This is a genomic window from Rhodopseudomonas palustris (genome assembly GCF_034479375.1).
GTDB lineage: Bacteria > Pseudomonadota > Alphaproteobacteria > Rhizobiales > Xanthobacteraceae > Rhodopseudomonas > Rhodopseudomonas palustris_M.
The window spans coordinates 4007845-4120329 of record NZ_CP140155.1 but is presented as its reverse complement, the minus strand read 5'-3'; the positions used below and the strand labels follow the sequence as shown (position 1 = coordinate 4120329).

Here is a 112485-nt window from a genome sequence, read left to right as displayed (position 1 = left end):
CGGTCGGCGGATCGAAAAGAAAACTTTCCGAGATTTCGCCGGCATCTAGACGCGACGCCGTGCCGAAGTCAAGAATTGCGGCATTTGGCGCTTTCGACGGGACTGCCGGGCGGACGGAAAACGGCTATATATCGGTGACTTAACAAAGGTCGAAGGTCATGAAGCACGTCAGCCTGGCGGATGCGCGCGCCAACATCGCGGAGCTGCTCGACGAGGTCGAGCGCGGCGAGACGGTGACGATCAGCCGAGATGGGGCAAGGTCGTTCGAACTCGCGCCGCCGTTCGACGAGAGCCGTCGGGAGGATGCTCGGCGGGCCATCGAAGAACTGAAAGAACTGCGCAAGAAGTCCGGGCCGGCAACTGCCGAAGAGATCATTGCCTGGCGTGACGAAGGTCGTCGGTTCTAAGTGCGCTTCGTGATCGATGCTTCCGTCGCGGCGGCCTATTGTTTCGACGATGAGGATGAACCTGTCGCGGATGCCGCTTTCGCACGCCTTGAAGGCGGCGCTACCGCCGTTGCACCCGCGCTGTTCTGGTTCGAACTCCGGAACGCCGTCTTGGTCGGATCAAGGCGAGGCCGCATCGACAATCAGCAGATCAAGCGCGTGCTGAATCGCATCAATCGCGCGGCCATAACGATCGACCGCCTTCCATCTTCGGATGCCCTCTTTGATCTGGCTCAGCGCCATCGCCTGACCTTCTACGACGCCGCCTATCTCGAACTGGCGCAGCGCGAGCGGATCGAGCTGGCGACGCTCGACGCCGCGCTGGCCCGGGCGGCGACCGCCGAAGGCGTCGCGCTGATCGCATGAGCCGATGAACCCGATCTCACGCAGGGGGTTGTTGGCGATGGTGGCCGGCCTTGCGGCGACCGCCGGTCTGTCCTCGCTCTGGGTTTCCCGCATGACCTCCTACAAAGGCCCGATCACCGATCATTTCGACGGTGAGCGCTTCTTCGATCGCGACAGCGCGCCGCCGAAGGGGTGGCTCGACGTGCTGCGCTGGCGCTTCACCACCAAGCCCGCGCCATGGCCGGATTGGGCGCCGAGCCCGTTCGCCGACACCCCGCCGCCGCGCGTCGGCGGCGACAAGGCGCGGCTGAGTTACGTCGGTCATGCGAGCTGGCTGATCCAGACCGGCGGGCTCAATATCCTGATCGACCCGGTGTGGTCGCAGCGGGTGTCGCCGGTCAGCTTCGCCGGCCCCAAGCGCCACAACGATCCGGGCATCGCGTTCGAGAAACTGCCGAAGATCGACATCGTGCTGGTGTCGCACGGCCATTACGACCACCTCGACCTGGCGACGCTGTCGCGGCTCGCCGGCCGTGATGCGCCGCGGGTGATCACGCCGCTCGGCAACGATCTGACGATGGCTTCGCACGACAGCGCGATCCGCGCCGAGGCCTATGACTGGCGCGACCGCGTCGAGCTCGGCGAGGGTGTGGCGGTGACGCTGGTGCCGACCCGGCACTGGACCGCGCGCGGCCCGTTCGACCGCAATCGCGCGCTGTGGGCGTCGTTCGTGCTGGAGACGCCGGCCGGCAGGATCTACGTCGTCTGCGATTCAGGCTATGGCGACGGCAGGCACTTCCGCAATGTCCGCGACGCGCACGCGCCGCTGCGGCTGGCGATCCTGCCGATCGGCGCCTACGCGCCGCGCTGGTTCATGAAGGACCAGCACATGAATCCGGCGGACGCCGTGATGGCGCTGGCGGATTGCGGCGCCGAGCAGGCACTGGCCAACCATCACGGCACCTTCCAGCTCACCGACGAGGCGATCGACGCGCCGGAGAACGATCTCTACGCGGCGCTCGACGCCGCCGCCGTGCCGCGCGAACGTTTTCCGGTTCTGAAGCCGGGGCAGGTGTTCGAGGTCTGAGGGGCATCAGCCTCTCCCCTCGTGGGAGAAGGCAGTAGGCGACTACGGCGCCTTGATGGCCCAGCTCACCGTCACGTTGACGCCCAGCGTTTCCTCGCCGGGCGCGACCGGCGCGGCGTCGGATCGCGTCGCCATCATCTTGCGCATCGGCGCAACGCCCTGCTGGGTGTCCTCCGTGATCAGCAGCGGCGCGCCCAGCGTCACGCCGGCGGCGCGCGCATAGACCTCGGCCTTACGGCGGGCGTCGGCGATCGCCTCGGCGCGGACGTCGTCGAGCAGCTTCGACGGATCGGCGACGCGGAAGCCGATGCCGCGGATCTCGTTGGCGCCGGCGGTCACCAGCGTATCGACCAGCCCGGCCACCCGCGCGACGTCGCGCACCCGCACGGTGACGAGGTTGGAGGCGAGATAGCCGTTGATCTCGCTCGGCCCCGAGCGGTTCGACGCATATTGCGGCTGGATCGACAGCCGCGAGGTCTGGGCGTCCTTGCCGTCGACGCCGGCGTTCTTCAGTTCGAGCAGCACCTTGCCCATCGCGACGTTGTTGGCCTCGGCGGCGGCGCGGGCGGTCTTCGCCATGTTGGAGACGCCGGCCTCGATCTGCGCGATGTCCGGCGCGACCGATTTCTGCGCTTCGCCGGTCACGGTGATCGCAGGCGGCGGCGAGGGCGGCGCGGATTGGGCCAGCGCTGGCGCGGCGCCGAGCACGGCGAGGGTCACGGCGACGGCGGAGAATGTGTTGAACTGCATCGTCATTTCATCGGCACATAGACGTTGATCACGAGCTTGTCTTCCGCGGTGGTCAGCGGATCGGTGGTGTATTCCTCGACGAAGGTGTCCTTGGCCTCGAGCTTCTTCTCGTCGAGGTGGTTGGTGATCGCCTCGTAGGTGTTGTCCATGTTGTCGTAGGAGCCGCGGTGGACGAATTTCAGCGCCTTGCCGTCGGGCGTGGTGCCCATGCTCATCGACTTGCCGAGAGTCTTCGGCGCCTCGGGCACCGGGATCTCGGCCTGGAAGGTGAAGCCGGTGTCGTCGGTCGAGGTGTAGACGATCATCGGATTGCCGTTCGGCTTGATGCCCTCTTTCGCCAGCAGCGCCGTGACTGACTTGAACGCCTCGATCAGGCTCTCGAACGCATTGTCCCAATTGGCCTTGCCCTTCAGGATCACCGCGGTCTTCGGCTCCAGCGTGATCTCCTCGCCGAACGGATCGGCGCTCTGCACTTTCGACACCGGCGGCACGGCGGGCGTCTCGGCCGCAGGGGGCGGCGTCGCCGGAGTTTCGGTCGCGGTCGGCGCAGGCGCAGGCGTCGCGGGGGCCGGCGCGGCTTCGGGCGCGGGCGCCGTTGCGGCCGGCGGCGGCACCGGATCGGCGGGTTTGATCTCGGTCTGCGCCGACGCGCCGGCCAGGCCCAGCATCAGCGCCGCGGCCGACACCAGCCCGAGCCCGGCGGAGTGAAACAAGCGGGGGCGGTTCATTCCAATGTCTCCCTGGCCGCGAGCGGATGGACGTGTCCCTGCGATCCTCGACGCCCGGCGGATCGCGATCCCGGCATCCTTCATAACATCCGGCGGCCGCCTTCGTCCCTTGCGATCGGCGTGTGGCCTGACTGTGGCGGTCCGCCGACGCGCGCCGCCGGACTGGCCAAAACCGCCGTGCTTCGCCATATAGGCCCCGACAGGGAACGGATCATGAGCGCGCTGGACAACCGCCTTTTCGCCAAGATGAACGGTATCGGCAACGAGATCGTCGTGGTCGATCTGCGCGACCAGCCCGCGCCGGTGACGCCGGACGACGCCCGCGCGGTGGCGGCGCATGTGCCGTATGATCAGTTGATGCTGCTGCAGCCGGCGCGGCTGCCCGGCACCGAAGCGTTCGTCCGGATCTACAACAATGACGGCTCCGAATCCGGCGCCTGCGGCAACGGGATGCGCTGCGTCGCGCGGCAGATGTTCGCCGGCTCCGACCAGCAGGGCCTGACCTTCGAGACCCGCGCCGGCCTGCTCAATTGCTGGCGTGGCCCGGCCGAAGGGCTGTTCACCGTCGACATGGGCGCGCCGAAATTCGGCTGGCGGGAGATTCCGCTGGCCGAGGAATTCCGCGACACCCGCGGCATCGAACTGCAGATCGGCCCGATCGACGCGCCGATCCTGCATACGCCCTCGGTGGTCAGCATGGGCAATCCGCATGCGATCTTCTGGGTCGACGATATCCACGCTTACGATCTCGGCCAATTCGGGCCGCTGCTGGAAAATCATCCGATCTTTCCGGAGCGCGCCAATATCACGCTCGCCCATATCGTCGATCGCCAGCACATCACGATGCGGACCTGGGAGCGCGGCGCCGGGCTGACCCGCGCCTGCGGCTCGGCCGCCTGCGCCACCGCGGTGGCGGCCGCGCGGCTCAAGCGGGCCGACCGCAAGGTCGAACTGACGCTGCCGGGCGGCCAGCTCACGATCGAATGGCGCGAGAGCGACGATCACGTGCTGATGACCGGCGGCGCCGAGCTCGAATTCGAGGGCCGGTTCGATCCGGCGCTGTTTGCTGGCGAAACGACCGCCGCCTGATGCCGGTCGAGATCGTCACCTTCGGCTGCCGCCTCAACGCCTTCGAATCCGAAGTGATCCGCCGCGAGGCCGAGGGCGCAGGGCTCGCCGACGCCATCGTCGTCAATAGTTGCGCGGTGACCAATGAGGCGGTGGCGCAGGCGCGGCAGCAGATCCGCAAATTGAAGCGCGCACGGCCGGGCGCGCGCATCGTCGTCACCGGCTGCGCGGCGCAGACCGAGCCGGCCACCTTCGCGGCGATGGACGAAGTCGATCGCGTCATCGGCAATGACGACAAGCTGCGCAGCGAGGCCTGGCGCGCCGCGCGCGCGGCGTTCGACGCCGATGCGTTCGGGCTCGGCAGTGAAGAGAAGATCGCCGTCGCCGACATCATGGCGGTAAGCGAGATGGCGCCGCATCTCGTCGACGGTTACCAGAGCGGCCTGCCGCGGGTGTTCGTGCAGGTGCAGAACGGCTGCGACCATCGCTGCACCTTCTGCATCATCCCGTTCGGCCGTGGTAACTCCCGCTCGGTGCCGGTCGGCGCGGTGGTGGACCAGGTCCGCGCGCTGGCCGAACGCGGCCACGTCGAGATCGTGCTGACCGGCGTCGACCTCACCAGCTACGGCGCCGACCTGCCGGGCGCGCCGAAGCTCGGCACTTTGGTTAAGAAAGTGTTGCGCCACGTCCCGGAGCTGCAGCGCTTGCGGATTTCCTCGATCGACTCCATCGAGGCGGATCGGGATCTGCTCGACGCGCTGGCGAACGAGCAGCGATTGATGCCGCATCTGCATCTGTCGCTGCAGGCCGGCGACGATATCATCCTGAAGCGGATGAAGCGGCGGCACGCGCGCGCCGACGCGGTCGCGTTCTGCGACGAGGTGCGGCGGCTACGCCCCGACATCGCGCTCGGCGCCGATCTGATCGCGGGCTTTCCAACCGAGACCGACGCGATGTTCCAGCGTTCGCTCGATCTGGTCGCGGACTGCGGCCTGACCTTCCTGCACGTGTTTCCGTATTCGAAGCGCCCCGGCACCCCGGCCGCCCGGATGCCGCAGCTCGACGGCCGCATCATCCGCGACCGCGCCGCGCAACTCCGCGCCGCAGGCGAAGCGGCACTGCAGAAGCGGCTGGCGATGGAGATCGGGCAAGTACGCGCCGTGCTGATCGAAAGCCCGGCACAGGGCCGGACCGAGCATTTCCTGCCGGTGGCGATTGAAGGCGCCGCGCCGGGGACGGTTCAGGCGATGACGGTGCGCGGGCACGACGGGGCCAGGCTCACCGTATGAGCACGGCGCCGCCCCACCCACTCCCGTCATCGTCCGGCTCGACCGGACGACCCAGTATTCCAGAGCGCACGTGATCAACTAACAGCAGCGAGTCAGTTGCCTGCAGCTCAGCGGACGAATAGCAGCGCTCTGGAATACTGGGTCCCCCCCGCATGCGCGGGGGATGACGGTTGTGTTTGTGGCGGCTGTCTCGAACTACACGCCCGTCCAGCCGCAGGCCGCCAGCCGCGGATGCATGTGCGCCGGCGCCGGCGCGGTCACCACCACCGGCGGCTTGTTGCGCGACAGCGGGATGGTGATCTCGCGCGCATGCAAATGCAGCTTCGGTTCGCCGAAGCGCGGGCCGCTGCCATAAATGTTGTCGCCGAAGATCGGCCACCCCATCGCCGCGCAATGCACCCGGAGCTGATGCGTCCGCCCGGTGATCGGTTCCAGCGCCAGCCAGGTGAGCTGTGTCGGCGGCGGCGCGTCGAGGATCGCGCCCGGCTTTCGAGACAGATCGGCGGCCTCGCCCCCAGCACTGCGAGCTCCCTCTCCCGCTTGCGGGAGAGGGTTGGGGTGAGGGTGCCCCGAAGCGAGGCTCCCGTTGTCGACCCCCACCCCCGACCCCGGATCAAGTCCGGGGCAGGCTCCCTCCCCGCAAGGGGGAGGGGAGAAGCGCCCCAGCACCGTCCATTTCGTCAGCGACGGCAGGCCCGCCGGGTCGATCTTCTGCCACCAGCCGCGCTCGGCGTTGAGGCGGCCGATCGGCAGGTCGATGGTGCCCTGGTCTTCGGCCGGGCCGCCCTCGACGATCGCCCAATAGGTCTTGGAAATCTTGCTGTGCTTGAAAAGCAGCCCGAGCGTGGCGGTGGCCTTGCGGTGGCGGCCGAGCACCAGGCAGCCGGAGGTGTCGCGGTCGAGCCGATGCGCCAGCACCGGCGGGCGCGGCAGGCCGAACCGCAGGAACTCGAACGAGGTTTCCAGATTGGGCCCGCCCTTGGGGCCGCGATGCACCGGCAGGCCGGGCGGCTTGTCGATCACCAGCATCAGCCCGTCGCGATGCAGCACCCGCGACTGAATGTCCTCCGCCGACAGTTCCGGCACGTCGAATTGATCTGCGTGGCTTTCGTTCATGGCCCGAAACGGCTAACACAGCGCCCTGATGAGTGACACTCCGGAAAATTCGAAAACGAGCTGGTGGCGGCGGCTGTCCAGCGGGCTGAAGCGCACGTCGAGTTCGATCGGCACGGCGCTCACCGAATTCATTTCCAAGCGCAAGCTCGACCGGGCGATGCTCGACGAGATCGAGGACGTGCTGCTGCGCGCCGATCTCGGCACCGAAGTGGCGACGCGGATTTCGGATGCGGTCGGCGAGGGCCGCTACGACAAGATGATCTCGGCCGGCGACGTCAAGGAGATCGTCGCCGCCGAAGTCGAGAAGGTGCTGGCGCCGGTGGCGAAGCCGCTGGTGATCGATGCGGCCAGGAAGCCGTTCGTCGTGCTGGTGGTCGGCGTCAACGGCTCCGGCAAGACCACCACGATCGGCAAGCTGTCGGCGCGCTATGCGGCCGAGGGCCACAAGGTGATGATGGCGGCCGGCGACACCTTCCGGGCCGCGGCGATCGAGCAGCTCAAGGTCTGGGGCGAGCGCACCGGCACGCCGGTGGTCGCCGGCGCGCAGGGCTCGGATTCGGCGAGCCTCGCCTTCAACGCGCTGACCACGGCGAAGGAACAAGCCCGCGACGTGCTGCTGATCGACACCGCCGGCCGGCTGCAGAACCGCACCGAGCTGATGAGCGAGCTCGAAAAAGTGGTGCGGGTGATCAAGAAAGTCGACGACACCGCGCCGCATGCGGTGCTGCTGGTGCTCGATGCGACCGTGGGCCAGAATGCGCTGTCGCAGGTCGAGGCCTTCACCAAGACCGCCGGCGTGACGGGATTGGTCATGACCAAGCTCGACGGCACCGCGCGCGGCGGCATTCTCGTGGCGATCGCCGCGAAACACAAACTGCCGGTGCATTTCATCGGCGTCGGCGAGGGCGTCGAGGATCTGGCGCCGTTCACCGCGCGCGATTTCGCCCAGGCGATCGCCGGCACGGAGGCCACATGACGAAGCCCTCGACGTCCGACGAGATCCTGCCCAAGAACCAGCCGCATCCGCTGTTCAAGCTCGCCACCGAGCTCGGCCCGCTGCTGGTGTTCTTCTTCGTCAACTCGAAATGGAATCTGTTCGCCGCCACCGGCGCCTTCATGGTGGCGGTGATGGCGGCGATCATCGCGTCCTATGTGGTGACCAAACACGTGCCGATCATGGCGATCGTCACCGCCGTCGTCGTGCTGGTGTTCGGCACGCTGACGCTGGTGCTGCACGACGAGACCTTCATCAAGATGAAGCCGACCATCGTCTACGCGCTGTTCGGCGCGGTGCTGGGCGGCGGGCTGTTGTTCGGCCGCTCCTTCATCGCCATCATGTTCGATCAGGTATTCAATCTGACGCCGGAAGGCTGGCGCAGACTGACGCTGCGCTGGGCGCTGTTCTTCGTCGCGATGGCGCTGCTCAACGAAGCGGTGTGGCGCACGCAGTCGACCGACTTCTGGGTCAACTTCAAGGTGTTCGGCATGATCCCGCTGACCATGCTGTTCGCGATCCTGCAGATGCCGCTGACCAAGCGCTACGCCGCCGAGCCGGCGACGCTGGAGCAGAGCGCCGCCGACGAGGGCGACGTCTCGGGGCGGTGAGCCTGCTACTTCAAAGACGTCATTGCCGGGCTCGACCCGGCATCGCCAACTCCACCGCCGTCATGCCCGGGCTCGACCCGGGCATCCATCCTTCTGAAGAAGATGGATTGCCGGGTCGAGCCCTACGACATTCACACATCTGCTTTGGCTGTTGCGGGCGGCAGCTTTCTCTGACTCGATAGTGGTCGAGATCTGAGGAGGAGCAGATGGACGTTGGTTTGGGACGGTTCGGTGACCGGCGCCTGGAAAAAGGGGGGCCTGCTTGCTGGCTCGGCTGGTCGACGTCGGTCGCGCGGGGATCAGCGTGCGCCGGGTCGGCGGAGATCGTGCGGGCGAGATCCGCTTCACCCGGTTTCTGCGTAATCCCCGAGTGACGCCACAGGAGATGGTGGCGCATGCCAGGGCGCGCACCGCCGGGCTGGTCGAGGGCCGCCACATTCTGGCGATCCAGGACACCACGACGCTGCGCGATGACGGCAAGCTGTGCAGCTTGAACCTGCACCCGACGATCGCCGTCGATGCCGCCGATGGCGCATTGCTCGGGCTTGTCGATGCGGTGTTTCTCAGCCGCGTCGGCGGCACCAAACGGCTGTGTGCCAAACGGCCGTTCGCCGACAAGGAAAGCCGACGCTGGCTCGATGCGACCAGGGCGGCGGCCGGTCTGGTCGCCGCGGGCGCAGCTTGCGTGACCGTCATCGCCGACCGCGAAGGCGACATCTACGATGAGTTCGCCTGCCGGCCGGCAGAAACCGAACTGTTGATCCGCGCCCATCATGATCGCGCTCTGGAAGGCGGCGGCAGGCTGTACGACTGCATGGCTCAGGTGGCCGAGCTTGGCCGCGAGACCATCGATCTGCCGGCTAATCCGGGCCGGTCGGCGCGTCGGGTGACGCTGGCGCTTCGTGCCCGCGAGATCACCTTGAAGCGACCCAAGCGCAACCATCCGGCCGAAGCGGCGCATCTGCCCAAGAGCGTGACGCTGACCTTGGTGGAAGCGCGCGAGATCGATCCGCCGCCCTCGGTGGCGCCGGTGCATTGGCGTCTGCTGACGACGCACGAGGTGACGACGCTGGCGCAAGCTCTGCTGATCACCAGGTTCTATCGCCAGCGCTGGACCATCGAGCAAGTCTTCCGCCTGATGAAGACCAAGGGCTTCGACATCGAAGCGGTGCGTATCGCCGAGGGCGGACCGTTCGAGAACCTGACCACCGCGACTCTGATCGCCGCGATCCAGGTGCTGCAGATGGTGCGTGAACGCGATGGTGCAGCCGGCCGGCCGATGCAGGACACGTTCGACCCCGACGATGAGCCGGCGCTCCAAACCATCTGCCGAACACTGGAGGGCAGCACCGCGAAACAGAAAAACCCGCATCCGCCAGGATCACTCGCCTACGCCAGTTGGATCTGCGCCCGCCTTGGCGGATGGACCGGCTACTACGGCAAGCCAGGCCCCATCGTGATCCTCCACGGCCTCCAATCCCTCAGAGCCATGCTCGCAGGCTGGAAGCTAAGGCCAGATGTGTGAATCTCGTAGGGTCGAGCCCGGCAATGACGCGTTGTGCAAGCACGAGGCTTGTCGTCGACCAGTGGGCCGTGAGTAGTCCGCTCAGCCCTTGTGCTTGGCGATGATCCTGTCCTTGATGCCCTCATAGGTCTTCTCGGGCAGGATCTTCTTGTGCACGAGGTCGTCCTTGCCCTTGTAGGGGCGGCCCTTGATGATCGCGGCCGAATAGGCCTTGCCGACGCCGGGCAGCCCGTCGAGCTGGTCGGCTGTGGCGGTGTTGATGTCGAGCAGTTCGGTCTTTTCCGCCTTGGCGGGGGCCATCTTGCTGTCCTTGGCCGGGGCCATCTTGGTATCGGCCTTCGGCGCCGGCGCCATGGTGCCGGACGGCGCGGTCTGGGTGCCTTGTGCGGTCCCTTGGGCCATCGCCGGGCCGCCGGCGAGCAGGCCGAAGGCCAGCGTGGCGGCGAGCGGGGCGAGGGCGAGGTGGCGCAGCTTCAAAGTAAGCATCGGGGTGTCCTCCACGGACGTTGTTATCAACGCCATCGAGCTAGCCGCCGATTCATGGCGCGGCCGTGGCCGGCAAATGAACGCCCGATAAACGCCGATGATTATTTATCCGACGTGCCGTGTCCGCGCGGCATGGCGCAACCTCTCCCGCAAGCGGGAGAGGTCGGATCGCGCAGCGATCCGGGTGAGGGCACTCCTCTCCGCAATCAGCAGACTCACTGCTCGGGGCGCCCTCACCCCAGCCCTCTCCCGCAAGCGGGAGAGGGAGCGCGCTATGCTTGGGGCACTGCTGCACATGAACAGGCTCAGGACTTCCCCAGCGCCTTCTCGATCTCGGGCTTCAGCACCTTGTCGAGATTGTCCGGCGTGATCGGGCCGACCAGCTTGTAGGCGATGCGGCCGTCGCGGCCGACCACGAAGGTCTCCGGCACGCCATAGACGCCCCATTCGATCGCGGCGCGGCCATTGGCGTCGACGCCGACCGCGGCGAACGGGTTGCCGTAGCGGCCGAGGAAACGCCGGGCGTTGTCGGGCTTGTCCTTGTAGTTGATGCCGACGATCTGGATGCGCTTGTCGTCGCCGAGCGCGGTCAGGATCGGCGCCTCGTCGTGACACGGCACGCACCACGACGCCCAGACATTGACGACGCTGACCTTGCCGCTGAACAGCGCCGGATCGAGGCCCGGCACCGCCGCGCCGTCGCGGGCGAGGTCGTCGAGCGGCGGCAGCACGGTCGGCGGCACCTCGCGGCCGATCAGCGCCGAGGGAATGCGGGAAATGTCGCGATCACCGAGCCGGATCCAGAACAGCGCCGCGAGTCCCGCGAACACCAGCAGCGGCAGCGCCACCATCAGGGAGCGCCGCGTCGGCGAGGGCGTGTCGGTGACGGGCGTGCTCATGTCAGATCCGTTGCGCTGCGGCCGGAGCGCCGCGTGGCGCCGCGCGCCTCGAGCTCGCGCAGCCGCGCCTTCTGGCGGCGATAGTCGATCATCACCCACAAGATCAGCAGCGCGACCACGATCGCGACTGCGGCGTAGGACGAAACGATGAACTCTGCGTAGCGACCGAACATCACGCCGCCTCGGCGCGGCTGGCCTGCAGCATCTGCAGCGTGCGCACCCGGCGGCGCAGGATCTCGTTGCGCATCGCGGCGACGTGCAGCGTCAGAAACAGCAGCGAGAAGCCGAGCGCCATCACCAGCAGCGGAATCAGGAACGATTGGTCGAGCGCCGGCCCACCCATCCGCATCACCGAGGCCGGCTGGTGCAGCGTATTCCACCAGTCGACCGAGAACTTGATGATCGGCAGGTTGATGGCGCCGACCAGCGTCAGCACCGCGGCGGCGCGCGCGGCACGCGAGGGGTCCTCGACCGCGCGCCACAGCGCGATCAGGCCGAGATACATCAGGAACAGGATCAGCATCGAGGTCAGCCGGGCGTCCCATTCCCAATAGGTGCCCCACATCGGCCGGCCCCACAGCGAGCCGGTGAACAGCGCCAGGAAGGTGAAGGCGGCGCCGATCGGCGCTGCGGTCTTGGCGGCGACGTCGGCGAGCGGATGCCGCCACACCAGCGTGCCGAGCGAGGCCACGCTCATCACCCCCCAGACAAACATCGCCAGCCAGGCGTTCGGCACGTGCACGAACATGATCTTGACGGTGGCGCCCTGCTGGTAGTCGTCCGGCGCCAGCATCGCCTGCACCAGCCCGACGGCGAGCAGCAGCGCGGTCGCGCCCGCGAGCCACGGCAGCAGGCGGCCGGCAAGCGTCAGGAACCGGGTCGGGTTGGCGAGTTCGGTCAGCGTCATGGCATCCCTGATAATGGGATGGGCGTGCGCAGGCAATGCGGCCTTCTCCGGAGGCCACCGCCTCAGCGGGAGTTGATCGGGCGGCGAGCGCCGGCCTGCGAGTCGCCGTCTGCCGCGCTGCAGCAACCTCGCGACCTTCGGTCGGACCGGGCGCGCGAATCAGCGATCCCACACGAACCCGCGCATCCGGGGATCGGCATCGAAGGCGTGGCGGCCGAACGCCAGCGGGCCGCGTGGTGCAATTATGTGTAATATTCCTCAGGCATGATGGAGGCTGACCATGATCGCTGCGCCCAATCGGTCCCCGTCGGCCTTGAGGGCCAGGGCTGTCCTTACCAAGGACACCATCGAGGCGGCCGAACGGCTCGGCCTGTCGCAGAAGGTGTTGAGCAAAATCATCGGCCAGCCCGACTCGGTGGTCTCGCGGATGAAGAGCGGCGACGATATGCTCGACGGCGGCAAGGCCTTCGAACTCGCGGCACTATTCGTTCGCCTGTACCGCTCGCTGGATGCGATCGTCGCCGGCGACGAGACCGCCGCGCGCGAATGGATCAAGGCGGAGAATCTCGCCCTGGGAGGCGCGCCGGTCGATCTGATTCAGAAAGTCCAGGGCCTGTTCCACGTCGTCCAGTACCTGGATGCGCGACGCGCTCCGGTCTGAGACGCCCCGCGGTTCGGTTCCGGCCGAGTCGCCCGGCGCGTCCTGCACACGACGGTGTGGCCCCCAGGAGCCGCTTACAGCGCCTCGCCCTTCAGAAGGCGCGGGGTTTCGCCGGCGAGGCCGGCGGCCTGGCGGATGAAGACGTCCTTCAGCGGCGGCAGCCGGTCGACGATGCCGAGGCCGATGTCGCGGACGCTGCGCAGCAGCGGCGATTTGTTGGAGAACAATAGGTTCAGCCCGTTGGTGGCGACGCCCATCGCCATGGTGTCGAACCGCCGCCAGCGCTGGTAATTTTCCAGCACGTCGGCCTGGCCGGGATCGATCCCGAGCCGCGCCGCATCGACCACGACTTCCGCCAGCGCCGCGACGTCGCGCAGCCCCATATTGAGGCCCTGCCCGGCGATCGGGTGAATCACATGGGCGGCGTCGCCGATCAGCGCCAGCCGCGGCCCGATGAAGGATTGCGCCACGAAATAGCCGAGCGGAAACGCCTTCGGCGCATCCAGCGGCTTGACCTCGCCGAGCCGCAGCCCGAACCGCGTCTCCAGCTCGGCCTGAAACTCCTTGGCGGACAGCGCCACGATCTTGGCCGCATCGGCGCGGCTCTCGGTCCACACCAGCGACGAGCGCTTGCCGGTCAGCGGCAGGATCGCGAACGGCCCCGCGGGCAGGAAGTGCTCCTCGGCGCAGCCATTGTGGTCGCGCTCGTGCTCCACCGTGACGACGATGCCGGACTGGTCGTAGTCCCAGCCATAGGTGGCAATGCCGGCGCGCTCGCGCAGCTTCGACTTGGCGCCGTCGGCGGCGACCAGCAGGCTCGCCTCTATCACGCTGCCGTCGCCGAGCGTCACGCGGGTCGCGTCGTCGCCCGCTTGGTACGATGTCACCGGCGTGGCGCGCAGCTCGACGCCGGCGGCTTCGGCGCGGCTGGCCAGCGCTTCATTGAGATATTTGTTCTCGACCATATGGGCGAACGGCTCGCCGGGCTGCACCTCGCCGGCAAACGTCAGGAACACCGGCCGGGTCGCGTCCTCCAGCGCCGAATCCGTCACCACCATGTCGATGATCGGCTGCGCGGTCGGCGCCACCTCGTCCCAGACGCCGAGCGCCTCGAACAGCCGGCGGCAGGCGGCGACGATCGCGGTGGCGCGCGGATCGCGCGACGGCCGCATCGCCAGCGCCGGGTCGGCGACAACGATCGGGACCTCGGGGCCGAGCCCCTGGCGCAGCGCCAGCGCCAGCGCCAGACCGGCGAACGCGCCGCCACCGATGACAATGCTTCGCTGTACCGTCATTTTTCTCACTCGTGTGCCAGAGTCGCCTGTCTGTGTTCTTGCGCCCATCAAGGAGCTGGGCGAAACAGGCTGAAACAGCCGAGGCTTCGACCGGCCCGGTCTACCAGACATCGACGGCGGTGGGAAATCACGCCGCCGCCACCCAGGGGAGCGCTTGCCGGTGTCCAACAGCCTGATCGACCTGATCTCGATCCTCGATCTCGAGCCGCTCGAGGTGAACCTGTTCCGCGGCACCAGCCCACAGACGAGCTGGCAGCGGGTGTTCGGCGGCCAGGTGATCGGCCAGGCGATGGTCGCCGGCTGCCGCACCGTCGAGGGCCGGCTGCCGCATTCGATGCATTGCTACTTCATCCTGCCGGGCGACCCGGCGGTGCCGATCATCTACGAGGTCGAGCGGCTGCGCGACGGCAAGAGCTACACCACCCGCCGCGTCACCGCGATCCAGCACGGCAACGCGATCTTCTCGCTGATGATGTCGTTCCACGACGACGAGGAGACCGCGTTCGACCATCAGGACAGGATGCCGGACGTGCCGCCGCCGGAGGCGCTGACCGCGGAGGAGATCTCCAAGCAGCCGTTCTTCAAGGAGATGCCGGACTTCATCAAGCGCTACTACGAGAGCGACCGGCCGATCGAGCTGCGCCCGGTCGAGCTGAAGCGCTATTTCGGCGAGAAGATCGAGGACGGCCGCATCCATGTCTGGATCCGCACCGCCGCCAAGCTGCCCGACGACCCGGCGCTGCATATGTGCGCGCTGGCCTATGCGTCGGACTTCTCGCTGCTCGACGCGGTGATGGCGCGCTACGGCCGCACCCTGTTCGACAAGCGGATGATGCCGGCCAGCCTCGATCACGCGATGTGGTTTCACCGCCCGTTCCGCGCCGACGAATGGCTGCTCTACGCCCAAGATTCCCCGTCCGCCCAGGGCGGCCGCGGCCTGACCCGCGGCATGATCTACAAGGCCGACGGCACCCTGGTCGCCTCGGTCGCCCAGGAAGGCTCGGTCCGGCAGCGGCGCGAGACGCCGAAGGGGTGAGCACCCGCGGGCCGGGTCCTCGGGAGGCTGCGCACATCCAAGGCGCCGCCGCATCTTCAGCCGTCATCCCCCGCGAAAGCGGGGGACCCAATATCCGAGAGCGCGGTTGAACTGAAACGCCCTGGGATACTGGGTCGCCCGCCTGCGCGGGCGATGACGGAGGTGGTTGGGACGGGTTCGGCGGATGCCGCTGCCTCGGCCAGTCAATCCGCTTATTTTCTGCGCGCGCTGCCGATAATCCCGGCATATAAAGAACAAAAGCACCGCGCTGCGCGGAGCCGGACGCTTGCGTGAAGAATTGGGGCCCTGCATGAAACTCGTCGTCGCCATCATCAAACCCTTCAAGCTCGACGAGGTCCGCCAGGCGCTGACCGAGATCGGCGTGCACGGCATGACCGTGACCGAGGTCAAGGGCTACGGCCGGCAGCGCGGCCACACCGAGATCTATCGCGGCGCCGAATACATCGTGAACTTCCTGCCCAAGCTGCGGATCGAGATCGCGGTCGATTCGGCGCTCGCCGACAAGGCCGTCGAGGTCATCACCCGCGGCGCCCGCACCGGCCAGATCGGCGACGGCAAGATCTTCGTCACGCCGATCGAGCACGCGCTGCGGATCCGCACCGGCGAGACCGATTCCGACGCGCTCTGAGCCGGCCGCCGGCGCCCGCGGCGCGACGCGGCGGGCGACGCCGAATGGCGCGTCTCGGCAGTTCGGAGCATGGCGCGGCGCTTGAATAGCCACCTGCCATAATATTCTACCGCACGGACTGCCCGTCGGCTGGGCACGATTGTGTCGGGACGCTGTCATGCCTAAATTTTGCTCATGGCTGCCCAAGCAATGAGCGCGACGGAATGGCACAGCCGGTGTTGCGGTGCGATCGGCCGTCAGAGTTTCGATTTCATGAACGATTCCAGCGTGTCGGCCGACTGGCACGGCATTTGATTCTAGGGGGCGTGGCTGTGCCCGCGTAGTGATGCTCTCCGCGTGGGGATTTTCAGTCGAGTTCATGTCCCGGCCATTTTGGCCGGGCCCTAGCGGGGATAGGACCTATGAAAATTGTTATGGCGATCATCAAGCCATTCAAACTGGAAGAAGTCCGTGATGCCCTGACCGCCATTGGCGTTCACGGTTTGACGGTGACGGAAGTCAAGGGATATGGCCGCCAGAAGGGCCACACGGAAATCTATCGCGGCGCCGAATACGCGGTGAGCTTCCTGCCCAAGATCAAGATCGAGGTCGCGATCGCCACCGATCAGGTCGAGAAGACCATCGAGGCGATCACCAGCGCCGCCAAGACCGGCCAAATCGGCGACGGCAAGATCTTCGTCATCGGCCTCGACCACGCTGTGCGCATCCGCACCGGCGAAGCCGACGCAGCAGCTCTCTAAGATTTCCCGCTCACCCAACTTTCTTCCACTCAGGAGACGACAAATGACGTTCAAACGTCCCTACGGCGCGGGACTGGCCGCCCTGGCAGCCGGCCTGTTCGCCGCGACTGCCGCCTACGCCGAGCCCACGGTCAACAAGGGCGACAACGCCTGGATGATGACCGCCACGGTTTTGGTCGTACTGATGACCATCCCCGGCCTGGCGCTGTTCTACGGCGGCCTGGTCCGCTCCAAGAACATGCTCTCGGTGCTGGCGCAGGTGTTCTACACCTTCTCGATCGTGATCGTGATCTGGGCGGTCTACGGCTACAGCCTGGCTTTCACCGGCGGCTCCGACTTCATCGGCGGCTTCTCCAAGGCGTTCCTCGCCGGCGTCACCCCCGACTCCAAGGTCGCGTCGTTCAGCGTCGATGCCAACGTGTCTGAGCTGATCTACATCTGCTTCCAGATGACCTTCGCGGCGATCACGCCGGCGCTGATCGTCGGCGCCTTCGCCGAACGCACGCGCTTCGCCGCGGTCGCACTGTTCGTGCCGCTGTGGGTGACGCTGATCTACTTCCCGATGGCCCACATGGTCTGGTACTGGCCGGGCCCGGATATGATCACCGACGCCGCCAAGGCGCTCGCCGCAGCCACTGACGATGCCGCCAAGGCGGCCGCGCAGGCCAAGCTCGACGAGATCAATGCGGATGCGGGCTTCATCTTCAAGAAGGGCGCGCTCGACTTCGCGGGCGGCACCGTGGTGCACATCAACGCCGGCATCGCCGGCCTGGTCGGCGCCCTGCTGATCGGCAAGCGCACCGGCTACGGCAAGGAGCTGATGGCTCCGCACTCGCTGACCATGACCATGATCGGCGCAGCATTGCTCTGGGTCGGCTGGTTCGGTTTCAACGTCGGCTCGAACCTCGAAGCCAGCGGCGTCGCCGGCCTCGCCATGGTCAACACCTTCGTCGCGACGGCGGCGGCGGCGATGAGCTGGATGTTCGCGGAATGGATCTTCAAGGGTCACCCCTCGCTGCTCGGCGCATTGTCCGGTGCAGTCGCGGGTCTGGTCGCGGTCACCCCCGCGGCGGGCTTCGTCGGCCCGATGGGCGCGATCGTGCTCGGCATCGTCGCCGGCGTGGTCTGCCTGTTCTTCTGCACCGTGGTGAAGAACGCGCTCGGCTATGACGACTCGCTCGACGTGTTCGGCATCCACGGCGTCGGCGGCATCATCGGCGCGCTCGGCACCGGCATCCTGGTGAACCCGGCGCTCGGCGGCACCGGCGTGTACGACTACGTCGCTGGCGCGGTTGCCGAATACGACCTCGGAACCCAGATGATCGCGCAGTGCTGGGGCGTCGGCACCACCATCCTGCTGTCCGGCATCGGCTCGGCGATCCTGTTCAAGGTCGTCGACGTCATCGTCGGCCTGCGTGCGCCGGTCGAAGTCGAGCGCGAAGGCCTCGACGTCGTCGAGCACACCGAGCGCGCTTACAACATGTAAGTTCTCCCGAGGGCGCGGCGTCTTTCCTCCAGAGATGCCGCGCCCAGAACTACGGTTCGGGCAGATACCCGGCACTGTCCGAGCCGTCGAGGGGTCCTGGCGCAAGCCGGGACCCCTTTCTTTTTGAGATTATGTTCGTCCGCATTGCTGCGAGGGGACACCGAACCTCAGCCGAGGTCAGGCGTGATCAGCCTGACGGAGGGGAAGTAGATCTGATACTTCCGCGGGTCCCTGGTCAGAAGTGTCAGGCTTTCGACTTCAGCGTGCGCGCCGATGAAGAAATCGGGCAGAACGCCGGTGCGAGTTCCGCCGGCCCGCCGGTACTGAACGAAGGCTTTGCCGGCCAGAAACAGCGCTGCGCGGGGAAGCGGAGCGACCGTCACGCCGATCGTCGCCAGAGCGGCCTCGAAGTCATCCAGTTTGAGGAACCCGGCGGAGACTTCGGCGTAGATCACGTCGTTGATCAGCAGAGACCCCCGATCCACGGCCTCACGAAGCCGCTGGATCGACCACTCGGACCACAAAGGATCATCTGCGAGAAAGTCGATCAGCACATTGGAATCGACGAGCGTCACGGCTTCAGTCGTCGCCGCGCAGCAGTTGCATCAATTCGCCACTCGATAGTCCCGCATCGGCGCTGCCCCTGACCTTCTCCCAGTCCCGAGGCGCGCTACGCGGCTCTGCCTTTTGGAGAACCACCGCCCCATCCGGCGCGAGCTTGAAGTCGATCTCTTCGCCCGGAGCAACCCCGAGGGTATCGAGGATGTCCCGCGGGATCGTCACGCGGCCGTCGCTCGTCACTTTGCTCGCCATCTCGACCTCCCGCCTGTTCCCGCGGCGCTCCCATAATCTAGAGCATGATCCCGAAAAGTGGATGCCGGTTTTCGGAAAAGATCATGCTCTAACAAGAATCTGGAGCAGGATGACGATTCGAAGAGAAGCCATCCTGCTGCAGCATGCCGCCCCCACCCGTCGATGGTTAATCGCGTCTTAACCTCGCCGTATCTATGGTGGCTGATCTGTTTTCGCCCGGGCCGGAAAGCGGCCGGGCGCCTTGCAAAACTGGCGTTTTCGAATGGCTCTGCGCGCCTCTTCAGTTTCGGCGAGCGCTGCCGGCAGTCCTGCTGCCGCCGGCAACAGCGAACGCTCGCCATTCGCGCGGCTGAGCGAATTGCTGGCGCCGTATCAGCCGGGCGAGCGGCTGATCAATCTGTCGGTCGGCGAGCCGCAGCATCCGGTGCCGGATTTCGTCGGCCCGGTGCTGGCGCGGCACACCGCCGAGTTCGGCCGCTATCCGATGGCCAAAGGCATCGCGCCATTCCGCGAAGCCGCAGCGAGCTGGCTGGCGAAACGCTTCGCGCTGGAGCGCGCGCCCGATCCCGAGACCGAACTGCTGGTGCTGAACGGCAGCCGCGAGGGCTTGTTCCTCGCCGCCGTCGCGGCCGCGCGCTACGTGTCGCCGCGCGACGGCACGCCGGCGATCCTGATGCCGAATCCGTTCTATCCGGCTTACGCGGCCGGCGCCCGCGCGGCGGGCTGCGAGGCGGTGTTCCTGCCGACCACGCCAGCCAACGGCTTCCTGCCCGATCTGGATTCGCTCGACGCGGCGACGCTGAAGCGCACGGTGGCGATCTACATCGCCTCGCCCGCAAACCCGCAGGGCTCGGTGGCGTCGCTCGATTACTTCGCGAAGCTGAAGGCGCTGGCGGATCGCCACGGCTTCCTGATTCTCGCCGACGAGTGCTACTCGGAAATCTACACCCGCGATGCACCCGGCAGCGCGCTGCAGGCCGCAGGCCCCGACTTCCACAATGTCGCGGTGTTCCAGTCGCTGTCGAAGCGCTCCAATCTTCCCGGCATGCGCGTCGGCTTCGTCGCCGGCGACGCGGATTTCCTCAAGGCCTATCACGAGCTGCGCAACGTCGCCGCCCCGCAGGTGCCGGTGCCGCTGCAGCACGTCGCGGTCGCGGCCTATGGCGACGAGGCGCATGTCGAGGAAAACCGCCGGCTGTACCGGCTGAAATTCGATCTCGCCGATCAGATCATCGGCGCGCGCTACGGCTATCGGCGCCCCGCCGGCGGCTTCTGCCTGTGGCTCGACGTCGCCGCGCAGGGCGGCGACGAGGTCGCCACGGTGAAGCTGTTCAAGCAAGGCGGCGTCCGCGTCATTCCCGGCAGCTATCTGGCGCGTCCGCAGGCCGACGGCAGCAATCCCGGCGCCGGCTATATCCGCGTCGCGATGGTGCAGGACAGCGAGACCACCGCCGAAGCGCTGCACCGTCTGGTGCGGATTCTCGAGTGAGTCGCGGGGCTGAAAATTGAGCATGCCGGCGATCGAGCGCGTCATTCCCCTGGTCGGGCACCTGCCGACATCGCTTCGCGATGCGCTGGCGCGGCGGCTGCGTGAACTCGCGGGCTTCGGCCTGATCGCGCTCGCCGCCGTGGCGGCCGCCGCGCTGGCGACCTGGTCGGTGCAGGACCCCAGCCTGAGCCACGCCACCTCGCGCAAGATTCACAATCTGATCGGCTATCCCGGCGCGATCGGCGCCGATCTGTCGATGCAGATTCTCGGCCTCGGCGCCGTCGGCCTGCTGCTGCCGGTCGCGACCTGGGGCTGGCGGATGATCAACCACCGGCCGTTCGATCGTCGCGCGCTGCGGTTCGGGGCCTGGATCCTGTGCACGATCTTCGCCGCCGGCTTCGCCTCGTCGTTTCCGCATGACAGCGCCTGGCCGCTGCCGACCGGCCTCGGCGGCGTGGTCGGCGATGCGCTGGTGCGGGCGCCATCGCTGATCTTCGGCCCCGGCCTGATCTTCCGCGTCATTCTCAGCATCTTGCTGGGCGGCGCGATGGCGGCGTGCTTCGTGATGGCGAGCGGCTACGGCTCGCGCGAGCCCGACCCGGACGAAGTGATCGCCGACGACGTACCGCTCGACGAAGACGAGGATCGCGACGAAGGCTCGGTCTCGCTCGGCTGGATGGCGCATGCCATGCTCAGCGCCAAGGCGCGGCTGTGGCGGCTGATCAAGCTCGGCTATCGCGGCCTCGTCAGCAGCGCGCCGGCCGGCCGCTCCGCCGCCTCGTTCGAGCGTCAGGAGCCGAAGCTCGGCAGCGGCCGGACGTCACCGCCGATCGTGCCGCGCGACGAGCGCGACGACGACGAACCGCTCGAGCTCGATTCCGCCGACGAGGTGGACGAGGACGAGGAGGACGAAGCGCCGGTCGCCCGCGCGCCGCGAAAGAAGGCCGCGCCGAAGCCGGCCGCGAAGAAATCCGGCAAGTTCGAGCTGCCCTCGGTCAACGTGCTGACCGCGCCGAAGGCCTCCGATCGCCAGCCGCTCAACAAGGCCGAACTCGAGGCCAATTCGCGCGCGCTCGAAGGCGTGCTGCAGGATTTCGGCGTGCGCGGCGAAATCGTCAAGGCGAACCCCGGCCCGGTGGTGACGCTGTACGAACTCGAGCCCGCGCCCGGCATCAAATCGTCGCGCGTGATCGGCCTGTCCGACGACATCGCCCGTTCGATGAGCGCGCTGTCGGCGCGCGTCGCCGTGGTGCCCGGCCGCAACGCGATCGGCATCGAGCTGCCCAACGCGCATCGCGAGAAGGTTTATCTGCGCGAACTGCTCAGCGTGAAGGACAACAACGAGACCGTGCACAAGCTGCCGCTGTGTCTCGGCAAGAACATCGGCGGCGATTCGATCATCATCGATCTCGCCCGCACGCCGCATATGCTGATCGCCGGCACTACCGGCTCGGGCAAATCGGTCGCGATCAACACCATGATCCTCAGCCTGGTGTACCGGCTGCGGCCGGATCAGTGCCGGCTGATCATGGTCGATCCGAAGATGCTCGAACTGTCGGTCTATGACGGCATCCCGCATCTGCTGACGCCGGTCGTCACCGATCCGAAGAAGGCCGTGGTCGCCTTGAAATGGGCGGTGCGCGAGATGGAAGAGCGCTACAAGCGCATGGCCAAGCTCGGCGTCCGCAACATCGACGGCTACAACACGCGGCTCTCCGAAGCCAAGGCGCGCGGCGAGGAACTGACCCGCACGGTGCACACCGGCTTCGACAAGGAGACCGGCAAGGCGATCTACGAGGACGAGAAACTCGACCTCGAGCCGTTGCCCTACATCGTCATCATCGTCGACGAAATGGCCGACCTGATGATGGTCGCCGGCAAGGACATCGAAGGCGCGGTGCAGCGGCTGGCGCAGATGGCGCGCGCCGCCGGCCTGCACGTGATCCTCGCGACGCAGCGGCCGTCGGTCGACGTCATCACCGGCACCATCAAGGCGAATTTCCCGACCCGCATTTCCTTCCAGGTGACATCGAAGATCGACAGCCGCACCATCCTGGGCGAAATGGGCGCCGAGCAGCTGCTCGGCCAGGGCGACATGCTGTACATGGCGGGCGGCGGCCGCATCAGCCGCGTGCACGGCCCATTCGTGTCGGACGAGGAAGTCGAGAAGGTCGTCAGGCATCTGAAGACCCAGGGGCAGCCGGAATATCTCGAGGCGGTCACCGCGGAGGAGCCGGCCGAGGGCGAGGACGGCGCGGTGTTCGATGCCACCGGCATGGGCGGCGACGGCGGCGGCGACCTGTTCCAGCAGGCGGTCGCGATCGTCAAACGCGACCGCAAGGCCTCGACCAGCTATATTCAGCGCCGCCTGCAGATCGGCTACAACCGCGCCGCCTCGCTGATGGAGCGGATGGAACTCGAAGGCATCGTCGGCCAGCCCAATCACGCCGGCAAGCGCGAGATCCTGGTGGCCGAAGAAGATTCCGACTTTTGAGCGGCGGGATGATCAGCGTGATGGAATTGCCCGGCCCGGAGTCGCGAAATCGCCACAGCGCCGAGGTAGCCGCTGGGGAGCTTGGCGCCGGCTCCGCGGCGCCACCGCAGGACAATGCATTGACGAATGATTTCAATGGTTTGGCGCCGAGACCGGCGATCGGCCCCGGGCTGCGCCGCGCCATTGCGGCCGGCGTCGGGCTGGTGCTGGCCGTCACCGCGCCGTTCGCTGCCGCCGAGACCGTGCCGGTGCCGAAGCCGTCGCCGAGAGGCGGCGAGCGGACGATCAGCGCCGCCGAGCCCAACCGGCCGCAGCGTCCGCCGCAACAGCCGGCGCCGCCGCCGGTCGCCAAGCTGACCACGCCGCCCGAGCCGGTGATCCCCGATCCGCGCCGCAACGTGCCGGCCTCGATCTTCACCACCTTCGACGCCAAGCAGAAGGCGGATGCCGCGAGGGTCAGCGCCTATCTGTCGTCGCTGTCGACGCTGGTCGGCAATTTCGTCCAGGTCGGCCCCGACGGCAGCCGGCTGAAGGGCGATTTCTACATCATGAAGCCCGGCAAGGTGCGGTTCGAATATGACGAGCCGAGCCCGGTCTCGATGATCTCCGACGGCCAGTCGCTGGCGGTGCGCGACCGCAAGCTCGCGACCCAGGACGTCTACCCGCTGTCGCAGACGCCGCTGCGCTATCTGCTCAGCGACCGCATCGATCTCTTGCGCGACACCAATGTGGTCGCCATCAGTTCGGACGAGCTCTACATCAGCATCATCATCGAGGAGCGCAACGCGGTGATCGGCACCAGCCGGCTGATGCTGATGCTCGGCGTCAAGGACGGCCAGCTCAAGCAATGGACCGTCACCGATCCGCAGGGCTACGACACCACGGTGGCGATCTACAATCTCGACACCACCAGGCGGCCCGACCCGTCGATGTTCAAGATCGACTTCACCGACTACGGCACGCCGCCGGGCTAGCCGTTCTCCTCGCTCATCACTCTGGTCCGCTTCGCGGACGATGGATGCGCGGGTCGAGCCCGCGCATGACGCTGTGCTTGATCGCCCCGTCGTTCGCGCTGGCCGCCGATTCAACACCGTCATTGCCGGGCTTGACCCGGCAATCCATCCCCTTCGCAAGACGCCACGGCACGCGCGGGCTGGTTGTGCACATCAGCGGCTTGCGTCCGATCGTGCGCCGCGCAAGAAGAAGCGCGCACCTCGGGATGACGGTGCCCTGCTTCGCAACAACCTCCGGCCCCCCATGCGCTTCACGCTGACGACCTGGAACATCAACTCGGTGCGGCTGCGCATCGACCTCGTCGCGAAACTGCTGAAGGCGCAGCGGCCCGACGTGCTGTGCCTGCAGGAGACCAAGTGCCCCGACGACGCGTTTCCGGCGAAGCGCTTCAAGCGGCTCGGCTACGAGCACATCGCACTCAACGGGCAGAAGGGCTATCACGGCGTCGCGGTGATCTCGAAGATCCCGTTTCTCGCCACCGACATCCGCACCTTCTGCGACAATGTCGACTCGCGCCACATCTCGGTGTCGCTGCAGACCGGCGAGGCCGATCCGCCGCTGCTGCTGCATAATTTCTACGTCCCCGCCGGCGGCGACATTCCCGATCCCGAGGTCAATCCGAAATTCAGGCACAAGCTGTCGTTCCTCGACGAGATGCAGGCCTGCGCGCCGCTGCATCCCACCGGCGACGCGCGGCACATCCTGGTCGGCGACCTCAACGTCGCGCCGCACGAGCACGACGTCTGGTCGCACAAGCAATTACTTAAAGTCGTGTCGCACACCCCGGTAGAATGCGACAAGCTGCTCGCGGTGCTACGCGCCGGCAATTGGGTCGACGTCGCGCGCGAGCGGATTCCGCTGTCGGAGAAGATATACACCTGGTGGAGCTACCGCGCCGCCGACTGGACGATCGGCGACCGCGGCCGCCGGCTCGATCACATCTGGGTCTCCGAGGCGCTGAAGGATCGCGTCACCGACTTCAGGATCCTGCGCGACGCAAGAAGCTGGGAACGCCCGAGCGACCACGTCCCCGTGACGGTGACGATGGAGCTGTGAGGGCCAACGTCATTGCGAGCCGAAGGCGAAGCAATCCGGACGCCTCACGCACATCACTGGATTGCTTCGTCGGCTTCGCCTCCTCGCAATGACGGGACGAGCCTCATCGACTAGTTCGAGCCGCATCACCGCTGCACGGCGAAATCCCTCTCCCGCTTGCTGAGTAGGGTTTGGGTGGGAGCAATTGCGGGATACTCGCAAATAAGACAATTGCCGAAAACAAGGACGATAGGTACCATTCGTCTGGGTAGCACTGGTGATAGCTCGTTACCACATTGGATTTTCTTGTCGATTGGATTTGAGATGTCTTTGATTACTGACATCGCGCAGGAGGCATTCCCCGTTCTCTTTCAATGGTCGACCCTGTCGCCTGGAAGCAAGGTTGGCGAGATTATAAAGCTGGTTCTGGCGCTTGGCGGTCTCTGGGAAGTCATCAAGTTCATCGACAGGCGCCTCTTCAGACGAAGATCACGCCAGGAACAGAAGCTGGAACTGCTCGAAGAGGAGACACAAGAACAGAAGCAAGAGATCAAGAGTCTCTGTGATAAGCTTGTTATAGCTGAAGCCCGACTACCAGAGACCGCCATCGCGCGCTCCGCAAAAGAGCTTCGCCAGGGCAACGAAGAGAAGGCGATCCGGGAACTCGAAGCGTGGACCCAAAGCAATTTCGACCACATCGGAGAAATCGCGGTCAGCATCGCGAAGTTTCACATCGCACACGCCGTTCCTGATCCGACCGGGAATCTGGCGCGAGCCAGCCAAATGCTCCGGCTTGCGAACATCGCTTGTCCGAACGATCCGGAGGCTCGGGAGCTGCGCCAGGAATTCGACATTGTGAATGCCGGGCTCCAGCAGCAGCTTCTCATCTCCGGCGACACGCAGGTCAGTTGGAATAGCGAGATAGCGGCTCGCCTGCACGAGAAGGGTGAAGCGCTCGTTCCGTTGATCAGGACGATTCTGGATGTCGCAACGTTTTGTTTCAACGGCGGGCACTGGAGGTTGGCTTATTTGTTCGCTGATCGCGCCGCCAAACTGGCGGATCGAGGCGACAAGTCGATCCGGATGATCTGGCTCACCGCAGAGACGAAGGCGAGCTTCTACCAAAGACATGTTGGGGAATCAGCCCTCGCACTAAGGCGGATCGATGTGGTTCTGCTGGAAGCACAGAAGATCCTTCCAATGCACGACAAGACTATCCTTGATGCACGATATTATCGCGTGGGGTTACTCGTTGATGCCGGCCGCTACAGCGATGCTCTCGTGGAGATCAACGCATTCATGCCGACCCAGGTCAAGGTCCTCGGCGCTCACCATCTCGACGTCGTGAGAACCCAATACGTGCGAGCCAGCGTCTTCACAACGATCGGACGTTATGTGGAAGCTCTAGCAGAGATCAACGACTTCGCACCGATCGAAGCCGAAGCTCTTGGCGAGCACCACCCGGACGTGATGGCGACCCGACGGCTGCGGGCGGAACTGCTCAAAGGGCTTGGGCGCTATGACGACGCGCTGGCAGAAATCAGCGACTTCGCACCGATTGAGGCTAAGGCCCTCGGCAAACGCCATCCCAATGTCATGGCGACCAGGCACCATCGGGCAGACGTGCTCGATAGCCTCGGACGCTACGACGATGCTCTGAGAGAGATTGACCACTTCGCGCCGGTGCAAGCCGAGATCCTTGGCCCGCGCCATCCCGACGTGATGGCAACCCGGTATTTGCGCGCCCGTGTACTCGAAGGCCTCGGCCACTACAGCGACGCACTTGCAGAGATCGACCACTTCGCGCCGATCCAGAACGAAATCGTCGGCGAACGTCATCCCAATACACTAACAACCCGGTACTTGCGAGCCGACGTGCTCGACAACCTTGGACGCAGTGACGACGCATTGGCGGAGATCGACCGCTTCGCCCTTTTCCAAGTTGAAATTCTTGGCGAACACCACCTTCACGTGATGTCGACGCAGCGTTTGAGAGCCAAAGTGCTCCAAAGCCTCGGCCGCTACGAGGACGCACTTAGGGAAGTTAACACTGTCGCGCGGATCCAGTCCGAATTTCTCGGCCAACGCCACCCGGACGTGATCAAGTCACGTTATCGTCGGGCGAGCATATTCCGATCTCTTGGACGTCAAGACGACGCACTGGCGGAGATTGATGCCTTCGCGCCAATAGAGGCTGAGGTGATCGGTCTGAATCATCCGGACGCGCTGAAGACTCAACAACTCAAGGCTGACATTTTGGCGTCCCGCAAGCATCTGACAGAAGAGTGGAATAGAGTCGACGGCTGAGCCGGCCGGAAGCGGGTGCACAGCTCCCGCCCCGCCTACTACGTCAGCTTGCTGCCGGCGCGCATGATGTCCTTGGCGATCGTGGTGGTGCGGGCGGCGAATTCGTCGCGCAGGCGCATCGCCGCGACCGGGTCGCTTTCGAGCACGCGCTGGAACAGGCTGCGCGCGATCCGGATCACCGAGGAATATTCCAGCGCCACCGCGCTCGAGGGTCGCGGCATCGGCAGCACCAGCGCCAGTTCGCCGATCAGATCGCCCGGCCGCGCGATCAGCTCGTGCGGGCCGCCGTCGGTCGACGTCACCTGGAACGCGCCGCTCTGCACCACATAGCCGGCGTCGGAGGCGTCGCCGGCGTTGAACAGCACGTCACCGCGGGCGAACTCGCGCTGATCCGATCCGATCGCCAGCATCCGCAACGAGGTGTCGCCCAACAACCGCAGCGTCGGGACGCGCTCGAGCAGGGCTACATCATCTTCGATCGACATCAGGGACCGGTCAGAGAACGGGACGCGCCAGAGCTGTGGCGACGATTCGGCCCCTATTGGTATCACGGCACGAGTTTGTAGCCACCGGCCTCGGTCACCAGAATCTCCGGATTCGCCGCATCCTTCTCGATCTTTTGGCGAAGTCGGTAAATGTGGGTCTCGAGCGTGTGGGTGGTCACGCCGGAATTATAGCCCCAGACTTCCTGCAGCAGCGTCTCGCGCGACACCGGCGCCTGGCCGGCGCGGTACAGGAAGCGCAGGATCGCGGTTTCCTTCTCGGTCAGCCGCACCTTCTTGGCATTGGCGCCGGTCAGCATCTTGGAGCCGGGGCGGAAGCTGTAGGGGCCGACGGTGAACACCGCGTCCTCGCTGGCCTCGTGCTGCCGGAGCTGGGCGCGGATCCGCGCCAGCAGCACCGCGAAGCGGAACGGCTTGGCGACGTAGTCGTTGGCGCCGCTCTCCAGCCCCAGAATGGTATCGGAATCGGTATCGTGCCCGGTCAGCATGATGATCGGCGCCTTGAAGCCGCCCTTGCGCAACGACCGCACCACTTCGCGGCCGTCGGTGTCGGGCAGGCCGACATCCATCAGCACCAGATCCGGCGAATTCGCCTTGGCGGACTGCACGCCCTTGGCGCCGGTGTCGACCGCCGAGGCCTCGAACTCCTCGTGCAGCGACAATTGTTCGACCAGCGCCTCTCGCAGATCGGTGTCGTCGTCCACGATCAGGATCTTGCGGGCGTTCGGCATAGGCGATGTCCTTCGGTGTTGCGCCGGCTCCGGCCGGAGCGGCCGGGGCGCCTTCCAAATCACGCGCGATTGTATCGCAGAACAGCAAATAGGCATCGTTCCTGCAAAATTGAACAGTGGCATGCTAAAATTGCGTGATCGTTTGCATCCGACGAGCCCCCGGCGACGTGAAAACTGCCATAAAATCAGATTCTTGCGCCACATCCGCGGCGGCCGGCCCGATCCCGATGCTGCGCGTCCGCCGCGCCGCCGGCGCGCCCAGCCGCGGCTGGCTGACCGCCGCGGGGCTGACGATTCCGGTGGCGCTCGGCCGCGGCGGCATCCGCGCCGACAAGCGCGAGGGTGACGGCGGCACCCCGCGCGGGACGTTTCATCCGCTGCGGCTGTGGTGGCGCGCCGACCGCGGACCGCGGCCGCGCACGCATCTGCCGGTCCGGGCCATCACTGCAGCCGACGCCTGGTGCGAGGATCCGTCGAGCCGGCACTACAACCGCCCGATGCGCCGCGACCCCGGCGAAGCCGGCGACCGCTTGCTGCGCGCCGATCATCTGTACGATCTCATCGTCGAGATCGACCACAACACGAGGCCGCGGGTGGCCGGCCGCGGCAGCGCGGTGTTCCTGCATCTGGCCCGCGACAATTTCGGCCCCACCGCCGGCTGCGTCGCGATGACCAGAGGCCATCTGCTCCGGCTGCTGGCGCGGCTCGGGCCGCAAACGAAGATCGTGATCGGGTAGGGGGCCCGTCAGAATGTGCGCCCTGCTCGCCTGCCCAACCTCATCCTGAGGAGCCGGGCGGCGCCCGCAGGGCGACGTCTGGCGTCTCGAAGGATGGGCCGCAGGCACCAGAACAGCATCCTTCGAGACGCGGCCAAACGGCCGCTCCTCAGGATGAGGTTTCCGGTGGGGCGGGGGCGTCCCGCGGCCGCCCTTCGCCCTACCGATGCCCGAAGATCGCCGAGCCCACGCGCACATGGGTGGCGCCGAATTCGATCGCGGTGGCGAAGTCGGCGCTCATGCCCATCGACAGTTTCGGCAGGCCGTTGCGTTTGGCGATCTTCGCCGTCAGCGCGAAATGCGGCGCCGGCGCCTCGTCGACAGGCGGAATGCACATCAGGCCGGCGATGGGGAGCCCGTAGCGCTCGCGGCAGGCGGCGATGAACGCGTCGGCGTCCTGCGGCGCGACGCCGGCCTTCTGCGGCTCCTCGCCGGTGTTGATCTGGACGAACAATTCGACCGCGCGGCCGCAGGCCGGCAACGCCTTGCCGAGCGCCTCGCATAAACTCTCGCGGTCGACCGAATGGATCGCGTCGAACAGCGCGACCGCCTCCTTGGCCTTGTTGGATTGCAGCGGCCCGATCAGATGCAGTTCGGTGCCGGGATGCGCGTCCCGGAGCGCCGGCCATTTGGCCTTGGCCTCCTGCACGCGGTTTTCGCCGAACACCCGCTGCCCGGCGGCCAGCACCGGCAGGATCGCCTCGGCCTCGAAGGTCTTCGACACCGCGATCAGCGTCACCGAGGCGCGCTCGCGTCGCGCCTCTTTGCAGGCGCGGACGATCTCCTGTTCGACCGCGGCCAGCCCGTGCGTCTCGACGGGGTTCATCGCGGCCCCCGCCGGTCCTGGCGGCGCTGGAGCGGGCACGCAGGGCGGCCTGAATGCGCGAATCGAGCAGCGAATGCACTCAAGGGTTGGACTTTCACTCAAATTGTAACGAGTTGATGGAAGGGTTCTTGAACCCTTTCACCTAGTCTATTTCCGGGGGTTGAGGGGGCTCAAGATGTCACGCATCGCCATCGTTCGCAAGAAAGCGAAGCTCCGCGGGTTACTTGGAATCCGCGCGCGCTTGGTGATTCTAGCGCTGATTTTGGTGTGCCCGCTGATGCTCGACCGGGTCCGCCTGCTCGAACAGACCCGCACCACCGAAATCGCCGCGGTCGCCGCCACCGTCGCGACCCTGGCGCAGCGCGCCGCCGATGCGCAGCGCGAAGTGATTTCCTCGGTCGAAGCGGTGCTGAAATCCGCCGCCTACATCCACGCCGCGGCGTCGGCGGTCGACCGGAGCTGCAGCATCCTGCGCGCCAGCCTGCGGGTCGATCTGCCGTCGATCCGGATGCTGTCGATCGCGGATTCGCGCGGCATCATTCATTGCTCGACCTCGGCGATGTTCGTCGGCTCCGATGTCAGCGAGCGCGCGTATTTCCGCAGGGCGCTGGAGAGCCACGATTTCGTCGTCAGCGATTTCCTGATCGGCGCGCAGAGCGGCAAGGGCACGATTCTCGCGGCCTATCCGGTGTCGGCGATCGACGCCGGCGAACAGGCCGTGATGATCGCCGGGATGAATCTCGACTGGCTGTCGGACATCATGGCCAATCTGGCCGGCCGTCCCGGCGTCAGCGTTGCACTGATCGACGGCGAGGGCACGGTGCTCGCCACCCCGCCCGACCAGCGCAGCAAGGTCGGCCGCAAACTCGGCCAGGCCGAGCTCGATTTCGCCCTCGGCGCCAACCCGCAGAACCGCGATCTCGCCACCGCCCAGAGCGATTCCGGACAGAAGCTGTCGGTGTCGCGGATTCCGGGCACCAATGCGCGGCTGGTGGTGACGCTGGACGAGGGCACGGTGTCCGCCGCGATCAGCCGCGAGATCCGGACCGCCTATCTGCAACTGGCGCTGGTGTGCGTGTTCGTGCTGCTCGGCGCGCTGATCGCCGCCGAACGGCTGATCGTGCGGCCGATCTCGATGCTGACCTCGACCGCCAAACGGTTCGCCGAGGGCGACTGGACCGCGCGCGCCGCCCGCGCCCGGCTGCCGTCGGAATTCGTGCCGCTGGCGCGCGCCTTCAACGCGATGGCGGCGCAACTGGGCCAGCGCGAGCGCGAGCTGGTGGCGATCAACAGCAACCTCACCGTGATGGCGTCGATGGATATGCTGAGCGGGCTCGCCAACCGGCGCGGCTTCCAGAACCGGCTGGATATCGAATGGGCGCGCGGCCAGCAGACCGGCCATTGCCTTGCGCTACTGATGCTCGACGTCGACCATTTCAAGCCCTTCAACGACAGCTATGGCCACCCGGAAGGCGACGCCTGCCTGTCGCGGATCGGCGAGGTGCTGGCGGCCGTGGCCGACGACACCGGCGGCTTTGCGGCGCGTTACGGCGGCGAGGAGTTCTGCCTGCTGTTGCCGAATACCGACGCCACCGCCGCGCGCGGTGTCGGCGAACTGGTCCGCGCCACTGTCGAGCGACTGGCGGTGCCGCATCGCACCAGCGAGTTTCAGCGCGTCACCGTCAGCGTCGGCGTCGCGGCCGCGCTGCCGGTCGGCACCGCGGCGGCGCACGAACTGCTCGAGGCCGCCGACGCCGCGCTCTACGCCGCCAAGCACGGCGGCCGCAATACGGTCGCCGAACACGGACTGGTCCGCGGCGCCGACCCGGGCGAATCGATGGCGATCGCGAGCTGACCCGGCGGGCTTGCCGCCGGCTGCCGGAGGCCGGCCCCGACGCTCCGGATTTGCGCCCATCCCATTGACCCGACGCAGCGTTTCATGGCCTATTCCGCGCGCCTTTCGCGCGAATTCCGCCTGAGCCGCACCGGTTTGCGAGCTCATTCGCGCTTCCCCTTCCGCTTGCAGAGCGCTCGAACCGGCCGGCCGACTGATCTTCATGAGCAACGAACGTTACAACGCCCGCGAATCCGAGCCGAAATGGCAGGCGAAATGGGACGAGGCGAAGATCTTCGCCACCAGGAACGACGACCCGCGCCCGAAATATTACGTGCTGGAGATGTTCCCGTATCCGTCGGGGCGGATCCATATGGGGCACGTCCGCAACTACACCATGGGCGACGTGGTGGCGCGGACGATGCGGGCGCGCGGCCACAACGTGCTGCACCCGATGGGCTGGGACGCGTTCGGCCTGCCGGCCGAGAACGCCGCGATCGAGCGCAAGGTCGCGCCGAAGGCGTGGACCTACGACAATATCGCCGCAATGAAGAAGCAGCTCCAGACCATGGGGCTGTCGCTCGACTGGGCGCGTGAATTCGCGACCTGCGATCCGACCTACTACAAGCATCAGCAGAAGATGTTCCTGGATTTCCTGAAGGCGGGTCTCGCCGAACGGGAAACCCGCAAGCTCAACTGGGACCCGGTCGACATGACCGTGCTGGCCAACGAGCAGGTGATCGACGGCCGCGGCTGGCGTTCGGGCGCGGTGGTCGAGCAGCGCGAGATGAACCAGTGGGTGTTCAAGATCACCCGCTACGCGCAGGACCTGCTCGACGCGCTGGAGACGCTCGACCGCTGGCCCGACAAGGTCCGGCTGATGCAGCGCAACTGGATCGGCCGCAGCGAGGGACTCTTGGTGCGGTTCGCGCTCGATGCGGCGACGACGCCGTCAGGCGAGACCGAACTGAAGATCTTCACCACCCGCCCCGACACGCTGTTCGGCGCCAAATTCATGGCGATCGCGCCGGACCATCCGCTGGCGCAGGCCGCCGCCGCGAAGGACCCCAAGGTCGCGGCCTTCGTCGAGGAGTGCAAGAAGCGCGGCACCGCGCAGGCCGAGATCGACACCGCCGAGAAGCAGGGCATCGACACCGGCATCCGCGCGCTGCATCCGTTCGACCCGGACTGGCAGATCCCGGTCTATGTGGCGAACTTCGTGCTGATGGAATACGGCACAGGGGCGATCTTCGGCTGCCCGGCGCACGACCAGCGCGACCTCGACTTCGTCAACAAGTACCAGCTCGGCAACACCCCGGTGGTGTGCCCCGAGGGCCAGGACCCGTCGAGCTTCGTCATCACCGACGAGGCCTATGACGGCGACGGCCGCATGATCAATTCGCGCTTCCTCGACGGCATGACGATCGATCAGGCCAAGGAAGAAGTGGCGAAGCGGCTCGAGGCGGCGCAGATCGGCGGCGCGCCGGTCGGCGAGCGCAAGGTCAATTTCCGGCTGCGCGACTGGGGCATCTCACGGCAGCGCTATTGGGGCTGCCCGATCCCGGTGATCCATTGCGAGGTTTGCGGCGTCGTGCCGGTGCCCGACAAGGACCTGCCGGTCGTGCTGCCGGAGGACGTGTCGTTCGACAAGCCCGGCAATGCGCTCGATCATCATCCGACCTGGAAGCACGTCGCCTGCCCGCAATGCGGGGCTAAGGCGCAGCGCGAAACCGACACCATGGACACCTTCGTGGATTCGTCCTGGTACTTCGCGCGCTTCACCGATCCGTGGAACGAGACCGCGCCGACTACGCCCGACGTGGTCAACCGGATGCTGCCGGTCGATCAGTATATCGGCGGCGTCGAGCACGCGATTCTGCATCTCCTCTACAGCCGGTTCTTCACCCGCGCCATGAAGGCGACCGGCCATGTCGGGCTGGACGAGCCGTTCCGCGGCATGTTCACCCAGGGCATGGTGGTGCACGAGACCTATCGGACCGCCGACGGCCATTTCGCCTCGCCGGCCGAAGTGATGATCGTGGCCGAGGGCGATGGACGCAAGGCGACGCTGCTCGACGGCGGCACGCCGGTCGAGATCGGCCCGATCGAGAAGATGTCGAAGAGTAAGCGCAACACCGTCGACCCCGACGACATCATCGGCTCTTACGGCGCCGACACCGCGCGCTGGTTCATGCTGTCGGATTCGCCGCCGGACCGCGACGTGATCTGGAGCGAGGAAGGCGTCAAGGGCGCCTCGCGTTTCGTGCAGCGGCTGTGGCGGATGGTGAACGACGCCGCCGAAATCGCCCAATCGGCTCCAGCCGAACGGCCCGCGACATTCGGGCCCGAGGCGCTGGCGGTGCGCAAGGCCGCGCATGGCGCGCTCGACAAGGTGTTGTCCGGCATCGAGCGGCTCGCCTTCAATGTCAGCCTCGCCCATATCCGCGAATTCGCCAACAGCCTCGGCGAAATGCTGGCCAAACCCGGCACGGCATCAAAGGAAATTGCCCCGGATCTGGCCTGGGCGATCCGCGAGGCGTCGGTCATCCTTGTTCAACTGTTTCACCCGATGATGCCGCATCTGGCCGAGGAAAGCTGGGCGGCGCTCGACCAGCCGGGCCTGGTGTCCGAGGCGCTGTGGCCGCAAATCGAACGCGATTTGCTGGTCGAAGACAGCATCACGCTGCCGGTGCAGGTCAACGGCAAGAAGCGCGGGGAAGTCACGGTGGCCCGGGACGCTCCGACCGCGGAAATTGAGGCTGCCGTTTTGGCCCTCGATGCGGTAAGACAGGCGCTGGACGGCAAGCCCGTCCGCAAGATCATCGTGGTTCCGCAGAGGATCGTGAATGTCGTCGGTTAGGCCCGCATTGGCCAAGATGGTCGCAAAGGTGGCGCTCGCCGCGATGCTGGCGGCGCCGCTCGCCGGATGCTTCCAGCCGATGTATGCCGACCGCGGCGACGGGTCGCCGGCGCTGCGCGACAAGCTCGCCGCCATCGAGGTGCCGCCGCTCGACCTGCCGAACGGCTCGCGCAACGCCCGGCTCGGCGTCGAGATCCGCAACGCGCTGATGTTCAAGATGTACGGCAGCGCCACCGGCGCGCCGCCGCTGTATTCGCTGAAGATGAACATCACCACCCAGCGCTCGTCGCTGATCGTCGATCCGACCACCGCGCTGCCGACGATCGAGAATTACGGCATCGACGCCAGCTACCGGCTGATCGAGATCGCCACCGGCAAGGTGGTGATGGCCGGCAACACCTTCTCGCGCGTCGAATACGACGTGCCGGGCCAGACCCAGCGCTTCGCCCGCACCCGCGCGGGCCGCGACGCCGAGGACCGCGCCGCGAAGGAAATCGCCGAGAACATCAACACGAGACTGGCGTCGTATTTCTACGCCGGGATCTGAGCCGATCGTGCGCGCCCGCGCCGCATCGCCGGTCTGAATTCGCCATGGTCGCGCTGCGTGGACGAGACGCCACCGCCTTTCTGGCCCGTCCCGATCCGGGCCGGCCGATCATCCTGCTGTACGGCCCCGATGCCGGCCTGGTGCGCGAACGTGCCGACGCGCTGATCGCCTCCGCGCTCGACGACCCCAACGATCCGTTCGCGCTGGTGCGGCTCGACGGCGACGAGCTCGCGGCCGAGCCCTCGAAGCTGGTCGACGAGGCGAACTCGATCCCGATGTTCGGCGGCCGCCGCGCGATCCGCGTTCGCGCCGGCTCGCGCAGTTTCGTCACCGGCGTCGAGACGCTGGTCGCCGCGCCGCCGAAGGAATGCCGGATCGTGATCGAGGCCGGCGACATCAAGCCGGACAACGCGCTGCGCAAGGCCTGCGAGAAAGCCCCGAGCGCGGTCGCGATCGGCTGCTATCCGGACGCCGAGGCCGATCTCGCCAAGCTGATCGACGACGAACTGCGGAGCGCGCAATTGCAGATCGGCCGCGACGCCCGCGGCGTGCTGATGACCCTGCTCGGCGGCGACCGCCAGGCCTCGCGCAACGAGGTCCGCAAGCTCGCGCTCTACGCCCATGGAAGCGGCGAGATCACGCTCGACGACGTGATCGCCTGCGTGTCGGACGCCTCGGACCTCAAGCTCGACGTCATTGTGGATGCGGCGTTCTCCGGCAAGCCGCAGATCGTCGAAAGCGAGTTCGCCAAAGCGATGGTGGCCGGCACCTATCCGGGCCAGATCATCCTCGCCGCGCAGCGCCACGCCGCCTTCCTGCACAAGACCAGCCTCGCGGTCGAAGCCGGCGCCCCGGCCGCGACCGCGCTCGATAGTGGCTTTCCGCGTTTGCATTTTTCGCGCAAGGCCGCGTCCGAAACGGCGCTGCGCAATCTCGGCACCTCGCGCCTGGCGCAGATCATCGACCAGCTCGCCACCGCCGCCCTCGACACCCGCCGCCAGGCCACCCTCGGCGCCGCCATCGCCCAGCGCACGTTGCTGTCGATCGCGGTCAGTGCGCGGCGAAGAAGTTAGTTCAGTGAGAGCGTAGGGAAAAGGTAGGGTGGGCAAAGCGAAGCGTGCCCACGCGCTCGATATGAATCCCGCTCGATATGAATTCCGCGTGGGCACGGCGCTTCGCGCCTTTGCCCACCCTACTAACTAACTTTCGTTCGTCATTCCGGGGCGCCGCGCAGCGGCGAACCCGGAATCCATACCCCCGGCGCTCGTGCGAGCACACGGCGGTGGATGACGAACCATCGACGGCAGTGGTTATGGATTTCGGGTTCGCGCAGCTTCGCTGCGCGCCCCGAAATGACGAACGTGAGAGCTGAGCACGGACCCGAACGAACGTCCCAACTAACCGCCCGCCTCGAGCCTGCGGATGATGTCGTCGAGCTGATCGAGATCGGCGTAGCGGATCTGCAGCGAGCCGGTGCCGTCGCGGTCGTCGATCGTCACCTTCATGCCGAGCGCGTCGCTGACGCGTTTTTCCAGCGCCAGCGTGTCGGCGTCCTTGGCGGGCTTCGCGTTTGCCGACGCGCGCGGCTTCTGCGGCTTGCGCTCCGGCACGCCCTCTTCATGCGCCAGCGCTTCGGTCTGCCGGACGTTGAGGCCCTCGGCGACGATGCGCTTGGCCGCCGCCGACGGATCCGGCACGCCGATCAGCGCGCGGGCGTGGCCGGCCGACAACTGCCCGGCGGCGATCAGCTCCAGCACGTCGTCGGGCAATTTCGTCAGCCGCATCATGTTGGCGACGTGGCTGCGGCTCTTGCCGACGATCTTGGCGATGTCTTCCTGGCTGCGTTTGAACTCGTTGGCCAGCGCGTGATAGCCCTGCGCCTCTTCCAGCGGATTGAGATCCTCGCGCTGCACGTTCTCGACGATGGCGATTTCGAGCGCCAGCGCATCGGAAACGTCGACCGGCACGATCGGCACTTCGTGCAGGCCGGCGCGCTGCGCCGCGCGCCAGCGCCGTTCGCCGGCGATGATCTCGAAGCGGTCGTTCGTGCCCTTCACCGGCCGCACCACGATCGGCTGGATCACGCCGTGCTGCTTGATCGAATCGGTGAGTTCGCCGAGCTCGGAATCCGAGAAGGTGCGACGCGGGTTGCGCGGATTGGCCTTGATGAATTCGATCGGCACCTTGCGCTGGCTGCGCGGCCGCTCGACATGCGCGGCCTCGCCGCCGACGTCCCCGATCAGACTCGCCAGCCCCCGCCCCAGTCGCGAACGGTGCTCGTCGGCCATCGCCTGCTCCCTTGGATTCACGTCGTTACTCCGCGTTACGTGTGGTGCTTCGCCATCCGCCGATGACGCCGAGTTGTTAGTTGAGCCGTAGGGTGGGCAAAGGCGCGCAGCGCCGTGCCCACGCGGTCACTCGCTCGTCAAGGCGTGGGCACGCTTCGCTTTGCCCACCCTACGATCAGCCTCAATGCGTCGTGCGCAGTTCACGCTCGCGCTGGATCACTTCGGTGGCGAGCTTCAAGTACGCTTCCGAGCCGACGCATTTCAGATCGTAGACCAGCACCGGCTTGCCGTAGCTCGGCGCTTCCGAGATCCGGACGTTGCGCGGGATCATGGTGTCGTAGACCTTCTTGCCCATGAACTGCCGGACGTCGGCGACGACCTGGCTCGACAGATTGTTGCGGCTGTCGAACATCGTCAGCACGATGCCGTGGATGGTCAATTCCGGATTCAGCGTCGAGCGCACCTGCTCGACCGTCTGCAGCAGTTGAGACAATCCTTCGAGCGCGAAGAACTCGCACTGCAACGGAACCAGGATCGCGTCCGACGCCGCCATCGCGTTCACCGTCAACAGGTTCAGCGACGGCGGACAGTCGATCAGCACATAGGTGTAGTCGAGCGGCGGATCGACGTCCTTGTTGAGCACGGCGATCGCGTCGCGCAGCCGGAAGGCGCGGTCGCGGGAATGGCCGAGTTCGAGTTCGAGGCCGGACAGATCCATCGTCGATGCGGCGATGTGCAGCCGCGGCACCGCGGTCGGGACCACGGCGTCGCGCAGCGGCGCTTCGCCGGCCAGCACGTCGTAGGTCGAGCAGTTGCGGTCGCGGCGGTCGATGCCGAGCCCGGTCGAGGCGTTGCCCTGCGGATCGAGATCGACGATCAGCACGCGCTCGCCGATTGCGGCCAGCGCGGTGCCGAGATTGATCGCCGTGGTGGTCTTGCCGACCCCGCCCTTCTGGTTGGCGAGCGCGATGATGCGTGGGCGTCCGGGCTCGGTCATCGCCCTATCCCCTTGATATATCTCATCAATGACGGTCATTCGCGGTGACTTCTTTGCTGGCGGTGGAGGGGACGCGGTCGATCCGGTCGAGTTCGACGATCCAGCCTTGTCCACCGGTCAGGCTGGCGTGCAATAGAGGCTCGATCTTCCAATACTTAGTGGCTTCCGTCAATTCCGCCTCTACATCTTGACCCTTGAGAAACAGCACCTTGCTGCCCTTGGTCATCAGCGGCGCGGCGAAACCGATCAGCTGGTGTAGCGGAGCGACGGCCCGCGCGGTGATGCAATCGAGCGGCCGCGGGAACCTATCCACATTATCCCCGATGTCCGCGAGCATAACTGTGCCCAGCGCGCCGGTGACGCGCAGCGCCTCGCGCAGAAAGGCGGCCTTCTTGGCATTGCGCTCGACCAGCGTGACGTGGCCGTCCGGGTGCTCGGCCATCGCGCAGGCCAGCACGATGCCCGGGAAGCCTCCGCCGCTGCCGAAGTCGAGCCAGCGCCGCGCCGTCGGGGCGAGCGCGAGAAGCTGCAGCGAGTCGGCGACATGCCGGGTCCAGAGCTGTGGCAGCGTCGACGGCGCCACCAGATTGGTCTTGGCCTGCCACAGCCGCAGCAGATCCAGATAGGCATCGAGCCGCGCCTCCGTTTCACGTGAAACGGGGGTGAGTTTAAGCGCCTGCGCCTTGTCGGAGCTGTCCGGCGCGGAAACGACCATCGGCGAAAGTCGGGAGGCCATCGGCCCGGGTCTCGGAGTTCGAGGGATCGGTGTGGACTACACATAAGCCGATGCGACGATTCCAGCCACTGTTTGGTCGGCGTGCGCGGAACGATTACGACGATTTTCGCGCCCGCGTGAATGCCTAAGCAAGGGCACTGCTGCGCAATCGCGTTTTCAGTGCCCGCGGCCACCCTCACCCCAACCCTCTCCCGCAAGCGGGAGAGGGAGTGCGCCGTGATTGGTGAGGGGTTTTGGTCTGATTGATGGGCCGAATGGCGTGGCAAAGACCGATGCGAATGGCACGGCCGACCGCAGCACCAAACTCGCCCTCCCCACCCGCGGCCGCCGTCACCCCGACCCTCTGCCGCACGCGGGAGAGGGGGCGCGCTCCGATTGTAGAGGGGTTTCTGTCCGATTGATGGGCCGAATGGCGTGGCAAAGACCGATGCGAATGGCTCGGCCGACCGCAGCACCAAACTCGGCCTTCCCATCCGCGGCGGCCCTCACCCCGACCCTCTCCCGCAAGCGGGAGAGGGAGCGCGCTGTGATTGGGGAGGAGCTTCTGTCTATTTCGAAGGGGAGTTCATCGTGGACTGAATGACGTTGCTCGTTGGATCGGACGCCCCGGATCTGGCACGCGCGTCCCACCCGCACAGCCGGCTCCCTCTCCCGCTTGCGGGAGAGGGGTGGGGTGAGGGCTCGCGGGCACTGCGATCGAGGTCGATCACCCGGGCCACTTGTCTCAAAACGCCTCCGGACTGGAGTCAAAGCGTGACGAGCCGGGCCGGAGCCGATCAGCTAGCCGCTGTTTCACGTGAAACAGCAGCCCGCGCGCGCCTACGCCTCGCCGGCCGCCACCGCCGGCCGCTTCCGCGCTTCGCGGCGCAGATACGCCGCCAGAATGCCGAGCGCCGCGGGGGTGATACCGTCCAGGCGACCCGCCTGCCCGACCGTCCGCGGCCGGTGCCGCTCCAGCCGGCCCCGCGCCTCGTTCGACAGTCCAGGCACCTGCGCATAGTCGATATCGGTCAGCAGCAGGCCCTCGTCGCGCCGGAACGCGGCGACGTCGGCGACCTGGCGCTCCAGATAGACGGCGTATTTGGCGTCGATCTCGACATGCACCGCGATCGACGGCGCCACAGCGCCCAGTTCGGGCCAGATCGCCCTCACCTGCGGCCATTCGATCTCCGGATAGGACAGCAGATCGAACGCCGAGCGCCGTTGGCCGTCGCGATTGAGCGCAAGACCATGCTTGGCGGCCTCGTTCGGCGTGATCGCCAGCGATTGCGTAAGCCGCTTCGCCTCGGCCAGCGCCGCCATCTTGCCGCGATGGAACGCCGCCCGCTCCGTCCCGACGCAGCCCAGCGCCAGACCCTTGTCGGTCAGCCGCTGATCGGCATTGTCGGCGCGCAGTGTCAGGCGATATTCCGCCCGCGAAGTGAACATCCGGTACGGCTCGGAAATGCCGCGGGTCACCAGATCGTCGATCATCACCCCGAGATAGCCGTCGGCGCGGTCGAACACGACCCCTTCGCCGCCGCCGGCCGCCAGCGCCGCATTCAACCCGGCGACTAGGCCCTGCGCCGCCGCCTCTTCATAGCCGGTGGTGCCGTTGATCTGGCCGGCGAGGAACAGCCCGCGCAATCGCTTGGTCTGCAGCGTCGACTCCAGCTCGCGCGGATCGACATGGTCGTATTCGATCGCATAGCCCGGGCGGAGCATCACGGTCCGCTCCAGACCCGGGATCGTCTGCAGGATCGCGCGTTGGACCTCTTCGGGCAGCGAGGTCGAGATTCCGTTGGGATAGACGGTCGGATCGTCGAGGCCTTCGGGCTCGAGGAAGATCTGATGGCCGTCGCGATCGCCGAATTTGACGATCTTGTCCTCGATCGAGGGGCAATAGCGCGGCCCCGACGACTGGATCTGCCCGGAATACATCGGCGAGCGATGCACATTGGCGCGGATCAACTCATGGGTGGCGGGCGTCGTCCGGGTGATGCCGCATTCGATCTGCGGCGTAGTGATTGCCGGCGTCAGCACGGAAAACGGCTCCGGCGGATCGTCGCCGGGCTGCATTTCGACCGCGCCCCAGTCGATGGTGCGGCCGTCGAGCCGCGGCGGCGTCCCGGTCTTGAGCCGGCCGAGCGCGAGACCCAGCGCCTCGAACGAGGCCGACAGGCCGAGCGCCGGGGCCTCGTCGATCCGGCCGGCCGGCCAGCTCTTCTCGCCGAGATGGATCAGCCCGCGCAGAAAGGTCCCGGTGGTGATGACGACCGCCCCGGCGGTGAGTTCGCGGCCATCGGCGAGGCGGATTCTGGTGACCCGGCCCGCCTCGCTCAGCAGCGCGTCCGCCTCGCCCTCGATCACGGTCAGGTTGGCGGTCGCCCGGATCGCGGCCTGCATCGCGGCGGCGTAGAGCTTGCGGTCGGCCTGGGCGCGCGGTCCGCGCACCGCCGGGCCCTTGCGCCGGTTCAGCATCCGGAACTGTATGCCGCCGGCGTCTCCGACCCGCCCCATCAATCCATCCAGCGCGTCGACTTCGCGGACCAGATGTCCCTTGCCGAGCCCGCCGATCGCGGGATTGCACGACATCGCACCGACGGTATCGAAGCGATGCGTCACCAGCGCCGTGGCCGCGCCGAGACGCGCCGCCGCGGCCGCGGCTTCGCAGCCGGCATGGCCGCCGCCAATGACGATGACATCGAAGCAAGTGCGCATGGCCGGCTTGTAGCCCAGCTTTTCGCGGCTTTGAAGCGGTATCGATTCGACCCTGTTTCACGTGAAACGCTGCGAGCTGTTTCACGTGAAACAGCAGAATGACTACGGTCACCGCCTCGGTTCTGCCTGGACTTCTTCATCGATGGATTGAGTTCTATGGCCCTGCCAAATAGACCAACTCCCATTCTGAGAGTCTGGCCGAAAATGCGGTGAATGAAATCACGCGCTTTCACTCCAACTCGTCATGCCCGGCCTTGTGCCGGGCATCCACGCCTTGCCGCGGAAGCCGCGAGAAGAGGCGTGGATGGCCGGGACAAGCCCGGCCATGACGGGATTTGATCCAGAACGAACGATCAACAACAGCGCTTGATCTCGCTTGCTGCTTTTGGTCCGACCATGAGGAGCGTGGCGGAACTGCGCGTCTCGAAGATGGGCGAATGCAGTTCCCGCGGCAAGGTCCGAGACGGCGACGCGCGCCTCCTCACGATGGTGAGCGCCCCGGGACCGCCAGTGCTGATTGGCCTCAAGGCAAATCGGCTGTTCTGGAGCTTCCCAGAACCCTTAAAGAAATGAATATATTTATATTTCTATATTCCCGATGATCTCACTTGCCTATGCAGAACCGGCCGAAGATCTCCCCGAGCACATCTTCGACATCCACCCGGCCCAACAGCCGCCCCAGGGCCACCGCCGCGAGCCTGAGCTCCTCGGCTACCAGCTCCGACGCCAACCCGTCTTCCATGCTGCACTGCAGCATCACCGCAGCATCCTGCAGCAAAACGCGATGCCGGTGCCGACTGATCACTGCCGCCTCTCCCCTCGCAAAATACTGCGCAGCAAACTCAGCCAGCGCCTCGATCAAATCGCCGACCCCATCGCCCCGTTTCGCCGAAATCGCAAAGGCCGGTCTTGCGGCAGCCGCGCCTTCGGTTTGCCACAGGTTTGCCGCAAGCGCAGCGACGCCAGAATCGGCCAAAACGGTATCCACCTGCGGCCCCAGATCGACCTTGTTGCGCACCCGCCAGACCGGCGCCGAGCCCTCGACCGCTGCGCCGATCGCCTCATCCGCGCTGAGCCACAACACCAGATCCGCCTCCGCGGCTCGCGCCTTCGCCCGGCGCACGCCCTCCTGCTCGACGGGATCGTCACTCTCGCGAATCCCCGCAGTGTCGATCACCGTCACCGGATAGCCGCCGAGATCGAGCTGCACTTCGATCACGTCCCGCGTCGTGCCGGCATGCGGCGACACGATCGCGACCTCGCGGCGCGCCAGCCGGTTGATCAGGGTCGACTTGCCGACATTCGGCGGCCCCGCGATCGCCACCACCAGGCCATCGCGCAGCCGTTCGCTTTTGCCCTGTGCCGCAAGCACTTCTGAAATTTCATCGTGCAGCGCCGCGATCGTCCGCAGCGCCGGCGGCATCAGTTCGCCCTGCACGTCGCCTTCGTCGGCAAAATCGATCCCGGCCTCGATCAGTGCCAGCGCCTCGATGATCTGCGCCCGCCAGCGCCGCGCCCTGTCGCCGAGCAAACCGCCGAGCTGCCGCACCGCGAGCCGACGTTGTGCCTCGGTGTCGGCGTGAATCAGATCATCGAGCCCTTCGGCTTCGGTGAGATCGAGCTTGCCGTTCTCGAACGCGCGCCTTGTGAACTCGCCCGGCTCCGCCGGCCGCACGTCGTCGAACGCGGCCAATGCCTTGACCAGCGCGGCCAGCACAGCGCGGCCGCCATGGATGTGAAATTCGGCGACGTCCTCGCCGGTCGCACTCGCCGGCGCGGCGAACCACAGCACCACGCACTCGTCGATAACATCCTGATTCTGATCGCGAATCCGAACCAGCCGGGCGCTCCGCGGCGGCGGCAGCGAGCCCACCAGCGCGGACACCACATCGCCCGCTCGCGCACCCGACACCCGCACTATCGCCAGCGCCGACGGCAACGGGCCGGACGCGAGGGCGTAGATGGTCTGGTCGTTCGGATGCATCGGTCTGTCTTGCCGAGTGCCGCCTTCCGACGCAACGCTCAATCGCGCGCAGCAAAAAGGGCGCCCGTTTCAGGGCGCCCTCGCAGATTTGCTCGAAGCTTGGGTCGATCAGGTGTTCATCGACTCGAAGAATTCGGCGTTGTTCTTGGTGTTGCGCAGCTTATCGAGCAGGAAGTCGATCGCGTCCATCGTGCCCATCGGATTGAGGATCCGGCGCAGCACGTACATCTTCTTCAGCAGTTGCGGATCGGTGATCAGCTCTTCCTTGCGGGTGCCGGAGCGCGAGATGTCGATCGCCGGGAAGGTGCGCTTGTCCGAGACCTTGCGGTCGAGGATCAGTTCGCTGTTACCCGTGCCCTTGAACTCTTCGAAGATCACTTCGTCCATACGCGAGCCGGTATCGACCAGCGCGGTGGCGATGATCGTCAGCGAACCGCCCTCTTCGATGTTTCGCGCGGCGCCGAAAAAGCGTTTCGGCCGCTGCAGCGCATTGGCGTCGACGCCGCCGGTCAGCACCTTGCCGGAGGACGGCACCACCGTGTTGTAGGCGCGGCCCAGACGGGTGATCGAGTCGAGCAGGATGACGACGTCGCGGCCGTGTTCGACCAGCCGCTTGGCCTTCTCGATCACCATCTCGGCGACCTGGACGTGGCGCACCGCGGGTTCGTCGAAAGTCGAGGACACCACCTCGCCCTTCACCGAACGCTGCATGTCGGTGACTTCTTCGGGCCGCTCGTCGATCAGCAGCACGATCAGGTAGCATTCCGGATGATTGGCGGTGATCGAATGCGCGATGTTCTGCATCAGCACGGTCTTGCCGGTGCGCGGCGGCGCGACGATCAGCGCGCGCTGGCCCTTGCCGATCGGCGCCACGATGTCGATGACGCGGGCCGACAGATCCTTGCGGGTCGGATCGTCGATCTCGAGACGGAAGCGCTCATCCGGAAACAGCGGCGTCAGATTGTCGAAATTGACCTTGTGCTTGGACTTCTCGGGGTCCTCGAAGTTCAGCGTGTTGACCTTCAAGAGCGCGAAGTAGCGTTCGCCTTCCTTCGGGCTGCGGATATGGCCCTCGATGGTGTCGCCGGTGCGCAGGCCGAAGCGGCGGATCTGCGACGGCGAGACGTAGATATCATCCGGGCCCGGCAGGTAGTTCGCATCGGGCGAGCGCAGAAAGCCGAAGCCGTCGGAGAGAACCTCGACGACGCCTTCACCGATGATATCGGTCTCTTTCGCCGACAACTGCTTCAGACAGGCGAACATCAGCTCCTGCTTGCGCATCGTGCTGGCGTTCTCGACCCCCAGCTCTTCGGCGAACGAGACGAGCTCGGCCGGCGTCTTGGCCTTGAGGTCTGAAAGTTTCATTTCCCGCATTGGGGTGGTCCTGTGGAAAAAATCGAGAGAGGGGATTCGTCAGCGGAAGAGAGCGGGACTGGAAAATACGGAGAGGCCGCAGGTCTTCGGGTCGATGACGTCTTTGAGCAAGGAAGGTGCGAAGAGGCTTCAAACCCGATGCGGCGGCCGGTTCACACGAAACCAGATCGCAACCACATTCGCCTGCTTTAGGTGGGACAGCCGAACTATAGAAAATCGTCCGCTCCGACGCAAGGCGTTCGGCATCCGGACAACGCCCGATTTTGCGCCATCAGAACGGCTTGACGATCACGAAGATCACCGCCGCGATCATCAAAACAGTGGGTATTTCATTGATAACGCGATAGAATTTATGGGTTCGCGTGTTTCGGTCTGCGGCGAAATCGCGCACGTAGCGGCCCAGCATCAGGTGGATCACGGTCATCAGCACCACCGCCGCGAGCTTGGCGTGGAACCAGCCGGAGGTGAAGAAGCCCTGCTCCCAGGCGATGACCAGGCCGGCGGCCCAGGCGACCATCATGGCCGGATTCATGATCGCCTTGTAGAGCCGGCGTTCCATGATCTTGAAGGTCTCGGACTGCACCGAGCCTATCTCGGCCGAGCAGTGATAAACGAACAGCCGCGGCATGTAGAGCATTCCGGCCATCCACGAGATCACCGCGACCACGTGCAGGGTCTTCACCCAGAGATAAATATCGGTCCAGTCGATCATCGGTCGCCCCACCGCCTGCGCGGAATTCCAGAGCCGGTCTGGAACGCACCGACCGCGCAGCGCGTTATTCGAATGCGCGATCACGGAGTTTTCCGCAAGCTCCACTCCTCTAAACAATATTTATAGATTCTTAGGGTTTGAGTCGTAGTGAACGTGGATTGTGCCGGCGCAACAGACGCGCGGGCTTGTCCTTGCACGATTCACATGTGCACAGCCCAGGGCCTCGCTCGGCCGGATCGGCTCGAGCCCTGTGACGGCGGTCGTTTGCGCCGTGATCCCGTCGCTTTATCAAGAGACAAATCCACATTCACCCGCTAACCTTCCCGCCATCCCGTGACGATTTCCTCACCCGAGGCCTGTGAAGAAAAAACCGGGTTATCCCGCCCGCGCCGGCCGAGGTGCCGCCACCGGGCGGCTTTCGCCCCGTTGTTCACAGGATACACAGGGTCATGATGCTGACCGACGGCAGCTATTTTCACCTCCATCTGGTGTCGGATTCGACCGGCGAAACCCTGATCACGGTGTCCCGCGCGGTGGCGGCGCAATACGCCAATGTCAACGCGGTGGAGCACGTCTACCCGCTGGTGCGCAGCCAGAAGCAGCTCGACCGCGTGCTGCAGGAGATCGAGGAATCGCCCGGCATCGTACTGTTCACCCTGCTGGAGGGCGAACTGGTCGCCCGGCTCGAGGCCAAGTGCCAGGAGATCAACAGCCCGAGCCTGTCGATCATCGGCCCGGTGATGCAGTTGTTCGAGGCCTATCTCGGCGCCTCCACCACCGGCCGCGTCGGCGCCCAGCACACGTTGAACGCCGAATATTTCAAGCGTATCGACGCGCTGAACTATTCGATGATGCACGACGACGGCCAGCACGTCGAAGGGCTGGAAGAGGCCGATGTGGTGCTGGTCGGGGTGTCGCGCACCTCGAAAACGCCGACCTCGATCTATCTCGCCAATCGCGGCATCCGCACCGCCAACGTGCCGCTGGTCGCCGGGATTCCGATTCCGCATCAGCTCGAAACCCTGAAGAAGCCGCTGGTTGTCAGCCTGCACGCCTCGCCCGAACGGCTGATCCAGGTGCGGCAGAACCGTCTGCTCAGCCTCGGCGCCGGAAGTGGCAACGATTCCTACATCGACAAGCAGGCCGTCACCGACGAGGTCGTGCTGGCGCGCAAGCTCAGCGCCAAATACGGCTGGTCGCTGCTCGACGTCACCCGCCGGTCGATCGAGGAAACCGCTGCGGCGATCATGAAGCTGCTCGCCGATCGTCAACGCCAGAGGATGTCCGAATGACGCTTTGGCTCGGCCCCGGGCCGCTGGTGCTGGCGTCGCAGAGTCGCGCCCGGCAGGCGCTGTTGAGCAGCGCCGGAATTCCGTTCGACGCGATCCCGGCGGATATCGACGAGCGTGGCATCGCGACAGCCTCGGGCCTGTCGGCGCCGGGCGAGATCGCCGCGCTGCTGGCGCAGGAGAAGGCCGCGTTCGTTTCGAATCATCACCCCGGCCGCCTGGTGCTCGGCGCCGACCAGACGCTGGCGCTGGGTGCGCGGGGTTTCAACAAGCCGGCCGACCGCAACGAGGCGGCGAAACAACTGCGCGAACTCGCCGGCCGCCGCCACGAACTGCATTCGGCGATCGCCCTGGTGCGCAACGGCGCCACGCTGTTCGCCGAAGTCACGATCGCGCGGATGACGATGCGCCCGTTGAGCGACGAGGAGATCGCGGCGTATCTCGACGAGGCCGGCGACAAGGCGATGTCCAGCGTCGGCGGCTATCAGGTCGAAGGCCTCGGCGTGCATCTGTTCGACGGCATCCACGGCGACCATTTCACGATTTTGGGCCTGCCGCTGTTGCCCCTGCTGGGCTTTCTGCGTAGCCAGAAACTGCTGGCGTTCTAGCGCCGCGCGAGAACAAACGCGTCGAACACAATCCGCACGAGGGAGTGGGACGAATGCTGGTGCTGGGGCTCACCGGGTCGATCGGGATGGGAAAATCCACCACCGCGAAACTATTCGGCGAGGCCGGCATACCGGTCTACGACGCCGACGCCACCGTGCATAAGATCTACGAGGGCGAAGCCGTGCCGGCGATCGAGGCGGCGTTTCCGGGCACCACCATCGACGGCAAGGTCGACCGCGAGCGGCTGTCGGCGAAGGTCGTTCACGACGCCGACGCGATGAAGCGGCTGGAGCAGATCGTGCATCCGATGCTGCGCTCGCATCACCAGAACTTCCTCGACGACGCCGAATCGTCGGGCGCGCCGGTCGCGGTGGTCGACGTGCCGCTTCTGTTCGAGACCGGCGGCGAGAAGCGAGTCGATGCGGTGGTCGTCGTCACCACCTCGCCGGAGGTGCAGCGCGAGCGCATCCTCGCGCGCGAAAACATGACGCCCGAAAAGCTCGACGCCATTCTGGCGCGGCAGATGCCCGACGCCGAAAAGCGCAAGCGCGCGGATTTCCTGGTGGATACTTCGTTCGGACTCGACCCGGTGCGGGCGCAGATCCGCGAAATCCTCGACTCGGCTGCTAGGATGCCCCGCCGGCGGCCCTGATTCGCCGGCTCACGAAGACCGGCTGTTCCACGATGCGCGAAATCGTTCTCGATACCGAAACCACCGGCCTCGACCCGCTGCGCGGCGACCGCCTGGTCGAGATCGGCTGCGTCGAGATCTACAACCGGATGCCGACCGGGCAGACTTTCCACCGCTACATCAATCCGGAACGCGACGTGCCGGCGGAAGCCTTCGCGGTGCACGGGCTGTCGAGCGAGTTCCTGGCCGACAAGCCGCTGTTCGCGCAAGTGGTCGACGAATTCCTGGAGTTCATCGGTGACGACCCGCTGGTGATCCACAATGCCTCGTTCGACGCCGGCTTCCTCAATGCCGAACTGGCGCGGCTGTCGCGGGGCGCAATTCCGCGCGAGCGGCTGGTCGACACGCTGCTGCTGGCGCGGCGCAAGCATCCGGGCGTGTCGAACCGGCTCGATGATCTGTGCTCGCGCTATGCGATCGACAATTCCCGCCGCACCAAGCACGGCGCGCTGCTCGACGCCGAGTTGCTGGCCGAGGTCTATATCGATCTGATCGGCGCGCGGCAGTCGCAGCTCATTCTGGCCGAGGTGCCGTCGGACCGGGGCGGCGCGGGCGGCGACACGCCCCGCCGGCAGCGGCCGACCCCGCTCGCGCCGCGGGTCACCGAGTCCGATCGCGAGGCCCATGCGGCCTTCACCGCCACCATGGGCGACAAGGCGATCTGGAACGAGTATCGCCCCGGCGCGTGAGCGGCGCAGATCCACAATCCCGTCATGCCCGGGCTTGACCCGGGCATCCACGTCCGGATGCATCGATCCAACAAACGTGGATGGCCGGGACAAGCCCGGCCATGACGAAGTTTCAGATGTCTGTTCGAGCCGAGAATTAGCTCGGCTGGCCCTGCTGCTGGGCAGCCTGGCGGTCGATGTTCTGGCGATACAGGCCGACGAAATCGACCGGATCGAGCATCAGCGGCGGGAAGCCGCCGTCGCGGACCGCGCTGGCGATGATCTCGCGGGCGAACGGAAACAGCAGCCTCGGGCATTCGATCATGATCAGCGGGTGCAGGTTTTCCTCGGGCACATTGACGATCCGGAACACGCCCGCATAGGCCAGTTCGAAGCTGAACAGCACGGTGCTGCCGGATTCGGCCTTGCCCTCGATCGACAGCGTCACCTCGAATTCGTTCGCCGCCAGATTGTTGGCGCCGACATTGATCTGGATGTTGATCGCGGGCTGATTCTGCTGCGGCGCCAGCGAGGCCGGGGCGTTCGGGTTCTCGAACGACAGGTCCTTGGTGTACTGCGCCAGCACGTTGAGCTGCGGAGGAGCACCGGCTTCCGGAGGCGTGCCGTTTCCGTTGGTCATCGAATTCTCTCCTGAAGCGTGTGCGGGAAGCTGCGGCCGGCGATACGGCGGCATTCACGCGAATGGCGGGTGATGCTGTCGGCGAGTGGCTATCATAGGCCTGCGGCCATCCACAAGGTGGACCGAAGCAGCAGCCGGGCGAGCCCTCCGGGCCAGCCGGCGAGGCCGAAAGCCCCAGGCCGAGCCGGACGGACGCCCAAATCGCCGGCGGAATGAACTTTCTTACAATGATCCGGTTTCCCCGTTGCGCCGAAGCGCCTACATTCCGACCATCAATGCCCGGCCGGACGCGCAGCGGGGCTTGCCAACCCGGTTGGCTGTGCCAAAACGCGCCATTGGCTGGGACAGGTTCCTCACTACATGTGAGGGCCGGCCCGCATCGTGATTCTGGGCCGTCGGGCCGCAGGTGCAAACCGCACCCGCAGGCCGACGCCGATGAAGAAAGTGAAGCGACGTGGATATCTACACCATCATCTTCCTTGCGCTTGCGGTGTTCATTTTCCTGCGTCTGCGCAACGTCCTGGGTCAGCGGACCGGAAGCGAACGCCCCCCGTTCGACCGTGCCGCGGCGCGGGACATGATCCCGGGCAAGCAGGACACCAATGTGGTGTCGATGCCGGGCTCGGTGATCGACCAGGCCCCGACTGCGCCGAGCGCCGACGTCGTTCCGCCTTCGGATCGCTGGAAGGGCATCGCCGAGCCGGATTCGCCGCTGGAGCATGGCCTCAACGCGGTGTTCACCCAGGACTCGTCGTTCGACGCCAATCATTTTCTCTCCGGCGCCAAGGGCGCCTATGAGATGATCGTGATGGCGTTCGCCAATGGCGATCGGCGGTCGTTGAAGGATCTGCTGTCGAGCGAGGTCTATGAGAGCTTCGAGGCCGCGATCAAGGACCGCGAGAAGAACGACCTGAAGACCGAGACCCGTTTCGTCGCGATCGAGAAAGCCGAACTGCTGGGCGCCGAGGTCCGCGATCACATCGCCCAGATCACGGTGAAGTTCGTGTCGCAGATGATCTCGGTCACCCGCGACAAGGCCGGCGCCGTCGTCGACGGCAGCCCGGACAAGGTCGCCGACATCACCGACGTTTGGACCTTCGCCCGCGACATCAGCTCGCGCGATCCGAACTGGAAGCTGGTTGGCACGGGAAACGGCCTCTAGCGCGCAGGGCGCATCGCGCTCTGCCTGGGCGCGCGGCGTGCTCGCCGCCGCCTTGCTGTTGGCGCCGGCCGCCGTCGAAGCCGGGCCGCGCCACCACCATTCCTCCGGCCACCATTCCTCGGGACATCATGGCAGGAGCCACCACGCCGCCGCGCATAAGCGGCATGCCAAGCCGGTCTGGCCGATCGAAATCCCCGGCGGCCAATACGCCCCGGTGAAATGGGATCAGGTCGCCGGCTGGGATGCCGACGATCATCTCGCCGCCTTCAGGACGTTTCGTGAGAGTTGCCGGCCGATCGTGGCGCGGCGCAAGCCGGTCGCCGACACCAAGGCGCTCGGCTCGTCGTTGGCCGAGCCCTGCCGCGCCGCGCGCGCGGCCGAGATCTCCGACGCCGCCCATGCCCGCCGTTTCTTCGAGCGGCACTTCCTGCCGCTGCAGATCTCGCGGGTCGGTGAGGACGCCGGATTCGTCACAGGTTACTACGAGCCGATCGTCGACGGCTCGCGGGTCAAGACCGACGTCTACAATGTGCCGGTGTATCGGCGGCCGTCGAACCTTTTCGTCCGCGGCTATTCGCAGGGCGTCGGCCTGCCGAATGGCGGGCCGGTGTATCGCAAGATCGGCCGGCGCAAGCTGGTGCCGTATTACGATCGCGCCGAAATCGAGGACGGCGCCATCGCCGGGCGTGGACTGGAAATCTGCTGGCTGAAGAGCCAGACCGATCTCTTGTTCTCGCAGATTCAGGGTTCGGCCCGGGTCAGGCTCGAGGACGGCAGCTTCGTGCGTATCAATTACGATGCCCACAATGGCTATCCCTACACCCCGGTCGGCCGCATCCTGATCGATCGCGGCATCATCCCGAAAGAGCAGATGTCGATGCAGCGCATCCGCGAATGGATGGACGCCAATCCGGACGGCGCGGGCGAGCTGCGGCGGGCGAACCGGTCCTACGTGTTCTTCCGCGAGGTCAAGCTCAAGGACGACGACGAGGCGGTCGGCGCACAGGGGGTGCCGCTGACGCCGGGTCGCTCGATCGCGGTCGACAAGGCGCTGCACGTCTACGGCACGCCGTTCTTCATCACCGGCGAACTGCCGGTCGCGGCTCCCGACGCGAAGACGCCGTTCCGCCGCCTGATGGTGGCGCAGGACACCGGCTCGGCGATCATCGGCCCGGCACGCGCGGATCTGTATTTCGGCGCCGGCACGGAGGCGGGCGCGGTGGCCGGGCGGATGCGGCATCCGATCCGCTTCGTGATGCTGCTGCCCAACAGTCTCGATCCGGTGGCGCGCGGGCGCACCATGCCGCTGCCCGAACCGCGGCCGTCGGCAAGGATCGCCAAACTGTATCCGCAGACACCGGCCGGGAAAGACAAGCCGGCCGTGCAGGACAGTCCCAAGGCGCCGGAGGCAGCGACGAACGACAAGCCGGCGGCTGCAACGGCCGGCTCCGCGCAGGCCGTTCCGACGCCGCAGGCGCGACCGGATGCGGCGCCGGTGGCCGCGCCGAAGCGAACGCATCGCCGTCATCATCGACACCGACGGCATCGCTGACGCCGATGAAACGCGTCGTGCCATCGCTCGATCCGCCCGCCACGCCGCGCCGCAAGCGCAGCCTGAGCGAGGAGGAGCGCGTGCTGTGGGACAGCGTGGCCAAGCAGGTCAAACCGCTGCGCGGCCGCCCGCGACTGACCCGGATCGAACTGCCGGCGGCTCCGTCGGATACGCCCGTCGCGAAACCGCCGCCGCCGGCAACGCAGCAGCCGATCAAGCGCCCGGTCAAGCTGGCGACGCCGATGGGCCCGCCGCCGCTGGCGCCGCTCGGCCGGCGCGAACGCACGCATCTGTCACGTGGCCGCAAGGATATCGACGCGCGGATCGATCTGCACGGCATGACCCAGGCGCGCGCGCACCACGCGTTGCTGCGCTTCCTGCAGGGCGCCAGCCATGATGGGCTGAGCTTCGTGCTGGTGATCACCGGCAAGGGCGCGAGGCTCGGCGGCGATCCGGAACGCGGCGTGCTGCGCCGCCAGGTGCCGCAATGGCTGAGCCTGCCGGAATTCCGCGCCTACGTGGTCGGCTTCGACGAAGCCGCGATCGGTCATGGCGGCGAGGGCGCGCTGTATGTGCGGGTGCGGCGGTCGCGCGGTTAGCTCACCGGCACATCAGCATCACGGATCGTCATCACCCGCGAAAGCGGGTGATCCAGTATCCCAGAGCGGCTGTTACTCGCCGCAGAAGCTCTGCAATACTGGCTCGCCCGGTCAAGCTGGGCGATGACGTGGGAGGATGGGGAGATACCGGTTGTTAGCGCTGGCGCGTACCGTCCCTTCGGCCACTCCCGTCATTGCCGGGCTTGACCCGGCAATCCATCTTCTCGCGAAGAGCGATGGATCCGCTGGTCAAGCCCGCGGATGACGCTGAGACGTGGTGAGGCGCCCTGCGTTCGTCAGCTCGAGCCGACGGCTACCACCAGCTACAGAATGAACCGGCTCAGATCGGTGTTCTTAGCCAGATCGCCGACGTTCTTCTGGACGTAGTCGGCGTCGATCCGGATGGTGTCGCCGTTGCGGTCGGGGGCCGCGAAGGAGATTTCGTCGAGCACGCGCTCCATCACCGTCTGCAGCCGTCGCGCGCCGATGTTCTCGACGCTGGAATTCACCGCGACCGCGACGTCGGCGAGCGCGTCGATGGCGTCGTCGCCGAATTCCAGCGTCACGCCTTCGGTCTGCAGCAGCGCCACATATTGCTTGATCAGCGAGGCTTCCGGCTCGGTCAGAATCCGGCGCATGTCGTCGCGGGACAGCGCATTGAGCTCGACCCTGATCGGCAGCCGGCCCTGCAATTCCGGGAGCAGATCGGACGGCTTGGCGATGTGAAACGCGCCCGAGGCGATGAACAGGATATGATCGGTCTTCACCGCGCCGTGCTTGGTGGCGACCGTGGTGCCCTCGATCAGCGGCAAGAGATCGCGCTGCACGCCTTCGCGCGAGACCTCGCCGCCGCTGCGGCCGTCGCGCACGCAGATCTTGTCGATCTCGTCGAGGAACACGATGCCGTTGTTCTCGACCACGTTGATGGCTTCCTGCACCAGCTGATCGTCGTCGAGCAGCTTGTCGGCTTCCTCGTTGACGAGGATATCGTGCGAGTCGACGACGGTCAGTCGGCGCGTCTTGGTGCGCCCGCCCATCTTGCCGAAAATGTCGCCGATCGAGATCGCGCCGATCTGGCCGCCGGGCATGCCGGGAATCTCGAACATCGGCGAGCCGCTGCCGGCCTGGGTCTCGACCTCGATCTCCTTGTCGTCGAGTTCGCCGGCGCGCAGCCTGCGGCGAAACGAATCCCGCGTCGCCGGGCTCGATCCGGGACCGACCAGCGCATCGAGCACGCGCTCCTCGGCGGCGATCTGGGCGCGCGCCTGGACGTCCTTGCGCTTCTTCTCGCGGACCTGCGCGATTGCCACTTCGACCAGATCGCGGATGATCTGCTCGACGTCGCGCCCGACATAGCCGACCTCGGTGAATTTGGTGGCCTCGACCTTGAGGAACGGCGCATTGGCGAGCTTCGCCAGCCGCCGCGCGATCTCTGTCTTGCCGACGCCGGTCGGGCCGATCATCAGGATGTTCTTCGGCAGCACCTCCTCGCGCAACGAGCCTTCGAGCTGCAGCCGCCGCCAGCGGTTGCGCAACGCGATGGCGACCGCGCGCTTGGCGTCGGCCTGGCCGACGATGAAGCGGTCGAGTTCGGAAACGATTTCGCGGGGAGAGAAGTCGGTCATGATTCTACTTCTTTCCCTCTCCCCTTGTGGGAGAGGGTGGCGCGGACGAAGTCCGTGCCAGGTGAGGGGTGTTGCGAGACGGAGAGGCTGCCCCTCACCCGCCCTCGCTTCGCTAGGGCACCCTCTCCCACAAGGGGAGAGGGGAAGAAACCGGTCACGCGGTCAACGTCTCGAGAGTCAGGTTGCGGTTGGTGTAGACGCAGATGTCGGCGGCGATATCGAGCGCCTTGCGGACGATGGTCTCGGCGTCCTGGTCGGTGTCGGCGAGCGCGCGCGCCGCGGCCAGCGCGTAATTGCCGCCGGAGCCGATCGCCATCACGCCGTATTCCGGCTCCAGCACGTCGCCGGTGCCGGTCAGCACCAGCGAGACGTCCTTGTCGGCGACGATCATCATCGCCTCCAGCCGGCGCAGATAGCGGTCGGTGCGCCAGTCCTTGGCGAGCTCGACCGCGGCGCGGGTGAGCTGCCCGGGATACTGCTCGAGCTTGGCCTCGAGCCGTTCGAACAGCGTGAAGGCGTCGGCGGTGGCGCCGGCGAAGCCGCCGATCACGTCGCCCTTGCCGAGTTTGCGGACCTTCTTGGCGTTGGCCTTGATCACGGTCTGGCCGATCGAGACCTGGCCGTCGCCGCCAATCACGACCTTGCCGCCCTTGCGGACGGTCAGGATGGTGGTGCCGTGCCAGACCTGAGCCGAGCCTTGGAGCGAGCCTTGGGGCCAGCCTTGGCCCGCAGCGGAATACATCGTCATAGCAACCCTTTCGCGAGCGCTGATCTAGGCACTGTGCGGCCCGCTTGCAAACCGGCGGACGATCGGCCCGCGCCGGACGCGCAAAATCCGGTCACCATAGGACGAAGATCGGGGCGCGGCCGCGGCCCCCGCAGTAGCGAAGGCGTCACTAGCCTGTTACAAGGACGGCGTTTTTTACCGGAGAGCCCGCTTCATGCGCACGGCCACGATCAAGCGCAAGACCAAGGAGACCGACATCGAGGTGACCGTCAACCTCGACGGCGCCGGCGTGTCCAATGCGGCGACCGGGATCGGCTTCTTCGACCATATGCTCGATCTGCTCGCCAAGCACTCCCGGATCGACATCACCGTGAAGGCGGTCGGCGACCTGCATGTCGATTTCCACCACACCACCGAGGATGTCGGCATCGCGCTCGGCCAGGCGGTCAAGCAGGCGCTGGGCAACATGGCGGGCATCACCCGCTATGCCAGCATGCTGATGCCGATGGACGAGACCCTGACCCGGGTGGTGATCGACGTCTCCGGCCGGCCGTTCCTGGTGTTCAAGGCGGATTTTCCGCGCGACAAGATCGGCGAATTCGATACCGAGCTGGTGCGCGAGTGGTTCCAGGCTTTCGCCATGAATGCGGGCGTGACTCTGCACGTCGAAACCCTATATGGCGAGAACAGCCACCATATCGCCGAATCCTGCTTCAAGGGTCTGGCGCGGGCGTTGCGCGCCGCGGTGGCGATCGATCCGCAGGCGGCGGGCGAAGTGCCCTCGACCAAGGGACAGCTCGGCGGCTAGGGCGCCGTCCATCGGCGGAGAAGGCAAAATGCCGGTCTACACAGTCCATGCGCCGCCGTCGGTCGACGACGATCGCGGCGCCAAGCCGGAGCGCTTCATTTTCGTGCGCGACGGGTTCTATGTCTGGGCGTTCGTGTTCGGGCCGCTGTGGCTGCTGACGCGCCGGCTCTGGCTGGCGCTGCTCGGCTATCTGGTGGTGATTGTGGCGATGACGGTTGCGCTGGCGGCGCTGCGCGTCGGCGCCGGTCCCCGCTTCGCCGTGATGCTGCTGATGGCGCTGCTGCTCGGCCTCGAGGCCGCCAGCCTGTGGCGCTGGACCTTGAGGCGGCGGGGCTGGCGCCAGCTCGACGTCGTGATCGGCGACGATTTGCCCAGCGCCGAGCGCCGCTTCTTCGACCGCTGGACCAGCCGGCAGTCGACGCCTGTGGGCTTTTCGTTTCCGGTCGACCGCGGCGCGCCGCCGCCGACCCGCAGCGTGCCGATGCCGTCGTCCTCGATCTATGGCGATATCGTCGGCTCGTTCCCGCGCCCGGGATCGCCGCGATGAGCGTCGCCATCGTCGATTACGGCTCCGGTAATCTGCACTCGGCCGCCAAGGCGTTCGAGCGCGCCGCGCGGAGCATGGAAGTCCCTGAGAAGATCATCGTCACCCGCGATCCGGAGCAGGTGTTTCGCTCCGATCGCGTGGTGCTACCGGGCGTCGGCGCTTTCGCCGATTGCCGCAAGGGTCTCGACGCGATCGACGGCATGGTCGAGGCGCTGAACGAGACGGTGCGGGTCAAGGCGCGGCCGTTCTTCGGCATCTGCGTCGGCATGCAGCTGATGGCGACCCGCGGCAAGGAGCACGTCACCACCGACGGGCTCGACTGGATTCCCGGCGACGTCGTCAAGATCGCGCCGAACCAGGACGACCTGAAGATCCCGCATATGGGCTGGAATACGCTCGACGTGATGCAGGACCATCCGGTGCTGGAGCGGCTGCCGCTCGGGCCCAAGGGCCTGCACGCCTACTTCGTGCATTCCTTCCACCTCGCCGCGCAAAGCGAAGCCGACGTGCTGGCGCGCGCCGATTACGGCGGCCCGGTCACCGCCGTGGTGGGACGCGACACCATGCTGGGCACCCAGTTTCACCCCGAGAAAAGCCAGCGCTTCGGTCTGGCGCTGATCTCGAACTTTCTGAAGTGGAAGCCGTGAGCATGACGATGCGGCCTCACATCCGGAGCACGCGACTGCGTTGCTCCCCTCCCCCTTGCGGGGAGGGGTCGGGGGTGGGGGTCCGCGAGTCCGGCGCTCGTTGCTCACCCCCCACCCCAACCCTCCCCCGCAAGGGGGAAGGGAGCGAGATCCGACGATGATTCTCTTCCCCGCGATCGATCTCAAGAACGGCCAGTGCGTGCGGCTCGAACAGGGCGACATGGCGCGCGCGACCGTGTTCAACCTCGACCCGGCCGCGCAGGCGAAGAGCTTTGCGGCGCAGGGCTTTCAGTATCTGCACGTGGTCGATCTCGACGGCGCCTTCGCCGGCAAGCCGATGAATGCCCAGGCCGTGGAATCGATGCTGAAAGTCGTGTCGATGCCGGTCCAGCTCGGCGGCGGCATCCGCGACCTCGCGACGGTCGAAGCCTGGCTGTCCAAAGGCATCGCCCGCGTCATCATCGGCACCGCCGCGGTGCGCGATCCGGCGCTGGTCAAGGAAGCCGCGAAGTCTTTCCCCGGCCGCGTCGCGGTCGGCCTCGACGCGCGTGACGGCAAGGTCGCGGTCGAAGGCTGGGCGGAGAGCTCGCAGGTCACTGCGCTGGAGATCGCACAGCGTTTTGAGGACGCCGGCGTCGCCGCGATCATCTTCACCGACATCGCCCGCGACGGCCTGCTCAAGGGCATCAACTGGGATGCGACCATCGCGCTCGCCGAGGCGATTTCGATCCCGGTGATCGCCTCCGGCGGCCTCGCCTCGATCGACGACGTCCGGACGATGCTGTCGCCGCGCGCGAAGAAACTCGAAGGCGCGATCGCCGGCCGGGCGCTGTATGACGGCCGGCTCGACCCGGCCGAAGCGCTGGCGCTGATCGGCGCCGCCAGGGCGGCTTGAGGACGAGCGATGTTCAAGGTCCGCGTCATTCCCTGCCTCGACGTCAAGGACGGCCGCGTCGTCAAGGGCGTCAATTTCGTCGATCTGCGCGACGCCGGCGATCCGGTGGAAGCCGCGATCGCCTATGACGCCGCCGGCGCCGACGAATTGTGCTTCCTCGACATCACCGCCACCCATGAGAACCGCGGCATCATGCTGGACGTGGTGCGGCGGACGGCGGAAGCCTGCTTCATGCCGGTGACGGTCGGCGGCGGCGTCCGCACCGTCGACGACATCAAGACGCTGCTGCGAAGCGGCGCCGACAAGGTGTCGATCAATTCGGCAGCGGTGGCGCGGCGCGAATTCGTCAAGGAAGCCGCCGAGAAGTTCGGCGACCAGTGCATCGTGGTGGCGATCGACGCCAAGCGCGTGCCGGGCCGGGATCGCTGGGAGATCTTCACCCATGGCGGCCGCAACGGCACCGGCATCGACGCCATCGAGTTCGCCCAGGAAGTCGTCTCGCTCGGCGCCGGCGAAATCCTGCTGACCTCGATGGATCGCGACGGCACCCGCGCCGGCTTCGACCTGCCGCTCACCCGCGCGATCGCCGACAGCATCCCGGTCCCGGTGATCGCCTCGGGCGGGGTCGGCAATCTCGATCATCTGGTCGACGGCATCCGCGAAGGCCACGCCACGGCGGTGCTGGCGGCGTCGATCTTCCATTTCGGCGAGTACACCATTCTTCAGGCCAAGGATCATATGGTTCGCTGCGGGCTGCCGATGCGGCTCGATCCCTAGATTCATCCCGGCGGGCGCGGTAGTTTCGCACCGGCAGAACCGGCAGAGTAGGCGTATGGCCCGTTTCACCCTTCACGATCTCGAAGCCACCATCGAGGCCCGCGCGGCTGCGGGCGGCGAGGCGTCCTACACCAAAAAGCTGCTCGACAAGGGCGCGCAGCATTGCGCCAAGAAATTCGGCGAGGAGGCGGTCGAGCTGGTGATCGCGACCGTCGAGAACGATCGCGACCATCTGATTGCCGAAGCCGCCGACGTGATGTTCCATATGCTGGTGCTGCTCAAGGCGCGCGGCGTGACGCTCGACGAGGTCGAGACGGCGCTGGGGCAGCGCACGGCGATGTCGGGGCTGGAAGAGAAGGCCTCGCGCAAGCGCGAATAGCGCGTCGAGCGAAGCGGATACCGGTTACAGAATTTCTTCGGCCGCAGCGGCCGCAACAACAACAAAAGCCGGCAACGGAACAAGGCGAGGACCACGCGATGGATGCCAGGTCGGAACTGCACCACTACAACCCGTACCGGGTGTTCTCGCGGTCGGAATGGGCCAATCTGCGTCAGGACACGCCGATGACGCTCGACGCGGGCGAGGTCTCGACGCTGCGCTCGCTGCACGACCGGCTCGACCTTTCCGAGGTCGAGGAGATCTATCTGCCGATGTCGCGGCTGCTGTCGATCCATGTCGGCGCGATGCAGCATCTGTACTACGCGCAGCGCCGCTTCCTCGGCGTGGTCGAGCGCAAGATGCCCTACATCATCGGCGTCGCCGGTTCGGTCGCGGTCGGCAAGTCGACCACCGCGCGCGTGCTGCAGGCGCTCTTGGCGCGCTGGTCGCCGCGGCCGAAGGTCGATCTGATCACTACCGACGGCTTCCTGCATCCCAACGCGGTGCTGGAGCGCGCCGGGCTGATGCAGAAGAAGGGCTTTCCGGAAAGCTACGATCTGCCGGCGCTGCTGGCGTTTCTCAGCGATATCAAGTCGGGCCGACGCAAGGTCCGCGCGCCGATCTACTCGCATCTCACCTACGATATCGTGCCGAACAAATTCGCGGTGGTGGATCGGCCGGACATCCTGATCGTCGAAGGCGTCAACGTGCTGCAAACCGGCCGGCTGCCGCGCGACGGCAAGGCGGTGCCGGTGGTGTCCGACTTCTTCGACTTCTCGGTGTATATCGACGCCGACGAGCCGGTGCTGCGCGACTGGTACATCAGGCGATTCCTGGCGCTGCGCGACACCGCGTTTCACGATCCGCGATCGTACTTCCACCGCTACGCGCCGCTGTCCGATGAAGAAGCCACCGCGACCGCGATCGCGATCTGGGAGCGGACCAACTTGGCCAATCTCGAGGACAACATCCTGCCGACCCGGCCGCGCGCGACGCTGATCCTGAAAAAGGGCGCCGATCACGTCGTGGATTCCGTGGCCTTGCGGCGGTTGTAGTCGCCGCCACCCGTCATCCGCGGGCTTGACCCGCGGATCCATCACGCGCGAAGCGCGTCATCGACGGACTCTCGTGAAGAGGATGGATTGCCGGGGCAAGCCCGGCAATGACGCATAGTTGTGATACTAAGCCGCGTGCCGCGACGCATCCGCGCCGAAATGCTCGATGTAGCGGGCGCTGATCGCCGAAACCGGCATGATGATCAGCACGTCGGTGGTGCCGAACTGGTGGTCGATCACCGCGCCCTCGCCGATCGTGGCGCCGAGCCGCAGATAACCCTTGATCAGCGGGGGCAGCTCGCGCAGCGCGGCCTTCTGATTGACCGCCTCCTTCGGCATCCGGTTCATCTCGACATAGCGCGACGGGTTGGCGCGGGCGCGCCACGCCTCCGGTGCGGACGCGTAGTGATGCAGGAACGACAGCGGCAGCGCCAAACGCTCCGGATCGGTGCCGTCGAAGGAGGCGCAGCCGATCATCACGTCGACGCCGTGCTGGCGGACATAGCTCCAGATGCCGTGCCACAACAATTCGACGGTGCGCTTGTTGCGGTAGGGCGGCAGCACGCAGGACCGGCCGAGCTCGAGGAAGCGCAAGCCGGGATGGCGCGCGATCATGCCGCCGATGTCGAATTCGCTCTCGGTGTAGAAGCCGCCATGACGGTCGGCAATCTCCTGGCGCAGCAGCCGATAGGTGCCGACCACCGGCTGCTTGCCGCTGAGCGACGGCTTGGCGGCATGGTCGATCACCATCAGATGATCGCAAATGCGGTCGAAGGCATCCTTGTCGCGACGCGCCAGCAGCGTGGCGGCGTCGGCGATCGCGGTGCCATCCTGATAGAACACGCGGTAGCGCAGCTTCTGCGCGCGCTTGATATCCTGCTTCTTCTGCGCCAGCCGGACTTCCAGCGCGCCGAGCCGGCCGAGCGTCGCCGGCGTCAGCGCCGGTTGCGCGATCGGCCTGCCGTGATCGGCGATCTTCAGCGCAGGCTTGAACCAGGTGATCGCGGTCTGCGCCGCAGCGTTGGCCATGTCCGGCCGCAGCAATTTGATGAATTTCTTCGAGCGGGCGAGATGGTCGGTCTGCATGTGATCCTCGCGACCGCATGCAACCGAATCGGGTGATGCGCGGCCTGTGCGCATCAACAATCACGGCGTTTCAACAGCGATGTGACACGACGATTGCCGCTGCGTGACACCTCTCCGAAGTTTGTAGCCCGGGGCAGCGCCCGGTAACGGCATGCCTCGACTAAGCGTTTTCGGCCTTCGCCGTGACGGCCTGATCGAGCACAGCGACCAGACTGTCGCGGTCGAGCGGTTTGACCAGGAAGCCGTCCATGCCCGCCGCCAGGCAGGCATCGCGGTCCTCGGCGAGCGTATTTGCGGTCAGCGCCAGGATCGGCGTGCGCGGCGCCGGGCGTGTTGCCTCGTGCGCGCGAATCTGCCGGCTCGTGGCGATGCCGTCGCGCCCCGGCATCTGCAGATCCATCAGCACCAGATCGAACGGCGCGCCCTCGGCGTCGGCCGCGAGCCAACTCTGCAGCGCCTGCTCGCCATCGCCGGCCACCACCACGCGATGGCCGAGCTTGGCCAGCAGCGAGCGGATCAGCAGCGCGTTGATCTCGTTGTCTTCCGCGACCAGAACGGAGAGCCGGTGGCCGACCTGCGCAGTCGCATCCGATGCGGCGGCCTCCGGGGGATCGCCATCCGCGATCCCCGGCGCGACGGTGTCGATCAGCGTTCCGGCCAGCCGTGCCGACAGCGACGCCGCGCGCAGCGGCTTGACCAGATAGCCGGTGAACGCCGCCGGCAGATCGGGCAGCAACTCGGACCGCGCGGCGGGCGTCAGCATCACGATGCGTTGCGCCGCATGGGGCGCGGCGCTCAGCGCCAGCGTTTCGGCCGCCTCGGCGCCGAAGCCGGCATCGATCAGGATCGTCGACCAGACGCGCTCCGGCAGTGTCGCGCGTGCAGCAGAAATTTCGGACACGGCGCGGACCTGTGCGCCCCAGCGCTGCAGCCGTTGGGCGACCAACGTCGCCTCGATGGTCTGTGGCGCTGCGATCATGATCGACTGGCCGGCAAGGTCGGGCGGCTGGATCGCAGGGGACGCGTCGGCGTCCTTTGCTGCCGCGAGCGGGATCGAGACCGTGAAGGTGGAGCCTCTGCCCGGCTGGCTGTCCAGGGCGATCCGTCCGCCCATCCGCTCGACGATCCGCTGGCTGATATTCAGCCCCAGCCCTGTGCCGCCATAGCTGCGGGCGATGCCGTCGTCGGCCTGTTCGAACTCGCGGAAGATCCGTGCCCGGGCCTCCGGCGCGATGCCGATCCCTGTATCGCGCACCGCAAAGCTGATCTCGCCGTCGCGCTCGCCAGGCTCGACGGTCAGCACGACGCCGCCGACGGAGGTGAATTTGATCGCGTTGCCGGCGAGATTGAGCAGCACCTGGCGCAGGCGCGCGGCGTCGCCGACCACCCGCGCAGGCAACCGGTCATCGATATCGGCCGCGATCTCGAGCGCGCCCGCCTGCGCCCGCGGCGCCAGCAGTTCGACGATGTCCTCGATCAGGGCGGTCAGGGCGAACGGCCGGTTGTCGAGCTCGAACCTGCCGGCCTCGATCCGGGAGTGGTCGAGCAGTTCGTCGATCAGCGCCGCCAGCGCGTCGCCGGAGGTCTTCACCGCGCGGGCGTAGGTCGCCTGCTCGGGCGTCAGCGCGGTGTCGAGCAGCAGGCCGCTCATCCCGATGATGCCGTTCAGCGGTGTGCGGATCTCGTGCGACGCCATCGCCAGCAGCCGCGACTTCGCACGCGTCGTCGCGTCGGAATCGTCGCGCCGGGCGATCAGTTCGCCATGGCTGTCGAGCAGAACGCGGGCGCGTTCCTCGGCGTCCTTCAGCTCCCAGTTGCGATCCGCCAGCGCCTCGTTGTGCCGTTCCAGCGCCTGCAGGCGCCGGCGCATCCAGCGCAACCGCATGCTCTGGACGGCGAGACCGAGGCAGGCCAGCGCGAACAGGAAGCTGGCGCCGATCGCGAAGGCGTGCGGGTTGTAGCCGGAGGACTCGGCGCGGCTACCGACGACGAAACCATAGGCGCCGCCGAACGCCGCCAGAAATATCATGCTCCAGCGCAGCGCAAGCACAAGCCGCGGAAATCGGCTGGCGAAGGCGCGCCGTCTCGACCTGAACCGCAACCACCGCTTCATCCGCCCAACCCGATCGACCATGCCGGCGTCGCCAGCATCGGCACTCGACGTTGCAAACAGCTTGAGACGCGCGATGGTTGCGATGCGCTCTGCCGACAGGGTTGACCGAAACTTAAGACCGGCTTCCGATCGAGGCCGTGGTGATCGGCGCGTGCCGGTCGGAGGCGCCGACCAGCAGCGCTGCCGCGTCACGTGCGGTAAAGCGCCCGGCGCGGACGAAGATCCGGTAGTCGGTCCCGCCGCTGTCGTCATGCGAGAGATAGATCAGCGGATCGGTCGCCGCCGGGTTCGCTGCGATCGCCACCAGTCTTGTTTCCGGCGCCAGCGCGCAGCCGCCGGGCTCGTCGGTGATCGCGCCGTCGGTGACGGTGAAGTCGGCGGCATCGGGACTATCGACGATCTGGACCCGGACGGTGGCGCGCGCCGGATCGTCGGTGAAAGCGACATGAATATCGGCTCGCTCCAGCGCGGGCGCGATCTGCACCGCCCGATCACCGACGGCGATGCAGGGCTGCGGGCCGGCGATCAGTTCGCCGCGGACGAACAGGCCCAGGGCCACGAGCGGAAGTGTGGAGGCCAGAACTCGGACACGCAACATCACATGCACCCGCAACGCCAGCTCTGATACGCAGAACTATGGTTCGCAGATGGTAAACGAAACTCGTTACCAGCGAGTTGACGGGATCTTCGGACGATTCACCATCATGCGGCGCAAGTCAGGCGGCACGTCGGATGTCCTCGCCCAGCGCGCGATAGGACAGAGCCTCGGCGAGATGCAGCCGGCCGATCTGCTCGGCGCCGTCGAGATCGGCGAGGGTCCGCGCGACGCGCAGCACGCGATGATAGCCGCGTGCCGACAGCCGCATCGTTTCGGCGGCGTCGCGCAGCAGCTTCAGCCCGGCGGAATCCGGCTGGGCGGTGGTCTCCAGCGCGGCGGCCGGCGCCTCGGCATTGGTGCGGAATTGCGGCAGCCCAATCGCGGCGTATCGTTCGCGCTGCACGTCGCGCGCGGCCGCGACGCGCGCCGCCACCTCGGCGGAGCCTTCCGCCGCCGGCGGCAGGATCAGATCGGCGGCGGTGACCGCGGGCACCTCGATCCGCAGATCGATGCGATCCAGCAGCGGCCCGGAAATCCGCGACTGATAGTCCGCGCTGCAGCGCTCGACCCGCCCGCGCTTGCAGGCGTAGCCCGGCTCGTAGGCCCGGCCGCAACGGCACGGATTCATCGCCGCCACCAGCATCACGCGCGCCGGATAGGTGACGCGGTGATTGGCGCGCGACACCGCGACTTCGCCGGTCTCGAGCGGCGCCCGCAGCGAGTCCAGCACCCGCGGATCGAACTCGGGTAGTTCGTCGAGGAACAGCACGCCCTGATGCGCCAGCGAAATCTCGCCGGGCCGCGCCTTGATGCCGCCGCCGGTCAGCGCCGCCATGCTGGCCGAATGATGCGGCGCGCGGAACGGGCGTTTCGCCGTCAGCGCGCCGTCGCGGATCTCGCCGGCGACCGAGGCGATCATCGAGACCTCGAGCAATTCGGCTGGCGACAGTGGCGGCAGGATCGACGGTAGCCGCGCCGCCAGCATCGATTTGCCGGCGCCGGGCGACCCCACCATCAGCAGATGATGACCGCCCGCGGCGGCGATCTCCAGGGCGCGCTTGGCGCTCTCCTGGCCCTTGATGTCGCGCAGGTCGAGGGCCGAACTCTCGGCCTCGTGGACCCGCGGCTGCGGCCGGCTGAGAAGCTGCGTCCCTTTGAAATGGTTGGCGATCTGGATCAGCGAACGGGCCGCGATGATCTGGATGTCGGGGCTGGCCCAGGCGGCCTCGGAGCCGCAGGCGGCCGGGCAGATCAGCCCCTCGTCGCGGGCGTTGGCAGCGATCGCGGCGGGCAGCACGCCCGCCACCGGCGCGATCGAGCCATCGAGGCCGAGTTCGCCGAGCACGGTGAATCCCGCCAGCGCGTCGCCGGGGATGGCGCCGATCGCTGCCATCAGCCCGAGCGCGATCGGCAGGTCGTAGTGACTGCCTTCCTTCGGCAGATCGGCGGGCGCGAGATTGACCGTGATGCGCCGTGCCGGCAGCGCCAGGCCCGAGGCGATCAGCGCCGAGCGAACCCGCTCGCGGGCTTCCGACACCGCCTTGTCGGCGAGGCCGACGACGGCGAAGGCGGGCAGCCCGGGTGAGACCTGGACCTGAACATCGACCGCGCGCGCATCGATGCCTTCGAAAGCCACCGTGGACACATGCTGAACCATGACGCCCCCCTGCGATCCGAAGGTTAACGCGGTTTCCAGGGGGTCGCAAGAACATTAGAAGAACAAAGTTCCCCTGCGACCGGCGCCCGCCTCACGCCGATTTCTTCATCCCGGTTTCGAGAGCGATCTCGGTCAGGTCGACCTCGAGCCGCGCCATCATCAGCAACTGCACTGCGGACGGGATACGCAACTCCTCGGCCTGTTCGATGGCGCGGTTGATCGTCGTCGCCAGCGTGTCGATCGACACGGATCGGGCGCGGGGGCTGGTTTCGGCCGCGACGGGCGGATTGGAGCGTGGGGTGGATTGAGTGCTCATGACAGCTCCATGGTATTCGGGAGGGGATTGCGGTCGACGTTGTCGAGGCCCCGCCACTGCAGGGCCGGGCCGGGGACCGACCGGCGCGCGCAGATCTCGAGCCACGCGTCGTCGTCGACATCGACCAGCACCGCGGTGGTCGACATGCCGGCGATGTCCTGCGGCAGTCCGAGCGGCCGCGCGCGCCAACCCTGATCGAGCAGCCGCGGCAGCCACCAGGTCTCCAGCACGATGGTGAAGGCGGACAGACCGATGGCGAGGCCGTATTCCATGGCGGCGGCCTGGATCACCGCCTCGGCCCGCGGGCCGGCGTGCTCGCCGCGCCTGTTCGGGACGACGAAGATCCGCGACAATTCGTAGACGTCGGGGCGGCGCACCGGAGGATCCAGCGCGAGCTGCGGGAAGATGTCGCTCAGCAGCGTCGGCGAGACGGTCGGCACCATCCGCATGCCGGCGACGATCTCGCCATGCTGCAAGCCGAGCAGATACACGGTGTCGTCGGTGTCGAACTGATCGATCTCTCGACCGTCGGGCCGTTCGAGTGCGGTCCACTTTCGCTCGACGACATAGATCTGGTGGCGAATGCGGAACTGCCGCTCGATCAGATCCGCGTAGAGCTTGCGGTTCTCGCGGCGCACGACGTGAACGTCCATTTTCCTCTCCCCCGTTGCAATGCCCGGGGGGAGAGTGACGCGGCGGTGGAGGGCGGCCTACTGTCCGAACGGACAGGTCACAGCCTGATCAGTCCGAGCGCCATTGCCTTGGCGACGGCAGCCGTGCGGTTGACCGCATTGAGCTTTCTGGACGCTTCGCTGAGGTGGAACTTCACGGTTCGTTCGGCGATGCGGAGGATCATCGAGATCTCCCACGCCGTCTTGCCCTGCGCCGCCCACGACAGGATCTCGCATTCGCGAGAGGTCAGAAGCCGGCGCTGCGGCCTGGGCCGGTTGAGCGACCGGAGCCGGTTATGGGCATAGACGCCGATCAGCTGCATCGCGCTCTTCGCCGTGGCGTCGAAGTCGGGCGATTCGCCGGCCATGCTGATCACGGCGCCGCCGTCGTCGTAGTGCAGTGGAATGCAGTAGCCGCGGACCAGGCCGAATTCCGTCGCGTCGGTCATCACCTTGTGCGCGGCCGGATCCTGCTTGCGATCGTAGGACGCTTCCGACCATTCGAACGGCTGTACCGTGGTGGCGCCGTGGCGGGGCACGGGATCGACCGCCATGTAGTTACGGCCGACATAGAGTTCGAACCAGCCGCGGGGCCAGCCATTGGCCAGCGTCAGGTCGGCGAGCCCGGCGCCGGGTGAAGGCAGCCCGGCCATGATGTAGGCGGTGAAGCCGGCGCTGGCGATGTGGGCCTCGAACTGACGAACCAGCGACGGGCCGTCGAGCCGGTCTGCAGCATCGACGAACTCCAGCGCACGCCGCCCCCACAGATGACTCTCGCCTGCCAACATCGCCGATGCTCCGCCTGCACCCGTTACTTCTGGAGCGGCGTCGGCGAACTAGCAAGAGGGGACGACCGAGACTAACGTCAAATACCGGCGCGGCGCTCGCGCCGCTTATGACCGCTTTTGCTCAATCACGTCCCAGACCCGCGCCGCGATATCCGGGCCTCCGAGCCGCGCCACGGCGCGGATGCCGGTCGGCGAGGTGACGTTGATCTCGGTGAGGTAACCGTCGATCACGTCGATTCCGACGAACAACAGCCCGCGCTCGCGTAGCTTCGGGCCGAGCGTCGCGCAGATCGTGCGCTCGCGTTCCGACAGATCGGTCGCCGCCGCGGCGCCGCCGCGCACCATGTTGGAACGCAGGTCGTCCGCCGCCGGCACCCGGTTGACGGCGCCGGCGAACTCGCCGTCGACCAGGATGATGCGCTTGTCGCCGTGCTTCACCTCGGGGAGGAAGCGCTGGATCACCCAGGGCTCGCGGAAGGTGACGGCGAACATGTCGTAGAGCGAGCCGAAATTGATGTCCTGCGGCAGCACGCGAAACACCGCCGCGCCGCCATGGCCGTGCAGCGGCTTCATCACCACCGCGCCGTGCTCGGCGCGAAACGAATTGATCTCGTCGAGGTTGCGGCTGATCAGCGTCGGCGGCATCAGTTCGGCGAAATCCATCACGAACAATTTCTCCGGCGCGTTGCGGACGCTCGCCGGATCGTTGACCACCAGCGTGTGCGGATGGATCCGCTCCAGCAGATGCGTGCTGGTGATGTAAGCGAGGTCGAACGGCGGGTCCTGGCGCAGCAGCACCGCATCGAAGCTGCGCATGTCGATGCGTTCGGGCTCGCCCAGCGTGAAGTGATCGCCCTCCTGATCGCGCACGCTCAGGCTCTGCACGGAGGCTATGACGTCGTTGCCGCGCAGCGAGAGTTTGTCGGGGGTGAAGTACGAGATCGCGTGGCCGCGCTTCTGCGCCTCGAGCAGCAGCGCGAATGTCGAATCGCCGCGGATGTTGATCCGCGCGATGGGGTCCATCTGGACGGCGACCTTCAATGTCATGCAGGACTTCCGGGGTTGTGAGCAAAGAGGGCTATCGGCCGATCGGCAGCGGCGGTCAAGGATTTGGCGGTCATGGGCTTGCGTCGAACGCGGCCGCCAGATGCTGCGGCAGCCGCTTCGGCGCCACCAGCATCGCGTCGAACCTCAGCTCGAATGCGGTGTGGTCGGGGTGGGCCGCCAGCCAGGCTTCGGCCGCGGCGATGATGCGCTGCTGCTGCCGCGGCGTCACCGCATAGGCGGCATCGTCGAGCCGGGCGCGCGCCTTGACCTCGACGAAGGCGATCAGCTTGCGCCGCTGCGCCACGATGTCGATCTCGCCATACGGCGTCTTGAACCGCCGCGCCAGGATCCGGTAGCCCTTCGCCATCAGATACGCGGCCGCGCGTGTTTCGGCCGAAATGCCGGTCTGGAATGCGGCGACGCGTTCCGGCGCGGGCGGAGCCGACGGGTTCCTAGTCTTCGTCATCGCCGGCCTCGCGTTGTCGCGACAATTCGAGCGCGCGGGCGTAGATCTCGCGGCGCGGGCGACCCGAGATCTCGACCGCCTGCGCCACCGCATCCTTGACGCTGTCGCGCTGCAACGCGTCGCGCAGCCAGTCGTCGAGCGCATCCTGCGTAATCGCTTGCGCTTTCGGATCCGGCGGGCCGATCACCACGACGAATTCGCCGCGGGTGTCGAGCGTCTCGGCGGTTTCGGCCAGCACCGCCAGCGGCGCGCGGCGCACCTCCTGATGCAGCTTGGTGAGTTCGCGGCACACTGCAGCGTCACGATTGCCCAGCACGTCGGCGAGATCGCGCAGGCTGTTGTGAATCCGGCTGCCGGCCTCGAACAGCACCAGCGTCGCGTCGATCGTCGCCAGCTCGCTCAACCGGCTGCGGCGCGCGCCCTGCTTCGCCGGCAGGAAGCCGTCGAAGAAGAAGCGATCGGTCGGCAACGCGGCCAGCGCCAGTGCGGCCAGCACAGCCGAGGCGCCGGGTAGTGCGATCACATCGTGTCCGGCGTCGTACGCTTCGCGCACCAGCTTGTAGCCTGGGTCGGAGATCAGCGGTGTACCGGCGTCGGAAACGAGCGCGACCGAGCCGCCTTGCGCGAGCTTTTCCAGAATCTTCGGACGCGCCTGCGCGGCGTTGTGTTCGTGATAGGGTTTCAGCTGCGCCGAGATGCCGTATCGTTCGGTCAGCCGATGTGTGATTCGGGTGTCTTCGCAGGCGATGACATCGACACCGGCCAATGTTTCCAGCGCACGCAAGGTGATGTCGCCGAGATTGCCGATCGGCGTCGCGACCAGATGCAGCCCGGGCGTGGCGCGCCGCGCGATCACTGTCTGGCCCGCGACCAGAAATGTCCGGGCTTCGGGCTCGGAGGCGGACACAGGAACTGCTGAGCTGGCCGATTTTGCGCGCATGGTCACAATCTAGGAGAAAAGGCGGAGTACCGGACAGCACATTCTCCCGGCCTGATGGCCAGCATAAACCTTTTGTTTTGGTTAATCATTCGCCGACGTTATGATGGGATGTCCGTCGAACATCGGTGGACCAGAACTGAACTACCGGAAATCCGGACCGGCGTCGCCGGTCCCCTGCAAGAGATGTCATGGCGGAACTGCGCGATCCAAACACGAAGTCTATGCGAACGACCCGCCGGACGGCGGTCGGCCTGATCCTCGGCGCGCCGTTGCTTGCCGCCTGTTCGGGGACGCAGCAGACTCTCTCCAGCCAGTTCGGCCAGCAGCCGAACGCACCGGAGGCCGCGCCGCAGTCGCAATCGGTCGGTAGCGGCCGGGTCAAGGTCGGTCTGGTGCTGCCGCTGTCGGCGCCCGGCAATGCCGGCGTCGCCGCGCAGTCGATGAAGAACGCCGCCGAGATGGCGCTCGCCGAGTTCAATAATCCCGACGTCCAGTTGCTGCTGAAAGACGACGCCGGTAATCCGCAGGGCGCGCAGGCCGCGACCCAGCAGGCGCTCGATGAAGGCGCCGAGATCATTCTCGGCCCGCTGTTCGCGCAATCGGTGCCGGCCGCGGCTCAACTCACCCGCGCCCGCGGCGTCTCGATGATCGCGTTCTCGACCGATTCGAGCGTCGCAGGCCGCGGCGTGTATCTGCTGAGCTTCCTGCCGGAGTCCGACGTCAACCGGATCATCGGCTATGCGTCGAGCGTCGGCAAACGCTCTTATGCGGCGCTGCTGCCCGATAACGCCTATGGCGGCGTGGTCGAGGCCGCCTTCAAGCAGATGGTCGGGACCAAAGGCGGCCGCATCGCCGCGTTCGAGAAATACGGCGCCGACCGTGCCGGCCCGGCCCGGACCATCGCGCAGGCGCTGTCCGGCGCCGACTCGCTGCTGCTGGCCGATGACGGCGACGCGCTGGCGAGCGTCAGCGACGCGCTGACCGCCGCGGGCGCCGATCTGCGCCGCGTGCAATTGCTCGGCACCGGGCTGTGGGACAATCCGCGGGTGTTCGCAACGCCGGCGTTGCAGGGCGGGCTCTACGCCGCGCCCGATCCGTCCGGCTTCCGCAGTTTCTCCGCTCGCTATCGCACCCGTTTCGGCCAGGAGCCGGTGCGCACCGCGACGCTGGCCTACGACGCGGTGGCGCTCGTCGCCGCGCTGGCGCGCACGCAAGGCCCGCAGCGGTTCTCGTCCGCCGTGCTGACCAGTCCGTCGGGTTTCGCCGGCATCGACGGCCTGTTCCGCTTCCGCGCCGACGGCAGCAACGAACGCGGCCTCGCCGTGATGCGCGTCGCCACCGGCGGCGGCCAGCCGGTGGCCGGCTCGCCGAAAAGTTTCGGGGCTTAGTTCAGCCGGTCACTCCGGGGCGCCGCGCAGCGGCGAGCCCGGAATCCCGCGGTGATGAGAACTGAGATTCCGGGTTCGCGCCTTGCGGCGCTCCCCGGAACGACGACTTCACGCCGCCAGATCCGCCACCACCGCGTCGAGCACCGGGAATCCCGCCTGCGTCACGCGCAGCCTTCCGTCGGCGTCGACAATGATGGCGCCTTCCTCGCGCAGCACGGCGATCCGCGATGGGTCGAGCGAGCGTCCCGCGAGCGCCTGATAGCGCCGCGGATCGATGCCTTCGGCGAGCCGCAGCCCCATCAGCAGAAATTCGTCGGCGCGCTCTTCGCTGTTGAGCCGGTCGTCGGTGATCACGCCGTGTCCGCTGGCCTCGACCCGCATCAGCCAGCTCTCCGGCCGCTTTTCGGTGGCGACCGCGTAGCGCGTGCCGCCGATGTCGAGGCGGCCATGCGCGCCGGGGCCGATCCCGGCATATTCCTGGCCGCGCCAGTACACGAGATTATGCTTGCACTCGGCGCCCGGGCGGGCGTGGTTGGAGATCTCGTAAGCGGGTAGTCCGAGCTCGGCGCAGACCGATTGCGTCACGTCATAGAGCGCCCGCGAAGCGGACTCGTCCGGCGTCTGCAATTTGCCGGCGCGATGCAGTGCGAAGAACGGCGTCTCGGCTTCGATGGTGAGTTGATACAGCGACAGATGTTCGGCGGCTTCGCCGATCGCGCGGCGCAGCTCGGCCTCCCACATCGCCGGAGTCTGGCCCGGGCGCGCATAGATCAGGTCGAACGAGTAGCGGTCGAAGGCCGAGCGGGCGATCGCGACTGCATCCATCGCTTCCTGCGCGGTGTGCAGCCGGCCGAGCGTCTTCAGCGAGGCGTCGTCGAGCGCCTGCACGCCGAGCGAGACGCGGTTGACGCCGGCTGCGCGATAGCCGCGAAACCGCGTCGCCTCGACGCTGGTCGGGTTGGCTTCGAGGCTCACTTCGACGTCCGGCGCGACGCGCCAGTGCTTGCCGATCGCATCCAGGATCGCCCCGACGGTCGAGGGCTGCATCAGCGACGGCGTGCCGCCGCCGAGAAAGATCGAGGTTACGTCGCGCGGACCGGTCCGTTGAGCGGTGGTCTCGATCTCACGCGCGAAGGCGCGGGCGAAGCGGTCCTCGTCGATCGCGGCGTGGCGGACGTGGCTGTTGAAGTCGCAATACGGGCACTTCGACAGGCAGAACGGCCAGTGCACGTAGACACCAAAGGCTTGGACGCCGAAGGCGCGATCCGGATCAGCGCGCAAGGCAGATCTCCGCCAGTTTGACGAAGGCGCGGGCGCGGTGCGACAGGCCTAGCCCGAGCGGCGGCAGGCCGTGCTTCTCGATGCTGGTCATTTCGCCGAAGGTGCGATCATGGCCGTCCGGCAGGAAGATCGGGTCGTAGCCGAAGCCGGCACTGCCGCGCGGCGGCCAGACCAGCGTGCCGTCGGCGCGCGCCTCGACCTCTTCGACGTGGCCGTCCGGCCAGGCGACGCACAGCGCCGAGACGAAATGCGCGCCGCGCTGCGCCGGCACCGTGGCGCCGCGCTCCTGCAGCAGCCGCTCGATCCGGGCCATCGCGGCGTTGAAGTCCTTGCCCTCGCCGGCCCAGCGCGCCGACAAGATTCCCGGCGCGCCGTCGAGCGCATCGACGGCTAGGCCAGAATCATCAGCGAATGCAGGCAGTTGCGCCGCCTGCGCGGCGGCCTCCGCCTTGATGCGGGCATTGGCGCGGAAGCTGTCGCCAGTCTCCTCGGGCTCGCCGAGGCCCAGCTCGCCAGCCGACACCGCCGCGATCCCGTAAGGGGCCAGCAGTTCCCGCATCTCGGCGAGCTTGCCGGGATTGTGGGTCGCGATCACGAGCTGGCCGCTGATTCGTCGGTGCATGGCAGCGCTAGCGTAGCTCAGGAGCGGCCGCGAATGGGTGGCAAGAATGACTCACGCCACCGCCATTTTCTGCAGCTCGACCAGCCGCGCCACGCCTTTCTGCGCCAGCGCCATCAGCGCCAGGAACTCGTCCTGCGAGAACGGGGTCTTCTCGGCGGTGCCCTGCACCTCGACGATCCGGCCGTCACCGGTCATGACGAAGTTGGCATCAGTCTCGGCCTCGGAATCCTCGGCGTAGTCGAGATCGAGCACCGGCGTGCCATTGTAGATGCCGCAGGAGATCGCGGCGACGTTGTCGCGCATCACATTTCCCTTGAGCATGTTGCGGGTCTTCATCCAGGCGAGGCAGTCGGCCAGCGCCACCCAGGCACCGGTGATCGAGGCGGTCCTTGTGCCGCCGTCGGCCTGCAGCACATCGCAATCGACCGTGATCTGGCGCTCGCCGAGCGCCTGCAGGTCGACGATGGTGCGCAGCGAGCGGCCGATCAGGCGCTGGATCTCGACGGTGCGGCCGTTCTGCTTGCCGGCCGCGGCCTCGCGCCGGGTGCGTTCCAGCGTGGCGCGGGGCAGCATGCCGTATTCGGCCGTCACCCAGCCGCGGCCCTGGCCCTTCAACCATGGCGGCAGCCGTTCTTCGAGGGTCGCCGTCACCAGCACATGGGTGTCGCCGAATTTAACCAGGCAGGAGCCTTCGGCGTATTTCACGACGCCTCGCTCCAGCGAAACGGCGCGCAATTCATCGGGCGCACGGCGGCTTGGCCGCATGGGAAATCCTCCGTCAATTTCGGGAAATGGCGATCCGGGCTGCTTTTAGGGGCGGAGCGCCGCAGCGGCAAGGGCGGTGGCCCGAAGCGGTGGCCCAAAGCGGTTACTGGCATGGACAACCTCCCGACTTGTAACCTGACGCCGGCGACGACAGATTAGAAGGGCAACGGAGGACAAGTTGGCTCATCATGAACCGATCGGCCTGATCGCGCCCAATACCGGACTGGCGCAGCTCAACGAGCGCTCGCGGGATATCTTTCGGCAGATCGTCGAAAGCTACCTCGCGACCGGGGAGCCGGTGGGCTCGCGCAATATCTCGCGGCTGATTTCGATGCCGCTGTCGCCGGCCTCGGTGCGCAACGTCATGGCCGATCTGGAGCAGCTCGGCCTGATCTACGCGCCGCACACCTCGGCCGGCCGGCTGCCGACCGAACTCGGCCTGCGCTTCTTCGTCGATGCGCTGATGCAGGTCGGCGACCTGACCGAGCCGGAGCGGCAGTCGATCCAGGCGCAGCTCTCGTCCGTCGGGCGGGCACAGACCGTCGAGGCCGCGCTCGGCGAAGCGCTGACCCGGCTGTCCGGCCTGACGCGGGCGGCCGCGGTGGTGCTGACCGCCAAATCCAACGTCCGGCTCAAGCATATCGAATTCGTCCGGCTGGAGCCGGAGCGCGCACTGGTGATCCTGGTGGCCGAAGACGGCCAGGTCGAAAATCGCGTGCTGGCATTGCCGCCCGGCGTGCCGTCGTCGGCGCTGACCGAGGCGTCGAACTTCCTCAACGCCCGGATCCGCGGCCGGACGCTGGCCGAATCGCGGCTCGAACTGGAAACCATGCTGTCGCAGGATCGCACCGAGCTCGATCAGCTCACCCAGAAGGTGATCTCGGCCGGAATCGCGAGCTGGTCGGGCGGCGACGGCGAGGATCGCCAGCTGATCGTGCGCGGCCACGCCAATCTGCTGGGGGATCTGCACGCGCTGGAAGATCTCGAACGGGTCCGGCGGCTGTTCGACGATCTCGAAACCAAGCGCGGGGTCGTCGATCTGCTCGGGCGCGCCGAGAGCGCCGAGGGCGTGAGGATCTTCATCGGCTCGGAGAACAAGCTGTTCTCGCTGTCCGGCTCCTCGACCATCATTGCGCCCTACAGCGACGGCGCCGGCCACATCGTCGGCGTGCTGGGCGTGATCGGTCCGACCCGGCTGAACTACGCGCGGGTGATCCCGATGGTCGACTACACCGCGCGTATCGTCAGCCAGATGCTGGGCGGCTGACGCTCAGGGCAAGGGCCTGTCGTCGGACTGCGATCGGCTCCAGTCTTTCTGATCGGGCATGATCCTTCTGCGAAAACCGGGACCCGTTTTCGAGACCGTATGCCGGCCGCCAAGCTTGATTTTCATGGCGCAAACCACGATATCCCGGCCAGCCCATTCCCGACCGATCCAGACTTTTCTCTCAGAAGGTAGCGTGATGACCGATTCCAACGGACCGAAGGACCACAACCAGGACGAGGCGCAGGCAGCCGCCGATCCGGTGGTTTCCAAGCCGTACATCATGCCGGACGACCCGGAAGAAGGTGCGAACGAAGCGCTCGTCAAGGAAGCCGCCGAGGCGCGCGACAAGATGCTGCGCACGCTGGCCGAAATGGAGAATCTGCGTCGCCGGACTCAGAAGGAAGTCGCCGATGCGCGGACCTACGGCGTCTCGGCTTTCGCCCGCGACGTGCTCGAGATCGCCGACAATCTGCAGCGCGCGCTCGACGCCGTGCCGGCCGAAGCTCGTGCCAATGCGGATGCCGGGCTCAAGGGACTGATCGAGGGCGTCGAACTCACCGAGCGGTCGCTGATCAACGCGCTGGAAAAGAATGGCGTCCGGAAGTTCGATCCGCAGGGCGAGAAGTTCGATCCGAACTTCCAGCAGGCGATGTACGAAGTTCCGGATCCGTCGGTGCCCGCCGGCACCGTGGTGCAGGTGGTGCAGGCCGGTTTCATGATCGGCGAGCGCGTGCTGCGCCCGGCGCTGGTCGGCGTTTCGAAGGGCGGCGCGAAGCAGGCTCCCGCGGCGGCCAACGGCACCGACACCAGCGCCTGATCAGCGCGCCTTCAGCCCGTCGCGCACCTTGCGGAAACGCGGAAACGCGTCGGACCAGCGGTCGCGCGGCGAGCTGCCGATCACCCGCATCGCCACGCTGGCGTTGCCGAACCGCAGCCACTGCACCACGGTCACGGGGGTGTTGTCCTTGCCGCTGACGGCGTCGATCCGGGTCTCGAAGCCCGGCGAGCCGTCGATCCGCATCGGTTCGGAGTTGGTGATCTTCGCATCGCGCAGACCCGGAATGGTGGCGGCGGCCTGCTGGGCGAAGCGTGCGCGATCGTCGGTCTGTTCCGGCACCGAGCCGATCAGGCCCAGCACCATGAACGGCGCGCCTTCGATGCCGGTGTCCTCGTTGCCGTCGGCGAGCAGCAGCGCGGCGCCGGGCGCCAGCGTGCGCACGGTCTTGAAGTCGCTCAATTCGCGGATGTCGAACGGCATCTGCGCGACCTGCTCCTCGACCGGCACCTGCTGCCGCACCGAGACGGAGCTCAGCATCTTCTTCACGGCCTCGTCCGAGTAGGTCTTGGCCTCGCTGTCGGCGACCTGCACCGCCACATAGCCGGAGAACGCCTTGCTGCCCGACACGATCAGCGAGTAGCGACGGACCTTGTCGGCGCCGACGACGCCTTCCTCGGCCGTGTAGTAGGCGGTGCCGGCGGCGGTCTCCAGGCTCTCGGGTTTCACCTTGCCCATCGCGCCTTCCGGCACCGCCTTGAAGGCCGCCTCGACCTCGCCGAAGGCCGGACCAGGCAATTCGGCCAGCAGCACCTTGACGCCGTGGCCGGCGGATTCGAAGCCGAGGAAGGCCTTCGACTCGGTCATTCCCGGCATCGGTGTGAGGCCGACGCGGATGCCGCGCGGATAGATGGTCTCGGCGGCTGCGGGCGTCGCGGCAAGCACCAGGGCAAAGGCGAGGAGGCGCGCTATCTGTCTCATGGATGGCTCTACTGAAGTCGCATTGAGGCCGTTCGATGGTCGGGGGCGGCTGCCCGTGGGGCCATCGCAGGGTCGAAGATGCGACGGCCGAAGGGCACCTGATCACGTCCTGACGTCCGGTCAAGGCGCAACCGCACACTGGGACGACCGGCCGCAAGCGGACCCTTTTGCCGTGCTGCAAAACGATCGCCCCCGGCGGCGCGTCGGAGACCACTGAGATTCATCAAAGCCGATGTTTTCGTAGGCGAGGCCGTCCGCCAGTCCTTGCAGCCCCCACCCCCCCTCCTATATGAGGCTCACCGCCGCACAATCGCGAGCATTTGATATTTGGGGGTTGGGGCTGGTGCGCCGTCAGGGCCCGCCCGACTCGCCGCAAAAAGAAGGATATGAGCACCATGGGAAAGGTCATCGGGATCGATCTCGGCACCACCAATTCGTGCGTCGCCGTCATGGACGGCAAGAATTCCAAGGTCATTGAGAACGCAGAGGGCATGCGCACGACCCCCTCGATCGTCGCATTCAGCGACGACGGAGAGCGGCTGGTCGGTCAGCCCGCCAAGCGCCAGGCCGTCACCAATCCCGAGCGCACCTTCTTCGCCGTGAAGCGCCTCGTCGGCCGTCGCTACGACGACCCGATGGTCGAGAAGGACAAGAAGCTCGTTCCCTACAAGATCGTCAAAGCCTCCAATGGCGACGCCTGGGTCGAGGCCGACGGCCAGACCTATTCGCCCTCGCAGGTTTCCGCCTTCATTCTGCAGAAGATGAAGGAGACCGCGGAAGCGCATCTCGGCCAGAAGGTCGATCAGGCGGTGATCACCGTCCCCGCTTACTTCAACGACGCCCAGCGTCAGGCCACCAAGGACGCCGGCAAGATCGCCGGCCTCGAAGTGTTGCGCATCATCAACGAGCCGACCGCGGCTGCGCTGGCCTACGGCCTCGACAAGACCAAGGCCGGCACCATCGCGGTCTACGACCTCGGCGGCGGCACCTTCGACGTCTCGATCCTGGAGATCGGCGACGGCGTGTTCGAAGTGAAGTCAACCAATGGCGACACCTTCCTCGGCGGTGAAGACTTCGACATGCGTCTGGTCAGCTACCTCGCCGACGAATTCCAGAAGGAGCAGGGCATCAACCTGCGCAACGACAAGCTGGCGCTGCAGCGGCTCAAGGAAGCCGCCGAGAAGGCCAAGATCGAGCTGTCGTCGACCACCCAGACAGAGATCAACCTGCCGTTCATCACCGCGGACCAGTCCGGTCCGAAGCATCTGACCATGAAGCTGACCCGCGCCAAGTTCGAAGCGCTGGTCGACGATCTGGTGCAGAAGACGATTGAACCTTGCCGCAAGGCGCTGAAGGATGCCGGCCTCACCGCCGGCGAGATCGGCGAAGTGGTGCTGGTCGGCGGCATGACCCGCATGCCGAAGGTCCAGGAAGTGGTGAAGCAGTTGTTCGGCAAGGAGCCGCACAAGGGCGTCAACCCTGACGAAGTGGTGGCGATCGGCGCCGCGATTCAGGCCGGCGTGCTGCAGGGCGACGTCAAGGACGTGCTGCTGCTCGACGTCACCCCGCTGTCGCTGGGCATCGAGACGCTGGGTGGCGTGTTCACCCGGATCATCGAGCGCAACACCACGATCCCGACCAAGAAGAGCCAGGTGTTCTCGACCGCGGAGGACAATCAGAACGCGGTCACCATCCGGGTCTTCCAGGGCGAGCGCGAAATGGCGGCCGACAACAAGATCCTCGGCCAGTTCGACCTGATGGGGATTCCGCCCGCGCCGCGCGGCATGCCGCAGATCGAGGTGACGTTCGACATCGACGCCAACGGCATCGTCAACGTCTCGGCCAAGGATAAGGCGACCGGCAAGGAGCAGCAGATCCGCATCCAGGCGTCGGGCGGTCTGTCGGATTCCGACATCGACAAGATGGTCAAGGACGCCGAAGCCAACGCCGCCGAGGACAAGCGCCGCCGCGAAGCGGTCGACGCCAAGAACCATGCCGATGCGCTGGTGCATTCCACCGAGAAGGCGCTGGCCGAGCACGGTTCGAAGGTCGCGGAGCCGGAGCGCCGCGCCATCGAGGACGCACTCAGCGATCTGCGCGAGTCGCTCAAGAGCGACGATGCCGAGGCGATCAAGACCAAGACCAACACGCTGGCGCAGGCCTCAATGAAGCTCGGCGAAGCGATGTACACGCAGCAGGCGGAGTCCGACGCGGCCAAGCACGCCGCCAAGGACGACATCGTCGACGCCGACTTCACCGAAGTCGACGACGACAAGAACAACAAGAAGTCAGCCTAAGGACCTCTTGACGGATAATGTAACCCCCATCTGACGAACGCGCGTGCGGACTTCAGGTGGGGGTTGCTTTCGTTGGGCCTGGGACGGCATGAAGCATGCACGTTCCCTCGAGGGTCAATTGGATCGAGCAGGTTTGACGGATGTCCACCACCAAGCGTTGCTACTACGAAACCCTTGAAGTCGAGCGTAGCGCCGACGAATCGACGCTCAAAAGCGCTTTCCGCAAGCTCGCGATGAAATGGCATCCGGATCGCAATCCGGGCGATGCGTCGAGCGAAGTCAGGTTCAAGGAAATCAACGAAGCCTACGAAATCCTAAAGGACGGCGACAAGCGCGCCGCCTACGACCGTTACGGTCATGCCGCCTTCGAGCAGGGCATGGGCGGCGGTCCCGGCTTCGGCGCCGGCTTCGCCTCGTCGTTCTCCGATATCTTCGAAGACCTGTTCGGCATGGCCGGACAGCGCGGGCGCGGCACCGGCCGCGAACGCGGCGCCGATCTGCGATACAACATGGAGATCACCCTCGAGGACGCCTACAAGGGCAAGACCGCGCAGATCGAGATCCCGGTCTCGGTCACTTGCGAGTCCTGCTCCGGCATCGGCGCCAAGGCCGGCACCAAGCCGAAAACCTGCTCGACCTGCGGCGGCGCCGGCCGCGTCCGTCAGGCCCAGGGGTTCTTTACGCTGGAGCGGACCTGCCCGAGCTGCCAGGGCCGCGGCCAGATCATCGAGGATCCGTGTCCGTCCTGCTCCGGCTCCGGCCGCGTCACGCGCGAGCGCACCTTGTCCGTCAACATTCCGCAGGGCGTCGAGGACGGCACCCGCATCCGTCTCGCCGGCGAAGGCGAGGCCGGCCTCCGTGGCGGGCCGCCGGGCGATCTCTACATCTTCCTGTCGCTCGCCTCGCACGCCATCTTCCAGCGCGATGGCGCCGATCTGCATTGCCGGGTGCCGATTTCGATGGTGACGGCGGCGCTGGGCGGTGAATTCGAGGTGCCGACGATCGAACGCGGCAAGACCAAGGTGAAGGTGCCGTCAGGCACCCAGACCGGCCGGCGATTCCGCATTGCGGGAAAAGGCATGCCAGTGCTGCGGTCGCGTCAGGTCGGCGACATGTATGTCCAGGTTGCCGTGGAAACGCCGCAGAATCTCACCAAGAAGCAGCAGGAGCTGCTGGCGGAGTTCGAAAAATTATCGTCGGGTGCAACCCAACCCGAGGCCGCGGGTTTCTTCTCCAAGGTCAAGGACTTCTTCGGCTCCCGCGCGAACACTCCCTAAGCGTCTAACTTGACCCGCCTGGGAGTGCCCTATACTTGTGATGTAACAATAATTTGACACTGGGCCAATATACCTCCCGGTTTGGTAGCGGAATGGCTTTGCAGTCCACGGTTCGCGCGTTGAAGAAGCAGCCACGTCTGGATGACGAGGTTCGCTTCCTACGTTCCTGGATCGAAAAGCCGCTGCACATGGGTGCGGTGATGCCGTCGGGCAAGTTGCTGGCCCGGACGATGGCGCAATATGTCGACATCGACTCCACCGGACCCGTGATCGAACTGGGGCCCGGCACCGGCGCAATCACCAATGCGCTGGTCGAGCACGGCGTCGATCAGAAGCGCCTGGTGCTCGTCGAATACAATCCGAGCTTCTGCGCCTTGCTGCGCGAACGCTATCCGCAAGCGACGATCGTTCAGGGCGATGCCTATCGGCTGCGCGATACGCTGTGGGACGTGCTGCCCGAGCCGGCCACCGCGGTGGTGTCGGGGCTTCCGCTGGTCACCAAGCCGATGCTGACCCGGATGAAGCTGATCCGCGATTCCTTCAATCTGCTCGAACCCGGCGCGCCTTTCGTGCAGCTCACCTATTCGGTGGCGCCGCCAATTCCGAAATCGCTGCCGGGCGTCGCCACCGAGGCCTCGGAGCGGATCTGGATGAACATCCCGCCCGCCCGGGTCTGGGTCTATCGCAAGGGCTGAGCCGCCCGCCGTGCCGCTGTCCCTCGGGCAAGCGGCTTTCCCACAGATGCCGACGCTCCCGGAAATTCCGGCGTTCCTTCGCCCGACAACTTCGCTAAACAGGGCGCGGCCATGGTCGCGCTTGTCGGCAGGAGATCGGCATCATGTCAGCGGTGAAGATTCTCGTCATTCCCGGCTCGCTGCGAACCGGCTCGCACAATGTGCGGCTGGCCGCCGCCGCCATGCATGAATTCGCCCGCGCCGACGTCGACGTCACCCGGCTGTCGCTCGCCGATTTTCCGCTGCCGATTTACGATGGCGACTTCGAAGCCAAGTCCGGCGTGCCGGTCAACGCCATCAATCTGAAGCGGATGATCGGTGCGCATCACGGCGTGCTGATCGTCAGCCCGGAATACAATTCGGCGCCACCGGCGCTGCTGAAGAACGCGATCGACTGGGTATCGCGGGTCCAGGACCCGCACGAGACCCAAGGTCAGGTGTTTCGCGAGCGCGTCTTCGCTCTCGCCTCGGCCTCCGAAGGCAAGCTCGGCGGCGCGCGCTGCCTCGCCGCGTTGCGCCTGATCCTGTCCGGCTGCCGCGCGCCGGTGATTCCCAATCAGCTCGCGCTGTCGTTCGCCCATCAGGCCTATGACGACAGCGACCGGCTGAAACTCCCCGCCGACGCCGCCGCGCTGCAGGCGATGGTCCGGCAATTGATCGACTTCGCCCAACAGATGATGAGGTAACAGGTCATGGCGCAAGCCGACCCCGCCGATCGCGACCGGCTGATCGTTGCATTGGACGTGCCCGGCGTCGACGCCGCCACCGCGATGATCGAGAAGCTCGGCGACAGCGTCGGCTTCTACAAGATCGGTTATCAGCTCGCTTATGCCGGCGGGCTCGCGCTGGTGCCGAAGCTCGTCGATGCCGGCAAGAAGGTGTTCGTCGATCTCAAGCTGCACGACATCGGCAACACCGTGGCGCGCGGCGTCGAGAGTCTGAGCTCGCTCGGCGCCACCTTCCTCACCGTGCATGCCTATCCGCAAACGATGAGAGCCGCGGTCGAGGCGCGCGGCGCGTCGGGGCTGAAGATCCTCGCCGTCACCGTGCTGACCTCCTATGACGATCGCGATCTCGCCGACGCCGGCTACGCGCTCGGCGTGCGCGACCTGGTCGAGGCGCGCGCGCGGCAGGCGCTGGCGATCGGCGTCGACGGCCTGGTGTGCTCGCCCGAGGAAGCGGCTCATCTGCGCGGCATCATCGGGACGAAGATGGCGCTGGTGACGCCGGGGATCAGGCCCGCCGGCGCGGCCGCGGGTGACCAGAAGCGGATCATGACCCCGGCGCGGGCGATCGCCGCCGGCGCCAGTCATCTGGTGGTCGGCCGCCCGGTGATGGACGCCGCGGACCCGAAGCAGGCGGCGGATGCGATCGTCGCCGAGATCGCGCAAGCGAAATAACCGACAGGGAAAGAACCATGGCCAAGGGCTATTGGGTCGCACGGATCGATGTGCACGATCTCGACAGCTACAAGCGCGACTATGTCGCCCACAACGGCGCGGTGTTCGCCAAATACGGCGCGAAGTTTCTCACGCGCGGCGGCACCTACGAGGCGCACGAAGGCCCGTCGCGCTCGCGCAACGTCGTGATCGAGTTCGAGGACTACGCCACCGCGCTCGCCTGCTATCACTCGCCCGAGTATCAGGCGCTGATCAAGGCCCGCGCGCCCTATGCGCAGGGCGAGATCGTCATCGTCGAGGGTTATGACGGGCCGCAGCCGCAGGGCTGAACCTCGGCCTGCTTTCGCTCAGTTGCCGGGCCCTTCTCGCCCGGCTATACCGCGGGCCTGTCAAAGGATCGCAAGCCGATGTCCGATATGCGCCTGATCGTTGCCGGGGCCGGTGGCCGGATGGGCCGCGCGCTGACGCGCGCCATTTCCGAAACAAAAGGCGTCGTGCTCACTGGCGCGCTGGAAGCGCCCGGCTCGGAACTGCTGGGTCAGGACGCCGGCGTGCTCGCAGGTCTGCCGGCCAATGGCGTCATGCTGTCCGCCGACCTGTGGAAGCTGTCCGCCGACGCCGACGGCATTCTCGATTTCACCGTGCCGGGCGCGACCATCGCCAATGTGGCGATCGCCGCGCAACGCGGCATCGTCCATGTGATCGGCACCACCGGCCTGTCGTCGTCCGACAATGCGGTGATCCAGAGCGTCACCCGGCAGGCGATCGTGGTGAAGTCCGGCAATATGAGCCTCGGCGTCAATCTGTTGGCGGCGCTGACCAAGCGTGTGGCGCAGTCGCTCGGCGACAATTTCGACATCGAGATCGTCGAAATGCATCACCGCGCCAAGATCGATGCGCCGTCCGGCACCGCGCTGCTGCTCGGCGAAGCCGCCGCGGCCGGCCGCCAGGTCGATCTCGACAGCCATTCGGCGCGCGGCCGCGACGGCCTCACCGGCGCGCGCAAGTCCGGCGACATCGGCTTCGCGTCCTTGCGCGGCGGCACCGTCACCGGCGACCACAGCGTGATCTTCGCCGGGCCTTACGAGCGGATCGAGCTCACCCATAAGGCCGAGGACCGCATGATCTTCGCCCATGGCGCGCTGAAGGCGGCGCAATGGGCGCACGGCCAGAAGCCTGGGCTGTATTCGATGATGGACGTGCTCGGGCTCGCGGAGTTCTGAGGGCGTAGCGGATAGCGCTTCGCCCGAGCCGTATTAGCCGATCAGCGATGTGCCGGTCATCTCCGCCGGCTGCGGCAGGTCCATCAGCTTCAGCAGCGTCGGGGCGAGATCGGACAACTGGCCGTCCGCCAGCGGGCCGTCGTGGCCGACCAGCAGCACCGGCACCGGATTCGTGGTGTGCGCGGTGTGCGGGCCGCCGGTGACCGGATCGCGCATCATCTCGCAATTGCCGTGATCGGCGGTGACCAGCAGCGCGCCGCCGGACGCGCGGATCGCCGCGACGATGCGGCCGAGCTGGGTGTCGACCGTCTCGACCGCTTTGATCGCCGCCGGCAGGCTGCCGGTGTGGCCGACCATGTCGGGATTGGCGAAGTTGAGGACGATCAGGTCGTATTTGCCGGACTCGATCGCCTGCACGGCCTTGTCGCCCAGCTCAGACGCGGACATTTCCGGCTGAAGATCATAGGTCGCCACCTTGGGCGAGGGCACCATGATGCGGTCTTCGCCGGGATACGGCACTTCCTCGCCGCCGTTGAGGAAGTAGGTGACGTGCGGATATTTCTCGGTCTCCGCCATCCGCAACTGATGCCGGCCGGTGGCAGCGACCACCTCACCGAGGCCGTTCACCAGGCTCTGCGGCGGAAAGATCGTGCGCATCAGCGCATCCAGCGCGTTGCTGTATTGCGTCATGCCGGCGGCGGCCGCGATCTTCAGCACGCGCTTGCGCGGGAAGCCTGCGAACGCCGGGTCGAGCAGGGCGGCGAGGATTTCGCGCACCCGATCGGCGCGGAAATTGAAGCACAGCACGCCGTCGCCGTCGCGTATGCCCTGATAGTCGCCGACCACGGCGGGAACGATGAACTCGTCATTGACGCCGGAGGCGTAGCCGGCGGCGATCACCGCATCCGCGTCCGCGAAGCGCGGTCCGTCAGCCTCGGCGATCACGCCGTAGGCCTTGCCGACGCGCTCCCAGCGGTTGTCGCGGTCCATCGCATAATAGCGGCCGCTGACGGTGGCGATCGGCACGCTCGGCGGCAGGTCGGCGCGGAGCCGGGCGATGTCGTCGACGGCAGATTTCGGCGGCGTATCGCGGCCGTCGGTGAAAGCGTGCAGCACCGTCGGGATTCCGGCTTTCGCCAGAATCTTCGCCAGCGCAACGGCATGGTCCTGCAGCGAATGCACGCCGCCGGGTGACACCAGGCCCATCAGATGGCAGGTGCCGCCGCTGGCCCGCAGCTTCTCGATGAAGGCCAGCAATTCCGGCGCCCGATCGATCTCGCCGCTGGCGATGGCGTCGCTGATCCGCGGCAGATCCTGCATCACCACCCGGCCGGCGCCGATATTGAGGTGGCCGACCTCGGAATTGCCCATCTGGCCGTTCGGCAGCCCGACCGATTTCCCGGAGGTGCGCAGGAAGGCGTGCGGGCCGCCCGTCCACAGCGCGTCGAAGGTGGGGGTGTTGGCCTGCAGCACGGCATTGTCTGCCGGGTCCTCGCGCCATCCCCAACCATCGAGGATCACGAGCATGACGGGACGGCGGGACTGCATGGCAAAGACTTTCCTGGGTGTGGGCGCGCGCCTCGAGGCTGTTTCGGCGCCCCTCACACCTATGGTCGCGGCCCGCCCCCGTCAATCGGTCGGCCGGAGGGTCAGCCCGCCCCGAGCCGCCCCGCTTCCCAGCCGATCATCGCCTGTTTGCGGGTCAGGCCCCAATGATAGCCGGTGAGCGCGCCGCCTTTGCCGAGCGCGCGATGGCACGGCACCACGAATGAAATCGGGTTCTTGCCGATCGCGGCGCCGACCGCGCGCGACGCCTTCGGCGCGGCGATCCGGCCGGCGATGTCCGAGTAGCACAGCGCCCGTCCCATCGGGATTTTCAGCAGCGTCTGCCAGACCCGGACCTCGAAATCGGTGCCGATCAGCACCACCCGCAGCGGCTGCTCCGGCCGCCATTGCGCCGGGTCGAACACGCGCTGCGCAAAGGGCGCGGTGAAGTCCTGGTCGGCGATGCAGGTGGCGCGCGGCCAGCGTCGCTGCAGGTCCATGAAAGCGGCCTCCTCGCCGCCGGGATCGGCGAAGGCGAGGCCGGCGAGACCGCGCTCGGAGGCGATCACCACGGCGGTGCCGAACGGCGACGGGTGATAGCCGTAGCGCAGCGTCAGCCCGGCGCCGCCGCTCTTCCACTCACCCGGCGACATCGCCTCATGGGTGACGAACAGATCGTGCAACCGGCCGGGACCGGACAGGCCGGAGTCCAATGCCGCGTCGAGCACGCTGGCGGAATCGCGCAGCAGCGATTTGGCATGGTCGAGCGTCAGCGCCTGCATGAAGGCCTTCGGCGTCAGCCCGGCCCAGCGGCGAAACAGATGGTGTAGTTCGTCGGGCGTCAGCCCGGCCGCGTCGGCGATCGCCTCGACGGTCGGTTGCGCTTTCCACTTCTGCGAGATGAACGCGATGGCGCGGCGCACCGCGTCGTAGTCGGCGAGCGCGGTGTCGCGGGGGCCGGGCTTGGCGGGAACATGGTCGGCGATGGCGAGGTTCATCATGAGGCCGATGTTACCTGCCGCAGCGGCCGCGGCCACCCGTTTTCAGAGCTCTCCGGATCAGGCTTGAACCACCGGGCCGCGTCGGGCGGCATCCAGCGCGGCCGTCAAGGCATTGGCGAAGCTCGCCTTTTCCTCAGCGCCGAGAAAGCTCGCGATACTGACGCGGCGGCCGCTGGAGACCAAATACAGTTGCTCGATGCCGAACTCGGCGTGGACGATCTTCTCCAGCCGCACCCAGAGCGGGTTCAGCACCCATTCCACCACCTGCCCGCGCGGCGACGTGCGGCGCACTCGTAACTCGCTGATCGTCATCGAGATTTCCTCGCTGGCGCGACCGCGGGCGAACACCACTTTGAAGGCGATATAGATCGCCAGCAGATCGAGACCGAAGAAGCCGAACACCGGCCAGGCGCCGATCATCCAGAAGCCGAGGCCGGCGGCGAAGCTGATCGTGCCGAGAAACCCCATCAGCACGAGAAAAGCCTTGTGACTCAAGGCGCGATGCGGCTTCAGCAGCGCCGAAAACAGTTTCGGCTCGGCCCATTTCGGCTCAAGATCGGTTCCTGTCGTCATTGCGGAATATTATACCTCATCCATGCCCAAAATCACCCGCCGCGTGGCTGCACCGGCTGCCGAAACACCCGCCAAGACCCCGAAAAGCCTTGCGGCAAACGCGACGCAAACCGGAGGCAAACCTGCGAGGCCGCCAAAACGCCTCCGCCGCTGGACCTCCGACGAGGTTCGCGAGGCCTTCACCCGATTCGCCAGGGCCAACCCGGAGCCGAAGGGCGAGCTCGAACATCTCAACCCGTTCACCCTGCTGGTCGCGGTGGTGTTGTCGGCGCAGGCGACCGACGCCGGCGTCAACAAGGCGACGCGCAGCCTGTTCGCGATCGCCGATACGCCGGCGAAGATGCTGGCGCTCGGCGAAGAGCGGGTGCGGGAGCATATCAGGACCATCGGCCTTTTTCGCACCAAGGCGAAGAACGTGATTGCGCTGTCGCAAAAACTGATCACCGACTTTGGTGGGCAAGTACCAGGCACGCGCGCCGAGCTGGAGACGCTGCCGGGCGCCGGGCGAAAGACCGCCAACGTCGTGCTCAACATGGCGTTCGGGCAGCCGACCATGGCGGTCGATACCCATGTATTCCGCGTCGGCAACCGCACCGGGCTGGCGCCCGGCGACACGCCGCTCGCGGTCGAGCTCGGACTCGAGAAAGCGATCCCGCCGCAGTTCATGCAGCACGCCCACCACTGGCTGATCCTGCACGGCCGCTACACCTGCCTGGCCCGCAAGCCGCGTTGCGAGGTCTGCCTGATCGTCGACCTGTGCAGGTGGCCGGAGAAGACGGTGTAGTTCCGCGTGTTCGGTGCGCTGCCGACCCGCGCGCACGCCGTCATCCCGAGATCCTGGCCGAAAATGCGGCCAATGAAATCGGGCGCTTTCGTTTCAACTCGTCATGCCCGGCCTTGTGCCGGGCATCCACGTCCTGCAGCGCAGGCCGCAAGCAAGGCGTGGATGGCCGGGACAAGCCCGGCCATGACGGAGTGAATGAACTGCGAAAACGACTGCTGTTGCGGCCTGCATTTTCAGTCAGGCTCTGAGGTGCGCGCTGTTGCGCGCCTCGAAGGATGCGCGGCTTGCGCGCGGGTCCGCATCCTTCGAGGCTCGCCCCAACGGGCGAGCTCCTCAGGATGACGGCGCTGTGTGAGTGGCGAGCGTCTCGGAGTAACGGCTCTGATAATAATCGTCGCTGCTACTTCATCATCGCTCCGACTTCGTTGCGCAGCGCTTTGCGTGCGTCGTCGCGGGCGTAGGTCATGTGGCCGCCGGGCCAGGTGACGAGCTTGATCCGCTTCGACGCGAACGGCGGCAATTGATCGATCGCGACGACGCTGCCGAAATACGGCGTGGCGAGGTCGAACAGGCCGTGCGTCACCAGCACCTGCAGCTTCGGGTCGACCGCGAGAATTTCGCGGAGCTGCGTCAGCGATTCCACCGGGCTGCGGCCGCGGCCGAAATCCCATTGCCGCGACACCGCGCCGTTGAGCAGATGATACGAGCCGCTCGGGCGCCATTGCAGCGTGTTGCGGGTCAGCTCCATCGCGGCGCTGGTGAGCGGCGCGATCAGCGATTCCGACGACGGGTCGCTGAACTGCGCGTCGCTGGAATCCGGGAACGGGTCCTGGCCGAGCACCGAGGCGTCGAACCGTCCGGTGACCTTTCCATTGGCGCGGTCGAACTCGCGCTGGAACTCGCTGGTATCGAGCCGGCCGGCGAGCCTTCGACTGACGGCGGGATCGATCCCGCTCAACGCCGCGACGCGATCGGCGAGGCGCTGGGTCGCGGCCTGATCGGCTTCGCCCTTGATCAGATCGGTGATGAATTCGCCACGCGCGTAGCTCTCGACATCGGCGAGATCGGCGCGGGTGACAGGACCCTTTCGCTGCCGCGCCGCCGCCGCCATGGTCGGCAGCCGTGCTACGTATTGCAGCAGGCTCGATCCGGAATATTCGCGGAAGTCGAGCAAGGGCGACACCAGGATCAGACCCTTGACGCCGATGCCCTGCTTGGTCTGCAGATCGCGCACCACGCGCGGGCCGCGGATGCCGCCATAGCTTTCGCCGGCGACGTATTTGGGCGACAGCAGCCGGTCGTGCTTCTCCAGCCAGCGCCGGATCGTCAGCGCGGTCGCGGCGACGTCGCCGTCGACCGAATAGAACTGCTTGCGCACGTCGTCGCCGCTGGCGACGAAGCGGCTGTAGCCGGTGCCGACCGGATCGATGAAGACCAGATCGGTGACATCGAGCCAGGTCTCGGCGTTGGGCTGCAGCGCCGGCGTCGCCGAGGCGACCGCGGCATCGCCGAACATCGGCAGCCGCCACGGCCCGGCGGCGCCGAGCTGCAGCCAGGCCGAGGACGCGCCGGGCCCGCCGTTGAACAGGAAGGTCACCGGCCGCATCCGCGCCTCGGTGTTGTCGAGCTGATAGGCGGTGTAGGCGATATCGGCCTGCGGCTCGTTCTTGTCGTTGAACAGCCGGATCGAGCCGGCGGTGGCGGTGAAGGACAGGCTGCGGCCCGGCAGCGCCAGCGTGTGCCTGGTCGTCGAATCGGCGGGCAGCCGGTGCTGCTCGGCGTCGGAGGGCGCGGGTTTGCCTTGCGATCCGCCTGTGTCGGCCTTGCCCTGCGCGGCGGCCAGCGGCGACGCGTCCTGCGCGTGGAGCGGCGCGAGCGTTGCGGTTGTGACGAGCAGCGCCGCCAGCGCGACGCGGCAGGCGGACCAAGGCGACATCGGCATTCCATCTCCTTCGGCACGACCGCCGCCACGCGCAGCCTGCACACAAGGCGGTCGATTGTTCGGCAGGAGAGTTGAGCGCAGAACTGCGTCGGATTGGCGACAGCGCGCGCTGCTCAGGCGTCGATCAGCTCGCGATACAGCCGGGCGTAATGCTGCGCCGGGTTCTTCCACGACACGTCGGTGGTCATGCCGTTGATCTGCAGGTTGCGCCAGGTGGCGTGGTCGGCGTGGAGCGCGGCGGTCTTCGTCAGCGCTTTCGCCAGCATCTGGGCGGTCACCGGCGAGAACTGAACGCCGGTCGCCACCCCGGTGGCGATCGCCATCTCGTTGGCGTCCACCACCGTATCGGCGAGGCCGCCGACCCGCGCCACCACCGGCACCGCACCATAGCGCAGCGCGCAGAGCTGGGTCAGGCCGCAGGGCTCGAACCGCGACGGCACCAGCAGCGCGTCGGCGCCGGCCTGGATCTGATGCGCCAGCGCTTCGTCATAGCCGATCACCGCGCCGACCTGCCCCGGATATTTCAGCGCGGCGGTGCGAAAACCCTCTTCCAGCGGCGTGTCGCCGGAGCCGAGCAGCGCGAGTTGCGCGCCCTCCGCCAGCATTCCCGGCAGCACCTCGAGCAGCATGTCGAGGCCCTTCTGCCAGGACAGCCGGCTGATCACGCCGTACAGCAGCGTGTCCGGTTCGTTGCGCAGGCCGAACCGGGCCTGCAGCGCCTGCTTGTTGCGGGCGCGCGCGCCGATCGTCTCGACGTCGTAGGTCGCCGGGATCAGTTCGTCGCTCGCGGGGTCCCACACCCCCGTATCGATGCCATTGAGGATGCCGCTGAGCCGGCCGGCACGCAGCCGCAGCAGACCTTCGAGGCCCATGCCGGCGTCCGGGCCCTGGATTTCGAGCGCGTAGCTCGGCGAGACCGTGGTGATGCGGTCGGCGAGCTGCAGCCCGGCTTTCAGATAGCCGATGCTGCCGTAATATTCGACGCCGTCGAGGCTGAAGGCGCGCTCCGGCAGCCCGAGCCGTTCGAGCAGATCGGCAGGAAACTGGCCCTGATAGGCCAGATTATGGATGGTGAAGACGCATTTCGGCCCGGGCCGGCCGCTGTAGCGCAAATAGGCCGGCACCAGCCCGGTCTGCCAGTCGTGGGCGTGCAGGATGTCCGGCGCATAGCCCGGCAGCAGGCCCTGCCCGATCCAGGCGCCGGCCTGCGCCAGCGCGGCGAAGCGCAATGCGTTGTCGGGCCAATCCTTCGCGTCCGGGCCCACATAGGGATTGCCGGGGCGGACATAGAGATGCGGCGCGTCGAGCACCAGCAGCTCCAGCTCCTCGCACCGCGCCGTCAGCAGCCGCGCGCTGCCGCCGAAGAAATCCGCGAAGCTGTGGACCTGTTGCGGGTCCTCGATGCCGCCCAGCACCGCCGGATAGCCCGGCACCAGCGTGCGCATCGCGATGCCGTGCGCCTTCAACGCCGTCGGCAGCGCGCCGGTGACGTCGGCGAGGCCGCCGGTCTTGATCAGCGGGAAGATTTCCGACGCGATCGACAGCGCCGTCAGCGCGCTCATTGGTCGAGCCTGTCGATCATCGGCTGGGTGATCAGGCAGATGCCGTTGTCGGTGCGCCTGAATCGCTTGGCGTCGAGTTCGGGGTCCTCGCCGACCACCAGCCCGGGCGGAATCCGCACTTCGGCGTCGACCACCACGTTCTTGAGCCGGCACGAGCGCGCGATGTCCACATAGGGCAGGATCACGGCGCCTTCGACCTGCGAATAGGAATGCGCCCGCACGCCGGTGAACAGCAGCGTGTGCCTCAGCGACGCGCCCGAAATGATGCAGCCGCCCGACACCAGCGACGACACCGCCTCGCCGCGACGGCCGTCCTTGTCGTGGACGAATTTCGCCGGCGGCGTGATCTCCCCATAGGTCCAGATCGGCCATTCGCGGTCGTACAAATCGAGCTGCGGCACGATGTCGGTGAGGTCGATATTGGCCGCCCAATAGGCGTCGACGGTGCCGGCGTCGCGCCAGTAGCTGTTGGCCTCGGCGTGCGAGCGGACGCAGGATTTGTCGAAATTATGCGCCACCGCTTTGGCGTTCGCGACCAGATAGGGGATGATGTCCTTGCCGAAATCGTGCGACGAATGCGGGTCGGCGGCGTCGCGCTTCAGTTCCTCGATCAGGAATTTGGTGTCGAACACATAGATGCCCATGCTGGCGAGCGACATGCCGGGCTTGCCGGGAATCGACGGCGGGTCGGCGGGCTTTTCCAGGAAGGTGTGGATCACCCCGTCCGGATTGACGTGCATCACGCCGAACCCCGACGCCTCGGCGCACGGCACCTGAAGGCAGCCGACGGTGACGTCGGCGCCCGCGTCGACGTGCTGCTGCAGCATCTTCTCGTAGTCCATCTTGTAGACGTGGTCGCCCGCCAGGAGCACGATGAACTTCGGATCATAACTCTCGATGATGTCGATGTTCTGATAGACCGCGTCAGCAGTTCCTCGGTACCACATGTCGTCTGAGACGCGCTGGCTCGCCGGCAGGATGTCGAAGCTCTCGTTGCGCTCCGGCCGGAAGAAGTTCCAGCCGCGCTGCAGATGCCGGATCAGGCTGTGCGCCTTGTATTGCGTCGCGACCGCAATGCGGCGGATGCCGGAATTCAACGCGTTCGACAGCGCGAAATCGATGATCCGCGATTTGCCGCCGAAATACACCGCCGGCTTGGCGCGGCGGTCGGTCAGCTCCATCAGCCGGCTTCCTCGCCCTCCTGCCAGCACATAGGCCATGGCGTGGCGGGCGAGCGGAGCGGTAACACCGTTACTCATGAAGCCTCTCAAAGTGCCGTCGATGACGGGCGTTCCGGTTCAGCCGATGTGACGCGTCCGGACTGCCCGTGAAGCCGTGCCATATTGCATCGCCGCAGTGTGGCGGAGGCGGTGAAGCCTTGCAATGGCGCGGCGCAACAGCCGGCGCGGCGAAATGACGTCGCATTGCCGAGTACTGCAATTCGCATGTCATGATTTGCGATGCCGCAAAGACTTGCTTTGAATCGCTCCATGCGGCGATTCGCGAGGCGAGGCTTCGGCCTGACGGGCCTGCATGCCGTGGCTCAGGCCCGAATTCGCACCGGCACCGACTTGTTCGCCGGCGTCTTGGACTCCTTGTCGTGATGCGTCAGCGCGATCAAGGGATTCATCTCCGGATAATAACCGCCGAGGCAGCCGTCCGGCAGCCTGAACGGCGTCACCTTCAGCGGCCCGACCTCGCGGTGGACGCCGTCTTCGGCGTCGCTCTCCAGCCAGACCATCTGGCCGTCGCGCAGGCCCTGGCGGGCGATGTCGTCCGGATTGATCAGCAGCACGTCGCGCCGTCCCTCGATGCCGCGCAGCCGGTCGCTCATGCCGTAGATCGTGGTGTTGAACTGGTCGTTGGAGCGCATCGTCAGCAGCCGGTAGCGCCCCGGCGCGTCGTCGAAGCCGATCGAGTTGAGCACCTCCGGAGTCGTGAATTCGGCCTTGCCGCTTTCGGTCTGCCAGATCCGCTCGCGGGCGTCGTTGCCCTTGTAGAACCCGCCCGGCGTGAACATCCGCGCGTTGAAGTCGTGGAACATGTCCGGATAGCTTTCCTCGATGAGGTCGCGCACCAGGCCGTAATCGCCGACCCAGTCGTCCCACCTCACCTTCGGGTTCGACGGCAGCGTCGCCTTGGCGATGCCGGCGATGATCGCCAGCTCCGACATGAGATGTTCGCTCGCCGGCGTGCGCAGCCCGATCGAGCCCTGGATGCAACTGAACGTATCCTCCATCGTCACCGCCTGCGGACCCGAAGCCTGGATGTCCTGCTCGGTGCGGCCGAGGCAGGGCAGCAGATAGGCCGACCGGCCGTTGACCAGATGGCTGCGGTTGAGCTTGGTGGCGATCTGCACGGTGAGCTGCATCCGCGTCCAGGCCTTCTCCAGCGCGCCTTGATCGGGGATGGCGCGGATGAAATTGCCGCCGAGGCCGATGAAGGCGTGGACCTTGCCCTCGAGCAGGCCGTGGCACGCCTCGACCGTGTTCATGCCCTTGTCGCGCGGCGGTGAGAATCCGAACTGCTCGGCCATCTTGTCGAGCGGCACCAGCTCGGGCTTTTCGGCGATGCCGACGGTGCGCTGGCCCTGCACGTTGGAATGGCCGCGCACCGGCGAGATGCCGGCGCCCTCGCGGCCGATATTGCCGCGCAGCAACAGCAGATTGAGCAGCATCGCGATGTTGTCGAAGCCGTGGACGTGCTGGGTCAGGCCCATGCCGTAGACGCCGATGACGCGCTCGGCCTTCACATAGACGTCGGCGGCGGCTTCGATCGCCGCGCGGGTCAGCCCCGATTCGGCTTCGATCTGCTGCCACGAGGTGGCGCGCACCTTGGCTTTGAAGACGTCGAGCCCGTGGGTGTGGGCTTCGATGAAGTCGACGTCGAGCACGCGCCTGGCGCCGCTCGCCTTCGCGGCGTCGTCGGCCGCGAACACGTGCTTGCACATCCCGGTCAGCGCCGCGATGTCGCCGCCGACCTTGAGCTGGTGGTACTGGCACGAGATCGGGGTTTCGCTGCCGGTCAGCATCTGGGTCGGGCTCTGCGGATTGACGAAGCTCTCCAGCGCCCGCTCGCGCACCGGGTTGAACGTCACGATCGGCACGCCGCGCTTGGCGGCTTCCTGCAGCGGATGCAGAAAGCGCGGGCTGTTGGTGCCGGGATTCTGGCCGAAGAAAAACATCGCGTCGCATTTCGACAGATCGTCGAACACCACGGTGCCGACGCCGACGCCGATCAGCTTCGTCAGCGCCACCGAGGTGGTCTCGTGGCACATGTTGGAGCTGTCGGGCAGATTGTTGTTGCCGTACAGCCGGGCGAACAGCGCGTAGAGATATGACGTCTCCAGGCTGGCGCGGCCGGAGGCGTAGAACACGGCCGATTTCGGATCGATCGAGCGCAGATGCTCGGCGATGCCCTGAAACGCCTCGTCCCACGAACACGGCACGTAGTGATCGGTCGCGGAATCGTAGCGCATCGGCTCGGTCAGCCGGCCCTGCATCTCGAGGTCGTAATCGGCCCAGCCGCGCAGCTCGGTGACGCTGTGCTCGGCGAAGAACTCCGGCGTGCAGCGCTTGCTGGTCAATTCCCACAGCGTCGCCTTGGCGCCGTTCTCGCAGAACTCGAAAGTGTGGTGATCGGCCGGCTTGGCCCAGGAGCACGACACGCACATGAAGCCTTTCGGCTTGTTCTGGCGCATCAGCGTTTCGATCGCCGTCGGCGTATTCCATTCCTTGCCGAAGATGCTGGCGATGCCCTGCAGCGAGCCCCAGCCGCCGGCCGGGCCGTCATATTCGACGGTCCGCTCGGAGTCGGGGAGGTCGGCTTCGTGGATTCGGGTGTCGACCTGAGTATCGAGCTGAGTATCGTCCTGGGCCATGCCGCGCTCCTCGCGACGCGCAATGCGGCGTCGCGGAACACAACCGGCCGTCCCCACAACGGTTCCGGAGCGGCCGTCGCCGCTCCGCGCAATGTGAGCGCCGGCGGACTCTACAGCGGCAGGATCACGACTTCGGCGCTCAGCCGTTCGACATCGGCCGGGCGGCACAATTCGGTGCCGTGCATGGTGAGCGAGGCGGAGCCGGCGGCGAGTGCCAGCCGGAATGCGTCCTCGATCGGCCGCCCCTGCGCCAGGCTGAAGGCGATCGCGCCGAGGAAACTGTCGCCGGCGCCGACGGTGGAGACCTGCGCGACCGGCAGCGCCGGCGAGCGCAGCGCCTTGTCCTTCGTCACCAGCAGCGCGCCGAGATGGCCGAGCGACAGAGCGACGATCTCGACCTTGCCGGCCGCGATCGGCTCGCGTGCGGCGGCGATCCAGTCGTGCTCGTTGGCGAGCGGCCGGCCGGCCAGCTCCTGCATCTCGCGCAGGTTAGGCTTGATCAGCGTGACGCCGTGGTCGAGCGCGGCGACGAGCTGGTCGCCCGAGGTGTCGAGAAAGAACTTGGCGCCGATCCGCTTCGCCACCGCGGCGGCCTGGGCGTAGAAATCATGCGGCACGCCCGGCGGCAGGCTGCCCGAGCCGACCACGATCTTCGGCGCCGGGTCGGTTCCGCCGAGAATTTCCAGCAGCCCGCGCCATTCGCCCTCGGCCAATGCCTCGCCCGGCAGCACGAAGCGGAACTGCTCGCCGGTTTCGGATTCCGTAACCGAGAAATCCTCGCGGGTCTCGGCCACAGCCTCGATGATGCGGCTCGGGATCTGCTCGCGGTCGAGCAGCGAGCGCAGCAGCCGGCCGGTGAAGCCGCCGGCCGGATAAATCGCCTCGACGTCGCCGCCGAACCGCTTCACCACCCGCGCCACATTGATGCCGCCGCCGCCGGGATCGCGCTGCTGCGCCGCGCAGCGCAGCTTGCGGCTCGGCACCATGCGGGCGACCGAGGTCGACAGGTCGATGGCGGGATTGGGCGTGAGGGTCACGAGTTCGACCATCGCGGAAGGTCTCCAGTGCTGGCTTGCGGGGAATCGACGGACGAGCGGACGCCCCGACGGGACGTCGGGCAGACGTCGCAATGTCACGCGGCTGGCAGCGAACGCCGTTGACGCACGTCAACGCCGCGTCGTCGATGTGCGCTCCACTCTTACTGCTGCACGGCGGGCGGTTGCACGCGACTCAAACGCGCAGCGCGTTGGACGGATGACGATGGTAGCGCCGCCATTGGCGGCTCATCGCCGAGGGGGATCGATCGGGCCATGGCGAAAGCGACCAAGATCGTCTTCCTCGGCGCCAGCAGTGCGTCATTCGGCCTCAGCATGTTGCGCGACCTGTTCGCGACGCCGGAGCTGCGCGGCGCGACGCTGGTGATGGTCGGGCTCGACGCCGCCAGACTCGGCACCATGACCGAGCTGGCGAAGCTGCTGAACGAGCGGACCGGCGCCGGCTTCGTGATCGAACAGACCACCGACCGCCGCGCCGCGCTGGACGGCGCAGGCTTCGTCGTCAACGCCACCGCGATCGATCGCAACCGGCTGTGGAGGCAGGATTTCGAGGTGCCGAAGAAGCACGGCATCCGGCATACGCTCGGCGAGAATGGCGGCCCCGGCGGGCTGTTCTTCACGCTGCGGACGCTGCCGCTGGTGTTCGATTTCATCCGCGATATCGAGGAGCTGTGCCCGGACGCGCTGTTCCTCAACTACTCCAATCCGGAAAGCCGGATCGTGCTGGCGGTCGGGCGCTATTCGAAGGTGCGCTGCATCGGCCTGTGTCACGGCATCTTCATGGGCCGCGACGCGGTCGCCGATATCATGGGACTGCCGCGCGAGCGCGTCGAGGTGTGGGGCGCCGGGCTCAATCACTTCCAGTGCCTGCTGCAGATCCGCGATCGCCTTACCGGCGAAGACCTCGCGCCGCGGCTGCGCGAGGCGGAGCAACGCTTCGATCCGAACGCGTGGCGCTTCACGCGGCGGCTGTACCGTGCCTTCGGCCACTGGCTGACCTGCAGCGACGATCATCTCGGCGAATATCTGGCCTATGGCTGGGAGGCCGGCGAGCGCGGCTATGATTTCGCCGGCGACGAACGCAGCCGCGTCGAAACCCTCGCGCAGATCGACGGCGTGCTGGCCGGGACGATGCCGGTGCCGGCGTGGTGGACCGAGCCGTCGGGCGAGCGCGGCGCCGCGGTGATCGCCGCGATGCTGCACGACCAGAAGCGCTTCGTCGAATCCGGCATCGTGATGAACCGCGGCGTCATCCCGAATCTGCCGGCGGAGCTCGCGGTGGAAGTGCCGGTGACGGTCGACGCCGCCGGCGTGCATCCGGTGTCGCTCGGGCCGCTGCCCGACCCGGTCGCCAAGCTGATGTCGATGCAGGCGAATGTGCAGCAGCTCGCGGTCGAGGCGGCGATGCACGCGTCCAAAGAGCTGGCGCTGCAGGCGCTGCTGATCGACCCGGTGGTCAACTCGGCCATTGCCGCCGAACAGATTCTCGACGAGCTGTGGGAGATCAACCGGCCGTATATCCGGAGCTGCGTGGCGTGAGGGGCCGGCACTGACTTTCAACACGTCATGCCCGGGCTCGTCCCGGGCATCCACGACTTGCCGAGTCAGCGGCGGGACAGTCGTGGATGGCCGGGACGAAGCCCGGCCATGACGGTGCAGTTTGCAGCGTGAACGATCTACAGAAGCGTCGATCGCGGCAAGCGAACCGCCGCCCTCAATGCGACATCAGCACCGGCACGGTCATCGACGCCAGCATCTCGCGGGTGACGCCGCCGAGTACGAATTCGCGCAGCCGCGAATGGCCGTAGCCGCCCATCACCAAGAGGTCGGCGGATGAATCCGCCACATGCGACAGGATGGTGCCGGCGACGCCGATATCCGGCGAGGTGATCATCTTGATGTCGAGCTTGATGCCGTGGCGCGCCAGATGGTTGGCCATCTCGATGCCGCGCAGCTCGTTCTGGTCGCGGACCTTGTGGTCGCGCACGATCAACAGCTCGACCGCGCCGGCGCGGCGCAGCAACGGTCGCGCATCGTTGATCGCGCGGGTGGCGGCGCGGCTGCCGTCCCAGCAGCAGATCACCCGGTCGAGCTTGACGGGTTCTTTCTGGATGTAGGGCACGATCAGCACCGGCCGGCCGGAATCGAACAGCACCTGTTCGATCAGGATGTCGTTGTCGGCGTTCTCGGGATCGGACTGCATGATCACCGACAGGTCGAACCGCCGCGCCATCCGCGGAAACCGGCCCGAGGTGCCGTAGGGCGTCTCCAGCAGATGATGCTCGGCCGAGACCCCCTCGCGCTTGCAGGCGGCCTCGAAGCGTTCGACGGCGCCGCGGGCCGCGGTCTCGCTCTCCGCCAGCATCTTGGTCATCACGTCGGAGGGGAAGTCCGGCATCGTGAAGCTCGGCAGCGACTCATAGGCGAAGCAGGCGCCCGACACATGGGCGTCGAACATCCGCGCGATCGCGATGGCGACGCTGCCGACGGCGTCGCGCGACGGGTTGCGTTCGAGATTGACGATGAGATCCTTGATCATGGTCGTGCTCCCCCTGGTGTTGGTCGGTTGTCGTTGCGGCCGCTGGCGATCGATCCGCGGTGCGCGGCCGTGCGCCGATGCGGCTGTATAGCACTGCCGCGGAACGAAATGGCCGGGCCGCAGCGTCGCGCCGTGCATGCCTCATTTGCTCTCCGCAATGGTCGGTCCGGCCTGGTCCGGCGCGGGCGACGCCCAGCCTTCGTCGCCGACCAGCGGCACGAAGCGGACGTCGGCGAGTTGCTCGCAGCGGAAGTCGTCGGCGCCCGTGCGCGTCAGCCGGAGCAGCTTCTGGGCGCGCTGATCGGCGCCCACCGGCATCACCAGCCGGCCGCCGATCGCAAGCTGCGCCTTGAGCGATTCCGGCGGATGCGGCCCGGCCGCCGCCACCACGATCGCATCATACGGCGCGCGCTGCGGCCAGCCGCGCGAGCCGTCGCCCTGCCGGACCTGCACATGGCCGATGCCGAGCGCGGCGAGCGTCGCCGCGGCCCTGTCGGCGAGCGCGCCGATGCGTTCGATGGTGATGATTTCGCCGGCGATCCGCGCCAGCACCGCGGCCGCATAGCCGGAGCCGGCGCCGATTTCGAGCACCCGCTCGCCGCCTTTCAACTGCAGCGCCTCGATCATGGCGGCGACGATGTAGGGCTGCGAGATGGTCTGATCGCAGCCGATCGGCAGCGGCGAATCGTCATAAGCGAGATCGCGGGTCCGCTCCGGCAGGAACGCCTCGCGCGGCACCTGGCGCATCGCGTCGAGCACCAGCGGATCACGCACGCCGCGCGCGACGATCTGCTGCGCGACCATCCGCTCGCGCTGCGCGGCGAAGTCGGTCGCATCATTGCTGATCGGTGGATGCCGGGAGCCCGAAGCCGCCATCGCAACCTCCCCTGATCGTCGCCATCGGCGAAGCTCGCCACCACCATCCGAGCCGGCCGAGATGTTAGGAGCGCCCGGCCGCGCCTCGATTGATCCGGATCAAGCCGGCGCCGCAGGCGGTTCCGCGGCGACGCGACGCCGCCGCATTCGGATGCGAGCGTCGCCGCAACAACGAACCGGCCACCGCGGGTTCGGCGGCCGTCGCTGCCCGCGCGGATGGGCGCGCGCGGCGAGGAGAGCGGGATGCCTTACAGCTCGACCGACGATCTTCCCCCGTCGCTGCAGGTGCGGCTGCCGCTGCACGCGCAGGAGATCTATCTGGTCGCTTTCAACAGCGCGTTCGCCGAATATGCCGACCGCGGCGCCGAGGAGCAGGAGAGCACCGCGCATCGCGTCGCCTGGGCGGCGGTGAAGAAGCAGTATCGCAAACAGGACGAACGCTGGGTCGCGCGGGAGCCGGGCTGACCGCGACTCCGTCGCCGGCTTGCGCCGCCGGCCGTTGGCGCCGGGGCCGGCGCTACCTAGATGATAGTCCGGCAATGACCGGAGTGCGTCCGATGTCCGATCGTCTGGTGGTGTGCACGCAATGCGGCGGGGTCAACCGGCTGCCGGAGCAGCGCTCCGCGCTCGAAGCCAAATGCGGCAAATGCGGCGCGAAGATTTTCGACGGCCACCCCGCCGATGTCGGCGGCGACGTTTTCGACAAGCAGATCGCGCGCAGCTCGGTGCCGGTGCTGGTCGACGTCTGGGCGCCGTGGTGCGGGCCGTGCCGGGCGATGGCGCCGGCCTATGAGATCGCGGCGCGCGAGCTCGAGCCGACGGTGCGGCTGATCAAGCTGAATTCCGACAACGAGCAGCAGATCGCCGCCCGGCTCGGCATCAGCGGCATCCCGACCATGATCCTGTTCGACGGCGGCCGCGAGCGCGCCCGCACCTCCGGCGCGATGCCGGCCAGCGCGATCGTGCGCTGGGTGCGGGAGAATTTGCCGGGCTGAGCCGCGGCGTCACTTCGGCAGCGGCAGCGGGCCGTCGAGCTTGTCGCTGCGCATCACGAAGGAGGTGCGGATGTCCCGCACCGTCGGCAGCGCCAGCAGGCCGCGCAGCACGGTGGCCTCGTAGGCGGCGATATCCGGCACCACCACTTCGAGCAGGAAATCGGCGTCGCCCGACACCAGATGGCAGGCGACCACCTCCGGCATGTCGCGCACCGCGGCGATGAACGCCTCGGCATTGTCGCGCGAATGCCGCTCGACCCGGATGCCCGCGAAGGCGGTGACCGACAGCCCGACCGCCGCGCGATCGATCAGCGCCCGATAGCCCGCCACCACGCCGGCCTGTTCCAGCAGCCGGACCCGCCGCGAACAGGGCGACGGCGACAGCCCGACCCGCTCGGCCAGCGTGATGTTGGCAATCCGGGCGTCGGCCTGCAGCTCGGCGAGGATCTTGAGGTCGATCGCGTCCAGGCTGGCCCTGGCGGGATTGGTTATGAGGGGATCGATTTTGGCAGGATCGCTCATATGCTGCGCAGCAATTTGCCGAAGATCGCCAATTCATAGCTCTTCTGTGGCATCTTTGGCAAGATCGGCGGCCGGACCTGCGCCATACTGAAGCGCAAAGGAGCGCCCCATGACCCTTCCGCCGACCCGCCATCTCCCGAACAGCCTCGGCTTCGCCACCCGCGCCATCCACCATGGCTACGACCCGCAGGCGCATCTCGGCAGCCTCAACCCGCCGGTGTTCCTGACCTCGACCTATGCGTTCGACAGCGCCGCCGAGGGCGCGGCGCGGTTCGCCGGCGAGGCCGAGGGCTTCATCTATGGCCGGGTCGGCAACCCGACGGTGGCGGTGCTGGAGCGCCGGCTCGCCGAGCTGGAAGGCGGCGAGGCGGCGCTCGCGACCTCCTCGGGCGTCGGCGCGCTGACCGCTTTGGTCTGGACGCTGCTCAACGGCGGCGACGAGATCGTCGCCGACCAGATGCTGTATGGCTGCACCTTCGGCCTGTTCGAGCATCATCTGCCGCGCTTCGGCATCCGGGTGCGGTTCGCCGACCTCACCGATCCGGCCGGCCTCGAAGCGGCGCTGAGCGCGAACACCAGGATGGTGTTCACCGAGACGCCGTCGAACCCGAACATGCGGGTGGTCGATATCGCCGCCATCGCGGCGATTGCCCGCCGCGCCGGCGCGCTGCTCGTGGTCGACAACACCTATTGCACGCCGTATCTGCAGCGCCCGCTCGAACTCGGCGCCGACATCGTCACCCATTCGGCGACCAAATATCTCGGCGGCCATGGCGATCTGCTGGCCGGCGCCGTGGTGGCGTCGCAGGAGATCATCGACCGGCTGCGCTTCACCGGCATCAAGGAGCTGAACGGCGCCTGCATCTCGGCGTTCGACGCCTTTCTGATTTTGCGCGGGCTGAAAACGCTGACGCTGCGGATGGACCGCCACTGCGCCACCGCCGAAAAGCTCGCCCGCGACCTCGAAGCCCACCCGGCGGTGGCGCGGGTGTACTACCCGGGCCTTCCCAGCCATCCGCAGCACGCGCTCGCGCAAAAGCAGATGCGCCAGATGGGCGGCATGATCGCGTTGGAGCTGAAAGGCGGCCTCGCCGCCGGCCGCGCGCTGATGGACAATGTGAAGATCGCCACCCGGGCGGTGAGCCTCGGCGACGCCGAAACCCTGATCCAGCACCCCGCCAGCATGACCCACGCCACCTACGACCCCGACGAACGCGCCCGGCACGGGTTCACCGACGGGCTGATCCGGATTTCGGTGGGGCTGGAGGATTACGAGGATTTACGGGGGGATTTGCTGGGGGCGTTGTGAGCGCCGCGCACGCGCCGCGTTGGGCGAAGCGGTTCGTCATGAACTCCGGCCGCCGATCGAGCCCTTGCTCCGGCTGGTTGTCGGCTAGGGTTGCGGTCGACAGCTCGACGTTCCCATCCAGGTTCACGCAAATTATACCACGATGGAGAACGCTCCTATCCTGATCACACTTGCTGCTCTGACGCCCAGCCGCCTCATGCTAGCAATTAGGCGGTATTATTTTGCACGTTCGTCTTGGTTGGGGAACGATGGCCGTTCGTGGAGCGTCATTGCGGCAGCCCTACGCCCGAGAAGCGCGGGGGTGGCATCAGGAGTGGTCTCTCCGTCGAGCGATGACGATGGCCCGCATCGGGTATTGGGAATCGTACAACGCCGCGGCGACCGATTTCTGGTTGTCGCCTGAGGTTTTATCGCTCTACGATTTGCAAACGCCGCATGGTTCCGCTCCGATTGCTGCGACGCGAGATCGTCAGCCGTCCGAACGCCGCGACGACTTGCGGGCCCATTACGCCGCGTGCTGGACCGAGGGGCGGCCATTCGCGGTCGAGACGAGACTGCTCAAATCCGACGGCAGTCAGCTCGATTGCGTCGTGCACGGCGAACCGGAATTCGATTCGAACGGTCGTGTTCAGCGGGTCTTCGGCGTCGTCCGGGACGTCACGCAAAAGACCACGGCGCGACGGCTGTTAGCCGAGAGCGAACAGCGTCTGGCGGATTTCGTCAGCACCGCTTCGGACTGGTGTTGGGAGAGCGGCCCCGACCATCGGCTGCTCCCCTATCCCAAATCGCTCGACGGGAATGCAGCCCTGCAGACGGTGGCTTCCGGCGGCAAGGCGCGCTGGGAGCTGTCCTTCGCACCCGAAGAAGAAGGCTCCATGGCCCAGCACCGGGCCGACATGGAAGCCCGTCGCCCGTTCCGCGACTTCGTCTACACCTCGGTCGGGAACGACGGCTCGCGGATCAGTATCAGCACCAGCGGCAAGCCGATCTTTGCGGACGACGGGACATTCCTGGGCTATCGCGGCACGGCGAGCGATATCACCCAGCTCGAGGTCGCCCGCGCGCTGCTCGACCAGCGTACGCGGGCTCTGGAAGAGGCGCATCAGCTCGGCAAAATCGGAACCTGGAATCACAGGCTGGGGACGGGCCGAACCGTCTGGTCGCCCGAACTCTACCAACTCCTCGGCCTGGAGCCGGCCGCGTTCGAACCGACCTACGAGGGCACGAGGTCCTATTTTCTCGACGACGATGCGCAGCGTCTTCTGAAGCTGCAGGGCCGTGTGCTTCGCGGCAGCGAGACGGAAGCCGCCGACATCCGCATCCTGCACGCCGACGGCGCGCCGCGCGATCTGGCCATCATCTGCAAGGCCGAGATCGTCAACGGACAGATCATCGGCCTGATCGGCACCGCCCAGGACGTCACCGATCGCAAGGAAGCCGAGCGCAGGCTCGAACAGCTCGCCTATACGGATCCTTTGACGGGGCTCGCCAATCGCGCGCTGTTCAAGCGCAAACTCGCCTCTCTTCTCGATCAACCCGTTTCGGCAGCCGCCCGCAACGCGCTACTGCTGATCGACCTCGACCGCTTCAAGGAGGTCAACGATTCCCTCGGCCATTCCACCGGAGACGCCTTGCTGATTCACGTCGCGAGGGTGTTGAGGCAGGAGCTGGATCCGCAAGCTTTCATCGCCCGGATCGGCGGCGATGAATTCGCGGTGCTGACCAACAGCCGATCCGCGTCCGCCGACGAACCGATCGCCCTTGCTGATCGAATCATCGCCAAACTATCCGTCCCGGTCGAACTCGCCGAAGGCGAGGCCTGCATCGGCGCCACCATCGGCGTCGCCGTCCTGCCCGAGCATGGCGCAACCGTGGAGAAAGCCTCGCGCAACGCGGACCTCGCGCTCTACATGGCCAAGGAGGCCGGGCGCGGCCGGGCGCAACTGTTCGAGCCGATCTACGCCGAGGCGGTCGATCAAAGGCTGGACCTCGGCCGGCGCCTGCGCCACGCCGTCGAGAGCGGCGGCCTCACGACAAACTACCAGCCCCAGATCGATCTGAAGACCGGCCGGGTCAGTGGCTTCGAGGCGCTGCTGCGGTGGAGCCATCCCGAGCGCGGGCCGATTGCGCCGTCGGAATTCATTCCGATTGCGGAAAGCACCGGCCTGATCGTCGATCTCGGCCATTGGGTTCTGCGCGATGCCTGCAGGCAGATGCGCGCCTGGCTGGATGCCGGATTGCCGCCACGGTCGATTTCGGTGAACGTGTCGCCGGCTCAGATCTGGAACGGCGATTTCGAGGCGGTCGTGGCTGCTGTGCTTGCAGAGACCGGCCTGCCTGCAGAGCTGCTCTGCCTGGAGCTGACCGAAAGCCTGTTTGTCGATCATACCAAGCAGAAGGTCAGTAGTACGCTTGCGGCGTTGTCGAAGCTCGGCATCCAACTGGCGCTCGATGATTTCGGCTCCGGCTATTCGTCGCTCGGCTATCTGACGCGCCTGCCGTTCAATTGCCTGAAGATCGACCGGATATTCGTCGACGGCATCGCCACCGTGCCGGAGAAACGCAAACTGCTCGGCGGCATCATCGCGCTCTCGCACGGCCTCGGCATGAGCGTCGTGGCGGAAGGCGCCGAACTGGCCGCGGAGGTGGACGTGCTCACCGGCTTCGACTGCGACTTCGTGCAGGGCTACGTGTTCTCCCCGCCGATCACGGCCGATCAGGCGCCGCTGGTGGCGGCGGGCATCGAACGGGAGGTCGGGACGATGAAGTCGAAGATCGGCGCGCAATTCGCGGCGTGTTTGTCCGATATAGGATGAATCGCGGGCCCGCTTCGCCGGGAGTCTCGCCAGCGGGCGGACGACGTTCGCATCGCCACCCGCGGGAACTGGTCGCCGTTGAGATTGTCAGTCGGTGTCGAGGTCTTCGAGCCGGACCGCGCGCCCGTCCTGCAGGCTGCTCCGTGCCTGCTCGATGCGCCGCTGAAATCGCGGATCGTTTTCGAGACGATAGTCGAACCAGTCGTCCTCCGATTCGAATCCGATCAGCACGCCCGCCGGCTTGCCGTGACGCGTGATCACGATCTGCTGGGTCTCGGCTTCGCGCAGATAGCGCGACAGATCGTCCTTCACCTCGGACAGCGGAACCTGCTTCACGCCGGGTCTCCGAATTGTGCGAGCCACGTGTCTGCCTCCGTTTTGGGGACGATCGCCAACACCTGAACGGTCGTATCCAGGACATCGTAGAATATTCGTATCTCACCGACGCGGAGGCGATATTGCGGCTGGCGCAGCCCGCGCAAGCGTTTGATACGACTTCGGCTCACTTTCGTCGGCGTGTGCCGAAGGTGTGTTTCGAGCGCCGTGCGCACTTCCGCGCGGGCCTTCGCGCGCAGTGTCTTGAAGTCCTCGACAGCCTCGGGAGCCAAAACGATCTCGAACGTCATTCTGGCCAGAATATAGCCAGACTCCGAGCGGTTACAACGGGCGCGGCAACGCCATCAGTCATCACTGAACGTCGGGAGGGGACAGATCTGATCCGAGAAGCCTCTGCTCACGGGCAAAGGCCTGGCGCTCCCTAGGGGAATCGAACCCCTGTTTCAGCCTTGAGAGGGCCGCGTCCTAACCGCTAGACGAAGGGAGCGTGAGGGCCAGAGCAATAGCGGCGAAACGGCTCGGCTGCAAGATCGGGGGCGGCCATTTCTGCCGTCATGCCCGGCCTCGTGCCGGGCATCCACGTCGTCAGGCCGTGCGGGTGGCCGTGGATGGCCGGGACGGAGCCCGGCCATGACGGTGCGGGAGCTTCGGCCTCGGTTTCCGACGGCCGCAGACTTGTCCGGCCACTGGCGCGACCTCATCCTGAGGAGCCCGACACCGCCCGCAGGGCGGAGGCGGGCGTCTCGAAGGATGGGCCGCGCGTGTCGCCGTCCTTCGAGACGCCCGGCGGCGCCCTTTGGGCTTTGCCGGGCTCCTCAGGACGAGGCTGTGCTTGCGGAGCGGGTCTGCCTGCCCCAGGAGGAGGTCTGTGGCTGCGGAGCGGGCTTGCCTGCCTCGGGGCGAGGTCGGCGCCTGTGGCTCGGTTCAGCGGCGGCGGGGCCCTACGGCTCGCTCGCAAAGGTCAGCCGGCCGGCGGGTTTCATGGTCCGGGCGTCGAAGGTGCGGATTTCGGTGGCGCCGCCGACGTCGAGGGTGACGACGATGTGGTCGCCGGCGGTGCCGGTGGAGACGACTTTGGCGCCCTTCGGCAGCCGCAGCGTCTGCTCGGCGGCGACCGGGGTGCTTCCCTCGGCGCGGAAAAGCTTATAGCCGATGGCGATGAGAACCGCCGCGAGCGCCAGCGCCGTGGTCAGGCCCGCGATCATCATCATCCGCCGCACCCGCGCAAACAACGCGGCCTGTTCGGGGGTCGGTTCGGGCAGGGCGGTTTCGGTCATGCAATACTCGGTTTTTCTGGAAGGCTCGGTCGTGAACGATTCGCAACATCTGCTGGAAGTGGTCGTCGCCGGCGACGAGGGCTCGTCGCGGCTCGACCGGGTTCTGGCCACGCGCTGCCCCGAATTGTCGCGGTCGCGGCTGAAGGTCCTGATCCTGGACGGCCGCGTCGCGATCGCCGGCAGCGCCGTGCGCGACCCCGCTTATCATGCGAGCCCCGGCGAGACGATCACAATCGACGTGCCGCCGCCGGTGGCGCCGGAGCCGGAAGGCGAGGCGATCGCGCTGCAGATCGTGCACGAGGACGACGACATCATCGTCATCGACAAGCCGCGCGGCCTAGTGGTGCACCCGGCCGCCGGCCACGAGACCGGAACCCTGGTCAACGCCCTGATCGCGCATTGCGGCGCCTCGCTGTCCGGGATCGGCGGGGTGCGCCGGCCGGGAATCGTGCACCGGCTCGACAAGGATACCACCGGGCTGATGGTGGCGGCAAAGAATGATCGCGCCCACCAATCCTTGAGCGCGCAGTTCGCCGACCACGGCCGCACCGGCGAGCTGCGCCGCGGCTATTACGCCTTCGTCTGGGGCGTGCCGAACAGGGCCCGCGGCACCATCGAGGCGCCGATCGACCGCCACCCTTACGCCCGCGAGAAGATGGCGGTGCGCGACGGCGGCCGCGAGGCGATCACCCATTGGGAGGTGCTGGAAACCTTCACCGGCCGCAGCGGCGGCGAGATCGTGTCGCTGATCGCCTGCCAGCTCGAGACCGGCCGCACCCACCAGATCCGCGTGCATCTGGCCCATATGGGCCACCCGCTGCTCGGCGACGACGTCTATGGGCCGCACTTCAAGACCAAGGCCAGCCAGCTCCGCCCGCCCGCCCGCGCGGCCCTGACCGATCTCGGCCGCCAGGCGCTGCACGCCTATCTGCTGGTGGTGGAGCACCCCTCCTCGGGGGAGGTGGTGGCCTGGGAATCCGGCCTGCCGGCCGATCTGGCCCGCCTGAAAGCCGCGCTTTCGGCGACGGAATGACGCAGTTTAGTCAGAAAACATAAATCATCTCAGCGCGTTGTTAGGTCGTCACAGCCAAGTGACAAGACTGTAACTAAACTCGCGCGACTAATCTCGTGTATATTGCAGGTGCGTTGGATGAGCCAACGCGGAACTTATCGCAGCCCGGTCGGCTTTAGCAGAGCGACCTGTCTGCCAGGCCGCCCGATGTCGGGGGCTTGAAACCACTGGAGGGCGCTGATGGCCCGTGCAGCTACGCTACCCGTTCTCAACGGTGAATCCGGCCTCGCTCGGTATCTGGCGGAAATCCGCAAGTTCCCGATGCTCGAGCCGCAACAGGAATACATGTTCGCCAAGCGCTGGCGCGAACACGATGATCGCGACGCCGCGCATCACCTCGTCACCAGCCATCTGCGGCTCGTCGCCAAGATCGCGATGGGCTATCGCGGCTACGGCCTGCCGATCTCCGAGGTCGTCTCGGAAGGCAATGTCGGCCTGATGCAGGCGGTGAAGCGGTTCGAGCCCGACAAGGGCTTCCGCCTCGCCACCTACGCGATGTGGTGGATCAAGGCGTCGATTCAAGAGTACATCCTGCGGTCGTGGTCGCTCGTGAAGATGGGCACCACCGCGAACCAGAAGAAGCTGTTCTTCAACCTGCGCAAGGCGAAGAGCAAGATCTCGGCGCTGGACGAGGGTGATATGCACCCCGATCAGGTCAAGCTGATCGCCAAGCGGCTCGGCGTCACCGAGCAGGACGTGATCGACATGAACCGCCGCCTCGGTGGCGACGCGTCGCTCAACGCCCCGATCCGCGACGACGGCGAGCCCGGCGAATGGCAGGACTGGCTGGTCGACCAGTCGCCGAATCAGGAAGCCGTGATGGCCGAGCACGAAGAGCTCGATCATCGCCGCGCCGCGCTGAACGGCGCGATCGGCGTACTCAACCCGCGCGAACGGCGGATCTTCGAGGCGCGCCGCCTCGCCGACGAGCCGATGACGCTGGAAGACCTCGCCGCCGAGTTCGGCGTCTCGCGCGAGCGGGTCCGCCAGATCGAGGTGCGCGCTTTCGAGAAGGTGCAGAGCGCCGTCAAGGGCACGATCGCGCGTCAGGAACAGGCGGCGCTCGAAGCCGCCCACTGACGCCGGCGCCACCAGACTCGGCTCGAACGAGCAGACCCACAGACATCAACCCCGCCGCGATCCGGCGGGGTTTTCTGTGTTTGGCGCTGCGAGGCGAGCTGGCGAGGCAAACGGGTAGTGGAGGTGAGAACGCTCCGCCGCCGCGGGCACGGCTCGAATGACGCCGGGTTCCGATGCGTTCACATCATGCGAACCGGCATCGACCCGGCACGACCTCATGGTGGAGACCTTTGCACGGATCGCTGCGCTGTGATTCGCTTACGTTGGTGAGTCGCGGAGGTCGGAGATGGGACAGCGGCGGATTGGTCAGTTGGGTCTATTGGACGCGGCTGTCAGTCGGAGGACGCCGCGCCGGGCCGAGGTGCTGGACCAGATCGGTCGGCTTCTCGACTGGACAGCTTTCGAGCGCTTGCTGGCGGTGATCCCCGTCGCTGCCAAAGGCGAGCCGTCGTTCCCCGCACTGATGATGTTCAAGGTGCTGCTGCTGCAGCGTTGGTACGGCTTGTCGGATCCGGCCATGGAGGCGGCGCTATTCGATCGGCTGAGCTTCCAGCGCTTTGCCGGCTTGTCGCTGGATGACGAGACGCCGGATCACAGCACGATCTGGCGCTTTCGCGAGCGCCTGAGCAAGACGGGACTGATCGAGCAGCTGTTCGCGGAGTTGCAGCGCCAGCTCGATGCGCATGGCTTCCTGATCAAGCAGGGCACGCTGATCGATGCCTCGATGGTGACGAGTGCGGCCCGCCGCCCCCGCAAGCAAGAGGGAGCGACCAGCCGGGTCGATCCGGACGCCAGGTTCGGCGCCGACAACGAGCGCCGCCGGTTCACCTTCGGCTACAAGATGCATGTGGCGGTCGATCAGGGCACCGGCCTGATCCGCAGCGGGCGGCTGACCTCTGCCAACATCCAGGATGTGAGCGTCGCGCCCGACCTGCTGCCACCAGGCGCCGGCACGGTCTATGCCGATCGCGGCTATCACAGCCAATCGCTTCGTGCGCTGTTGGCGCAGAAGGGCTTCGGCGACGGCGTGATGCGACGTGCCCACAAATCCAAACCCCTGACGGCCGACGAGATCGCGCGCAATCACGCCCTGGTGCCGCTGCGCAGTCCGGTGGAAGCGGTGTTCGGCACCCTCAAGAGAAGCTACGGCTTCGCCCGGATGCGCTACTTCAACGCCCCACGCAACCTCACGGCCTTCTTGCTCGCCTGCATCGCCTACAATCTAAGGCGAAGTCTGAAATTGAGCCTGGCTTGAGCGGCAATGGCCGCCTCCCGGCCCCCGGTCCACCCGAATCCATGCTGACAGACGCTCATCCGAGCCGTCCCACCGTGCTCTCGAAGCCGTTCGACTCAATCCAATGCAGGCATCGCTATCCGCGCAAAGGTCTCCATGGTGAGGAGGCGCGAAGCGCCGTCTCGAACCATGCGCCGCCGGCACTGCGTCCGTCGCCATCCTTCGAGACGCCCGGCTTTGCCGGGCTCCTCAGGATGAGGACTCCGTACATTTGGCAAGGGCTGGAACGCTTCTCAGCGATGAAGCGCGCTAGTCGCGCTTGGCGGTGCCGGTGACGAGGCTGGTCTGGCTGGTGACCGGATCGGTGATCGCGGTGCGGATCGAGGCGCTGCCGTTGCTGCCGAGGGTGAATTTGCTGTCGCCGACCCGGAACGAGCCGTCCTTGATCAGCGCGGTCTGATACTTGATGGTGCCTTCGCTCTGATATTTCACCTGGGCGCGAAAGCCCTGCACGTTGGCCACCGTGATGGCGAACTTCTTGGTGTTCGAATAGGTGCCGTTCCAGGTGCCTTCATAGAGCTTGGCATCGACATTGACGTAGGGCGTCTTCGACGGATTCAGCAGCCCCGCGGCGGTGTAGCCCGAGGCCAGAACGCTCATGATGTCAGCCATCGCCAGCTCCCTGCGGCGCGCAAAATACTCCGCGACACTTCACACCGGCGGCGGCTAATGCCGCGTTAATGGTTGTCCGTCCGGAGCGCACAGCCGTCCGGCAGCGCACAGCCGGGTGTCGCTTCAGCTCACCCCGGCCTCGGCGCCGGGGCGGGCATGCACCGGCAGCAGCAGATAATGCACGCCGTTCTGCTGCGCCTTGGGGAAGCGGCCGGCGCGGATATTGACCTGGATCGACGGCAGCAGCAGCGTCGGCGCGCTCAGCGTCGCATCGCGCGCCTGGCGCATGTCGACGAATTGCTGTTCGCTGACGCCGCCGCGCAGATGCACGTTGCCGTCGCGCTGCGCCTGCACGGTGGTCTCCCACGCATAATCTTCGCGGCCGGGCGCCTTGTAGTCGTGGCACATGAACAGCCGGGTCTGCGGCGGCAGCGCCAGCAGCTTGTGGATCGAGCGATAGAGCTGATGCGCGTCGCCGCCGGGGAAATCGGCGCGGGCCGTGCCGTAGTCCGGCATGAACAGCGTGTCGCCGACGAACACGGCGTCGTCGCCGATCCGATAGGCGATGTCGGCGGGGGTGTGCCCCGGCGTGTGCATCACCTCGACCGGCAGCTCGCCGATCGAAAAGCGCTCGCCGTCCTTGAACAGATGATCGAAATCGCTGCCGTCGGTGCGCAGATCGTCGGCGTTGAACATCGGCCGGAAAATCCGCTGCACGTCCTTGATGTGCTCGCCGATGCCGATCCGCGCGCCGGTCTTGCCCTTGATGTAGGGCGCGCCGGACAGATGGTCGGCATGGGCGTGGGTCTCCAGCACCCACTCGATCGTCAGGTCGTCGTCCCGGGCGGCCTGCAGGATCGCATCGGCGGAGCGGATGTCGACGGACCCGTCGCGATGATCGTAATCCAGCACCGG

The 112485-nt window shown here is 66.7% G+C and carries 109 protein-coding genes and 1 tRNA gene (1 of these 110 only partly in view); 56 read left to right on the top strand and 54 right to left on the bottom strand.

The window, feature by feature from the left end:
* The first annotated feature begins 158 nt into the window (after nucleotides 1-158).
* Genes SR870_RS18600 through SR870_RS18590 form a run of 3 tightly spaced genes read left to right on the top strand, consistent with a single transcriptional unit; the run spans nucleotide 159 to nucleotide 1878 of the window.
* The gene (locus SR870_RS18600) at nucleotides 159-407 is read left to right on the top strand and encodes a type II toxin-antitoxin system prevent-host-death family antitoxin (RefSeq protein ID WP_322515004.1); all 249 of its coding nucleotides are present in this window, start codon (nucleotides 159-161) and stop codon (nucleotides 405-407) included.
* A 9-nt stretch (nucleotides 408-416) separates the two neighbouring features.
* Complete coding sequence (locus SR870_RS18595) at nucleotides 417-812, top strand: type II toxin-antitoxin system VapC family toxin (protein ID WP_322515003.1); 396 nt, start codon at nucleotides 417-419, stop codon at nucleotides 810-812.
* A 4-nt stretch (nucleotides 813-816) separates the two neighbouring features.
* Complete coding sequence (locus tag SR870_RS18590) at nucleotides 817-1878, top strand: MBL fold metallo-hydrolase (RefSeq protein ID WP_322515002.1); 1062 nt, start codon at nucleotides 817-819, stop codon at nucleotides 1876-1878.
* A gap of 42 nt (nucleotides 1879-1920) precedes the next feature.
* Here SR870_RS18590 and SR870_RS18585 read toward each other — a convergent pair whose 3' ends face one another.
* Together SR870_RS18585 and SR870_RS18580 are read right to left on the bottom strand one after the other, a co-directional pair.
* Nucleotides 1921-2634 carry an SIMPL domain-containing protein gene (locus SR870_RS18585; RefSeq protein WP_322515001.1) on the bottom strand — a complete coding sequence of 238 codons (714 nt, stop codon included), beginning with the start codon at nucleotides 2632-2634 and terminating at the stop codon, nucleotides 1921-1923.
* Nucleotides 2631-3356, bottom strand: a complete 726-nt coding sequence (locus SR870_RS18580; RefSeq protein ID WP_322515000.1) for a GyrI-like domain-containing protein — start codon at nucleotides 3354-3356, stop codon at nucleotides 2631-2633. Before SR870_RS18580 ends, SR870_RS18585 begins: the two co-directional genes overlap by 4 nt.
* 213 nt (nucleotides 3357-3569) lie before the next feature.
* Between SR870_RS18580 and dapF the strand changes: the two genes are divergently transcribed.
* Together dapF and mtaB are read left to right on the top strand one after the other, a co-directional pair.
* Complete coding sequence (dapF, locus tag SR870_RS18575; protein ID WP_322514999.1) at nucleotides 3570-4445, top strand: diaminopimelate epimerase; 876 nt, start codon at nucleotides 3570-3572, stop codon at nucleotides 4443-4445.
* Nucleotides 4445-5713, top strand: a complete 1269-nt coding sequence (gene mtaB / locus SR870_RS18570) for a tRNA (N(6)-L-threonylcarbamoyladenosine(37)-C(2))-methylthiotransferase MtaB (protein ID WP_322514998.1) — start codon at nucleotides 4445-4447, stop codon at nucleotides 5711-5713. The genes dapF and mtaB overlap by 1 nt, the downstream gene beginning before the upstream one ends.
* A 195-nt stretch (nucleotides 5714-5908) precedes the next feature.
* On the opposite strand, the gene SR870_RS18565 is transcribed toward mtaB, so the two are convergent.
* Nucleotides 5909-6829, bottom strand: a complete 921-nt coding sequence (locus SR870_RS18565) for an RNA pseudouridine synthase (RefSeq protein ID WP_322514997.1) — start codon at nucleotides 6827-6829, stop codon at nucleotides 5909-5911.
* A 28-nt stretch (nucleotides 6830-6857) separates the two neighbouring features.
* Here SR870_RS18565 and ftsY point away from each other — a divergent pair, with 28 nt between their 5' ends.
* The 3 genes from ftsY (at nucleotide 6858) to SR870_RS18550 (ending at nucleotide 9959) form a co-directional block, all read left to right on the top strand.
* Nucleotides 6858-7805, top strand: a complete 948-nt coding sequence (gene ftsY, locus SR870_RS18560; RefSeq protein WP_322514996.1) for a signal recognition particle-docking protein FtsY — start codon at nucleotides 6858-6860, stop codon at nucleotides 7803-7805.
* Between the two features lie 26 nt (nucleotides 7806-7831).
* Nucleotides 7832-8434, top strand: a complete 603-nt coding sequence (locus tag SR870_RS18555; protein ID WP_322518308.1) for a septation protein A — start codon at nucleotides 7832-7834, stop codon at nucleotides 8432-8434.
* A gap of 262 nt (nucleotides 8435-8696) precedes the next feature.
* A complete protein-coding gene (locus SR870_RS18550) occupies nucleotides 8697-9959 on the top strand; it encodes an IS4 family transposase (RefSeq protein WP_322514554.1) in 1263 nt (420 codons plus the stop codon).
* A gap of 81 nt (nucleotides 9960-10040) precedes the next feature.
* Here SR870_RS18550 and SR870_RS18545 read toward each other — a convergent pair whose 3' ends face one another.
* From SR870_RS18545 to SR870_RS18530, 4 genes are all read right to left on the bottom strand, one after another.
* A complete protein-coding gene (locus SR870_RS18545) occupies nucleotides 10041-10445 on the bottom strand; it encodes a ComEA family DNA-binding protein (protein ID WP_322514995.1) in 405 nt (134 codons plus the stop codon).
* A gap of 305 nt (nucleotides 10446-10750) precedes the next feature.
* The gene (locus SR870_RS18540; protein ID WP_322514994.1) at nucleotides 10751-11344 is read right to left on the bottom strand and encodes a DsbE family thiol:disulfide interchange protein; all 594 of its coding nucleotides are present in this window, start codon (nucleotides 11342-11344) and stop codon (nucleotides 10751-10753) included.
* On the bottom strand, nucleotides 11341-11517 hold the full coding sequence (ccmD, locus tag SR870_RS18535) for a heme exporter protein CcmD (protein WP_322514993.1): 177 nt from the start codon (nucleotides 11515-11517) through the stop codon (nucleotides 11341-11343). Before ccmD ends, SR870_RS18540 begins: the two co-directional genes overlap by 4 nt.
* Complete coding sequence (locus SR870_RS18530; protein WP_322514992.1) at nucleotides 11517-12251, bottom strand: heme ABC transporter permease; 735 nt, start codon at nucleotides 12249-12251, stop codon at nucleotides 11517-11519. The genes ccmD and SR870_RS18530 overlap by 1 nt, the downstream gene beginning before the upstream one ends.
* 280 nt (nucleotides 12252-12531) lie before the next feature.
* On the opposite strand from SR870_RS18530, the gene SR870_RS18525 reads away from it, so the two are divergent.
* Nucleotides 12532-12912 (top strand): antitoxin Xre/MbcA/ParS toxin-binding domain-containing protein, encoded by a 381-nt coding sequence (locus SR870_RS18525; protein ID WP_322514991.1) that lies wholly within the window; start codon nucleotides 12532-12534, stop codon nucleotides 12910-12912.
* A gap of 74 nt (nucleotides 12913-12986) precedes the next feature.
* Here SR870_RS18525 and SR870_RS18520 read toward each other — a convergent pair whose 3' ends face one another.
* The gene (locus SR870_RS18520; protein WP_322514990.1) at nucleotides 12987-14207 is read right to left on the bottom strand and encodes a ubiquinone biosynthesis hydroxylase; all 1221 of its coding nucleotides are present in this window, start codon (nucleotides 14205-14207) and stop codon (nucleotides 12987-12989) included.
* 160 nt (nucleotides 14208-14367) lie between these two features.
* Here SR870_RS18520 and tesB point away from each other — a divergent pair, with 160 nt between their 5' ends.
* The 4 genes from tesB (at nucleotide 14368) to SR870_RS18500 (ending at nucleotide 18118) form a co-directional block, all read left to right on the top strand.
* Entirely contained in the window at nucleotides 14368-15243 is an 876-nt protein-coding gene (gene tesB / locus SR870_RS18515; protein ID WP_322514989.1) for an acyl-CoA thioesterase II, read from the top strand.
* Nucleotides 15244-15553: 310 nt separating this feature from the next.
* A complete protein-coding gene (locus SR870_RS18510) occupies nucleotides 15554-15892 on the top strand; it encodes a P-II family nitrogen regulator (protein WP_322514988.1) in 339 nt (112 codons plus the stop codon).
* Nucleotides 15893-16293: 401 nt separating this feature from the next.
* Entirely contained in the window at nucleotides 16294-16632 is a 339-nt protein-coding gene (locus tag SR870_RS18505; protein ID WP_011439273.1) for a P-II family nitrogen regulator, read from the top strand.
* A 43-nt stretch (nucleotides 16633-16675) separates the two neighbouring features.
* Nucleotides 16676-18118, top strand: a complete 1443-nt coding sequence (locus SR870_RS18500) for an ammonium transporter (protein WP_322514987.1) — start codon at nucleotides 16676-16678, stop codon at nucleotides 18116-18118.
* Between the two features lie 167 nt (nucleotides 18119-18285).
* Here SR870_RS18500 and SR870_RS18495 read toward each other — a convergent pair whose 3' ends face one another.
* Together SR870_RS18495 and SR870_RS18490 are read right to left on the bottom strand one after the other, a co-directional pair.
* Nucleotides 18286-18693, bottom strand: a complete 408-nt coding sequence (locus tag SR870_RS18495) for a type II toxin-antitoxin system VapC family toxin (protein WP_322514986.1) — start codon at nucleotides 18691-18693, stop codon at nucleotides 18286-18288.
* Between the two features lie 4 nt (nucleotides 18694-18697).
* Nucleotides 18698-18931: an AbrB/MazE/SpoVT family DNA-binding domain-containing protein gene (locus SR870_RS18490; RefSeq protein ID WP_322514985.1), complete on the bottom strand. Its 234-nt coding sequence runs from the start codon at nucleotides 18929-18931 to the stop codon at nucleotides 18698-18700.
* Nucleotides 18932-19193: 262 nt separating this feature from the next.
* Here SR870_RS18490 and SR870_RS18485 point away from each other — a divergent pair, with 262 nt between their 5' ends.
* The 5 genes from SR870_RS18485 to SR870_RS18465 all read left to right on the top strand — a co-directional run bounded on the left by SR870_RS18485 (nucleotide 19194) and on the right by SR870_RS18465 (nucleotide 27270).
* Nucleotides 19194-20420: an aminotransferase class I/II-fold pyridoxal phosphate-dependent enzyme gene (locus SR870_RS18485; protein ID WP_322514984.1), complete on the top strand. Its 1227-nt coding sequence runs from the start codon at nucleotides 19194-19196 to the stop codon at nucleotides 20418-20420.
* Nucleotides 20421-20436: 16 nt separating this feature from the next.
* Nucleotides 20437-22914 (top strand): FtsK/SpoIIIE family DNA translocase, encoded by a 2478-nt coding sequence (locus SR870_RS18480; RefSeq protein ID WP_322514983.1) that lies wholly within the window; start codon nucleotides 20437-20439, stop codon nucleotides 22912-22914.
* 20 nt (nucleotides 22915-22934) lie between these two features.
* Complete coding sequence (locus SR870_RS18475) at nucleotides 22935-23888, top strand: outer membrane lipoprotein carrier protein LolA (RefSeq protein WP_322518307.1); 954 nt, start codon at nucleotides 22935-22937, stop codon at nucleotides 23886-23888.
* Nucleotides 23889-24171: 283 nt separating this feature from the next.
* A complete protein-coding gene (locus SR870_RS18470; protein ID WP_322514982.1) occupies nucleotides 24172-24984 on the top strand; it encodes an exodeoxyribonuclease III in 813 nt (270 codons plus the stop codon).
* Between the two features lie 303 nt (nucleotides 24985-25287).
* The gene (locus tag SR870_RS18465) at nucleotides 25288-27270 is read left to right on the top strand and encodes a tetratricopeptide repeat protein (RefSeq protein WP_322514981.1); all 1983 of its coding nucleotides are present in this window, start codon (nucleotides 25288-25290) and stop codon (nucleotides 27268-27270) included.
* Nucleotides 27271-27308: 38 nt separating this feature from the next.
* Here the strand turns inward: SR870_RS18465 and SR870_RS18460 are convergent, their stop codons facing one another.
* Nucleotides 27309-27755, bottom strand: a complete 447-nt coding sequence (locus tag SR870_RS18460; protein ID WP_322514980.1) for a cyclic nucleotide-binding domain-containing protein — start codon at nucleotides 27753-27755, stop codon at nucleotides 27309-27311.
* Between the two features lie 62 nt (nucleotides 27756-27817).
* Nucleotides 27818-28504 (bottom strand): response regulator transcription factor, encoded by a 687-nt coding sequence (locus tag SR870_RS18455; RefSeq protein WP_322514979.1) that lies wholly within the window; start codon nucleotides 28502-28504, stop codon nucleotides 27818-27820.
* Between the two features lie 227 nt (nucleotides 28505-28731).
* Between SR870_RS18455 and SR870_RS18450 the strand changes: the two genes are divergently transcribed.
* The gene (locus SR870_RS18450) at nucleotides 28732-29241 is read left to right on the top strand and encodes a L,D-transpeptidase family protein (protein ID WP_322514978.1); all 510 of its coding nucleotides are present in this window, start codon (nucleotides 28732-28734) and stop codon (nucleotides 29239-29241) included.
* Nucleotides 29242-29440: 199 nt separating this feature from the next.
* On the opposite strand, the gene SR870_RS18445 is transcribed toward SR870_RS18450, so the two are convergent.
* Nucleotides 29441-30106: a YggS family pyridoxal phosphate-dependent enzyme gene (locus tag SR870_RS18445; protein ID WP_322514977.1), complete on the bottom strand. Its 666-nt coding sequence runs from the start codon at nucleotides 30104-30106 to the stop codon at nucleotides 29441-29443.
* Between the two features lie 175 nt (nucleotides 30107-30281).
* Between SR870_RS18445 and SR870_RS18440 the strand changes: the two genes are divergently transcribed.
* The 4 genes from SR870_RS18440 to holA all read left to right on the top strand — a co-directional run bounded on the left by SR870_RS18440 (nucleotide 30282) and on the right by holA (nucleotide 36420).
* A complete protein-coding gene (locus SR870_RS18440) occupies nucleotides 30282-31961 on the top strand; it encodes a diguanylate cyclase domain-containing protein (RefSeq protein ID WP_322514976.1) in 1680 nt (559 codons plus the stop codon).
* A gap of 202 nt (nucleotides 31962-32163) precedes the next feature.
* A complete protein-coding gene (gene leuS, locus SR870_RS18435) occupies nucleotides 32164-34800 on the top strand; it encodes a leucine--tRNA ligase (protein ID WP_322514975.1) in 2637 nt (878 codons plus the stop codon).
* A complete protein-coding gene (gene lptE, locus SR870_RS18430; protein WP_322514974.1) occupies nucleotides 34787-35347 on the top strand; it encodes an LPS assembly lipoprotein LptE in 561 nt (186 codons plus the stop codon). The genes leuS and lptE overlap by 14 nt, the downstream gene beginning before the upstream one ends.
* Nucleotides 35348-35391: 44 nt before the next feature.
* A complete protein-coding gene (gene holA, locus SR870_RS18425; protein WP_322514973.1) occupies nucleotides 35392-36420 on the top strand; it encodes a DNA polymerase III subunit delta in 1029 nt (342 codons plus the stop codon).
* Nucleotides 36421-36744: 324 nt separating this feature from the next.
* On the opposite strand, the gene SR870_RS18420 is transcribed toward holA, so the two are convergent.
* The 7 genes from SR870_RS18420 to hemJ all read right to left on the bottom strand — a co-directional run bounded on the left by SR870_RS18420 (nucleotide 36745) and on the right by hemJ (nucleotide 46138).
* A complete protein-coding gene (locus SR870_RS18420; RefSeq protein WP_322518306.1) occupies nucleotides 36745-37635 on the bottom strand; it encodes a ParB/RepB/Spo0J family partition protein in 891 nt (296 codons plus the stop codon).
* Between the two features lie 181 nt (nucleotides 37636-37816).
* A complete protein-coding gene (locus tag SR870_RS18415) occupies nucleotides 37817-38671 on the bottom strand; it encodes a ParA family protein (protein WP_322514972.1) in 855 nt (284 codons plus the stop codon).
* Nucleotides 38658-39368: a 16S rRNA (guanine(527)-N(7))-methyltransferase RsmG gene (gene rsmG / locus SR870_RS18410; RefSeq protein WP_322514971.1), complete on the bottom strand. Its 711-nt coding sequence runs from the start codon at nucleotides 39366-39368 to the stop codon at nucleotides 38658-38660. Before rsmG ends, SR870_RS18415 begins: the two co-directional genes overlap by 14 nt.
* A gap of 819 nt (nucleotides 39369-40187) precedes the next feature.
* On the bottom strand, nucleotides 40188-42068 hold the full coding sequence (mnmG, locus tag SR870_RS18405) for a tRNA uridine-5-carboxymethylaminomethyl(34) synthesis enzyme MnmG (protein ID WP_322514970.1): 1881 nt from the start codon (nucleotides 42066-42068) through the stop codon (nucleotides 40188-40190).
* Between the two features lie 604 nt (nucleotides 42069-42672).
* Entirely contained in the window at nucleotides 42673-44052 is a 1380-nt protein-coding gene (gene mnmE / locus SR870_RS18400; RefSeq protein ID WP_322514969.1) for a tRNA uridine-5-carboxymethylaminomethyl(34) synthesis GTPase MnmE, read from the bottom strand.
* 108 nt (nucleotides 44053-44160) lie between these two features.
* Entirely contained in the window at nucleotides 44161-45426 is a 1266-nt protein-coding gene (gene rho, locus SR870_RS18395) for a transcription termination factor Rho (protein ID WP_011439294.1), read from the bottom strand.
* A gap of 271 nt (nucleotides 45427-45697) precedes the next feature.
* Nucleotides 45698-46138, bottom strand: coding sequence for a protoporphyrinogen oxidase HemJ (gene hemJ / locus SR870_RS18390; protein ID WP_322518305.1), 441 nt, complete (start codon nucleotides 46136-46138; stop codon nucleotides 45698-45700).
* Nucleotides 46139-46590: 452 nt separating this feature from the next.
* Here hemJ and SR870_RS18385 point away from each other — a divergent pair, with 452 nt between their 5' ends.
* The 4 genes from SR870_RS18385 to dnaQ are packed head-to-tail and all read left to right on the top strand — an operon-like array spanning nucleotide 46591 to nucleotide 49416.
* Complete coding sequence (locus SR870_RS18385) at nucleotides 46591-47430, top strand: pyruvate, water dikinase regulatory protein (RefSeq protein WP_322518304.1); 840 nt, start codon at nucleotides 46591-46593, stop codon at nucleotides 47428-47430.
* The gene (locus SR870_RS18380) at nucleotides 47427-48035 is read left to right on the top strand and encodes a Maf family protein (protein ID WP_322514968.1); all 609 of its coding nucleotides are present in this window, start codon (nucleotides 47427-47429) and stop codon (nucleotides 48033-48035) included. The genes SR870_RS18385 and SR870_RS18380 overlap by 4 nt, the downstream gene beginning before the upstream one ends.
* A gap of 53 nt (nucleotides 48036-48088) precedes the next feature.
* The gene (gene coaE, locus SR870_RS18375) at nucleotides 48089-48688 is read left to right on the top strand and encodes a dephospho-CoA kinase (RefSeq protein WP_322514967.1); all 600 of its coding nucleotides are present in this window, start codon (nucleotides 48089-48091) and stop codon (nucleotides 48686-48688) included.
* Nucleotides 48689-48720: 32 nt separating this feature from the next.
* Nucleotides 48721-49416, top strand: a complete 696-nt coding sequence (dnaQ, locus tag SR870_RS18370) for a DNA polymerase III subunit epsilon (RefSeq protein WP_322514966.1) — start codon at nucleotides 48721-48723, stop codon at nucleotides 49414-49416.
* A 136-nt stretch (nucleotides 49417-49552) separates the two neighbouring features.
* On the opposite strand, the gene secB is transcribed toward dnaQ, so the two are convergent.
* Nucleotides 49553-50035 carry a protein-export chaperone SecB gene (gene secB, locus SR870_RS18365; protein WP_322514965.1) on the bottom strand — a complete coding sequence of 161 codons (483 nt, stop codon included), beginning with the start codon at nucleotides 50033-50035 and terminating at the stop codon, nucleotides 49553-49555.
* 454 nt (nucleotides 50036-50489) lie between these two features.
* On the opposite strand from secB, the gene SR870_RS18360 reads away from it, so the two are divergent.
* From SR870_RS18360 to SR870_RS18350, 3 genes are read left to right on the top strand one after another with little or no spacing between them, the layout of a single operon-like run.
* Nucleotides 50490-51197 (top strand): Tim44/TimA family putative adaptor protein, encoded by a 708-nt coding sequence (locus tag SR870_RS18360; RefSeq protein WP_322514964.1) that lies wholly within the window; start codon nucleotides 50490-50492, stop codon nucleotides 51195-51197.
* A 37-nt stretch (nucleotides 51198-51234) separates the two neighbouring features.
* Nucleotides 51235-52749 (top strand): murein transglycosylase A, encoded by a 1515-nt coding sequence (locus tag SR870_RS18355; protein WP_322514963.1) that lies wholly within the window; start codon nucleotides 51235-51237, stop codon nucleotides 52747-52749.
* A 5-nt stretch (nucleotides 52750-52754) separates the two neighbouring features.
* The gene (locus tag SR870_RS18350; protein ID WP_322514962.1) at nucleotides 52755-53348 is read left to right on the top strand and encodes a Smr/MutS family protein; all 594 of its coding nucleotides are present in this window, start codon (nucleotides 52755-52757) and stop codon (nucleotides 53346-53348) included.
* Between the two features lie 323 nt (nucleotides 53349-53671).
* On the opposite strand, the gene hslU is transcribed toward SR870_RS18350, so the two are convergent.
* Together hslU and hslV are read right to left on the bottom strand one after the other, a co-directional pair.
* Nucleotides 53672-54973, bottom strand: a complete 1302-nt coding sequence (gene hslU, locus SR870_RS18345; RefSeq protein WP_322514961.1) for an ATP-dependent protease ATPase subunit HslU — start codon at nucleotides 54971-54973, stop codon at nucleotides 53672-53674.
* 154 nt (nucleotides 54974-55127) lie between these two features.
* Entirely contained in the window at nucleotides 55128-55721 is a 594-nt protein-coding gene (gene hslV / locus SR870_RS18340) for an ATP-dependent protease subunit HslV (RefSeq protein ID WP_416221095.1), read from the bottom strand.
* Nucleotides 55722-55914: 193 nt separating this feature from the next.
* On the opposite strand from hslV, the gene hisB reads away from it, so the two are divergent.
* From hisB to coaA, 7 genes are all read left to right on the top strand, one after another.
* Nucleotides 55915-56508, top strand: coding sequence for an imidazoleglycerol-phosphate dehydratase HisB (hisB, locus tag SR870_RS18335; protein WP_322514960.1), 594 nt, complete (start codon nucleotides 55915-55917; stop codon nucleotides 56506-56508).
* A gap of 28 nt (nucleotides 56509-56536) precedes the next feature.
* Nucleotides 56537-57055: a DUF2628 domain-containing protein gene (locus SR870_RS18330; RefSeq protein ID WP_322514959.1), complete on the top strand. Its 519-nt coding sequence runs from the start codon at nucleotides 56537-56539 to the stop codon at nucleotides 57053-57055.
* Entirely contained in the window at nucleotides 57052-57702 is a 651-nt protein-coding gene (gene hisH / locus SR870_RS18325; RefSeq protein WP_322514958.1) for an imidazole glycerol phosphate synthase subunit HisH, read from the top strand. Before SR870_RS18330 ends, hisH begins: the two co-directional genes overlap by 4 nt.
* Before the next feature lie 157 nt (nucleotides 57703-57859).
* Nucleotides 57860-58597 (top strand): 1-(5-phosphoribosyl)-5-[(5-phosphoribosylamino)methylideneamino]imidazole-4-carboxamide isomerase, encoded by a 738-nt coding sequence (hisA, locus tag SR870_RS18320; RefSeq protein WP_322514957.1) that lies wholly within the window; start codon nucleotides 57860-57862, stop codon nucleotides 58595-58597.
* Nucleotides 58598-58606: 9 nt separating this feature from the next.
* Nucleotides 58607-59374, top strand: a complete 768-nt coding sequence (gene hisF / locus SR870_RS18315) for an imidazole glycerol phosphate synthase subunit HisF (RefSeq protein WP_322514956.1) — start codon at nucleotides 58607-58609, stop codon at nucleotides 59372-59374.
* Between the two features lie 55 nt (nucleotides 59375-59429).
* Nucleotides 59430-59753, top strand: a complete 324-nt coding sequence (locus SR870_RS18310) for a phosphoribosyl-ATP diphosphatase (protein ID WP_322514955.1) — start codon at nucleotides 59430-59432, stop codon at nucleotides 59751-59753.
* 98 nt (nucleotides 59754-59851) lie between these two features.
* Nucleotides 59852-60808, top strand: coding sequence for a type I pantothenate kinase (gene coaA, locus SR870_RS18305; protein WP_322514954.1), 957 nt, complete (start codon nucleotides 59852-59854; stop codon nucleotides 60806-60808).
* A gap of 126 nt (nucleotides 60809-60934) precedes the next feature.
* Here the strand turns inward: coaA and SR870_RS18300 are convergent, their stop codons facing one another.
* The 10 genes from SR870_RS18300 to rsmI form a co-directional block, all read right to left on the bottom strand.
* Complete coding sequence (locus tag SR870_RS18300; protein ID WP_322514953.1) at nucleotides 60935-61894, bottom strand: GNAT family N-acetyltransferase; 960 nt, start codon at nucleotides 61892-61894, stop codon at nucleotides 60935-60937.
* Between the two features lie 160 nt (nucleotides 61895-62054).
* Complete coding sequence (locus SR870_RS18295; protein ID WP_322518302.1) at nucleotides 62055-64007, bottom strand: ATP-binding protein; 1953 nt, start codon at nucleotides 64005-64007, stop codon at nucleotides 62055-62057.
* A 112-nt stretch (nucleotides 64008-64119) separates the two neighbouring features.
* A complete protein-coding gene (locus SR870_RS18290) occupies nucleotides 64120-64605 on the bottom strand; it encodes a hypothetical protein (RefSeq protein ID WP_322514952.1) in 486 nt (161 codons plus the stop codon).
* Between the two features lie 118 nt (nucleotides 64606-64723).
* Nucleotides 64724-66262, bottom strand: a complete 1539-nt coding sequence (locus SR870_RS18285) for a YifB family Mg chelatase-like AAA ATPase (protein ID WP_322514951.1) — start codon at nucleotides 66260-66262, stop codon at nucleotides 64724-64726.
* 91 nt (nucleotides 66263-66353) lie between these two features.
* Nucleotides 66354-66578, bottom strand: coding sequence for a hypothetical protein (locus SR870_RS18280; protein ID WP_322514950.1), 225 nt, complete (start codon nucleotides 66576-66578; stop codon nucleotides 66354-66356).
* A complete protein-coding gene (locus SR870_RS18275; RefSeq protein ID WP_322514949.1) occupies nucleotides 66575-67231 on the bottom strand; it encodes an acyl-homoserine-lactone synthase in 657 nt (218 codons plus the stop codon). The genes SR870_RS18280 and SR870_RS18275 overlap by 4 nt, the downstream gene beginning before the upstream one ends.
* Nucleotides 67232-67308: 77 nt before the next feature.
* On the bottom strand, nucleotides 67309-68037 hold the full coding sequence (locus SR870_RS18270) for a LuxR family transcriptional regulator (RefSeq protein WP_322514948.1): 729 nt from the start codon (nucleotides 68035-68037) through the stop codon (nucleotides 67309-67311).
* Nucleotides 68038-68142: 105 nt separating this feature from the next.
* Complete coding sequence (gshB, locus tag SR870_RS18265) at nucleotides 68143-69084, bottom strand: glutathione synthase (RefSeq protein WP_322514947.1); 942 nt, start codon at nucleotides 69082-69084, stop codon at nucleotides 68143-68145.
* Nucleotides 69085-69154: 70 nt separating this feature from the next.
* Nucleotides 69155-69550, bottom strand: coding sequence for a YraN family protein (locus SR870_RS18260; RefSeq protein ID WP_322514946.1), 396 nt, complete (start codon nucleotides 69548-69550; stop codon nucleotides 69155-69157).
* A complete protein-coding gene (gene rsmI / locus SR870_RS18255) occupies nucleotides 69537-70490 on the bottom strand; it encodes a 16S rRNA (cytidine(1402)-2'-O)-methyltransferase (protein ID WP_322514945.1) in 954 nt (317 codons plus the stop codon). Before rsmI ends, SR870_RS18260 begins: the two co-directional genes overlap by 14 nt.
* A gap of 188 nt (nucleotides 70491-70678) precedes the next feature.
* On the opposite strand from rsmI, the gene SR870_RS18250 reads away from it, so the two are divergent.
* The gene (locus SR870_RS18250) at nucleotides 70679-71878 is read left to right on the top strand and encodes a penicillin-binding protein activator (RefSeq protein WP_322514944.1); all 1200 of its coding nucleotides are present in this window, start codon (nucleotides 70679-70681) and stop codon (nucleotides 71876-71878) included.
* 108 nt (nucleotides 71879-71986) lie between these two features.
* On the opposite strand, the gene hemW is transcribed toward SR870_RS18250, so the two are convergent.
* The 3 genes from hemW to rph are packed head-to-tail and all read right to left on the bottom strand — an operon-like array spanning nucleotide 71987 to nucleotide 74546.
* Nucleotides 71987-73159 (bottom strand): radical SAM family heme chaperone HemW, encoded by a 1173-nt coding sequence (hemW, locus tag SR870_RS18245; protein WP_322514943.1) that lies wholly within the window; start codon nucleotides 73157-73159, stop codon nucleotides 71987-71989.
* The gene (gene rdgB, locus SR870_RS18240; RefSeq protein ID WP_322514942.1) at nucleotides 73149-73781 is read right to left on the bottom strand and encodes an RdgB/HAM1 family non-canonical purine NTP pyrophosphatase; all 633 of its coding nucleotides are present in this window, start codon (nucleotides 73779-73781) and stop codon (nucleotides 73149-73151) included. The genes hemW and rdgB overlap by 11 nt, the downstream gene beginning before the upstream one ends.
* Before the next feature lie 51 nt (nucleotides 73782-73832).
* Entirely contained in the window at nucleotides 73833-74546 is a 714-nt protein-coding gene (gene rph / locus SR870_RS18235; RefSeq protein ID WP_322514941.1) for a ribonuclease PH, read from the bottom strand.
* Nucleotides 74547-74724: 178 nt separating this feature from the next.
* Between rph and hrcA the strand changes: the two genes are divergently transcribed.
* Both hrcA and grpE read left to right on the top strand, forming a co-directional pair.
* Nucleotides 74725-75813, top strand: coding sequence for a heat-inducible transcriptional repressor HrcA (gene hrcA / locus SR870_RS18230; RefSeq protein ID WP_322514940.1), 1089 nt, complete (start codon nucleotides 74725-74727; stop codon nucleotides 75811-75813).
* A 196-nt stretch (nucleotides 75814-76009) separates the two neighbouring features.
* On the top strand, nucleotides 76010-76630 hold the full coding sequence (gene grpE / locus SR870_RS18225; RefSeq protein WP_322514939.1) for a nucleotide exchange factor GrpE: 621 nt from the start codon (nucleotides 76010-76012) through the stop codon (nucleotides 76628-76630).
* Here grpE and SR870_RS18220 read toward each other — a convergent pair whose 3' ends face one another.
* Nucleotides 76631-77569 (bottom strand): hypothetical protein, encoded by a 939-nt coding sequence (locus SR870_RS18220; RefSeq protein ID WP_322514938.1) that lies wholly within the window; start codon nucleotides 77567-77569, stop codon nucleotides 76631-76633.
* A gap of 395 nt (nucleotides 77570-77964) precedes the next feature.
* On the opposite strand from SR870_RS18220, the gene dnaK reads away from it, so the two are divergent.
* The 7 genes from dnaK to dapB all read left to right on the top strand — a co-directional run bounded on the left by dnaK (nucleotide 77965) and on the right by dapB (nucleotide 84500).
* Nucleotides 77965-79866: a molecular chaperone DnaK gene (gene dnaK / locus SR870_RS18215; RefSeq protein WP_322514937.1), complete on the top strand. Its 1902-nt coding sequence runs from the start codon at nucleotides 77965-77967 to the stop codon at nucleotides 79864-79866.
* 140 nt (nucleotides 79867-80006) lie between these two features.
* Nucleotides 80007-81143, top strand: a complete 1137-nt coding sequence (gene dnaJ / locus SR870_RS18210; protein WP_322514936.1) for a molecular chaperone DnaJ — start codon at nucleotides 80007-80009, stop codon at nucleotides 81141-81143.
* 92 nt (nucleotides 81144-81235) lie between these two features.
* Nucleotides 81236-81838 carry a class I SAM-dependent methyltransferase gene (locus SR870_RS18205; RefSeq protein WP_322514935.1) on the top strand — a complete coding sequence of 201 codons (603 nt, stop codon included), beginning with the start codon at nucleotides 81236-81238 and terminating at the stop codon, nucleotides 81836-81838.
* Between the two features lie 143 nt (nucleotides 81839-81981).
* Entirely contained in the window at nucleotides 81982-82563 is a 582-nt protein-coding gene (locus tag SR870_RS18200; RefSeq protein WP_322514934.1) for an NAD(P)H-dependent oxidoreductase, read from the top strand.
* A gap of 6 nt (nucleotides 82564-82569) precedes the next feature.
* Nucleotides 82570-83277 (top strand): orotidine-5'-phosphate decarboxylase, encoded by a 708-nt coding sequence (pyrF, locus tag SR870_RS18195; protein ID WP_322514933.1) that lies wholly within the window; start codon nucleotides 82570-82572, stop codon nucleotides 83275-83277.
* Nucleotides 83278-83294: 17 nt separating this feature from the next.
* Nucleotides 83295-83606 (top strand): DUF1330 domain-containing protein, encoded by a 312-nt coding sequence (locus SR870_RS18190; RefSeq protein ID WP_322514932.1) that lies wholly within the window; start codon nucleotides 83295-83297, stop codon nucleotides 83604-83606.
* Between the two features lie 78 nt (nucleotides 83607-83684).
* Complete coding sequence (gene dapB / locus SR870_RS18185; RefSeq protein ID WP_322514931.1) at nucleotides 83685-84500, top strand: 4-hydroxy-tetrahydrodipicolinate reductase; 816 nt, start codon at nucleotides 83685-83687, stop codon at nucleotides 84498-84500.
* A gap of 33 nt (nucleotides 84501-84533) precedes the next feature.
* Here dapB and gpmI read toward each other — a convergent pair whose 3' ends face one another.
* From gpmI to SR870_RS18170, 3 genes are all read right to left on the bottom strand, one after another.
* Nucleotides 84534-86048 carry a 2,3-bisphosphoglycerate-independent phosphoglycerate mutase gene (gene gpmI / locus SR870_RS18180; RefSeq protein ID WP_322514930.1) on the bottom strand — a complete coding sequence of 505 codons (1515 nt, stop codon included), beginning with the start codon at nucleotides 86046-86048 and terminating at the stop codon, nucleotides 84534-84536.
* 101 nt (nucleotides 86049-86149) lie between these two features.
* Entirely contained in the window at nucleotides 86150-87046 is an 897-nt protein-coding gene (locus SR870_RS18175) for a bifunctional helix-turn-helix domain-containing protein/methylated-DNA--[protein]-cysteine S-methyltransferase (RefSeq protein WP_322514929.1), read from the bottom strand.
* 57 nt (nucleotides 87047-87103) lie between these two features.
* A complete protein-coding gene (locus SR870_RS18170) occupies nucleotides 87104-87619 on the bottom strand; it encodes a DUF2244 domain-containing protein (protein WP_322514928.1) in 516 nt (171 codons plus the stop codon).
* 22 nt (nucleotides 87620-87641) lie between these two features.
* On the opposite strand from SR870_RS18170, the gene nth reads away from it, so the two are divergent.
* Entirely contained in the window at nucleotides 87642-88403 is a 762-nt protein-coding gene (gene nth, locus SR870_RS18165; protein ID WP_322514927.1) for an endonuclease III, read from the top strand.
* A gap of 400 nt (nucleotides 88404-88803) precedes the next feature.
* Here nth and SR870_RS18160 read toward each other — a convergent pair whose 3' ends face one another.
* The 5 genes from SR870_RS18160 to SR870_RS18140 form a co-directional block, all read right to left on the bottom strand.
* Nucleotides 88804-90345 carry a S10 family peptidase gene (locus SR870_RS18160; RefSeq protein ID WP_322514926.1) on the bottom strand — a complete coding sequence of 514 codons (1542 nt, stop codon included), beginning with the start codon at nucleotides 90343-90345 and terminating at the stop codon, nucleotides 88804-88806.
* A 113-nt stretch (nucleotides 90346-90458) separates the two neighbouring features.
* The gene (glgA, locus tag SR870_RS18155) at nucleotides 90459-91907 is read right to left on the bottom strand and encodes a glycogen synthase GlgA (RefSeq protein ID WP_322514925.1); all 1449 of its coding nucleotides are present in this window, start codon (nucleotides 91905-91907) and stop codon (nucleotides 90459-90461) included.
* Nucleotides 91904-93166, bottom strand: a complete 1263-nt coding sequence (gene glgC / locus SR870_RS18150; RefSeq protein WP_322514924.1) for a glucose-1-phosphate adenylyltransferase — start codon at nucleotides 93164-93166, stop codon at nucleotides 91904-91906. The genes glgA and glgC overlap by 4 nt, the downstream gene beginning before the upstream one ends.
* 284 nt (nucleotides 93167-93450) lie before the next feature.
* Nucleotides 93451-95787 (bottom strand): FdhF/YdeP family oxidoreductase, encoded by a 2337-nt coding sequence (locus SR870_RS18145; protein WP_322514923.1) that lies wholly within the window; start codon nucleotides 95785-95787, stop codon nucleotides 93451-93453.
* Nucleotides 95788-95897: 110 nt separating this feature from the next.
* A complete protein-coding gene (locus SR870_RS18140; RefSeq protein WP_322514922.1) occupies nucleotides 95898-96836 on the bottom strand; it encodes a 1-phosphofructokinase family hexose kinase in 939 nt (312 codons plus the stop codon).
* A gap of 261 nt (nucleotides 96837-97097) precedes the next feature.
* Between SR870_RS18140 and SR870_RS18135 the strand changes: the two genes are divergently transcribed.
* A complete protein-coding gene (locus SR870_RS18135; protein ID WP_322514921.1) occupies nucleotides 97098-98381 on the top strand; it encodes an alpha-glucosidase/alpha-galactosidase in 1284 nt (427 codons plus the stop codon).
* Nucleotides 98382-98556: 175 nt separating this feature from the next.
* Here the strand turns inward: SR870_RS18135 and SR870_RS18130 are convergent, their stop codons facing one another.
* The gene (locus SR870_RS18130; protein WP_322514920.1) at nucleotides 98557-99381 is read right to left on the bottom strand and encodes a universal stress protein; all 825 of its coding nucleotides are present in this window, start codon (nucleotides 99379-99381) and stop codon (nucleotides 98557-98559) included.
* A gap of 141 nt (nucleotides 99382-99522) precedes the next feature.
* The gene (locus SR870_RS18125) at nucleotides 99523-100257 is read right to left on the bottom strand and encodes a protein-L-isoaspartate(D-aspartate) O-methyltransferase (RefSeq protein ID WP_322514919.1); all 735 of its coding nucleotides are present in this window, start codon (nucleotides 100255-100257) and stop codon (nucleotides 99523-99525) included.
* Nucleotides 100258-100500: 243 nt separating this feature from the next.
* Between SR870_RS18125 and SR870_RS18120 the strand changes: the two genes are divergently transcribed.
* Both SR870_RS18120 and trxC read left to right on the top strand, forming a co-directional pair.
* Nucleotides 100501-100722, top strand: a complete 222-nt coding sequence (locus SR870_RS18120) for a ChaB family protein (RefSeq protein ID WP_322514918.1) — start codon at nucleotides 100501-100503, stop codon at nucleotides 100720-100722.
* Between the two features lie 92 nt (nucleotides 100723-100814).
* Entirely contained in the window at nucleotides 100815-101252 is a 438-nt protein-coding gene (gene trxC, locus SR870_RS18115) for a thioredoxin TrxC (RefSeq protein WP_322514917.1), read from the top strand.
* Between the two features lie 9 nt (nucleotides 101253-101261).
* Here the strand turns inward: trxC and SR870_RS18110 are convergent, their stop codons facing one another.
* Nucleotides 101262-101774, bottom strand: a complete 513-nt coding sequence (locus SR870_RS18110) for an Lrp/AsnC family transcriptional regulator (RefSeq protein ID WP_322514916.1) — start codon at nucleotides 101772-101774, stop codon at nucleotides 101262-101264.
* Nucleotides 101775-101883: 109 nt separating this feature from the next.
* Here SR870_RS18110 and megL point away from each other — a divergent pair, with 109 nt between their 5' ends.
* Together megL and SR870_RS18100 are read left to right on the top strand one after the other, a co-directional pair.
* On the top strand, nucleotides 101884-103083 hold the full coding sequence (gene megL, locus SR870_RS18105) for a methionine gamma-lyase (RefSeq protein WP_322514915.1): 1200 nt from the start codon (nucleotides 101884-101886) through the stop codon (nucleotides 103081-103083).
* 338 nt (nucleotides 103084-103421) lie between these two features.
* The gene (locus tag SR870_RS18100; protein ID WP_322514914.1) at nucleotides 103422-105899 is read left to right on the top strand and encodes an EAL and GGDEF domain-containing protein; all 2478 of its coding nucleotides are present in this window, start codon (nucleotides 103422-103424) and stop codon (nucleotides 105897-105899) included.
* An 87-nt stretch (nucleotides 105900-105986) separates the two neighbouring features.
* On the opposite strand, the gene SR870_RS18095 is transcribed toward SR870_RS18100, so the two are convergent.
* From SR870_RS18095 to SR870_RS18080, 4 genes are all read right to left on the bottom strand, one after another.
* Nucleotides 105987-106235: a type II toxin-antitoxin system Phd/YefM family antitoxin gene (locus tag SR870_RS18095; RefSeq protein ID WP_322514913.1), complete on the bottom strand. Its 249-nt coding sequence runs from the start codon at nucleotides 106233-106235 to the stop codon at nucleotides 105987-105989.
* Entirely contained in the window at nucleotides 106232-106525 is a 294-nt protein-coding gene (locus SR870_RS18090) for a type II toxin-antitoxin system RelE family toxin (RefSeq protein ID WP_322514912.1), read from the bottom strand. The genes SR870_RS18095 and SR870_RS18090 overlap by 4 nt, the downstream gene beginning before the upstream one ends.
* Before the next feature lie 122 nt (nucleotides 106526-106647).
* Nucleotides 106648-106722, bottom strand: a tRNA-Glu gene (locus SR870_RS18085).
* A 454-nt stretch (nucleotides 106723-107176) separates the two neighbouring features.
* Nucleotides 107177-107512: a hypothetical protein gene (locus SR870_RS18080; protein ID WP_322514911.1), complete on the bottom strand. Its 336-nt coding sequence runs from the start codon at nucleotides 107510-107512 to the stop codon at nucleotides 107177-107179.
* Between SR870_RS18080 and SR870_RS18075 the strand changes: the two genes are divergently transcribed.
* From SR870_RS18075 to SR870_RS18065, 3 genes are all read left to right on the top strand, one after another.
* Nucleotides 107394-108545, top strand: coding sequence for an RluA family pseudouridine synthase (locus SR870_RS18075; protein WP_416221094.1), 1152 nt, complete (start codon nucleotides 107394-107396; stop codon nucleotides 108543-108545). The two genes, SR870_RS18080 and SR870_RS18075, sit on opposite strands and share 119 nt — an antisense overlap.
* Nucleotides 108546-108764: 219 nt before the next feature.
* Nucleotides 108765-109664 carry an RNA polymerase sigma factor RpoH gene (gene rpoH, locus SR870_RS18070; protein WP_011439356.1) on the top strand — a complete coding sequence of 300 codons (900 nt, stop codon included), beginning with the start codon at nucleotides 108765-108767 and terminating at the stop codon, nucleotides 109662-109664.
* A 286-nt stretch (nucleotides 109665-109950) separates the two neighbouring features.
* Nucleotides 109951-110919 (top strand): IS5 family transposase, encoded by a 969-nt coding sequence (locus SR870_RS18065; RefSeq protein ID WP_322514909.1) that lies wholly within the window; start codon nucleotides 109951-109953, stop codon nucleotides 110917-110919.
* Between the two features lie 288 nt (nucleotides 110920-111207).
* On the opposite strand, the gene SR870_RS18060 is transcribed toward SR870_RS18065, so the two are convergent.
* Both SR870_RS18060 and SR870_RS18055 read right to left on the bottom strand, forming a co-directional pair.
* Complete coding sequence (locus SR870_RS18060; RefSeq protein WP_322514908.1) at nucleotides 111208-111570, bottom strand: hypothetical protein; 363 nt, start codon at nucleotides 111568-111570, stop codon at nucleotides 111208-111210.
* 123 nt (nucleotides 111571-111693) lie between these two features.
* A protein-coding gene (locus SR870_RS18055) for an MBL fold metallo-hydrolase (RefSeq protein WP_322514907.1) crosses the window boundary here: on the bottom strand, nucleotides 111694-112485 show its 3' portion. 153 nt of this gene lie beyond the right edge of the window; the window shows 792 of its 945 coding nt (coding positions 154-945); the start codon falls outside the window, past its right edge; it ends in the stop codon at nucleotides 111694-111696.

Coding starts and splice junctions, on each gene's coding strand:
- SR870_RS18600 (WP_322515004.1), top strand. CDS start 159: ATGAAGCACGTCAGCCTGGCGGATGCGCGCGCCAACATCGCGGAGCTG.
- SR870_RS18590 (WP_322515002.1), top strand. CDS start 817: ATGAACCCGATCTCACGCAGGGGGTTGTTGGCGATGGTGGCCGGCCTT.
- SR870_RS18585 (WP_322515001.1), bottom strand. CDS start 2,634: ATGACGATGCAGTTCAACACATTCTCCGCCGTCGCCGTGACCCTCGCC.
- SR870_RS18580 (WP_322515000.1), bottom strand. CDS start 3,356: ATGAACCGCCCCCGCTTGTTTCACTCCGCCGGGCTCGGGCTGGTGTCG.
- dapF (WP_322514999.1), top strand. CDS start 3,570: ATGAGCGCGCTGGACAACCGCCTTTTCGCCAAGATGAACGGTATCGGC.
- mtaB (WP_322514998.1), top strand. CDS start 4,445: ATGCCGGTCGAGATCGTCACCTTCGGCTGCCGCCTCAACGCCTTCGAA.
- SR870_RS18565 (WP_322514997.1), bottom strand. CDS start 6,829: ATGAACGAAAGCCACGCAGATCAATTCGACGTGCCGGAACTGTCGGCG.
- ftsY (WP_322514996.1), top strand. CDS start 6,858: ATGAGTGACACTCCGGAAAATTCGAAAACGAGCTGGTGGCGGCGGCTG.
- SR870_RS18545 (WP_322514995.1), bottom strand. CDS start 10,445: ATGCTTACTTTGAAGCTGCGCCACCTCGCCCTCGCCCCGCTCGCCGCC.
- SR870_RS18540 (WP_322514994.1), bottom strand. CDS start 11,344: ATGAGCACGCCCGTCACCGACACGCCCTCGCCGACGCGGCGCTCCCTG.
- ccmD (WP_322514993.1), bottom strand. CDS start 11,517: ATGTTCGGTCGCTACGCAGAGTTCATCGTTTCGTCCTACGCCGCAGTC.
- SR870_RS18530 (WP_322514992.1), bottom strand. CDS start 12,251: ATGACGCTGACCGAACTCGCCAACCCGACCCGGTTCCTGACGCTTGCC.
- SR870_RS18525 (WP_322514991.1), top strand. CDS start 12,532: ATGATCGCTGCGCCCAATCGGTCCCCGTCGGCCTTGAGGGCCAGGGCT.
- SR870_RS18520 (WP_322514990.1), bottom strand. CDS start 14,207: ATGACGGTACAGCGAAGCATTGTCATCGGTGGCGGCGCGTTCGCCGGT.
- SR870_RS18510 (WP_322514988.1), top strand. CDS start 15,554: ATGAAACTCGTCGTCGCCATCATCAAACCCTTCAAGCTCGACGAGGTC.
- SR870_RS18505 (WP_011439273.1), top strand. CDS start 16,294: ATGAAAATTGTTATGGCGATCATCAAGCCATTCAAACTGGAAGAAGTC.
- SR870_RS18500 (WP_322514987.1), top strand. CDS start 16,676: ATGACGTTCAAACGTCCCTACGGCGCGGGACTGGCCGCCCTGGCAGCC.
- SR870_RS18490 (WP_322514985.1), bottom strand. CDS start 18,931: ATGGCGAGCAAAGTGACGAGCGACGGCCGCGTGACGATCCCGCGGGAC.
- SR870_RS18485 (WP_322514984.1), top strand. CDS start 19,194: ATGGCTCTGCGCGCCTCTTCAGTTTCGGCGAGCGCTGCCGGCAGTCCT.
- SR870_RS18475 (WP_322518307.1), top strand. CDS start 22,935: ATGGAATTGCCCGGCCCGGAGTCGCGAAATCGCCACAGCGCCGAGGTA.
- SR870_RS18470 (WP_322514982.1), top strand. CDS start 24,172: ATGCGCTTCACGCTGACGACCTGGAACATCAACTCGGTGCGGCTGCGC.
- SR870_RS18465 (WP_322514981.1), top strand. CDS start 25,288: ATGTCTTTGATTACTGACATCGCGCAGGAGGCATTCCCCGTTCTCTTT.
- SR870_RS18460 (WP_322514980.1), bottom strand. CDS start 27,755: ATGTCGATCGAAGATGATGTAGCCCTGCTCGAGCGCGTCCCGACGCTG.
- SR870_RS18455 (WP_322514979.1), bottom strand. CDS start 28,504: ATGCCGAACGCCCGCAAGATCCTGATCGTGGACGACGACACCGATCTG.
- SR870_RS18450 (WP_322514978.1), top strand. CDS start 28,732: ATGCTGCGCGTCCGCCGCGCCGCCGGCGCGCCCAGCCGCGGCTGGCTG.
- SR870_RS18445 (WP_322514977.1), bottom strand. CDS start 30,106: ATGAACCCCGTCGAGACGCACGGGCTGGCCGCGGTCGAACAGGAGATC.
- SR870_RS18440 (WP_322514976.1), top strand. CDS start 30,282: ATGTCACGCATCGCCATCGTTCGCAAGAAAGCGAAGCTCCGCGGGTTA.
- leuS (WP_322514975.1), top strand. CDS start 32,164: ATGAGCAACGAACGTTACAACGCCCGCGAATCCGAGCCGAAATGGCAG.
- lptE (WP_322514974.1), top strand. CDS start 34,787: ATGTCGTCGGTTAGGCCCGCATTGGCCAAGATGGTCGCAAAGGTGGCG.
- holA (WP_322514973.1), top strand. CDS start 35,392: ATGGTCGCGCTGCGTGGACGAGACGCCACCGCCTTTCTGGCCCGTCCC.
- SR870_RS18420 (WP_322518306.1), bottom strand. CDS start 37,635: ATGGCCGACGAGCACCGTTCGCGACTGGGGCGGGGGCTGGCGAGTCTG.
- SR870_RS18415 (WP_322514972.1), bottom strand. CDS start 38,671: ATGACCGTCATTGATGAGATATATCAAGGGGATAGGGCGATGACCGAG.
- rsmG (WP_322514971.1), bottom strand. CDS start 39,368: ATGGCCTCCCGACTTTCGCCGATGGTCGTTTCCGCGCCGGACAGCTCC.
- mnmG (WP_322514970.1), bottom strand. CDS start 42,068: ATGCGCACTTGCTTCGATGTCATCGTCATTGGCGGCGGCCATGCCGGC.
- mnmE (WP_322514969.1), bottom strand. CDS start 44,052: ATGCATCCGAACGACCAGACCATCTACGCCCTCGCGTCCGGCCCGTTG.
- rho (WP_011439294.1), bottom strand. CDS start 45,426: ATGCGGGAAATGAAACTTTCAGACCTCAAGGCCAAGACGCCGGCCGAG.
- hemJ (WP_322518305.1), bottom strand. CDS start 46,138: ATGATCGACTGGACCGATATTTATCTCTGGGTGAAGACCCTGCACGTG.
- SR870_RS18385 (WP_322518304.1), top strand. CDS start 46,591: ATGCTGACCGACGGCAGCTATTTTCACCTCCATCTGGTGTCGGATTCG.
- SR870_RS18380 (WP_322514968.1), top strand. CDS start 47,427: ATGACGCTTTGGCTCGGCCCCGGGCCGCTGGTGCTGGCGTCGCAGAGT.
- coaE (WP_322514967.1), top strand. CDS start 48,089: ATGCTGGTGCTGGGGCTCACCGGGTCGATCGGGATGGGAAAATCCACC.
- dnaQ (WP_322514966.1), top strand. CDS start 48,721: ATGCGCGAAATCGTTCTCGATACCGAAACCACCGGCCTCGACCCGCTG.
- secB (WP_322514965.1), bottom strand. CDS start 50,035: ATGACCAACGGAAACGGCACGCCTCCGGAAGCCGGTGCTCCTCCGCAG.
- SR870_RS18350 (WP_322514962.1), top strand. CDS start 52,755: ATGAAACGCGTCGTGCCATCGCTCGATCCGCCCGCCACGCCGCGCCGC.
- hslU (WP_322514961.1), bottom strand. CDS start 54,973: ATGACCGACTTCTCTCCCCGCGAAATCGTTTCCGAACTCGACCGCTTC.
- hslV (WP_416221095.1), bottom strand. CDS start 55,721: ATGACGATGTATTCCGCTGCGGGCCAAGGCTGGCCCCAAGGCTCGCTC.
- hisB (WP_322514960.1), top strand. CDS start 55,915: ATGCGCACGGCCACGATCAAGCGCAAGACCAAGGAGACCGACATCGAG.
- SR870_RS18330 (WP_322514959.1), top strand. CDS start 56,537: ATGCCGGTCTACACAGTCCATGCGCCGCCGTCGGTCGACGACGATCGC.
- hisH (WP_322514958.1), top strand. CDS start 57,052: ATGAGCGTCGCCATCGTCGATTACGGCTCCGGTAATCTGCACTCGGCC.
- hisA (WP_322514957.1), top strand. CDS start 57,860: ATGATTCTCTTCCCCGCGATCGATCTCAAGAACGGCCAGTGCGTGCGG.
- hisF (WP_322514956.1), top strand. CDS start 58,607: ATGTTCAAGGTCCGCGTCATTCCCTGCCTCGACGTCAAGGACGGCCGC.
- SR870_RS18310 (WP_322514955.1), top strand. CDS start 59,430: ATGGCCCGTTTCACCCTTCACGATCTCGAAGCCACCATCGAGGCCCGC.
- coaA (WP_322514954.1), top strand. CDS start 59,852: ATGGATGCCAGGTCGGAACTGCACCACTACAACCCGTACCGGGTGTTC.
- SR870_RS18300 (WP_322514953.1), bottom strand. CDS start 61,894: ATGCAGACCGACCATCTCGCCCGCTCGAAGAAATTCATCAAATTGCTG.
- SR870_RS18295 (WP_322518302.1), bottom strand. CDS start 64,007: ATGAAGCGGTGGTTGCGGTTCAGGTCGAGACGGCGCGCCTTCGCCAGC.
- SR870_RS18290 (WP_322514952.1), bottom strand. CDS start 64,605: ATGTTGCGTGTCCGAGTTCTGGCCTCCACACTTCCGCTCGTGGCCCTG.
- SR870_RS18285 (WP_322514951.1), bottom strand. CDS start 66,262: ATGGTTCAGCATGTGTCCACGGTGGCTTTCGAAGGCATCGATGCGCGC.
- SR870_RS18280 (WP_322514950.1), bottom strand. CDS start 66,578: ATGAGCACTCAATCCACCCCACGCTCCAATCCGCCCGTCGCGGCCGAA.
- SR870_RS18275 (WP_322514949.1), bottom strand. CDS start 67,231: ATGGACGTTCACGTCGTGCGCCGCGAGAACCGCAAGCTCTACGCGGAT.
- SR870_RS18270 (WP_322514948.1), bottom strand. CDS start 68,037: ATGTTGGCAGGCGAGAGTCATCTGTGGGGGCGGCGTGCGCTGGAGTTC.
- gshB (WP_322514947.1), bottom strand. CDS start 69,084: ATGACATTGAAGGTCGCCGTCCAGATGGACCCCATCGCGCGGATCAAC.
- SR870_RS18260 (WP_322514946.1), bottom strand. CDS start 69,550: ATGACGAAGACTAGGAACCCGTCGGCTCCGCCCGCGCCGGAACGCGTC.
- rsmI (WP_322514945.1), bottom strand. CDS start 70,490: ATGCGCGCAAAATCGGCCAGCTCAGCAGTTCCTGTGTCCGCCTCCGAG.
- SR870_RS18250 (WP_322514944.1), top strand. CDS start 70,679: ATGGCGGAACTGCGCGATCCAAACACGAAGTCTATGCGAACGACCCGC.
- rdgB (WP_322514942.1), bottom strand. CDS start 73,781: ATGCACCGACGAATCAGCGGCCAGCTCGTGATCGCGACCCACAATCCC.
- rph (WP_322514941.1), bottom strand. CDS start 74,546: ATGCGGCCAAGCCGCCGTGCGCCCGATGAATTGCGCGCCGTTTCGCTG.
- grpE (WP_322514939.1), top strand. CDS start 76,010: ATGACCGATTCCAACGGACCGAAGGACCACAACCAGGACGAGGCGCAG.
- SR870_RS18220 (WP_322514938.1), bottom strand. CDS start 77,569: ATGAGACAGATAGCGCGCCTCCTCGCCTTTGCCCTGGTGCTTGCCGCG.
- dnaK (WP_322514937.1), top strand. CDS start 77,965: ATGGGAAAGGTCATCGGGATCGATCTCGGCACCACCAATTCGTGCGTC.
- dnaJ (WP_322514936.1), top strand. CDS start 80,007: ATGTCCACCACCAAGCGTTGCTACTACGAAACCCTTGAAGTCGAGCGT.
- SR870_RS18205 (WP_322514935.1), top strand. CDS start 81,236: ATGGCTTTGCAGTCCACGGTTCGCGCGTTGAAGAAGCAGCCACGTCTG.
- SR870_RS18200 (WP_322514934.1), top strand. CDS start 81,982: ATGTCAGCGGTGAAGATTCTCGTCATTCCCGGCTCGCTGCGAACCGGC.
- pyrF (WP_322514933.1), top strand. CDS start 82,570: ATGGCGCAAGCCGACCCCGCCGATCGCGACCGGCTGATCGTTGCATTG.
- SR870_RS18190 (WP_322514932.1), top strand. CDS start 83,295: ATGGCCAAGGGCTATTGGGTCGCACGGATCGATGTGCACGATCTCGAC.
- dapB (WP_322514931.1), top strand. CDS start 83,685: ATGTCCGATATGCGCCTGATCGTTGCCGGGGCCGGTGGCCGGATGGGC.
- gpmI (WP_322514930.1), bottom strand. CDS start 86,048: ATGCAGTCCCGCCGTCCCGTCATGCTCGTGATCCTCGATGGTTGGGGA.
- SR870_RS18175 (WP_322514929.1), bottom strand. CDS start 87,046: ATGATGAACCTCGCCATCGCCGACCATGTTCCCGCCAAGCCCGGCCCC.
- SR870_RS18170 (WP_322514928.1), bottom strand. CDS start 87,619: ATGACGACAGGAACCGATCTTGAGCCGAAATGGGCCGAGCCGAAACTG.
- nth (WP_322514927.1), top strand. CDS start 87,642: ATGCCCAAAATCACCCGCCGCGTGGCTGCACCGGCTGCCGAAACACCC.
- SR870_RS18160 (WP_322514926.1), bottom strand. CDS start 90,345: ATGCCGATGTCGCCTTGGTCCGCCTGCCGCGTCGCGCTGGCGGCGCTG.
- glgA (WP_322514925.1), bottom strand. CDS start 91,907: ATGAGCGCGCTGACGGCGCTGTCGATCGCGTCGGAAATCTTCCCGCTG.
- glgC (WP_322514924.1), bottom strand. CDS start 93,166: ATGAGTAACGGTGTTACCGCTCCGCTCGCCCGCCACGCCATGGCCTAT.
- SR870_RS18145 (WP_322514923.1), bottom strand. CDS start 95,787: ATGGCCCAGGACGATACTCAGCTCGATACTCAGGTCGACACCCGAATC.
- SR870_RS18140 (WP_322514922.1), bottom strand. CDS start 96,836: ATGGTCGAACTCGTGACCCTCACGCCCAATCCCGCCATCGACCTGTCG.
- SR870_RS18135 (WP_322514921.1), top strand. CDS start 97,098: ATGGCGAAAGCGACCAAGATCGTCTTCCTCGGCGCCAGCAGTGCGTCA.
- SR870_RS18130 (WP_322514920.1), bottom strand. CDS start 99,381: ATGATCAAGGATCTCATCGTCAATCTCGAACGCAACCCGTCGCGCGAC.
- SR870_RS18125 (WP_322514919.1), bottom strand. CDS start 100,257: ATGGCGGCTTCGGGCTCCCGGCATCCACCGATCAGCAATGATGCGACC.
- SR870_RS18120 (WP_322514918.1), top strand. CDS start 100,501: ATGCCTTACAGCTCGACCGACGATCTTCCCCCGTCGCTGCAGGTGCGG.
- trxC (WP_322514917.1), top strand. CDS start 100,815: ATGTCCGATCGTCTGGTGGTGTGCACGCAATGCGGCGGGGTCAACCGG.
- SR870_RS18110 (WP_322514916.1), bottom strand. CDS start 101,774: ATGAGCGATCCTGCCAAAATCGATCCCCTCATAACCAATCCCGCCAGG.
- megL (WP_322514915.1), top strand. CDS start 101,884: ATGACCCTTCCGCCGACCCGCCATCTCCCGAACAGCCTCGGCTTCGCC.
- SR870_RS18100 (WP_322514914.1), top strand. CDS start 103,422: ATGGCCCGCATCGGGTATTGGGAATCGTACAACGCCGCGGCGACCGAT.
- SR870_RS18090 (WP_322514912.1), bottom strand. CDS start 106,525: ATGACGTTCGAGATCGTTTTGGCTCCCGAGGCTGTCGAGGACTTCAAG.
- SR870_RS18075 (WP_416221094.1), top strand. CDS start 107,394: ATGAGAACCGCCGCGAGCGCCAGCGCCGTGGTCAGGCCCGCGATCATC.
- SR870_RS18080 (WP_322514911.1), bottom strand. CDS start 107,512: ATGACCGAAACCGCCCTGCCCGAACCGACCCCCGAACAGGCCGCGTTG.
- rpoH (WP_011439356.1), top strand. CDS start 108,765: ATGGCCCGTGCAGCTACGCTACCCGTTCTCAACGGTGAATCCGGCCTC.
- SR870_RS18065 (WP_322514909.1), top strand. CDS start 109,951: ATGGGACAGCGGCGGATTGGTCAGTTGGGTCTATTGGACGCGGCTGTC.
- SR870_RS18060 (WP_322514908.1), bottom strand. CDS start 111,570: ATGGCTGACATCATGAGCGTTCTGGCCTCGGGCTACACCGCCGCGGGG.